The sequence below is a fragment of the uncultured Arthrobacter sp. genome, from assembly GCF_947495145.1.
Taxonomy (GTDB): domain Bacteria; phylum Actinomycetota; class Actinomycetes; order Actinomycetales; family Micrococcaceae; genus Arthrobacter_D.
The window spans coordinates 1-99,827 of the sequence record NZ_CANLXP010000013.1 but is presented as its reverse complement, the minus strand read 5'-3'; the positions used below and the strand labels follow the sequence as shown (position 1 = coordinate 99,827).

The window sequence follows — 99,827 nt, the reverse complement described above, 5'->3', positions numbered from 1 at the left end:
ACGCGCATTCACAGGAAACAACTTGACCATCAAACGCTCCATCAATCAGAGCGTTGCTTCGACCATATGACTTTGCCCCCGCTATAAGGGGTGTGTCCTGCCAACTCATGGGGGTTTGGGAACGTGAAAAGCGAGGGTCCCTTGTGGATTTTGCATCCATGAGGGACCCTCGCTTTTTGCGCGCGTGCTTACTGCGGCGGGCGCGTCATGGAGAGCACGTCGAGCGCCTCGTCCAGCTGCGCTTCCGTCAACTCACCGCGCTCAACATACCCGAGCGCGACGACGGCCTCCCGGACTGTGAGCCCCTCGGCCACGGCCTTCTTGGCGATCTTTGCGGCGTTCTCGTAGCCGATGTACTTGTTCAGCGGCGTCACGATCGACGGCGACGCCTCGGCGAGGAAGCGGGCACGCTCCTCATTGGCGGTGAGTCCGTCAATCATCTTGTCCGCCATCACCCGGCTGGTGTTGGCGAGCAGGCGGATGGACTCGAGCAGGTTGGCGGCCATGACCGGAATGCCGACGTTGAGCTCGAACGCGCCGTTGGTCGAGGACAGCGCGATGGTGGTGTCATTGCCGATCACCTGGGCGGCGACCATGATGGCCGCCTCGCAGATCACGGGATTGACCTTGCCCGGCATGATGGATGAACCCGGCTGTAGATCGGGGATGGCGATCTCGCCGAGACCGGTGTTGGGGCCGGATCCCATCCAGCGCAGGTCGTTGTTGATCTTCATGAACGAGTACGCGATGTTCCGCAGCTGCCCCGATGCCTCAACGAGCCCGTCCCGGTTGGCCTGCGCCTCGAAGTGGTTGCGAGCCTCCGTGAGCGGCAGCCCGGTGTCTTCGGCCAGGAGCTCGATCACGCGGGCGGAGAAGCCGGCCGGGGTGTTGATACCGGTTCCGACGGCGGTGCCGCCGAGGGGAACCTCAGCCACACGGGGGAGGGAGGCGTTAATGCGCTCGACGCCGTAGCGGACCTGCGCGGCGTAGCCGCCGAACTCCTGTCCAAGGGTGACCGGCGTGGCGTCCATGAGGTGCGTGCGTCCCGACTTCACGACGCCGGCGAACTCCTCGGCCTTACGCTCAAGCGACGCCGCGAGGTACTCCAGCGCAGGGATCAGGTCGTTCATCAGCGCCGAGGTCGCCGCGACGTGAACCGACGTCGGGAACACATCGTTCGAAGACTGCGAGGCGTTCACATGGTCATTGGGATGGACCACCTTGTCGCTGCCGCCATCCTTCAGCGCGCGCGTTGCGAGCTCGGCGAGCACCTCATTGGTGTTCATATTGGAGGACGTTCCTGAGCCGGTCTGGAACACATCGATGGGGAAGTCGCCGTCGTACTTGCCGGACGCAACCTGATCGGCAGCGTTTTCGATGGCGCGGGCAAGCTCCTCGTCGAGCACGCCCAGTTCAGCGTTGGCCGTTGCTGCCGCCTTCTTGATCCGTGCCAAGGCCTCGATATGGGTCCGCTCAAGCGTCTTGCCGGAGATTGGGAAGTTCTCTACGGCGCGCTGGGTCTGTGCACGGTAGAGGGCGTTCGCCGGAACCCGGACCTCGCCCATGGTGTCGTGTTCAATGCGGTAGTCGACGTTTGCCTGGGAATCGATTGTCATGCGCCAATTCTCGCCTGTGGCGCAATGCGCCACAAATCAAAGACTGCTTAGCTCCGAAACGACGTCGGCCTTGCCCTCATCCAACCGGTAGGTAACGCCGACGACGGCGGTGGTCCCCTTCTCGACGGCGTCCCCGATGACGCGGGAAGAGTCAACGAGCCGCTGGCCGGTCTGCCGGATGTGCTCTTCGACCATGCCGTTGATGTCGTCCACCCCGTTGCGGCGGGACGTCAGCACGGACGGGGTGATGCGCTCAACGAGGTCGCGGATGAAGCCCGGAGGCATGGTGCCGGATTCGACGGACTGTGCAGTGGCAGTGACCGCGCCGCAGGAGTCGTGTCCAAGAATCACGATCAACGGAACGTTGAGCACGCTGACGCTGTATTCGAGCGAACCGAGCACGGCGTCGTCGATCACCTGTCCCGCCGTACGGACCACGAAAATGTCGCCTAGTCCGACGTCGAAAATAATCTCGGCTGCGAGGCGGGAGTCTGAGCAACCGAAGATGACCGCAAACGGATCCTGGGTGTTCACCAGCGACGCTCGTCGGGAAGCGTCCTGGTTGGGGTGGGACGAGGAGGCGGAGATGAACCGTCCGTTCCCTTCGCGCAGTTTCTGCCAGGCTTCAGCGGGAGTCAGTTGAGTGGTCACGGGTTTACTGTACTGCGAAGGATTTCCTGTCCACCGAAGGTGACACCACGTTGAGCTGCGCCTGGTTGACCTGCGAGGGCTACCCGTCCAGTGCGTTCAGAACCGCGCCGCCGAGAACGTCGAACTGCGCAAGGTCGGCCGTGCCATTCAGGATGAGCGTGTAGCCGTCCTGTTCGGTGGTGAGGAACGCGTCGCCGGAGGTGCTGTCGAGCAGTTCCCAGGTGACGCCGTCGATCACGCGTTGCCCGGAAGGCTCAGCGCCTTCAAGGCGCTGGGAGAGCCAGGTGGGGTTTGCACTGTTGGTCTGTGTTACCTGGATGAACTGCCGCTCCGGGGTGAGATATCCCACTTCCCAGAAGGCAACGCCGTCGGACGCTGTTCCGGTCCAGCGGGCGTAGTTGGCGGTCCAGCCGTCCGGCAGCTCAGCAGCGACGGGGAGGTATCCGGCAGTGTCCTCGGCCTGCGAGGCGATAGTGGCGACGTCGACGTCGCGCGTGTAGGTCTCGGCTGTGTGGGTGGGATTCAGCAGTACGACAAAGAGAACCAGGCCCAGCGTGACTGCGGTGGCGATGAACATGCCGATGGACGACGCGTTGGCGCGCTTTGCCTGTTTGGCCGTGAGCACCGGGGTGGCCGGTGCTTCCTGCTGGTTCTCCTGGGTATTGCTCACCGAACCATTGTCGCTTACGCCTGTCGCGTCACGGAAATGGCCCGACGGCGGCGCCGCACTATGATTGCGGAAGAGTCACCGCTAATTCAACGATGAGGTAAACGTGTCCGACACCGCAAGAAACGCGCAGTATTCCACCCTTTCTCCCGCCCTCGCAGTCGGGGATGACGAGCCGGACCGCAACCTCGCCCTCGAGCTGGTGCGCGTCACCGAAGCGGCAGCCATCGCCGGTGGGCACTGGGTCGGGTTCGGTGACAAGAACAAGGCCGACGGCGCGGCCGTTGACGCCATGCGTTCGCTCCTTTCGACCGTCCACTTCAACGGCGTCGTGGTTATCGGTGAGGGCGAAAAGGACGAGGCGCCCATGCTCTACAACGGTGAGCATGTGGGTGACGGCAGCGGTCCTGAGTGCGACGTCGCGGTTGATCCCATCGATGGCACCCGGCTGACTGCGCTGGGCATCAACAACGCGCTTGCGGTCCTTGCTGTGGCTGAGCGCGGCACCATGTTCGATCCCTCGGCCGTCTTCTACATGGAGAAGTTGGTCACCGGTCCGGAAGCTGCGGACATGGTGGATCTCCGCCTGCCCGTGAAGCAGAACCTGCACCTGATTGCGAAGGCCAAGGGCAAGAAGGTCAACCAGGTCAACGTGATGATCCTCGACCGCGACCGGCACCGTCCACTTGTCCAGGAAATCCGCGACGCCGGTGCCCGCACCCGGTTCCTGATGGACGGCGATGTGGCCGGTGCAATTGCGGCCGCACGCGAAGGCACCGACATCGATGCGCTCATGGGTATCGGCGGAACTCCCGAAGGCATTGTCGCAGCCTGTGCCATCAAGTCGCTGGGAGGCGTGATCCAGGGCCGGCTGTGGCCCACCAGCGACGACGAGAAGCAGAAAGCGCTCGACGCCGGTCACGACCTGGAGCGCGTGCTTTCCACGAATGACCTTGTCACCAGCGACAACTGCTACTTTGCGGCAACCGGCATTACCGACGGAGACCTGTTGCGTGGCGTCCGCTACTCCGGTGGCAAGGTGCTGACGCAGTCGATCGTGATGCGCTCGAAGTCGGGCACCATCCGCGTGGTTGACGGCGAACACCAGGCGCATAAGTGGGAGAGCTACGCGCGTCTGAGCTAGCCTCTGCGGCGTCCCGATCTGCTCAGCTTTTGCGTCGACCCCATGCAAACACCCCAGTCCTTTCTGAGCTCGGTGGATACAAGGGTCGCGACAATGCATGGAAACCTGAGCAGATCGGGACGTCTGTCCCCCTGCCGATAGCGCCTGCTGCCCTCCCACACCTCGCTGGCGCTCGGCGCAGGCCCCTCGGCCAGTAGCGCCTATCGGCCCCCCGACGCTCGCTGCGCTCGCATCGGGACCCTGCCGATAGGCTTAGCCCCATGAACCTCGTCATTGCTCCGTGTTGGAACGCGCCCGAATGGGATGCTGCGGTCAACCGCCTGAATGGTCACCCGCAGCAGCTGTGGGGGTGGGGGCAGACGAAGGCCGACCACGGCTGGCGGACCGAACGGCTTCTCCTGAATCGCGACGACGAAACCGTTGCCTGCGCGCAGATCCTGATTCGACGACTGCCGCTGCCGTTCCGTGCCCTGGTCTACATTCCGCGCGGACCGGCATGCCGCGCCGAAGATGCCCGGGAGGTACTCGAGGCGCTCGCCCGCTATGCCCGCGAGGCGTACGCAGGCACCGTACTCAACATCGAGCCGGACTGGGATGCCGAGTCGGAATTCGCCAATGCCGTGACCGCTGCAGGGTTCCGTCCCACCCAGAACACCATTCTCATACCGCGTACGCTCATCCTCGACCTGAAGCTGACGGAGGAAGAGCTGCTGGCGGAGATGTCGAAGAAGCACCGCCAGTACATCCGCAAGTCCGGACGGGAAGAGCTGGAGTTCCGGGAGGTGACTCGGGATGAGCTGTCCGATTGCCTGAAGGTCTATCGGGAAACGGCTCAACGTGCAGGTTTCGGTATCCACGAGGACCGCTATTACCTCGACATCTTCAACAATCTCGGTGCAGCCTCGCCCGTCTACGCCGCGTTCCAGGGGAACACCATGGTGGCGTTCCTCTGGCTGTCGGCAAGCGATTCCACCGCGTTCGAGCTGTACGGCGGCATGACCGAGGAGGGCGAGCGGCTCCGCGCCAACTACGCGCTGAAGTGGCTTGCCATCCGGGAAATGAAGGAGCGCGGAGTCGAGCGATATGACTTCAACGGACTCCTGAACGACGGCGTCTCAAAGTTCAAGATGGGCTGGGCAAAACATGAGAACCTGCTCCTGGGCACCTGGGACAAGCCGCTGTCGCCGCTCTATCCCGCCTATGCCACGGCGATGCCCCTTGCCCGCCGGGGACTCTCGACGGCCCGCAGTGCGGTGAGCACCCTCCGAAGCGAGGCCCTGCCGTTCATCCGGACGAAAGCCCTGCCGGCACTGAAGGCTAAGGCAGCGTCTCTTCGCGCCGGCCGCGCACAGGCCCCAACCCGCCAGGATTAGAATCTCCGGCGGCACCCACGGTGACTGCAAAGGCGACGGCGGTGCCGCCGTCGTCGTCTGTGCTGTCCGAGGTGTCCGAGGCCAGCCGCGCCATCACCGGTGATTCATTCGCCGGGATGAACGCGCTCTGACCGCGGTGAAGGATGAGGTCGCCTTTGGGGGAGTCGAGCACAACCGTTCCGGACACCACGAGGACCACAGCGGGCCCGTTCTGGGCGATCGGGATGTCGGCTGAGACGGCGTCGTCGCCGAAAGAGACCGGGAGTTCGAGCCGTTGGAGCTGGAACTCGTCGAACGGCGGGCAGTACAGCTCCTGGCCCAGCGGGGTCGATTCGGGATTGATCAGCGGAAGGTCCAGCGGCGCAAACTCGACGGTCTTCAGGAGTTCGCCGGTGTCGACGTGCTTGGTGGTCAGCCCGCCGCGCAGAACGTTGTCCGAGGACGCCATGACTTCAACGCCGAGCCCCTCGAGGTAGGCGTGCACGTTGCCCGCGGGCAGGTAGAGCGCCTGGCCCGGCTTCAGCGTGATCCGGTTGAGAAGGAGGGCGACCAGCACACCGGGATCGCCCGGGTGGTGTCCGTTGAGTTGCAGCACCGTAGCGGCCGCGGAACCGAGCAGTGAATCCTCAAGCGGAGAATCTTCGGGCGAAGCAGCCTCAAGCGTTTCCACTACCGCTTCGACGGCGGCCCGGGCCTCGGCCTCGCTGGTGAGGAGCCGGGTGAATGCCTCGCGCAGGGCAGCCGTCTCGTCCGGGATACCGAGGTCGGCGACGACGGAGGGCAGGATCGCAGGCGCCCACCCCTGTCGCTGCCCAGCCAGTTCTGCGAGGCCTTCGAAAATCTGCACAGCCTCGGCTGGCGGGCGGAAGCCGCACAGTGCGTCGAAGTCGGTGAGCGCGAAGATCAGTTCGGGCTTGGAGAACGCGTCGCGGTAGTTCCGGTGCGGCGCATCCTGCGGGACGGACGCGGCGTTCTCCCGGTCGAAGCCCTTGCGTGCCTGCTCCGGACTGGGGTGGACCTGAAGCGAGAGCGGCGCCGCCGCTGCGAGGACCTTCATCAGGAACGGCAGGCGGTCCCCGAACGCTTCGCGGGTGGGGGCACCTAGGGCACGGTCTGGGTCGGACGCGATCAGCTCAACCAGCGAAGTGCCCGAGTCCCCGTGTCCCAGCACTGTGGAGGGCGAGTCGGGATGGGCCCCGATCCACAGCTCGCCCTCAGGGCCACCGGACGGCGTCCGTCCCAGCAGCTCAGCAATGGCCGTGGTGGAGCCCCAGTCGTAGGGGCGCAACGGGTTGTCCAGCTGGTACATCGGCGGTGTCCGTTCCTTAGGCGGGGCTGCATTCCCCGTTATCGGCCAACAGTGATTCGAGCGTGGTCCAGTCCTGGTTCACGGCGAGCTGGTGAAGGTAATCTACCGTGATCTCGCCCTGGACGTTCTGTGCCGGCAAGACGGTCCGCGAAGGCAGCACGGTCTGCGAAGGCAGCACGTTCTGCGCCGGCAAGACGGTCTGCGAAGGCAAAGCCTCGACGAGACCGGCCCGGTCCACCTCGAGACTGCCCGCCGCAGCGGCTTCACCGGAAGCAGCGTTCAGGGTCTCCTGCACCCGCTCGTGGACCAGCGGGATATTGGGGTACGTCGAGAACAGGTCTCCGGGCTCACCGAAGTCGGGTGCGCCGATGGTGAGGCGGCCGACGTCGTGATTCTTCGCCTTGAGGGCAAGGTCGACGAAGCTGCCCAGCTGGTCACGTGGAAGATCGGTCTCCACAATCTGCGTACCCGCAGCGGCGATCTCCTGGAAGCGGGTGAGCACGGTGGCGGGATCGAGCTGGGCAATCATCGCCGCCTGGACGCACTGCTGGCGCTGGATGCGTGAGTAGTCGGTGGCGTACTCACGCGAACGGGCGTACCAGAGTGCCTCATAACCGCTAAGAGTCTGTACGCCGGGCTCAATCCAGGCCGACGGCGGGTTGTACCGCTTGGGGCTAGTGCCCGGAATCTCGGTGGACGTGATGGGAACCCAGCCGCCGGCGTCGATCCTGATGCCGCCCATCGCGTCGATGAGCTGCTCGAACCCGGCCATGTCCACGAGGATGTACGCCTGCACCTCGATACCGAGGATGCCGCTTGCTGCGTCCATCATTGCCTCAGCGCCCGGGTCCTGGGACTCCGGGTACAAATCTGCGTATTCCTGGCTGACCACCGGGTACAAGCTGTTGATGATGCATTCGTTGCCGCAGTTGTAACCGTCAGGCCAGACCTGCCAGAGCGGGGAGCCTTCGGAGAACGGTGCGTTCTGGAAGTCGCGGGGAATGCTGAAGGTGACGGTCGCCCCCGTTGCGGCGTCGACGCTGACCACCGAAATGCTGTCGGGACGGCGTCCCAATCGGTCCTCGCCGGCGTCGCCGCCCATGAGGAGGAAGTTGTACCGCCCGTCAACCGGGTCGAACGCGGGGCCGGCCTGGAAAATGTTGCCGAACGTGCTGCGACCCACGTTGAGCAGGTAGGCGGCGTAGCCCAGCCCGCCGCTGGTCAGGATCATCAGCACGGCGAGCGATGCCGCAACGGCAGGGCGCATCCCGCGGTCCAGCAGCGGCGGGCGGATGATCCGCAGGGTATTGAGGAACAGCAGCGCCCAGCCGACCGCCAGAACCACGAGCACAGCGATCAGCAGCAGGGAAAACACTTCATTGGTGAGCAGGCTCACCAGCAGAGTCCGGTTGGTCAAAGCCAGCACAACGGCGGCAATCACCAGGAGCCACACGGTGAAGGTCACGCGGAGCGCCCTGCGGCCGAGCCTGCGGTCTCCCGCAACCACCTGTGCCGCGCCGGGAAGCACCAGCGTCAGTAGAAGGAGCAGGAAGGCGCGCTTGGTACGGATGCCGGACGGAGCCGACTCCGGGTAGCGCACCGGATCAGTGAGCATGGTCCGTTCGTCAGGGCGCCCAGGGTGAATCGCCCGGCTCATGCGCCGCCTTCACTGCTTGAACCTGCGCTGACCGGGCCTTCACCCTCGCGGACTGACTCTGCGCTGCCCCGGCCTTCGCTGCCGGCGTTCCGCGCCCCGGTCCGTTCGCGCAGTTTCGCGCCCTTGCCCAGTGCGGTCTGCCGTAGTCCTGCCGCGAATTCGTTGAGCTTGTTGGAGAGCTCCCGGGCAAGCTCGCCTTCCCCGGATGCGAGGATGCGGACGGCCAGGAGCCCGGCGTTGCGCGCGCCGCCTACCGAAACAGTGGCGACCGGAATTCCGGCCGGCATCTGCACGATCGAGAGGAGCGAGTCCATTCCGTCGAGGTGCTTGAGAGCCACCGGAACGCCGATGACGGGAAGTGGAGTCAGCGACGCGAGCATCCCGGGCAGGTGCGCGGCGCCGCCGGCACCGGCAATGATCACCCTGAGGCCGCGACCGGCGGCCTCGCGCCCGTAGGCCACCATGTCTTCGGGCATGCGGTGTGCGGAGACGACGTCGGCCTCGTAGGGGATGCCGAACTCTTCAAGTGCGAGAGCGGCTGCCTCCATGGTGGGCCAGTCCGAGTCCGAGCCCATGACCAGGCCCACGAGGGCGCCGGCGGGGGAGTTGTTCACGATGTTTCCTTCCGGGGATCGCGGCCGTCCCGCAGGATTGCCGCGGCACGCTCGGCGCGTTCCCTGACCTGTGCCGTTGTGTCACCGGGTAGGGCAATGGCATTGACATGGCCGATTTTCCGGCCGGGCCGCACGCTCTTGCCGTAAGTGTGGATTTTGGCGGCGGGCTCTGCCTGCAACGCCGTCGGATAGGCACTATACAGCTCGGCGTTGTCTCCGCCGAGAATGTTCTTCATCACCACAACGCCGGAGGCGAGCGATGTGTCCCCGAGCGGAAGGTTGAGAACAGCGCGCAGGTGCTGCTCAAACTGGCCGGTCACAGCGCCGTCCATGGTCCAGTGACCGGAGTTGTGCGGACGCATGGCGAGCTCATTGATCAGGAAGCCGGGCTCGCTACCCGGCACCTCGAACATCTCCACTGCCATGACGCCCGTGACTCCAAGCTCTTCGGCAAGCCGCAGTGCTGCTTCGGCGGCGGCGCGCGCCAGGGACGGGGGCAGATCCTGGGCCGGTGCGATCACTTCGTCGCAGACTCCGTTGACCTGAATCGAGTGGACCACCGGCCAGGCGCGTGCCTCGCCCTGCGGCGAACGGGCAACGAGGGCCGACAGTTCGCGGGTAAAGGGCACCTTTTCCTCGGCGAGCAGCGCTGAACCGGTGAACCAGTCTGCTGCCTGCGCGGCGTCGTCGTACGAATCAAGAATCCGCACCCCCTTGCCGTCATAGCCGCCCCGCGGAGTCTTCAGGACCACCGGCCAGCCGGTCTGCTCACCGAAATCGCGCAGCTCCTCGACCGACGCGACAGCGCGCCAGCGGGGATTGGGCAACCCCAGCCGGTCGATGGCCGCACGCATTACCAGCTTGTCCTGGGCATGGCGCAGCGCGTCGGGATGCGGCTGGACGTTGACGCCGGCCTCCACAAGGGCACGCAGGTGCTGTTCGGGAACATGCTCGTGATCGAAGGTGAGGACGTTGACGCCCTTGGCAAACGCCGTCAGGTCCTCCAGGTCGGTGTAATCGCCCACCGGGGCATTCGCCACGGCGGATACCGCTGAAACCTCAGGGCCTTCCGCCAGTACTCGCAGTTCAAGGCCAAGTTCGACGGCGGGAGGTGCCATCATCCGGGCCAGCTGGCCGCCGCCCACCACACCAATTACGGGAAAAGTCACCCCTTCAGGGTACCTATTGCCGATGGGGTCTCCCTGCTGTGACCAGTTCGCAACCGTAGTTTCCTAGGAAAGACTCAAACTGGCTCGGTAAAATGGATGTTCGGTTGTCTTGTTGAACTGAGCTGCTGATTTTCAGTTTGTCCGCCACGCAGGCGTAGGGTTCTGCAGAATGTCCTTACGCTGTTGGCGGGGTGCCGCGCCTGCAGCATCCCGCCAAAACTTCGCTTCGGCGCAGTCTGCTACGGCGAATCGTCCCAGAGACCGGAGGGTCATGATCACCACAATTGCCGACCGGATCCGGGCTCTCGCGTCTCTCTTCTGGAGGGAACTGGCGAAGTTCGGTGCAGTGGGCGGTGTGGCGTTTGTCATCGACAAGGGTCTGTTCTGGGTGCTGATTCACGGCCCTATGGAGAACAGCGAGGTCAAGGCCCAGGTGCTCTCGGCTTCCATCGCCACGGTCTTTGCGTGGATCGCCAACCGCTACTGGACCTTCCGCCACCGCAGGCAGTCGAATGTCCTTCGGGAACTCATGATGTTCCTTCTGATCAATGCGATCGGGCTGGGCATCGCGGCCGGCTTTGTGTGGCTCGCCAAGTATCCGCTCGACATCTCCGACCGTACCGGTCTGTTCGTTGCCGGAATCGTCGGCACTGTGCTGGCAACAGCCGTTCGCTTCGTTGCCTACCGGTTCTGGGTCTTCAATGAAGAGCTCGACGCCGAACCCGCCTTCGCACACGACCACGAACTCATCCATCCCCACCCGCGCGCAACTGCACCTGCCGGCCCCGCCGAGCCTGCTGCCCGACAGGCAACCGCGGAGCCAGCAGCTAGGCAGTCAACCGAGCAGTAACGCGTTCGCCCTGCAGGAGCCGGTCGGTTACCTCGACTGCGGGGTGCACCAGCACTACGGTTCCGCCGCCGGCCCAGATCCGAACAGCGGCCGGCAGGCTGGTCAACAACGGCAGCGATGCCGGTACCAGCCAGATGCCCGGGTTTGATTCGTTGGCCTGGCTCCTGTCGGGCTGGCTCCTGTCGGGTTGACCCATGTCGGCTTGGCTCCTGTCGGCCTGATTCATGGCGGCCGAACCCATGTCGGCCTGACCCATGTCCGCCTGACGCATGTAGGCCGAATTCATCACTCCGCTGAAGGTGTAGCTCGTGTCGCCGGCACGCATGAGCTCGGCTTTGCTGTCTGCCGGATCCTCCAGATAGACGTCACCGAACGCGCGGACCGTTGCCGCATAGTCGACCGCCCCGTCGGGGAGGGTGCCGGCCCAGCGCATGTCGAGGGCGCCGGGGGCTACGAGCACCAGCAGCTCATTCTCATTGCCCGCGGGCGGTGTTTCCGGTGCGGCTTCCATGGTGAGCCGAACGTCTACCGCTGCATCGCCGTCGAGCACTGTCACTGCGCCCACCTGCCAGCTCGCCAGAGCCCAGACGAAAGATTTCCAGTGTGGCGGCATATCGACGGCGATGGTGCTGCCGGCGGTCGCATCCAGCTCCTCGATGAGCATGTTCGACGTCTTTGCCACCCAGTTTTCGAGGACCCTGCCGGAGAGTTCCACGCGTTCATGGCCGGGTCCGTACCAAATGAGCCGGGGAGCGCCGGACGCTGATCGGAAGGACTCAAGTAATTCTGAAACGCTTTGGACTGGAGCCACCGGGGGCCCGCCTTTCGGGTGGTATGCGTGTTGACCTGCGGGTTCAGTTGCACAATTGTGAGGTGCGCTGCGCGTGGCGTGCCCGCGATCCTTCAAGGGCACTCTATAAGATTCCCTTCGCCGCTTGACTCGATGCTACTTACACGCGTGTAATTAGGTCATCGGATTTGCTTCGGCGGACGGGATTTCGGGGTTTCTCAGCGACTTGCTGGAGGCACGTCTCCCACATTAGTTTCTGGCCGAAGCTGCAACACCGGGAGGCTGGTATGGGGCAAGCAGAGCACATTCAGGACCGCACGTCCATCGCGGCCCAGGCGTCTGCGCGCTACGGATCGCGCGGCGTTCCACAGGACTGGTTTGTCGATCCGGCAGATCCGGACGCTGCTGAGCGGTATAGGCAGCAGACCCAGTCGCTTGAGAACGAGGCGACCGCCTTCCTTGCGGCGCATGAGGCACTGAGCGAGGGCGCCGGCGTCGAGAATTTCCTTGATGCCGAGCCCAAGGCAGCTCCTCGCCGTCAGGCTGTGCCGGAGCGCGTTGAGCAGGCGGTCTGGATTGGTCTTCCGGGCATCGGTTCCGACTTCGACGACGAAGGCGAGCTGGGCTGGCAGGCGGACGCACTGTGCGCACAGACGGATCCGGAGGCGTTCTTCCCTGAGAAGGGCGGCTCCACGCGGGACGCAAAGAAGGTCTGCGGCTCCTGCAACGTCAAGGCCCAGTGCCTGGAGTACGCGCTGGAGAACGATGAGCGGTTTGGTATCTGGGGCGGTCTGTCCGAGCGCGAGCGCCGCCGGTTGCGAAAGCGAGCGGTCTGATTCATCCGCAACAAAGGGTCACAGCAGTTGTAGTAGCTCACAACGGCGCCGAGTATCTCCCGAACACACTCAAGGCACTCGGTCAGCAGACCCGCCCCCCGGACTTCCAGGTAGGAGTCGACGCCGGTTCAACAGATGAATCGGCGTCTCTTCTGCAACTGCAACTTCCGGTGGGTTCGCCCGTTGTCGGCGCAACCGGTCGCGGCGGATTCGGCGCAGCCGTCCGAACCGGACTAGCCGAGATTCCGGCCGGCCGCCGGTCGGAACCCGACAGCGGGATCCACGACTGGATCTGGCTCCTGCATGACGATTCCGCTCCCGAACCGACCGCACTTGAGGAACTCCTCCGCGCCGTCGAACTCGCACCGTCGGTCACCGTTGCCGGCGCCAAGCAGGTGGAGTGGGAACACCGGCGCAAGCTGGTGGATGTGGGACTGTCCATCAGCCGGTGGGCAGAGCGGCTCACCCTGATCGACGTCGACGAGCTGGACCAGGGCCAGTACGACGTCCGCAGCGACATGTTCGCGGTCAACTCGGCAGGCATGCTGATCCGCCGTGACGTCTGGGACAAGCTGGACGGTTTCGACCCGGCGCTCCCGGGCACGGGCGACGACGTCGACTTCTGCTGGCGCAACCGCCTTGCGGGCCATCGTGTGGTGGTTGCACCGGGTGCCGTCATGCGGCACGCCGGGTCGCGGGACAACCATGCAGCCACCCTCGGTGCTGCCCGCCGCGCTGAAGTGTATCTGCGCCTCAAGCATGCAACGCTCTGGAAGGTGCCGTTCCTCGCGGTCGGAGCCGTTCTGGGCGGGTTTGCCCGCCTTGTCCTGGGCTTGCTTGCCAAGGACCCCGGGTACGGAGTCGGCCAGCTCCTTGCGAGTATCGCGGCGGTGCTGAAGCCGTTCGATCTGTACCGGTCGCGGCGTTCTGCCGCCCGGACCAAGCGGCTGCCCCGCTCGGTGGTGCGGGCCCTGCGTACTGAGCGCAGGGACGTCTGGTCACACCGGAAGTCAGTGGTGGAGGCGTTCTCCGCGCGGGGAGTCGAGGATGAGTCCTTCGCGCAGAGCACGGCAGCCGAAGTGCCTTCCGGAGATGCGAATGATGACTTTGCGGCACTCGAAGGCCCCTCCCGCATATGGGCGGGTTGGGGCGCAATAGCTGCTGTAGTAGTCCTGCTCGGTATCTCACTGGTGGCGCTGCGCCGGTTCATCGGTGCGCCAGCGCTGGCCGGCGGCTCTCTCCTTCCGCTCTCATCCGACCTCGCTGAGATCTGGACCAACGCCTCGCGCTGGTGGATCGACCTTGGCGCCGGAGTCGCCGGTCATGGCGATCCGTTCAGCTACGTACTGTGGCTGCTGTCTGTACTGGGCTTCGGCAACGGCAACGTGGCCGTCGTCGTTCTGGTGCTTCTTGCTGCTCCGCTGGCGGGGCTTACAGGATGGTTCGGATCGGGTGCGTTTGTACGCAGCCGCTCGCTGCGGCTGTGGGCTGCGTTCTTCTGGGGATCGCTGCCGGTGCTGCAGGTGGCGACCGGTAGCGGACGGCTTGGCGCGCTGCTGGTGCACATACTGTTGCCGCTGGTGGCGCTGGCTCTCATCCGTGCTGTCGGGCAGGCTCCCGGGCGGCCCGGCGCGCAAACCAACGACGCCGTTGACTCCTCAACGCGTCAGCGCTCGCTCCAGCTGATGCTCAAGCCGGGCATCAACGGTGTTCCGAGCTGGACGGCAGCGGCTGCTGCCGGTTTGCTGCTCGCCGTCGTTACGGCCTCAGCGCCGTCGCTGCTTCCTTTCTTTGTGCTCGCCATTGTGGTGATCATGCTGGTTGCACGACGCCGTGCCAAGACGATCTGGTGGGCGCTCCTGCCGCCGCTGGCGCTGTTCATCCCGTTTGCGGCGTCCACTCTTGACCGTCCGAGGGCGATCCTCGGGGACCCTGGTATTCCACTGCCGTTCGACGCCGCGGCGTTGTGGCAGCAGCTGCTGGGTTACCCGGTGTCGTTCCCGTCGTTCGGCCGCCTTGCTGCATTCCCGGGGCTCTCCGAGGGGCCTTGGCCGCTTGTCGTTTCGCTGCTGGTGGGGTTGCCGGTTCTGTTGCTTGCTGCTGCGGCGCTGTTCCTGCCCGGTAAGGGGCGGGCGGCTGCGCGGGTGCTGTGGGCACTGGCCTTGCTGGCACTGCTCGGCAGTGTAGGCAGTTCGCTGATTGTGACGGCGGTCGGGTCATCGTCTCTGGTCACCCCGTTCACTGGTCCTTGGGCTTCTGTGCTTTCGCTGGCCCTGCTGGCGGCGGCGCTGCTCGGCGGTGAGTGGCTGTTGCAGCGGCTTCGGGCCGGCCGGTCCGGGCGCACCGGCCGGTCGGTCCGCGGTGCGCGGGCATGGCTGACTGCTGCGGCGCTGGTTCTGGCGCTGGGGCCGGCGACGAGCCTCACCGTCTGGCTGGTTCCCCAGCTGCGTGCCCCGGCCACCGCGGTTGAGGCCACGAGTTTCGGAACGGAGTCCGCCGTGATTCCGAGCGCCGCACGTACGCTTCCGGCTACTGCCTCGGACCGCGGGGCAGGTGGACAGCGCAGCACCACGCTGGTGATGAATGTCGACGGCGACAGTAACGTCAGTGCCGCACTCATGCGCGGCAGCGGCACCACCCTCGATGCACTCTCCCAGATCTATTCCGCACGCCAGCTTCAGGGTTCGCTCCTGGACGCCCGGTTGCGGGAGGACGACGACGCCATGGCAGACGTTCGTCGGACGGTCGCCACCCTGGTGGCCGGCACCGGTGTGGATCCTCGCGAGGAACTCCAGCGGCTTGGGATCGGTTTCGTTGTGCTGCAGGAGTCGGATTCGGCGGCTGAGGTGCTTGCCAGCCAGATCGATTCGGTTCCGGGTCTGGTATCGGTGGGTAACACGGACTCCGGCTGGTTGTGGCGGGTTGAAATGGCCGCATCAGGTAATTCGGCAGCCGAGGCGCAGGTCGGCCGGCTGCGCATTGTTGACGAGTCTGGCGCGACGTTGAGCGTGCTCGATTCCGGTGCCACTACGGCTTCGGCCGAGGTACCGGCGGGTCCCGAGGGCAGGACACTCGTGTTGGCCGAGCGGTCCGAGCCCGGCTGGGAAGCAACACTCAACGGGCAGCGGCTTGAGCCGGCGTCGACCGACTGGTACCAGGCCTACGCGTTGCCAGCTGCCGGAGGCAGCCTCGAGGTTCGGTACGTGACTGCGTGGGAACCGTGGTCCGGTATTGCCCAGGCGATTGTGTTCGGCCTGACCCTCCTGCTCGCTGTGCCGATCCCCGCGCGGCCCCGCTTTGTGCACGTTCCGCAGGGCCGGAGCCGGTCAGCCGTGCAACCCGTATCAGCCGGACGCCGTGCAGCCGTAGCCGAGGTGCCGTACTCGCGGGCTGGTGGTGATGGTGCTGGCGCTGCCGGTGTTGCCGGTGCTGGTGCGGGTGCTGGAACCGAAGCGGGCTCGGGCGCCGAGCACACGCATCCCGAGCACCCGCATCCCGACGATCCGGTTCGCGAATCGGCCATGAGCAGCGGAAGGGCCGGCAACTGAGATGAGCGCCACGAAGAAGGTCCGTGAGACGGCCGTGCCCGCCAAGCGGAGGGGCACCTGGGTGCGCGGTGCTGCAGGCATTGCGGCCGGCGTCGTACTGGTGTCCGCAACGGGCGCCCTGGCCGGGGCGAGTATTGTGCAGAATATCGACGGTGCGGCCGAAGTGTTTCCGGTGCCGACGGCAGCGGTGCCGGCGGGGGAGTACTCGGCGGTGTGTCCGAAGCCCCTGGCGTTGCTTGAGGGTGCGGTTGACGGCGCTGATCCGGAGTTCAGCCCGGTGTCCAAGACCGCTCGCAACCGCGTCAGTGCCATAACGCTCAGCGACCTGGGCGGTACCGTTCCCGGTTCGGCGATCACGCCGCTGGACGGAGGGGACCCGCTCGCGGTCATCGCTGAGCAGGTGCCCGAATCCGAACAGGATACTCCGCAGGTCAGCAATGAGGACGGCCTTACCAACCGTGTCGCAGGTGTGGCATCAGGCGAGGCGGTCGAGAGTGCGGCGGTCCTGCAGGCGCAGGCGCTTGGCGAGCAGCGGGCAACAGCCGGCGCAGGGTTCACCTACACAGCGACGGACGGGGACCTTGCGGGACTGGCAACAGCGGTCTGCCAGGTGCCGTCGAACGATTTCTGGCTTGTCGGGGCCGTCACCACCGTGGGTGCGGCGGCGGTGCTGAACCTGCATAACCCGTCACAGTCGCCGGCGACGGTGGATTTGGACCTGTACGGGTCGGCGGGGCCTGTTGAGGCACCGGGCGGCGAGGGGATTCTCATCGCTCCGGGCAAATCCGAGTCGATTGTGGTTGCCGGATTGGCCGCGAATGAGGAAAACGTTGCCATCCGTGTGCGCAGTGACGGCGGCCGGGTCAGCGGGTTCATTCAGCAGAGCGTGCTGCGTGGCCTGACTCCGGGCGGCGTCGATCTGATTCAAGCCTCAGCTCCGAGTGCTTCGTCGCAGGTGGTTCCAGGCATTCAGGTCCAGGCGCCGGACGTGGTGGACCCGATCGTGGCGCAGGAGGGTTATGCGGGTGCCGTGCCGTCACTGCAGGTTGCCGTGCCGGGTGGAACGGATGCTGTGCTGGACGTGCGGGTGTTCGGTCCCAACGGTGAGGTAGAGCTGCCCGATGGGGGAGTCGTCACTGCGGCTGCCGGTTCGGTGACTGCGATTCCGCTGGATTCGCTGCCCGAGGGGAATTACTCCGCTGTCATCAGCTCCGATGTGCTGATATCAGCCTCAGCCCGGGTAACCCGCGGTTCCGAGCCGGAGGAACCGCTCGATCTGGCTCACGTGCCGTCGGCGGTGCGGCTTGGGAACCAGCACATTTCGGTTCTGCCGGCCGGAGCGGATGCGGCGTATGTTTTCAGCGCACCCACGGGCAGGGCTGAGGTTCGCCTCACGCCGGTCACCGCGGAGGGCACGCTGGGCGAAGAGCAAGTGTTCGACGTCGCCGGCGGCACCACCGTTACTGTGCCCGCTGCCGACCTCGGCAAGGGAACGGTTGCGGCGCTGATCGGCGTTTCGGGCGACCCTACGTATGGTGTGCAGGTAACAACGCTCGACGGCGATACTCCCGGAATCTCGGTCGCTCCCATCCCGGCGGGCAGTGCCGGTCAACAGAGTGTTGCGGTGAACCTCGGGTTCTAGCGGGTCTGGGCTTTCCTGCCGTTTCCTTGCCATCTTCTTGCCATCGAGTGGGCGAAAAGGGCGTCTGCTGCGTCAGGCGCGCGACCGCCCGTACGCCGGGTCCACCGCTTCCGGTGCCATCCCCAGCAGTTCTGCCATTTGCTCGACCACCACGTCGTGAACCAGTTCGTTGGCGGGCACGTAACCCCTTGCGGTCATCTCGACGGGGTGCCGGTACAGGGTGATGGTGGCGGGCTGCTTACCGGCCGCGGGCGTGGACGAGCCCAGCAGTCCGCGGACGGTTTCGGGTGCCCGTTGTTCGAGACCGTCGGGGATCTCCAGGACGATGATCTGGACGTCCTGGATCTTGTCGCCCCACAGACGCTCAAGGCGTTGTGCGGATTCCATGACCCAGTCTTCGAAGCGTTCGGCGCGGGTGCGGGAACCGGGAAGGTGTGACGGGATGAGGTCGCCGCGCAGGCCCCTGCCGTGGCGGTCGCGCCGTCGGCTGGCGTAGCGGGACTGCCGGCCGGCCGGCTCGTCCGGTACTGCCAGGCGAATGGAAAGAGAGCTATCCCGCATGCTGAAACTCTAGTCCGAACCGGTTTCGGCTGCATCACCTGTGCAGGACACGGTAGGCTGATCAGTCGTGGGATCGATCCGGCAATGTTCGCGTTCAGCGTGCCAGCGTGCTGCTGTAGCAACGCTTACTTATGTGTACGCCGATTCCACTGCCGTGCTTGGCCCTCTGGCTACCTACGCAGAGCCGCACTCGTACGACCTGTGCGCACCCCACGCCGAAAACCTTACCGTCCCCCGCGGGTGGGAAGTGCTTCGGCTTGCGCTTCCATCGGGGCCGCCGGAACCCAGCGCGGATGACCTGGTGGCTCTGGTTAACGCTGTACGTGAAGCAGCGGCCGACCGCAGTGCTCCGGAACCAGCCGCTCCACACGGTTCGAAATCGCCGCTGACGCCGCCGCCCGGAGAGTCAGGGGCCCGTCGCGGACATCTGAGGGTGTTGCGGGACCAGTAGGTCTGATCCTTCATCCACACGGATTCTCGGTCCGGATACGCTGCGCGATACCCTTTTGGTACCGCATCACGTGTTTCAACTGTTGCAGTTGGCACGCACTCTGCATTCGGAATCCTCGAAAGGCTGCGTCCCGTTGCCCCATATCTCAACTGATCTGTTGGCCATCCTTCGGTGCCCCGTGACGGGATCCGCGCTGGTGCAGGAGGGCGAGGTGCTTCGCTCATCCGCTCCCGACGAAACGGGCAGGTTCGTGGAGTATCCGATTGATGAATCCATCCCTGTGCTGCTCCGTCCCGAACTCAGGACCGCGGAGAACATTCCCGCCGCTCCGACGCCGGCCTCAACAGCCACCACTTCCGCTTCCACAGCTCCCACCACCGCTTCCAGTGCTCCCGCTCCCACAGCCGCCGCTTCCACCGCAGAGGAATCTCCATCACTATGACGTTCGACTTCAAGGTAGCCGACCTCTCCCTGGCCGAGGCCGGCCGTCACCAGATCCGGCTTGCTGAGCACGAGATGCCCGGGCTCATGGCCCTGCGGCGCGAGTTCGGCGAGAGTCAGCCGCTCAAAGGAGCCCGTATTGCCGGCTCACTGCACATGACGGTCCAGACTGCGGTTCTGATCGAGACCCTCACCGCACTCGGTGCCGAAGTCCGGTGGGCGTCCTGCAACATCTTCTCGACGCAGGATGAAGCGGCGGCGGCCATCGTCGTCGGGCGTGGAACGGTTGAGGAGCCGGCCGGCGTGCCGGTCTTCGCCTGGAAGAACGAGTCGCTGGAGGAGTACTGGTGGGCAACCACGCAGATCCTGCAGTGGCCGGACAGCCAGCCCAACATGATTCTCGACGACGGCGGCGACGCCACCATGCTCGTGCACAAGGGTGTGGAGTTTGAAGCCGCCGGAGCGGTGCCTGCTGCGCCCAAGGAAGATGATGTCGACTACTCGCACGAGTACATCGTCTTCCTCGATGTTCTGCGTGCTTCCCTGGCCGAAGATCCCCAGCGCTGGACGCGCATCGGGGCGTCAATCCAGGGTGTCACGGAGGAAACCACCACCGGTGTTCACCGTCTGTACCAGCTGGCTGAGCAGGGCAAGCTCCTGTTCCCGGCCATCAACGTCAATGACTCGGTGACCAAGTCCAAGTTCGACAACAAGTACGGAATCCGCCACTCGCTGCCGGACGGACTGAACCGTGCAACCGATGTGCTCATTGGCGGGAAGGTCGCCGTCGTCTGTGGCTATGGCGACGTCGGCAAGGGTGCTGCTGAGGCGCTTCGTGGCCAGGGTGCACGTGTGATCGTGACTGAAATCGATCCGATCTGTGCGCTGCAGGCCGTCATGGACGGTTACCAGGTGGCAAAGCTTGAGTCGGTGCTCGCGCAGGGTGACATCTTCATCACCACCACTGGCAACAAGGACGTCATCATGGCGCACCACATGCAGGGGATGAAGCACCAGGCCATTGTCGGCAACATCGGTCACTTCGATAACGAGATCGACATCGCGGGTCTGGCTCGCGTGCCCGGTGTCGCCAAGGTCGAAATCAAGCCGCAGGTGCACGAGTGGGTCTTCGATCAGGGAACAGACCGGCAGCGCAGCATCATCATGCTGTCGGAGGGTCGCCTGTTGAACCTTGGCAATGCCACAGGCCATCCGTCATTCGTCATGAGCAACTCGTTTGCGAACCAGACCATCGCGCAGATCGAGCTGTTCACCAAGCACGGACAGAGCCGGGAAGACGGAATGCCCGAGTATGACAAGCAGGTGTATGTGCTGCCCAAGATCCTTGACGAGAAGGTCGCGCGGCTTCACCTCGATGCGCTGGGCGTCGAGCTGACTGAGCTCTCGAAGAGCCAGGCCGAATACCTCGACGTTGACGTTGCCGGCCCGTTCAAGCCGGACCACTACCGCTACTGAGCACAGCTCGTTTCGGCGGGTGGGACTTCTTCCTGTCACTCGTCAATAGCGCTACAGGTGCGGCTGAAATCGTGACCGGACTGAAGTGTGTTCGATCAGGACGGCTGAGCACGCGCGCGTAAAATTGCAACTGGACAGCAACTAGCAGGCAGGGTATGGAGCATGTCGAACTTCTCCGATGGGGATCAGCCGAGGCGACGAGGCTGGAAGATCGGTGCGCTTGTTGCCGCTGGAGTACTGGTCATCGGTGGCGGTGCCGTTGGCGCTCTTACTGCGCCGAGCTGGGCCAACTTCGGCGATGAGCCGGCGGCAGCACCGTCGTCGTCCGCTTCTTCTTCGGAGGAGCCGGAAGCAGCGGAATCGGAGGCGCCTGAAGCTGAGGAGTTCACTTTCGGTATCACGCCCACCGATGGCGCTGTGGAAGTGAATCCGGCGACGTTGCCCGAGATTCGTGCGGAACAGGCGACCATCGAGGATGTTTCGCTGGCGCCTGCGGACGGCGGCGAGCCGGTTGCGGGAACCTTCTCGGAGGACGGATCATCCTGGAAGGCTGACGGCCCGCTTGTGTTCGGCACGGAGTACGCGTTCGAGTTCATGCTGGTGGACACGGCTGGTGGTGAGCACCGGCAGCAGCAGACCTTCACCACGGTGCAGCCCGAGAATGAGGCGAACGCCTGGATGTATCCGGCGCCCGGTTCGACAGTTGGGACCGGTCAGACGATTGAGATTACGTTCAGCGAGCCGGTGATCAATAAGGACGCGGTCGAGAAGGCCATCACGATCACCAGCACGTCCGGGCAGCAGGGTGCGTTCTACTGGCTGAACGACACCGAGGTTCGCTACCGGGCGCAGGAGTACTGGGAGCCGCACAGCACCATCACCGTTGACGTGCAGTTGTTCGGTGTTGATCTGGGTAACGGCATGATCGGCAACTTCAACGACACCTGGTCGTTCAAGACCCACAACGACCGCCTGGCTGTGGTGGACAATGCCACCAAGCAGATGCAGGTCTTCATTGATGGCAAGCTTGAGCGGACCTTCCCGGTAACTCTTGGCACCGAGGAATGGCCTTCCTTCTTCGGCCTGTACACCGTGATGGAGCAGTACGAGCGTACCAAGTTCACGGCCGAGTCCATTGGGCTGAAGCCGGGCGATCCTGCCTACTACGAGCCCACTGAAGTGAACTATGCGAGCCGGATTTCCAACGGCGGTGCCTTTGTTCATGAGGCGCTTCCGGCAGCGCAGTCGATCCTCGGTGTGGCCAATGTGTCGCACGGTTGTGTGGGCATGAGCCCTGAGGGTGCCAAGTACTTCTACGACATGTTCGGGCCCGGCGACATGCTCGAGATCCGCAACACGGATACCGGTCCGGTGCAGGTTTGGGACGGCTTTGGGGACTGGAACCTGCCCTGGTCCGAATGGACGTCCCAGCAGGCCTAGCGTTCGTGCCTAGGAGCTGAACGGCAGTTTGTGCAGCTGCTCCGCGGTGCGCGAGGTGCGTTCACGCTGTTTCATGAGTCGGGCGTAGTCGCGGTCGCGTCGTTCGGAGACGATGGCGTTCAGGAAGTCTTCCGGTAGCGTTCCGGCCGGCGGAGTCGGGAACACAAATGCTGATGCTTCGGTTGCCAGGTCGACGGCGAGGCCGGCACGTGCGGAAGGTGTCAGGCGGCTTGCCTGTCCGATGAACTGCGAGATCCGGCGGGTGAGTGCGTCAGGCAACTGTGCGACGTCGGCGGTTCTGATCCAGTCCTGTAACGACGGCGGAAGCACGGCTCTCGTGCGTGTCTTCACCACGACGCGCTCGTGCATGGAATACGTGCCTGCGAGGAGATCGCCCAGCCGTTTCGAACGCTCGTTGAAGACCGCGACGAGGAAAGCGAGCGAACCGACGAGGAGGTAGATCTCCAGGACGGCGAGCATTCCGCGGATGAAGGCGTGCCGGAAGCGGATGGAACCGCCGTCGTCGCGCACTATGCGCAGTCCCATGGCCAGCCGGCCCAGTGATTTGCCTCGGGTGACTGTCTCGACCGTTACCGGGATGACCACGAGGACGAGCACCACGAGCACCAGAACGAGTGCCTGGGTGAGTGCCGGGTCGAAGGACCCTCCGATTGTGTTGCCGACGGCGACGATGACACCGATGATCAGCAGGATCTGTGCGAGCACGTCAATCATTAGGCTCACGGCGCGTGCGCCGAAGGATGCCGGGCGAAGTTCAAGAACGACTGCTTCGCCTGTGATGATCGAGCTCATTAGGTGTCCTCCCCTTGGATGGAATCAGCTTAGCCGCCGCAAGCCCATGGGTTTCGGCGGCTAAGCTGAGCGGGTGGATCTGGACGCATTCGAGGAAGTTAACCGGGCAGACTGGAACCGGCTGGATTCGCTGACGCGGCAGCGGCGGTTGCGCGGGCGTGAGGCGGACGAGCTGCTTAATCTGTATCAGCGGACGTCGACTCATCTGTCGATGATTCGGTCTGTCGCGCCGGAGAGTGCGCTGTCCAACGAGTTGTCGATGCGGCTGTCACGGGCTCGGACCAAATTCACCGGTGCGCGGTCGAATGTGCTTGAGGACATTGCGCGGTTCTTCGTGATCTCGTTGCCGGCTGCTTTCTACCGGATCCGTTGGCTGACTGTGGTGGTCGGGGTCGTGTTTGTCGGTGTCGCGTGGCTGTACGGGGCGTGGGTTGTGAATAACCCGGGGGTGATTGCTGCCCTTGGCAGTGACGAGGAGATTCGGCGATACGTCGAAGAGGACTTTGTCGACTACTACTCCGAGAATCCGGCGGCGTCCTTTGCCGGGCTGGTGTGGACCAACAATGCGTGGATTGCTGTTCAGGCTGTTGCCTTCGGGATCACCGGTATTTGGGGACCGTTCATTCTGTATCAGAACGCCCAGGGTGTTGGGATTGCCGGGGGCATGATGGCGTCCTACGACAAGCTCGACGTTTTCTTCACGTACATCCTTCCGCACGGTTTCATGGAGTTGACAGCGATTTTCATTGCGACGGCGGCTGGATTGCGGATTTTTTGGGCGTGGGTTTCTCCCGGGGCACGGACGCGTTCGCAGGCGCTTGCCGAGGAGGGCAGGTCGCTGATCACCGTTGCGCTCGGGTTGGTCCTGGTGCTGTTCGTGTCGGGGCTTGTGGAGGGCTTTGTGACGCCGAGTCCGCTGCCGGTGTGGTTGCGGATCGGCATCGGTTTCCTGGTGTTCGCGTTGTACTGGGTGTACACGCTCGTGCTGGGAAGGCGTGCAGTTCGGGCTGGTTATACCGGTGATCTTGCTGATGATGATCGTGGTGCTTCTGTGTTGACGGCGTGAGTTCTGTCTTGACGGCGTCAGTGCGCGCACCAATCATTCGGTTCCTTCGTTCACAGGTTCCGTCCCCGCACCTCTGGGTGCGCGCATCACCCATTCCGTTTTCGCTCACAAATCCGGTTCCCCGAACCCCCATCGGGTACCTAGAAGGGTGGTGGCCTGGTGGTGTAGGTCTTTCCGGCTGGTGAGATGGCCTTGATGGTTCCGGGTTCTGGTTGCATGTAATCCCAGTGCCCTTGGGTTTTGAGCAGGTGGTGTAGTTTACATAGGCAACAAAGATTGTCGTGGTTAGTACATCCGCCCTGATGCCATGGGATCGTGTGGTCGATCTTAGTTGCCATCGCGGCTCGATTGCAGCCGGGATGCCTGCAGGTTTTATCCCGGACCCGGACCCAGTCCTGAAGATGTTTCGGGGGCCGATAGGTGGTTCGGCCGATGGAAAGTGCAGTGCCCTCCTCCGGATGGATAAGGATTCGGGTGAAGGATGGCGCGTGTCCCGCCAATCGCGCTGCTGTTTCCGGGTCGATCGGTCCGTAGCCTTCGAGGACTGCGTAATCGCCCTGCTTCAAGGTTCCGCCAGCCGGATCGCCAGTGCTTGGCCCGCGGCGGCTGCGGAATTCACCGCCAGGCCTGCTACCGCCTGAGTGAGCGTCAGCACCGAAGTCGGATCGATCTTCACAATCAGCACTTGGTAGCTGGTCGAGGAGAGTGAGCACGGGACGGTGATGTGGACGGTCGCTCCGATGCCCCTGAACCCGGTGCCGGTGTCGATGTTCCCGGCACAGGTGTGAGTGAGCAGGTCGGTGAAGACATCTGCACGAAGTTGGGTGAGGGTTCGTGGCTCCTCTGGCGTCTGGAGTCCGCGGGCTCCAGCGTCGAGCCGGTTGTAGATTCCGCACGCCTGTTCAGCCGGAAGGTAAGCGCTCAGCCACGCCATCCCATCCGTTCCCGTTTCGAGGATCACACGACGTTCGGCTGTGGCACGGATTTTGCGGACCGGTGCGGCTTCCGGATGGAGGATCTCTCGCAGACCACGAGCCTTACGGGTCAGTTTCGGAACAGTGGTCTGCTCGGCAGTCTCGATAAGATCCTGCTCGAATTGAGCCACAGAATTGGCCGGGACACCGACACATTCATCGACAATCGTCGTCGCGTGCCGCCACGAGAGTTTGCCCGATTCCATGCTGGCCATGACCGGCTCGTGGTGGTTGACCAGCACCCGGCACTGTTCGACGAGGGTTTTCGCTGCCCGCGACGGTAGCCGCAGCAGGGCGCCGACCTCCTCGGAAACGAGCGACATCACGAAATCGTCGTGATCTGCACCATGATCTGCGCTGGCTCCGCCGGCTGCGTAGGCTCCATCACTTGCGTTGGCTCCGTGCTCGGGGGCGGGCTGGGCCTCGAGTTCATAGAGCTCCCGGATGCGGTCAACGAGCCGGGCCTTCTGCGCCTCGGCCCAGCATTGAAGCTCGTTCAACCGTTCCAGAGTCTCGACCGCGTCAGTAAGTGACTCCAGCTCACTGGTCGGGGACAGTTCAACGACACCCCAGGGACCCGCAGGGGCAGGCTCATCGGTACCTTCCCAAACCTGACCCGCGAATACGCCACTGAAGGGAACCTTTGTCCAGTCCGTATCTTCGGTCCACGACGGATCCCGCCAAGAGGAATTAGCGCCGCTGGTACCTGCCGAGGAATCAGCGCCGGCGGAGTCTGTCCAGGAAGTTCCCGAACCGGGGGATTTTGTCCGGGAAGAGCCGGCACCGGGGGAGTCTGTCCAGGAAGAGGCGGGACCGGGGGAGTCTGTCCAGAAAGCGCCCGCACCGGAGGCGCCGGCAGTGCCGGTACCTGCTGCGAACCCCTCGGTAAACCTCATAACCCAACTCCATCACCCGGCTCTGACAAAACCGCATCGGATGCTAAGCCGTGCGGTTATGCCCACAGCGAACAGCTGCGAGCGGAGAAGCATCGACAGTTTGGGTCGTGCGCGAGGGGGGACGACACTCACGGCGAACACGGGACGAGGGGGGACGACACTTACGGCGAACACGGGACGAGGGGGGACGACACTCCGGTCGAACTCGGGGGCGCGGAGATTGCTCTCCCGGCGAACACGGGCCAAGCGGATGGAACTGTTATCGGCAGGAGAGCTATAACGGCGTGGCCCGCAGCAGTCGGGTCAGTGGTCACGAGTACTGTCGTAGGTAGGAATTCCATGCAAGGAGACAGTCGTGGCTGACAAAGCTGAGAACGAAAACCAGGGTGCACCAGCAGGCGGAGAACGTCGAGCAGCGCTGCGCTCGGACGAGACCGGCGGCGGCTCAACGCGCGTTCGTGAAAGCAATTTCCCGATGCGGAAGGCCAGCACCCTTCCCGACGTGTCGGCCTACAGTGCGATCGACGACAGCGACACCCCGGCTGAGCCAGGGAGACTCGGAACCGACGACTCACGTACCTCGGCAGAGACAGTATCCGCCGAGATTAAGCCTGACGAGTCCAAGTTTCCTGCGATTGAGCAAGGCGAGACTGAGTCCGGTAAGACTGAGCCCGGTAAGACTGAGCAAGGCGAGACTGAGTCCGGTAAGACTGAGCCCGGTAAGACTGAGCAAGGCGAGACCGAGCCCGACAAGGCCGAGTTTGACGAGACTGCGCCCGGTAAGACTGAGCAAGGCGAGACCGAGCCCGTCGAAGCTGAGTTTGGCGAGACCGAGCCCGGCAAGGCGGAGTTTGGCGAGACTGAACCTAGCGAGCCTGGACCAGGTAAGACCGAGCAAGGCGAGACCGAGCCCGGCGAGCCTGGACCCGGCAAGACTGAATTCAGCAACGCAAGCCCAGCCGAAACCCGTGACCAGGTCGCGTCGAAAGAAGCCGGAGAAGATTACTCGCCTGCTGATCACACCACCGCCGATCCTGCTTCGCTAGCGACCCAACAGATCGCAGCGACCCCAACGGGCGCAGCAGGGAGCCCAACCGGCTCAACCGCGACGCCAACCGGCTCAACCGCGACCTCAACCGGCTCAACCCAGGCTCGTTCCACTGGCAGCGACTCAGTCCACGGCAGCACAACTGCGGCGCATCCGGTCCAACCCCGATCGAACAGAAGGGCCGACGACGACGCCAGCCCGGACACCTCGACACTCACCATCCGACCCCCTGAAGATGACGTCAACCGCCGCGCAACTCAGCGTGATGCGGCCGCTGCTGCCAAACCGTTGTTGCCACGCATCCTGCAGGTCCTGGTCGCGGTGTTCTTTCCTGTGATCCTGCTGGCTGCAGCGGTTCGGGCGGTCACCACACCGCTGTTCCTGTGGGCCGAATACCACCGCCCCGGCTTCCCGGCCGACAGCTACGGGTTCAGCACAGAGGACCGGATGACGTACGGCTCGTACGCCATGGATTACATTCTCAACTGGGCTCCGGCCCGCTTCCTGGGCGACCTCGTCAACACCGACGGCGACCAGCTCTTCCTCGACAGCGAAGTCGGCCACATGGCTGACGTGAAGGGCGTGCTCTCGACTGGTTTCGTCGTCGCAACCGTGCTCGCTCTCCTCGCGATCGCAGCCTGCGTCTACCTGGCACGCCGCTACCCGGGAGGCATTCGGCGGGCACTGTTCGCAGGCGCTGTCGCCACTCTCGTACTCGCGATAGCCCTCGCTGTAGCCGGGGTTCTGGCTTGGGAAACGTTCTTCACACAGGTCCACGCCCTTTTCTTTGCCGACGGTACCTGGACCTTCCGCCTCGACGACACCCTCATCCGGCTCTTCCCGGCCCAGTTCTGGATCGATGCCGCCGCAACAGTCGGCGCCATCGTACTGATCGGCGCTGTGCTGACCCTCTTCTTCACCTGGCCCACCAAAGCTCGCCGCGAAAAGTCAGCACACGCCTACGCAGCCCGTCGCGCCAACAGCGGAATCTAACTCACGACGACTGAGGCACAGCGCGACGGCGCCACCCAGCTAGGGGAGCAGCGGCACGATGACGGAACAGGCACAGCGCGACGGTGCCCCCCCAGTTACGGCAGTCGAGCACGACGCCGGCCCAGGCACGGCGCGACGGTGCCACCCAGCTACGGCAGCCAAGCACAACGACGACGGCGGCACGCAGTTAGCGCAACGGATAGCCACCCAGCGCACGACGACACCGGATCAGATCCAGCTGGGCATCCACATGCGCAGCCGCCATTGGTTGTACGGGATGGTCTCAGCCGTCCAGATGGGCAGGAAGAACGCCGACACCAGGACCGTCAGTACAACGAACCCGCCCACGAGCACGATACCCATCCGCCGCCGCGACGGAGGGTCGCTCCCTCGACCCAGAACCAGCCCCAGCACGTAAACGAGTGCGAGGACGAGGAACGGCTCGAACACGATCGAGTAGAAGAAGAACATAGTGCGGTCGGGAAACAGGAACCACGGCAGATACCCGGCCGCGACGCCCGCGAGAATGGCACCTGCCCGCCAGTCTCGCCTGCCGACCCAGAACAACAGCAACACAAGCAGCGACAGTGCAGCGCCCCACCAGATCAGCGGGTTTCCCACCACACTAACGGCCTGCGAACAATCCGAAGCACCGCAGGTCAGCCCATCCGACTGGTAGTGGAACGACGTAGGCCTGCCCATCACCAGCCACGTCCAGGCGGTGGCCTCATACGGGTGCTCCGAGCTGAGCCCCTCATGGAAGGTGTACGCACTGCGGTGGTACTCGGCCAGCGAGCGCAGCGGACCGGGAACCCAATCCCACAGGGGGTCCGGATTGTTGGCAGCCCACTGGCGGTCGTATGCATCGGAGGATAGAAACCAGCCGGTCCACGACGCCAGGTAGGTCAGCAGAGCCACCGGAACGATCGAAATGAACGCCTGCAGACCATCACGGAGGACTGCGCCACGCACCCAGCGCCGAACGCCCACCGCACGCCGGGCCGCCATATCCCACAGCACGGTCATCAACCCGAACACCGCAATGTAGGGCAACGCCGACCACTTGGTACCAAGCGCCAGTCCGAGCGCCACCCCCGCCGCAATCCGCCACGGCCGCAATCCCAGCCACGGCCCGTACAGCAACTGCTCGCGCGTCGGCTGACCGCGCTCCCGGGCCAGGCCGGCCATCAAGCCAGCCAACCGCCGTCGTGCCCAGTTCCGGTCCAGCACCAGCAGCGCAAAGGCGACCAGCACCCAGAACATGAGGAAGACGTCCAGCAACGAGGTCCGTGAATGCACGAGATGATGCCCATCGACGGCCAGAAACAGCCCCGCAATGCCGCCCAGCACCACTGAGCCGAATAGCCGCTGCGCAACGAGCGCCAGGATGAGGATCGACAGCGTACCCACCACCGCCGCCGTGAACCGCCAGCCAAACGGATTCGACGGCCCGAACAGCAGCATCCCAAACGCAATCATCCACTTTCCGACCGGCGGATGAACCACGTAATCCGGCGTCCCGAGGATCACTCCGGGATTGCCCGCGTTGAAAGATTCGTCCGCGTCCTCGGGCCACTCGCGCTCATAACCGGACTGCAGGTAGGAGTAGGCGTCTTTGACGTAGTACGTCTCGTCGAACACCAGCGTTTCCGGCTCGCCCAACCGGACAAAGCGCAGCACTCCGCCGATCAGTGCCACCAGCACCGGCAGCAACCAACCCCATATTCCAAACGGAAGCTGCTCGCCCAAGAGACGCCGCAGTAAAACCCGCTCGGAGAAGGCAGTACGCGCCGAAACGACCCACTGCCGCTTAGACCCCTCGCGGAGTGCGGCAGCTGTGGTGGTTTGGCTCACTGAATCATCGTACCGAGCAGCCCTGACAGTTCCGTGAGCGGCCCGAACACCGGGGACAAAACCAACTAGGCTGAACCAGTGACGGAAGAAACCCAGTGACGGAAACCCAGTGACGGAAGAAATCGACGACGACGGCGGCAGCCTCCTGTCCGAAAACCTCCTCCCCGATGCCGCTACAGCGGGAAACGGCAGCATCGTGCTGGCCGCAACCCCGATCGGAAACATGGGCGACGCAACGTTCCGGCTGGTGTCCCTCCTCGAATCCGCGGACATTATCGCCGCTGAAGACACCCGTCGCCTGCAACGGCTCATCCGCTCACTCGAGGTGACACCCCGAGGCAGGACGCTCAGCTACCACGAGCACAATGAAGCCTCCCGCACGCCCGAGCTGCTGGATCTCGTGCAGGCTGGCGCAACCCTGCTGCTGGTGACCGACGCGGGCATGCCGTCGGTTTCTGACCCCGGCTTCCGGCTCGTCGAAGCCGCAGCCGAACGCGGCATCACCGTGACCGTGGCCCCCGGACCGTCCGCAGTACTGACCGCCCTCGCCCTGTCCGGCCTGCCCACTGACCGCTTCTGCTTCGAGGGGTTCCTTCCCCGCAAAACCGGCGAACGCGCCGCACGCCTGGCCGAACTGCGCACAGAACGCCGCACCATGGTGTTCTTCGAGGCACCTCACCGGCTCGAAGCCATGACGCGAGCGCTGCACCAGGAATTCGGTCCCGAGAGGCCCGCCTGCATTACCCGCGAACTCACCAAACGCTACGAAGAGGTGATCCGCGGGCCGCTGCAGCACCTGCTTGAGTGGGTGGAAGGCAAGGAGGTCCGGGGGGAGATCGCCGTCGTCGTCGGCGGTGCACCGGAAGATCAGGCGAGTGCACCGGAAGACCACGTCCACGCAGTCAACGAGCTGATGAGCCAGGGGCTCCGGCTCAAAGAGGCTGTGGCTGCCGTCGCCGAGGACAAGAGAATCAGCAAGCGCGAGCTGTACGCCGCGGTGGTGGCCGCAAGGACGTAGAGCCAAGCGGCTGTGCACTGCAACAGCGGATCCGGGAACCCGTGGTGCAGATTTGTATGGACAGGCCCCAAAACGCCGCACTAGCGTGAGAGCCGGAACACACGAGAAGTACCCGTCGATCGAAAAGGCTCCCGGATGACTATCACCGCCCAGCGCGAACAAGACCTTCTGTCCTCGGTCCCCACCGGTCTGCTGATCGGCGGCGAGTGGCGCGACGCGTCGAACGGCAAAACGTTCGACGTCGAGGACCCGGCCACAGGCAAGACGCTGCTCACCATCGCCGACGCCAGCCCGGAAGACGGCAAGGCCGCCCTCGACGCCGCCGTCGCCGCACAGGACGCGTGGGCCAAGACCGCACCCCGCGAGCGCGGCGAAATCCTGCGCCGCGCCTTCGAACTCGTCACCGAACGCGCCGACGACTTCGCCCTCCTCATGACCCTGGAAATGGGCAAGCCCCTCGCCGAAGCCAGAGGCGAGGTCACGTACGGCGCCGAGTTCCTCCGCTGGTTCTCCGAGGAAGCCGTTCGCATGTCCGGCCGCTACTCCACAGCTCCGGACGGCAAGTCGCGCATCCTGGTCAACAAGAAGCCCGTCGGCCCGTGCCTGCTCATCACCCCGTGGAACTTCCCGCTCGCGATGGCAACGCGCAAGATCGCCCCCGCAGTCGCCGCCGGCTGCACCATGGTGCTGAAGCCTGCAAACCTGACTCCGCTGACGTCGTCGTTGTTTGCCAAGGTCCTCGAAGAGGCAGGCCTGCCCGCAGGCGTACTCAACATCGTCCACACCTCCGACGCGGGCGGCGTCACCGGACCCCTCATCAACGACAGCCGCTTGCGCAAACTCTCCTTCACGGGCTCGACGCCGGTTGGTCGCCGCCTGCTGGCCGACGCCTCTAAAAACGTCCTGCGCACCTCGATGGAGCTCGGCGGCAACGCACCGTTCCTGGTCTTCGAGGACGCTGACCTGGACAAGGCAGTCGAGGGCGCCATGGCCGCCAAGCTGCGCAACATGGGCGAGGCCTGCACCGCAGCTAACCGGTTCATCGTGCACGAGTCCGTCGCCAAGGACTTCGCCGACAAGCTCGCCGCCCGCATGAAGGACGTCACCCCGGGCCGCGGCACGGAGGACAGCTCGAAGCTGGGCCCGCTGATCGACGGCAAGAGCCGCGACAACGTGCACTCCCTGGTGAAGGAGGCGGTCGACGACGGCGCTCAGGTCCTCTCTGGCGGCTCACCGATGGACGGCCCCGGCTACTTCTACCCGGCGACGGTCCTCACGGATGTGCAGTCCGGTTCCCGGATCCTGCAGGAGGAAATCTTCGGCCCGGTAGCGCCGATTGTCACCTTCTCCACCGAGGACGACGCCGTCCGGCTGGCCAACAACACCGAGTACGGACTCGTGGCGTACGTTTTCACCCGCGACCTGAACCGCGGGCTGCGGATGGGTGAGCGGCTGGACACGGGCATGCTTGGCCTCAATGCGGGCGTCATCTCGAACGCGGCGGCTCCGTTCGGCGGCGTGAAGCAGTCGGGGCTCGGCCGTGAAGGCGGGTACGAGGGCATCGAGGAGTACCTGTACACGCAGTACGTGGGCATCGCAGACCCGACCGCGAGCTGAGACCCCACCCGTGAGTTGGCAGGACACACCCCTTTTGGGGCTCCATAAGGGGCGTGTCCTGCCAAATCAACGGGTGGTGGCGGGGGCAACTTCTTCGCTGCGCTGCGCCCCGAACGGCTGCCACAGCGAGCGCGGCCAGAACCGGGCCCGAATCCGAGCGGGAAGCGTCGCGGACTTGTGCAGCGCGTCGGCGACGGACTGAACGTCATCCCAGTCGTTTGTCGAGCGGGCTTCCGCCCCGGAGACCGCGAACTCGGAGTATTCCTCTTCCTCATAGGCGCGTCGTAGCCGCGATAGCGCCTCCGTTGGAGACGCGTGGCTCTGGACCGGAGACGCGTGGCCCTGGACCGGAGGCGCCAAACCCGCAGACCGCTGACCCGCAGAAACCCCGCTCGTAGATTCAGTGGCGAAGCCAACCCGCAACCGCTGCTCGAACGTCCGCGGAGTGTCGGTGGATAGGGGCGGAATGCCGTAGTCGGCAGCCAGCTCGACCGTCTCAGCCCACGCCACCGTCGCAGCCCCCACACCTGCGGCGTTGGCAGTCACCGCACGACGACGGCGCCCAGTCCGCAACGACCGCCACGCCATCGGCATCAACGCGAGCAACACCACGAGCACGCCGAGGATGACACCGAGCATCGAACTCCGCTCCGCGCTTTCCTGCACCGCCTGCGCTGACTCTTCCTCCTCGGCCTGCGGAGAAGGAGTCGCGGTGGACGGTGCCACCGGAAGAGCGTCCGGGTTCAGGTTGCCTTCATCCGGCACGGGGCCGGTGGGCACAACGGTCGAGAACGCGTATTCGGGGACGGACCCTCGGGACGGCGTAGGCTCAAACCGCACCCAACCGACGCCCTCGAAGTACAGCTCGGGCCACGCATGTGCGTCTTTGGAATTGACCGAGTATTCGGTGAACCGTTCACCGTTCGGGCCACGTGACACCTCGCCGGTCGGCGTCCCGGGAGAGTAGCCCACAGCCACCCGACTCGGGATTCCCGCCTGCCTGGCCATCACTGCCATGGTCCCGGCATAGTGCACGCAGTACCCGGATTTCGACTCGAGGAAACGCGCCATCACGTCCAGGCTGTTGCCGTCGTAACCGCCGTCCACCGGAGCGTCCACCGAATACACAAACGACGGCCCGCGCAGGAACTGTTGGATGGCGATCGCCTGGTCGTACGGGTTGGTGATGCCCTCGGTCACCGCCGCAGTTGTCTCACCGATGATGCCCGGCATCGAATCGGGAAGGGCGAGGAACTGCTCCGGCACTGAATCGGGATCCGCCGCCGGGATGGCCTGGAGCCGTTCGCGGGTGAGCACCGGCTCGGCGCTGCGCACCAGATACTCCTGCTGCGCGGTGGACCCGCCGTCGATCGCGAGGATGCTGAGGGTTCCCGGATCATAGGCCCACCGACCGTTCAAGCCTTCGATGGACACCGGAGCGTACGGCGCCAGCAGCCACGGGCTCGTGAAGCTGTCGGTGCTGATCCGGGTGAGCGTGGTCGCCTCGAAGGGCTGGCTGTCCGAGGATAACTCCTCCACGCCCGCCACCCGCTGGCCCAGCCGCTGATCGGGCTCCCACCGCTGACCGCTGAAATCCTCCAGTGTGACCGACCTCAGGTACAGGGGATCATCGGAGGTGGTGGAGTACACGATCCGCCCGAAACCGTTCGGATTCCGCAGGTCGTTGCCGAGCGTGACGATCGGATTAAGCCCCGTCGCCGTTCCCCACAGGTTCACCCGCGCACCCTGCGGAAAGGCTCCCGAGTTGAAACCGGGAATAGCCAGGGGAAGCACGACGGCGATGCCCAGTGCCAGCGCCCCGATCGTCAGACCCCGAGACAGATGGGCACCCGACAGTTCGCCCGACGACGCCGACTCCCACCGCGCCTCCCGCCAGTGAGCACAACCCAGCAGCAGTAAAAACCCAGCCACCGCGGCGATGAAGGACGGCACACCCACACTGTTGATGCGTACGACGGCGGGAACCACCAGAACTGCCAGCAGCGCCAGTCCGGCGGTGGCCGGCATCCGAAGAGAATTGGCTAGGGTGTCGACGAGGATCGCAATGAGCCCGACACCTGCACACACCACTAGGAACAGCCCGGCAGTTGGCAGCACCGGCGCCACCTGCGACACCACAGTATTCTCGGCGTGTCCCAGCAGGATGGTCAGCCGGCCGATGAAGCCGTCACCCGGAAAGACACCAAGGGTGCTCTGCGACGGAAAGAACTGCCAGATCAACGAACCAGCCAAGGCAATGACGCCGACCAGGGGAGCGAAATACGAGGGCAGGGGGGAAGCCCGCGTCAGTGCCATGAAGAACAGGACCGTTCCCACGGTCACCAGCACGGGCGTGAACCAGGTCCACCCGAAAATTACTCCGGACAGACTGACCGACGTCAGCATCACCGCAGCGAACGACGCCGCGCTAACCAGCAGGTGCCAGTAGCTCCGTCGCGGAGCGTCCGGCCGGTTGGGAAGAACCCGCTGTGCCTGCCCGCTGCTGCTGGCTGGCCGCGAAAGGGTGGCGGTCATGCGTGCGCTCCTGAACCGACAGAACCTGATGAACCGACGGACCCGACAGAACCTGATGAACCGACGGACCCGACAGAACCGGCTGAATCATCAGACCCGGCTGAACCAACAGAAGCGGATCCAGACCCAGAGCGAGAGCCGGACCCGGACCCAGACCCGGAGCCGAACGTCGTCTTCGCGGTGGACGAAGTCACCGTGGCGGACGGCGTATCGAAGTGCGCCCAGGCGGACGCGACGGACGCGTTCGGACTTACCGCCACAACGTGCCAGCCGGCACCGCGGAGCACGTCCATCACAGCGTGCAGGTCTCGCGGACGCTCGCTGACCAAAATGGCTAGGGACTGCGAACCGTACTCTGCCGCCGGCCCCAATTCACGGGCCTCAGCCTCACTGATGGCACCGAGCAGGGCGATCAGCGGCCCGCGGTTCTTCAGCCCGGCCAGCTTGTCCAGCATGGGATCGCCAAACGGCTCCGCACTCGGCGCAGAGCCGCCGTTAGCGGCCCGCCGCACCGCATGCGATCCAGAACCCGAACCAGACTTCGAACGCGCTGAACCGGAGCCCGCCCGCGCGGAGTCAGACCCGTCCGATCCCGAACGCCGCTTCTGCGTCGCCGAAGGCCGCTTCGTGGGATCCGGCAGCAACTCCAGCGCCGCCAGCCCCTGCGCAATCCCGTGCAGCCCGGCCTGGCCGAAGAACTCCTCATCGTCGGGCCACGGTGCAGACACCGATCGCCGCAGCGCCGGCGCACCCGTTTCATCGACGAACCGCAGTGAGTAGTTGCGATCCAGCAGGTGCGCCGCAATGGAAACTGAAGCAACCACAGCCCACTCGAACGTGGGCGAGGAGAGCATGCCGTTGTCCGCGTCCGGGTCGGCGAACGCGGACAGGAAACCCGACCCGTAACTGGCCTGCCGCTGATCGAGGATCAGGGTGGCCTCGGGGGTGGTGACCGATTCCTCCTGCCGCACCATGAGCTCGTTGTGCCGGGCGGTCGCGGCCCAGTGGACCCGGCGCATGGGGTCGCCGTGGCGGTACTCGCGGGTCATGACGTCGTCGTCGCTGGGGTTGGCGTTCCGCCGGGTCACGGCATTGCCGTCGGTCCCGCGCACGCCGGTCAGCGGAGAGTAGGGCAGATCGAGCGGGCTCGGCGTGACCACCAGCCGGTCGGTGCCGCCGAGGGTGTGCCGGGAGACGCCCAGGCCAAAGGGGTCGGTGAAACCGGCGGTGACAGGGCCGACGTCGTACACTCCCCGCGCTGCCGACCGCAGCCGGTACTCATACAGACTCACCCCGCTGGGAGTGGGATGACGGGCAGGGAAGTGGAACTCGGGGGCCTCGCCAAAGCGCTGCGGCAGCTGCTCATGCATCACCACTGAACCGCCAAGCGGCCCGTCCGAGGCCACAGATAGCGTGACCGTGGTGGTGAACCCGGTCTCCATGCTCTGCGGTGCGAAGGTTCGGTGCACGGTGAACCGCGGCTTCGCCAGCCGGAGCACCAGCACGGACACCAGCGGCAGGAGCACCAGCAGGGTGCCCAAATAGAGCAGATCCCGCCGGCCGAGGAACTGCGCGAACAACAGCGACAGCACACCGGCCGCGGCCAGTCCCCACCCACGGGCAGTGAGGATCCGCGGCAGGCGCTCGACCAGGAACATGGCGTCAGCCGTTTCGTGAGGACGCGCTCGCGGCGTCGCGCGCCACCGGCACCCGGGCGAGGACGCCGGCAATGATCGACGACGGCGTCTCACCGGAGCTGAGCGCCTTCCGGTCCAGGATGAGCCGGTGTGCCAGCACCGCTTCGGCGACGGCAGCGACGTCGTCGGGCAGCACGAAGTCCCGGCCCTCCAGCGCAGCACCGGCCTTCGCCGCCCGCAACAGCTGCAACAGGCCGCGCGGGCTGGCACCGAGCCGGAGCTGCGGGTGCTGGCGGGTGGCGTGCCCGATTCCGACCGTGTATTCCTTCACCGCGGGGGAGACGTACACCTGCCGGACCTGGCGGATCATCGCCGCGACGTCCTCGACGCCGGCAACCGGCTGGATGGAGCGCAGCGGCGAGACGGACTGGTGGGTTTCCAGCATCTCCATCTCAGAGCTCATGTCCGGGTAGCCCATGGAGATGCGGGCCATGAAGCGGTCGCGCTGGGCTTCGGGCAGCGGGTACGTGCCCTCCATCTCGATCGGGTTCTGGGTGGCGATGACCATGAACGGCTCGGCCAGCCGGTGGGTGGAGCCGTCCACCGTGACCTGGTGTTCCTCCATGCACTCAAGCAGGGAGGACTGGGTTTTGGCGGACGCGCGGTTGATCTCGTCGCCGATCACGATGTTTGCGAACACGGGACCACGCCGGAACTCGAACCGGTGGGAATCCTGGTTATAGATGGAGACGCCGGTGACGTCCGACGGCAGCAGGTCCGGGGTGAACTGAATCCGGTTGACGCTGCAGTCGATGGTGCGCGCCAGGGTCTTCGCCAGCATCGTCTTGCCAACCCCCGGCACGTCCTCCAACAGCAGGTGCCCCTCGGCGAGCAGCACCGTCAAAGCCAGCCTGGCGGCGTCGGGCTTGCCGTCGATCACCGTGTTGATGGACTTCAGGATGCGCGCGCTGGTGTCGTGGAACGTCTCACCGGTCATCGGTGGGCGAACGGTTTCCGCACTTGTTCCCACGGATGCGCCGGGCGCCGTGCTGCCGTTGGGGGTGGCGTACTGGTTGTGGGCGTCCATCGATACCTTCCGTCAGACGCTGCCGGGAACGAAGAGCCACCTCAGTGTGGAAAACGTCGATGGAACACGTGCTGGGCAACGGTTGCTAACTAGCTCAAGACTACTAGGACAACTGGACTTCGGGGCGGAAAGTTCCACAGACCCGGGCCCGCAGGAAGAGGGCTGCAAGGAAAGTCTAGGGTTGAACCATGTGCACCAGTTCGATCCCCGTCCAGTACCGCCCCGAAGAGACGACGGCGGAGGGCTCACCTTCCGGCCGGTCACGCGCTCCCGAGACGGGCGGCCGCAGCCGGAAACTCGACTACCCACCGGCTCCCGAGCCGCTTCCGTACCCCGTGATGGACAACCACACGCACCTCGATTTCCGTGACGGGCAGGTTGCCGTCAGCGCCCGTGACGCGATGGATGCGGCCGAGGCGGTCGGCGTCGGCTTCGCGGTGCAGGTGGGTACGGACGTAGAGTCCTCCCGGTTCACCGTCGACGCCGTTGACCGCGACCGCCGCCTGCTGGGCGCCGTGGCGATCCACCCCAACGAAGCGCCCGTGCTCGCTGAGGCCGCCACGCTTGAGGACGCGCTCACCGAGATCGAGAAGCTTGCGCAGCACCCCCGCATCCGGGCGATCGGCGAGACCGGCCTTGACTACTTCCGCACCGGCGAGGACGGGCGCGAGAGACAGGAATACTCCTTCCGCCGGCACCTCGACATCGCCCGCCGGCTCGACCTTGCCCTGCAGATCCATGACCGGGACGCGCACGACGACGTCGTGAAGGTCCTGCGCTCGGAGGAACCTCCCAGCCGGGTGGTCTTTCATTGCTTCTCCGGCGACGCCGACCTGGCACGGGTCTGCAACGAGAACGGCTGGTTCATGTCCTTCTCCGGCACCGTTACCTTCAAGAACGCCCGCGACTTGCGTGACGCCCTGGAGGTTGCCGATACGCAGTTGATCCTCACCGAAACCGATGCGCCGTTCCTCACCCCGCACCCATTCCGAGGGCAGCCGAACGCGAGCTACGCGGTCCCGTACACCGTGCGGTTCATGGCCGAGCACCTGGGCACGGACCTCGAGGAGCTCTGCCGGACCATCAACGCGAATACCCGCCGCGCGTACGGCGAGTGGGACTGATTGACTCGCTCTCCGGCACCGTTACCTTCAAGAACGCCCGCGACTTGCGTGACGCCCTGGAGGTTGCCGATCCGCAGTTGGTTCTCACCGAAACCGATGCGCCGTTCCTCACCCCGCACCCGTTCCGGGGGCAGCCGAACGCCAGCTACGCTGTGCCGTACACAGTGCGGTTCATGGCCGAGCACCTGGGCACGGACCTCGAGGAACTCTGCCGGACCATCAACGCGAATACCCGCCGCGCGTACGGCGAGTGGGACTGATTGACTCGCTCCATTACTTATTCGTAGCGCGTCCGATATGATTGCGTAATGGCTGTCCTCAGTGTTCCAGAATTGGCTAAGCGACTTTCGGTGAACGAAAGCCGGGCACGGCTTCTTGTGCAATCCGGGCGTATCCCTGCCCGGAGAGTCGGGGGTCGGTGGGTTATTGAGGAAGCGGATGCCGCTCAGTACCGTCGAGGAGTTCCGGCGGGGCGGCCTTTGTCGGAGCGCAGCGCCTGGCAGCTCGCTTGGAATGCCTGGAGCGACGCTCCCCGCGGGACGCCTGCGATCGATAGTGATCTGTCCCCTGTAGAACGACACCGGCTCAAGCAACGAGTGGAGCGGCTGCAAGAAGCGTCGGATCCGTTGCCTCTCGTTTGCTCCCTGTTAGCTAAGAGAGCCGAGAAAGTAGAGCTGTCCAGCAGCCCCGCCGACCTCAAGGACCTGCGCGAGGATCAGCGTCTTCGGTTATCCGGAGTTTCTCACAGATCGTCAGGGTTGCTCTCCAATTTGGAGGTCGAGGCGTACGTCAACCGCAGGGACTACGACGCTTTGATCAGGGACTGGTTTCTTGTGAAGTCCAGTCCCGGCCAGCGACCAAACGTGATTCTTCACATTGCAAACGACGTTCCGGAGCAACTGCCGCCGCTGCTAATTGCGGCAGATCTCGCTGAGCGCCCGGGAGCCCGAGAACAGCAAGCAGCCCGCGAAATTCTCAGGAGGATCTTGAAGTCCCCGCGTGATCATCCCGACGGCGATGCGGCTGACTGGCTAGTGCCCGGCGCCGAGCTTCCCAGCCAGACGTTCCCGCATGAGGACTGAGGCGTCGTTGAGCCCAATGACCTCGACGCGCTTACCGTGGGAGTGGTACTTCTCCGTGATGGCGTCCAGCGCCGCAATAGTCGACGCGTCCCAGAGGTGCGAAGCGTGCATGTCGATGATTACCCGGTCCGGATCCATCGCGTACTCGAACTGCGTGTAGAGGTCGTTGGACGACGCGAAGAACAGCTCACCGTCCACCACATAGGTGGCCACCTCTTCGCCGTTCAGCTCCAGCACGGTGCGTTCCACGGTGACGAAATGCGCCACCCGCCGGGCGAACGCGACCATGGCCACCAGCACACCCACGCCGACGCCGATTGCCAGGTTATGCGTCCACACCACAACGACAACGGTGCTCACCATCACCGCGGTTTCGCTCTTGGGCATCCGCTTCAGCGTTGAGGGCTGCATGCTGTGCCAGTCGAAGGTCGCGATGGACACGAAGATCATCACTGCGACAAGCGCTGCCATTGGAATGATTGCAACGATGTCGCCGAGTGACACCACCAGGATCAGCAGGAAGACGCCGGCAAGGAAGGTGGAAATACGGGTGCGGGCACCGGATGCCTTCACGTTGATCATGGTCTGGCCGATCATGGCGCAACCGCCCATACCGCCGAAGAAGCCGGTGATGATGTTCGCTCCGCCCTGGCCCCAGCTTTCCCGCGTTTTGTTGGAGCGGGTGTCGGTGATGTCGTCGACAAGCTTCGCGGTCATCAGGGATTCCAGGAGACCGACCAGTGCCAGCGCCAGCGCGAACGGCGCGATGATCTCGAGCGTCTCCAGGTTCAGTGGAACGTTCGGGAAGAACAGGCTGGGGAAACTGTCCGGCAATTCACCCTTGTCACCGACGTTGGGGACCCGGACCGAGGCAAAAACAGCGAAGAGGGTCAGCGCAACGATCGCCACCAACGGCGCCGGAACAACCTTGGTCAACCGCGGCAAACCGAACACGATCAGTAGGCCCACCGCAACCATGGGGTACACCAGCCACGGGACGTCAATCAGCTCCGGTACCTGCGACATAAAGATGAGAATGGCCAAGGCATTGACGAACCCGACCATGACCGAGCGCGGAATAAAGCGCATGAGCTTCGCCACGCCAAGCAATCCCAGCGCTACCTGGAAGACGCCGCCCAGGATCACAGCGGCAATGAAATAGTCGACGCCGTGGCTCGCCACCAGCGGCGCGATCACCAGGGCGACGGCGCCGGTCGCCGCTGAGATCATCGCCGGCCGTCCGCCGAGGAACGCGATGGACACCGCCATGGTGAAGGACGCAAACAGGCCCAGACGGGGGTCGACACCGGCGATAATGGAGAACGCAATCGCTTCAGGAATCAGGGCAAGCGCAACCACCAGCCCGCCCAGCACCTCGACCTTCAGCAGCCGGGGGTTCTTCAGCGTTAGAAGGACCGACTGGCGTTCAATCGGCGTGAGAGCTGCGGTGGACGTAGGCATACGGGTGTTCCTTCAAAAGCGGGGGAGCGAAGCGGTACGATGCGCGGTCTTTCCGGGGTTTCCGGTAAGGTCGGGAGGTTGTACGCCAATGAGCGAAGGGCGGCGGTGCGCCGTCGCAGGTACGCCAGCGTCAATTCTAAACGCTCGAGGAAATTCAAGAAGTACTGAGGGGAATCCATGACGAGCGCAACAAACACCGCCGAGGCGGTACGCCCAGCCACCATTGCTGAGCAGGCCCGCAGAAGGCGCACGTTTGCTGTCATCTCGCATCCGGATGCGGGCAAGTCAACGCTGACCGAAGCGCTCGCCCTGTACGCGAGCGCAATCCAGGACGCCGGGGTGACCCACGGCAAATCCAGTCGCCACGGCACGGTGTCGGACTGGATGGGCATGGAACGCGAGCGCGGTATCTCGATCAGTTCCGCGGCGCTTCAGCTGGAGTACCGCGATACCGTCCTGAATTTGGTGGACACCCCCGGTCACGCTGATTTCTCCGAGGACACGTATCGGGTCCTTGCAGCGGTGGACTGCGCTGTGATGCTGATCGACGCAGCTAAGGGCTTCGAACCGCAGACGGTGAAGCTGCTCGAAGTGTGCAAGCAGCGTGGGCTTCCCATCGTCACGGTGGTCAACAAGTGGGACCGGCCCGGCCTGGATGCCTTGGGGCTGATCGACCAGATCGGCGAGCGCACCGACATGGTGCCGGTTCCGTTGACCTGGCCCGCGGGCATCGCCGGCGATTTTCAAGGAGTGCTCGATGTGCGCACCGACAGTTCCATCGCATTGGAAGCGGTCGACGGCGGTGCACAGCCGGCTCTGGAGACAACCATCGATCCCTCCGGGCTTGATCCGCATTCCGCGCTGGTGTGGGAGACCGCGAGCGAGGAGTTGGGTCTGGTGGCGTCCTCCAACGGAGAGTTCGACGCCGCGGCGTTTGCCTCAGCGCAGCAGACTCCGGTCCTGTTTGCCGCTGCCGCCCGGAACTTCGGCGTGCGTCAGCTGGTGGACCTGCTGGTGGAAGTCGGCTCAGCGCCGACACCGCGGGCTACTGCGGATGGCGCCAGTCGCCCGCTGGAGGCGGGCTTTTCCGGCTTTGTGTTCAAGGTCCAGGCCGGCGCGAACACCGCACACCGCGACCACATTGCCTACCTTCGAATTTGCTCCGGCGTCTTCGAACGGGGGATGGTCATCACCAATTCCCGCACCGGCAGGCCGTTCGCGACCAAGTATGCCCATCGGGTTCTGGGGCGGGAGCGGGAAGCCCTCGAGCAGGCCTGGCCGGGCGACGTCGTCGGGCTGGTGAACGCAACGAGCCTGCGGGTAGGGGACAGCCTTTACCAGGATGAGCCGGTGACCTTCCCGGAAATCCCGCACTTCTCGCCCGAGCTGTTCGTTACGGTGCGGGCGAAGGATCCCGGCCGATACAAACAGTTCCGGCGGGGTATTGAGCAGCTCGATCACGAGGGTGTCATCCAGGTGCTGCGCTCCGAACTGCGTGGTGACCAGGCGCCCGTGCTCGCCGCCGTCGGTCAGCTTCAGTTCGAGGTGGCAGAGCAGCGAATGCGCACCGAGTTCAATGCACCGGTGTCAATGGAGCATCTGTCCTACACCCTTGCCCGCCGCATCCCCAGTCCGCCAAGCTCCCTTCCTGATTCATTCCGGGGCGGGGAGATACTGCGGCGGTCCGACGGTGAATGTATCGCCATCTTCGGTGACCGGTGGAAGCTTGGGCACTTCGCCGACGCCTTTCCGGACCTCTCGCTGGAACTCATCGGCGCGGCCTGAGCCACGCGGCTGCAGCGAGCAACAGTCGTATTCAGCAGCCCGAGCTTGCCCTCGTATCACAGTTAGATTACGGTGAACACTTATTAGCCGGGGTCGGGGAAGGCTTTCGGACTGATGCCGTCCGCTGCGGACGGGTTCCTACTGCGTTACCGCTGGCGTTGAGCCGCGCCTGAATGAGGCATGTCAGGCGTGCACAGCTCAACTCAAGTGGTGCGCTCAGGTGCCTGCCGCCGTCGTTCATTTGCCTGCGCACTTTGTGCTGCGCCCACTTCGTGGCGCGCGGATCCAAGCGCTCTTTCCCCGTGCCCGGATACGACGCGGAATGTGGGACGTTGTGGCACGAAGAGTGGCGAAGAGAGCGGCAAAGCGTGATGCCAAGGCCTGGGCGGTTCTGACCGGGCAGGGCGTGGTCATGCTGAGCCTGGTGGCTGGGCTTCTGGCCTTCGTTGGGAACGGCAAGAGCGTGCAGGTGGTTGTCGACGGGCAGTCGAACACCGTGCAGACATTCGGCGGCACCGTGGCCGAGGTCCTGCGGACCGCAAACGTGACGGTCACAGCGAACGACGACGTGTACCCGGCCCTTGCCGCGGCCGTTGACGACGGCGCCGCCATCCAGGTCAACAAGGCAGCCGCCATCGAGGTGGAGCTCAATGGAGCCGAGACCGTAGTCCACACCACCGGCGAGACCGTGGGTGAACTCGTGACCGACCTCGGTGTGGCCCGCGATTCCGACATTTCCGCGCCGGCTGAAACCCCGCTTGTCACCCTCAGCTCAACCCTCAGCATTTCGACGCCGAAGACGGTCACCCTGGCGGTGGACGGCAAGGACCGGCGCATCGAGACCACCGGAAACACCGTGGCGGACCTGCTCACTGAAGCGAAGGTCACCCTCGGCGACGAAGACCGCGTGTCAGTGCCGGTCCACAGCTCGCTGGTCACCGGTATGGGCCTCAAGGTCACCCGGGTAGAGACCGGCAAGAAGGTCACCGAGACCGAGTCGATCGATTTTCCCTCCACCGAGCAGGAATTCGCGGAGCTCTTGATCGGCGAACGCGGAGTGGTCCAGGTCGGCGTCGCAGGCGAACGGACCCGCGTCTTCACCGTCACCGTCATCGACGGCAAGGAAACCAGCCGGGAAAAGGTCAGCGACAAGGTCACCCGCGAGCCGGTCGAGGAGATCGTGGCCGTCGGAACCCGCGAGGAAGAGCCGGAGCCCGAGCCGGAAGAGGAAAAGGCTCCCGAGGTTGAAGCCGCAGCCGAGGCCGCGCCCCCGGTGGAAATCGAAACGCCCGCGCACGCCCCCGCTGCAGTGGTTGCAGGCGGCGGCGCGTGGGATGCCCTCGCCGAGTGCGAGTCCGGCGGCAACTGGTCCATCAACACCGGCAACGGCTACTACGGCGGCCTGCAGTTCAGCGCGTCGAGCTGGCTCGGTGCCGGCGGCGGCAAGTACGCCCCGCTGCCGCACCAGGCGTCGCGCGCCGAGCAGATCGCAACCGCCGAGGTGCTCAAGCAGAACGGCGGCTGGGGACACTGGCCGTCCTGCTCCTCGAAGCTTGGCCTGCGGTAACCCTTTCGCAGCTTGTTCAGCGCCCCTGCCGGTGTCGGCGGGGGCGTTGCTGTTTCCGGCGGGCTTGTTCTGACTTCGTCCCGACCCTGTCCCGATTTGCTCACCTTTCACCACTCCGGTTCCGGCCCCGCCGCGTCAGTACGCCGACGACGACGGTGGTCACCACCGAAAACTGAGCAGACTGGAACGGGTCCCAGCAGGACCCGCCTGCAGGGCTGGTCAGCCGGGTCCCGCTACGATGGCTAGGTGAAAGACAAGGCGAGCCCATCCGCGGCAACGGCACTGCTCGGCGCGAGCGAGATCCGTCGGCTGGCCGAGGAACTGGGCATCCGTCCCACCAAGACGCTGGGCCAGAACTTCGTCATCGACGGCAACACCATTCGCCGGATCGTCGCTGCCGCAGCGGTCGACCCGGCCGAGACCGTGCTCGAGGTTGGACCCGGACTTGGCTCACTGACTTTGGGTCTGCTGGACGCCGCGCAGCGCGTGGTGGCCGTCGAAATCGACCCGGTGCTGGCCGCACGCCTGCCGCAGACCATCGCGCAGTGGCGCCCCGAGCGGGCTGCCTTCTGCGACGTGCTGCAGGGCGACGCGATGCGCGTCACCGAACTCCCGGCCGAACCCACCGCGCTGGTGGCCAACCTCCCGTACAACGTGGCCGTTCCCGTGGTGCTGCACTTGCTCGCGCACTTCCCGTCGCTGCGGCACGGACTGGTGATGGTGCAGGACGAGGTTGCCGATCGCCTGGCCGCGCCTCCCGGATCCAAGGTGTACGGCGTGCCGTCGGTCAAGGCCCAGTGGTACGGGAAGATGCGTAAGGCCGGCGTGATCGGCATGAACGTGTTCTGGCCGGCGCCGAAGATCGCGTCCGGCCTGGTCGCCTTCGAGCGACATGAGCAGCCCAAAACCCCTGCTTCACGCGAGGAAGTGTTCGCCGTCATCGATGCGGCCTTCTCCCAACGACGCAAAACACTCCGCGCGGCGCTCGCAGGGTGGGCCGGCAGCGGTGCCCTCGCGGGCGAGGCATTGGCCCGGGCCGGTGTTGACCCGTCCGCCCGCGGCGAGGTGCTCGACATCCACGCGTTCGCCCGCATCGCCGAAGCCAAGCAGCTCCCGCAGGCGTAGCCCGCCCGTTCCGGGCACAATTCTGCACTTTGTGACCCAACAGAACGACGACGGCGCAGCGAATTCGCGTAAACTCGCCTCGGCGAGGGGTAGGGGGAGCGGGAAACTGCAGGATCGTGTCCGCCCACCCGAGGGCCGTTACTACGGTACGCGGTCGGCGCGCGGCACAGCAGCGCTCTCCCGCACGATCACCGCGGGCCGTTCCGAGGAGAACCGCTTCGGTTTCTCCCCGTCGTTGAGCTGCTCAAGCAACAGCCCGAAAGCACGCTGTCCCAGGTTGCAGAAATCCTGTCTGGCGGTGGTGATTGAAGGACTCCAGAGGTCGGATAGCGGGTGATCATCGAAACCGACCACGCTGATGTCGTCGGGAGTCCTGACACCTTCGTCGGCGAGCCCCCGGATGACGCCCATTGCTATCTCGTCGTTGCCGCAAAATACCGCGGTGACCGATGGGTCCGAGGCCAACGACCTGCCAATATCCCGTCCCGATCCCGGGCTCCAGCTTGCGTCGAGCAGCGGCGGAACAGGGGCACCCGCCTTGCGAAGCGCACGCCGCCACCCAGTGGTGCGTCCGTCTTCGCGCCGTGACGGTGGAACGCGAACATGGTGAACGGTCTTGTGCCCGAGCCCGAGGAGATATTTCGTCAGTTCCTCGGCCGCGCGGGTCTCATCAAGGACCGCCTGCGGGATGCTGGTGTCCCGCACACCGGAAATAGCGACGGTGGGTACGTAGTCCGGCATCTTGCTCAGCGCTGCTACTCCGGGAGGGTCGAACTTCAGAGCGAGTACGCCAGCGAGGTCCTGGCCCAGCACCAGTGAGACTGCGCGTTCGACGTCGTCATCCGCTGTGGTCTCCACGACCGCGATCGAGACAATGAAACCTTGCGCTCGGGCGGCAATCTCGATGCCGCGGATGGTTTCCGCATACCCGTACTGCGAGGTGTTGCCCGCAATGACACCCACAACGCTCGCCCTTTTTGATGCGACCGACCTCGCGGCGGCGCTCGGGCGATAGTTCAGAGCTGCGATCGCGTCGAGTACGCTCTGCCGCTTCACAGGACTCACGCGCGCTGCCCCCGTAAGGACGCGGGACACTGTGGGCACCGACACTCCGGCAAGGCGTGCGACGTCGGCAATAACCGGCGAGCGCTGTTTCCGCTTTGACGTTGTCAAGAACTCCCCGTACATCAGTCCTTGAGGGGAGACGGGTCTTGTTTCCGCGATGCGTTGCGCCGATAAGTCGGACACCTCGCCAACGCTCACTTGACCGCTCCACTCGTGATTCCTGAAATGATCTTACGTTGCGCCACGATGAACGTGATGAGCAGCGGCAGGCTCATGAGAATGATGTAGGAGAAGATGAGGTGCCAGTTCTGCAGGTATAGGCCGGCGCTGGCTACCTGGTACAAGTTCAGCGGCAGTGTATCGATACGCCCACCGATGACGAAGAGCGCGTAGAACACGTCGTTCCAGATGTACAGGCAGATCAAAATGGTTGCTGTGGCCAGGACCGGGACCAGCAGCGGCAGGATAATGCGCGCGAACACCTTGATCGGGGACGCTCCGTCAACGCGCGCCGCTTCCTCCAATTCCGGTGGAATAGTTCGGACGAACCCTGTGACGAAGAAGATCACCGTGGACAGGTACATCCCCATGTACACGCCGATCATGCCGACGGCGGTGCCCGCGAGGCCTAGCTGGCGAAGCAGGAGGACCACAGTGACGACGGCAGGAGGCAACACAATGCCGCTGATCGCGAGCGCGTAGACCATGGCCATGCCCCTGCTGCTGCGCCGGCCGAGTACCCAGGCGGCCATGGAACCGAGTAGCAGTACGCCAAACACAGCCGGAACCATCACGAGCAGGCTTCCGAAGAACGCCGTTACCATGCGCCCGTCGTCGAAGACCTGGGCGAAGTTTTCGAAGAGCCGCCAGTCGGATGGCGGAGCGAGATTGGGATTGAAGGCTTCGGCCTGGTTTTTTCCAGCGGTGCTGATCACCAGCCAGAACGGCACACCGAGGAGCAGCACGGCCGCAGCCAAGGCGAAGGCCGGCTGAATGAACCGCCGCTTCTCGCTGGCGGTTCGACGACGCCGGTTCAGCGCGGCAGTTGTAGTGCTCACAGTACGTCCTCCCTCTTGCGGAGAATCGAGATTAGGGGGAAGGCCAGGATCATGACGGTCAGGAACAAGACCAGGCTCATGGTTGTCGCCTGGGCAAAGAGCCCCTGGCCGAAGGTACGAAAGATGAAAATGTTCAAAAGCTCCGTGGTTCCGCCGGGTCCGCCCTCGGTGGTGGCCTGAACGATGTCGAAGCCGTTCATGGAGCCGAGCAGAGCCGTTGCAACATTGAAGGTGACGGCCGGTGCCAGAAGCGGGAAGCGGATTTTGCGGAAGGTTGCCCACCAAGATGCGCCGTCGATCTTCGCGGCCTCGACGACGTCCTCACTGATGGTCTTCAGGCCGGCCAGATAGATGAGCATCGAGAGGCCCATCCATTTCCAGGCATGCACGAGCGCAACTACGACGATAGTCCAGGTGGTGTTGCCCAGCCATGCGATGGATACCTCGGAGCCGGAGACGAAGCTAAGGATGCCGTTCAACGCACCCCCGGGCTTCAGGAGGGCCTGGAAGATGTAGCCGACGGCGAGCGCAGACATGATGACGGGAACAAAGAACGCCACCCGCACTGCGCGGTTCACTTTGGTGTCCCGTTCCAGCAGCAGGGCAAGTATCAGGCCGAAGAGGTTCTGGAAGATCGCTACCAGCACCGCATAGATCAAAGTGACCTTCAGGGAGTTGAGCAGTGTGCCGTTGGAGAACAGCGATACAAAGTTCTCGGTGCCGATGAAATTGATCGCTGACTTGAAGCTGGACCAGTCTGTGAAGGCGTAGACAAAGTTGAACACCGTGGGGATGAAGAAGAAGACCACGAGGACAATCAGGGCGGGAACGAGGAACCAGAGCGGATGGTCCTTGTGCCTGCGATCCGGTCGCGGAGTCGGCGCTGTCGATTGAGGCGGTGCCTCTTTCCGCGTTGAGGTGATACTCGCAGTCATGATGGTGCCTTTCCTGAAAGGGGTGCCGACGCAGAGCGCCGGCACCCCTTTTTCTCGATTAGAACCCGGTTGCGCCCTGCGCCCGGGCGAGTTCGGCGAACTGGTCCTGGGTGGCCTGCGCTACTTCCTCGGGCGTCTTCGTGCCCTGGATCATATCGGCGAGGAAAATGTACAGGTCCGGGTTGGCAATGGCGGCAGCCTGCATCGACGGAACCGAATCGCCCAGCGAGTCACTGACGGAAAGGAGCGCTTCGGGGACGTCCTCGGGGGTGGTTACGCTGTCCTGCAGGGACACGGTCGACTGCGCGGCAACGAAGTCGCCGTAACCCTCGCCCATCCAGTAGCTGAGGAGCTGGCGTGATGCTGCTTCCTTCTCTGCATCGCCGGTCTTGAAGGCGACGAGGGCGTTGCTCTGGTCCGGGATGAAGGTGCCGACGTTGCCGCCGGGACCGATCGGGAAGAAGCCGATCTTTTCGTTCAGCTCGGCCGTGTCGGTCTTGGCCTGGAGCTGTGAGAAGAACGAGTTCACCTGGACGACCATGGCGGCGTCTCCTGCGAGGAGGGCGTCTCCCTGGTCCTCGAAGGTAGCGGTCTTGATGTCCTCGTTGAAGAGACCCTCTTCGATGAGGCCGTTGTAGTTATCGATCGCACCCTGAATGGTCTCATCGGTGAACTTCTCCTCACCGGCGTTCACGCGATCCCACAAGCCGTCCTTGGCGGCTTCGGCCAGCTGAACCTGCACCCACCACTGCGTGGCCCAGCGGTCTGCGCCCATCTCGTAGAACGGGGTGACTCCCTGGCCCTTCAGTTCCCGTCCGAGCTCCACGAAGGTATCCCAGTCGGTCGGCAGCTCCGAAATGCCTGCCTCCTCGAAAACCTCCTTGTTGTAGTAGACGCCCTCGACGGCCGGAGTGGTGATCAGTGCGGCATACCGGGTGTCTTCGAGGATTCCGGTCATGTCCTGCAGCTCGGGCTTAAGCGACTCCACCCAGGGAGCGTCGTTCAGTGGCTGGAGGTTGGTGGATGCGTTCAACGCTGTCAGCTGTGAGGCGGTGGGCTGCCAGAACGCGAGGTCGGGCTTGTCTCCGGTGGCCACCTTGGTCTGGACGCCTTGCTCGTAGGGGTCGGGGATGGTTTCGACCTCGACCTCGGCGCCGGTCAGTTCTTCGAAACCGGCCACAACGCTTTCCGGTACGGTGTTCGAGTTCTGCGCGGCCCAGATGGTGAGCGTGGTCCCGGCAAGATCGGTGTCCTGCGCAGGCCACTCAACGGGACCTTCCGCAGCGGTGCTTCCGGCCCCGGGATCGCTGCAGCCAGCCAAGACCAGCGAGGTCGCAGCGGCGACAAGCGCTGTCGCCCTGATGCACTTCTTCATCGAATTGCTCTCCTTTTGTAGTTCCTGCGGGCGGACGTCCGCAGGAAGGTGGTGTGTGAGGTTCTCAGGCCTCGACGGTTGATGTGATTTGGAGGATCCGGGCTGAAACGCCGGGTTGGCAGCGCACGGTCAACGTGGCTGTATCCGGGTTCCAGGCGGTAGTCCACTCCGGCAGCGCCGAAGGGAAGATAGTGGAGATAGTGATCGGCGAACCGGCCAGGTGCGGCAGGGACAGGTGGGTTTCCGTTTCGCCGTTGCGGTTCCAGACGGTCACCAGGTCCCGTTCCGGAGCTGACAGTCCGAGGGAAACCCATCCGTCGGTCCAGCCGGGCAGCCCGATCGGCCAGAACGGGTGGGAGCTCGGGAGGTCGACCCGCAACTCTTTCGCGAGCCTGACCGCTTCCCGTACCAGGCCCAGCTGAGCTTCCTCCATATTGTTGAGGTAGCCCGAGAGGTAGAACCGGCCAAGCAGGCCCGTGGCGAGGCAGAAGGACACTTCCTCCAAGCTCATCCCGGGCTGCGGGTAGGCCCAGCTCGCTGCCTGCTCCGGCAGCATGGACAGCGGCGCCGAGGCTGCGATCGGTGGGTACTTCAGGAAGTCCTGCTGGTCGGAGGTCGATTGCATGGCGAGCCTGGACAGCAGTGCGAAATCCATCCGCATGGCTCCCGAGGAGCAGTTCTCGATGACCAGATCCGGATGCCGGTCAAGCACCGAGTCCAGCCACGCGAGCTGCGCACGGTTGTGGCACAGGAGACCGTCGCCGGGGCTGTCGGCATTTACGTCGGTACCGCTGCCCGGATCGATGTTGTAGTCGAACTTGAAGAATCCGAGGCCGAACTCGGCGACCAGCCGATCGACCACCTCATTCAGGTGGTTCACTGCCGCAGGATGGCGCAGGTCCAGGTGATACCGGCCGTGTTCGACGATGCGCTCGCCGTGGCGACTGAGGAACGCTTCATGCGGGAGCCGCTCGGCAACAGGACTGCGCAGGCCGATGACCTCGGGTTCAAGCCAGAGTCCGGGCACCATCCCAAGCTTCTGGATCTCCGCGATTACTTCTCCCAGTCCATTCGGGAAGCGTGTGGTGGAGGGCAGCCATTCGCCGACGCCGTCCCACCAGAACCCGGTGTCGTCGTACCAGCCAGCGTCGATACAGAAGATCTCCGCGCCGACGGCGGCGGCAGCATGAATCAGCGGAAGCAGCTTCTCGGTGGTGGGATCGCCGTCGAGCGTGTTCATGTAGTCGTTGAAGACGACGGGCAGGTTCCGATTGTCAGCGTGATCCCTGCGGGCTGCCCGACGGAACGCCGTCAGTGCAGCCATGACGTCGGTCAGGTCGGCGCCCAGCGCCACGGATGCGGGCACTGAGGCAAAGGATTCGCCGGGCCGCAGGACCTTGGTCCACGCGGAGTCGCGCTCGGTGGGGCCGGACAACGCGAGATAACCACCGGCAGTGTCCTCGCCGATCTCCCAGCGCCACGCGCCGTTATGTTCGATCTGCCAGGCCCAGGCCACGCCGGCGCTGGCGGAGTGGAGGGCGGCCACGGGAAGATGGTGGCCGGTGGACCAGGATCCGGTCGACACACGGCTCATTGATCCACGGGGATTGTGGCCGGTAAGTTCCTGCGCCAAGCGTGGAAAGTCCGGACCGCGCAGCGCCCGGGTATCCCAGCGCCCTTCACCGAGCCAGTCATTGACGCCTGAGGTGACTTCCCAGTCGGTGAGCGGGTCTGTTCCGGGCCCGGCATCGCCGAATCCCGCGGACCAGGAGGTCACCGCCTGGAGGATGACGTCGTCGGCGCTTGAGGTATTGGTAATGGTCACGGTCGAGCGCACTGCGCCAACGCCGTAGGGCATTTCCAGCCGAAGGAGGACGTCCATCGGCCCGCTGGCCATCCGGACCTGAAGCGCCGGCCCGAATGGCGATTCGATCTCTTTATGCGAGACGTAGCGCAGTGACTGCCCTAGTGTCGTGTGGGCGAGCCTGCTGGAGGCCGGAATGCGGCCGGAGCCCGGAGTGAGGATTTCCACGACCGGCATTGGGTTGGAGGTCTTGAGCATCACCTCTTTGCTCGTGGCACCTACGAGGGTAACGGGGGCATCGACGTCCCACGAGAACTCGAGGGTGAGGCTGGGTTGACCCCAGGACAGACTGTTAGGCACTTCGCTCCTATGCGATTTCCGTGACCGTGACTGCGATCACCTTACCGATGATACCGATTTCAGAAGCTTCCGCAATACATTTTCTGAAACCGGTATCAAGTTACGTACTGCGGCTGGGCTTGTAGGAGAAACGTAACGAGCCCGTCAAATGTGTCGCAGTAGAAATAGCACTAGCGTTCTTGGGTGAGCCCGCGCTAGGCTGGCCCCACCGATGATAGCGCTTTCATAATTGTTCTTACTCAACGTAGAGGTTTAGATGAAAGACTCCCACAGCAAGAGGCGGGGCCTGAAGGCCGCGCTTGCAGTACTGACCGGGCTTCCCTTGGCGGCCACCTCGGTCATCGTGAGCATTCCTGCAGCAGGTGCAGAAGAAGCGCCTCCGGAACCGGCCATTCTGTACACTTTCGACGGAGATGCCTCCGCCGGAGTGATCCAGAACGAGGGTTCCCTCGGAAACGCCTTCGATGCCCGAGTGCGGAATGCTCCAGCTTTGAGCCGCGGTGACGGACCTTCTTCCGCCACCGGGCAGGCTGGTCTCTTCCCTGGGGGAGCGCAGAACTCCTCCTCCAGCGACAAGCCGTACCTGGATATTCCGGCCGGTCTGTTCAAGGACACGACGGCGATGACCGTCTCCGCCTGGATCAAGTGGGACGGCGCCAACGCCAACCAGCTTCCCTGGGCCTACATCGTGGGAAGCGACGCACTGCCGGCGGACAACTGGGGCCTGTACATGGTTCCGAATGAGGGCGGTCAGTCGAAGGCCGTCGCCAACTCCGGCACCGAGGTCAAGGCCGTCGCGCCGAATCCACTTCCAACCAATACCTGGGCGCACCTCACGACGGTGTCCGACGGCAGTTCGGTGGCCTACTACATCAACGGCGACCTGATCCGGAAGGAAGCAGTCAGCCTCGACTTCAGCAAGCTGGCCGCCGCCAACAGCACCCGCTCCGGCCTGATCGGACGTGTTCCCTGGTCGGGCCCATGGGCCGCATTTTTCGGAGGAGCCTTCGACGACTTCGCTGTCTACAAGACTGCACTGACTGCAGAGCAGGTATCGGGGATCTACTCTGACTACGTAGGAGGAGTCGCATCAGTGGAGCGTCAGAACTTCGACGTGTCGACGCCGGCGGGCGTAGCGCCGGCCCTTCCCGGCACCGTGAACGTGACCCGCGAGTCAGGGACGGCGACTACCGCCGCGATCACCTGGGACGCCGTGCCTTCCTCGGCCTACGCCACCGCAGGCGCAACGTTCACCGTTAGGGGCACCATCACCGGATGGGCACAGCCGCTGGTTGCGAACGTCACCGTCTCCGAGCGCCCCACCACTGGCGTGGTGGTCGACTTCGCCAAGGACACGGGGGAATTCCGTGGTGGAGCGTCCGGAACGCTGTACGGACTCGGCGACGAAGGCTCACCCACGCAGGCACTGGTGAACGGCGCGGCGATGACGAATATCTCGCAGAAGCCCCCGTTCGGAACACAGCATCCCGGCGGCGACGCCTTCAACATCGAGGACACCTTCTTCGACAAGTACGGCGAAGATCTTTACCTGTATACGCAGGACTACTATCCGGACTGGCCCTACAACGGCGGCAAGCGGCCAGGAGATGACCGCACTTACGCGCGCGGGGAGGACGGGCGGTTGACCGGCGAGTACACCGCCGCCGCGAACGGCACGTGGGACTACCTGGAAGTGCTCGAGATTGTGGTCGACGAGGTTGCCCGCGAAGCCGATAATCCTGAGAAGTACGTCTTCATCCCGTTCAACGAGGTTGACCTGCAGTGGCTGAACACGAACGACCTCTACAACCGCTTCATGCACCTGGGGAACCAGCCCAACAGCTACACGCCCGACGGCGCAACCGATTGGGTTGCCGCCTGGAACGTCATCACCGAGACCTACGCGAAGTACGGACTCGAGCGACCCAAGATCGCGGGACCGGGTGACGCCGCCTGGCGCGGAGAAGGAAACATCAAGACCGTCCTGAATATGGCCATCGCAACCGACACCGTGCCGGACATCTATGTCTGGCACGAACTGCGCGGATACCAGTGGCTTCCGGACAGGGCATCCCTGTTCCGCCGGTACGCAGCCGAGGTGGGCCTCTCGCCGGAGCAGATCCCCTCGATCAACATCACCGAGTGGGGCGCCAGCACCGACATGAGCTCACCAGCTAACCTCCTGCGGTGGTTCGCCGGTTTCGAGGCGGCGAAGGTCGATGCGCAGACGGCGTACTGGACGGCGTCGGGCACTATGTCCGACAACCAAGCCAAGGTGAACGCGGCCAACGGCGGCTGGTGGCTCTTCAAGTGGTACGGAGACCTGACCGGATCGCGTACCGTACAGGTTACCACCGGCAGGGAACTGGCTATCGGTGCCGTTGACCGGGAGTCGAAGCGCGGCCAGGTCATCGTCGGCGGGATCCCCACCGGACGCGACGGAGCGCTGTCACTGACCGGCCTGGACGACGCTACCTTCGGCGGCGCCGTGGATGTGGAAGTGCGCGAGAACCTTGTGAGCGGCACCGACGGCATCGCCGGAGCACCGAGGGTGGTCGTTGCGGCCGATGAACTGCCCGTTGTAGATGGCAAGGTGGACCTGCGAATTCCATCAGCGAACTCCAGCAGCGCCTACCAGGTGATCGTGACCCCGGCGGCGGAACGCAACGTGGAAGCAGCCGCGGCTGCTCAGGGAGAGCGCCACGTAACCGAGGCGGAGACTGCCGGCCTGCAAGCGTCGTCGGTCCGTACTCCGTCGGGCTACCGCGCCTCAGGTGACCGGGATGTTTCCGGTTTCTCGGCGGTCGATTCGCGGGCCGAGTGGACCGTGAACGTGAAGACCGCCGGCCTGTACCGCCTCCAGGTTCTGGGAGCCACGCCCGGAGCCGCCGCGCAGCATGCGTTGTTCGTGGATGACGCGTTCTCCGAGGTGGTGCAGTATGGCGCCAATGCGATCAAGCCCAGCAACGTGCGCACTGTGGCACGCGGATCGGCTGAGGTCTACGTGCACCTTGAAGCAGGCGAACGCACTCTCAGCCTGCGAACAAGCAAGGACGGCTCCACACTGCTGCCCGGAGCGGGCGACCAGGGCGGCGTCACTCTCGACCGGTTCGAGCTGGTGCGCGTCGGCGACTCGGTGAATTCCGAGTCGGTGGAATACCCCGCATCGACGTTCCGCCTCATCGACGGCGCGACGCTGGCCAAGGGGAGCGCGAGCCTTTCCGAGGGTAGCCGGGTTGATCTGTACCCCTCCACCTACGAGTCGGGCTACTACGATATCGCGGTCGCGTGGGATGGCCCGGGTGGAGCCAAGACCACACTCACCGTGAACGGACGGGAAGCCGCAACCTTCAACGCGAAGGCACCGGCGTGGAAGTCCACTGTCCGGGTCCACCTGCCCGAGGGTATTTCGGAGCTCGAACTGACGAGCAACGCTACGGCCAACGTCGCTGCGGTCACCACCACCCGCGCGGTGGAGGGTGACGCGAGCATCATCCGCATCGAGGCCGAGGACCTGAAGACCGTTGGTCTTTCCGGTACGGCTGCTGTGTCCGGGTTTGGCGATGCCTTGACCAACGGCAGCGGCGGTGGGTTCGTTCAGGGACTGGGCATCACCAACGGCAATGCCGCGGATGAAGGCAAGCTGACCATTCCGAGGCTCAAGGGCTTCGATAAGGCGGGCGCCTACAACGCCATCGTCCATTTCTCGAACGATGACATCGAAGGAACGCACGATTACAACCCGCAGGTGGTGGACCTGGGGCTTCAGGCCAACGAGCAGGGAGTTGAAGGTCTCGCTGGACGAACCACATTCCGGTATACCTACACCTCCACGAACTTCTGGGAAGCAGTGATGCCCCTGGATCTCACAACCAACAAGGGGGAGATCACCTTCGGCAACACGCGGCCTACTCTGTTCATCGACGAGGGGGCTACGCCAAGCACCGGCGACGACACCGTTCTACCCGGTTACGCAGTTGCGCCAGACGTTGACTGGATAGCGTTCGCTCCCTTCGTGCTCAAGGCGAACGGGAAGTAACCGATTGTCGGCCTTACTCCTGCAGTGAGTGAGCGGCCCGCAGTTGCATGAGTGACAGATGAACCCGGACCCAGCGTCAAGCTGGTTCCGGGTTCGTCGTCTCACAGGAGCGGCTCAGCGGAAAGCCCGCCCGCCTCCGGACACAATCCCGCACTTTCTGACCCAGCACGACGACGACGGCGCAGCGAATCCCCGGAAACTCGCTTCACCCCTCGGACGGCCTCGCTAGAACCTGCAGCATTGCGCCCTCCTTCCCGCAGAAGCGTTCAGATTGACCCTCCGCTAGGCTCGAGAAGTTAGGTCTGATGGCCTGTAATGGGGGTGGAGCGATGGATGACTACGTAAGCTCAAGCTTTTTCTGGTTCACACTGGCCCTGATCAATGCTGGTCTCGCTGAGCAGAAGAATCGTTCCCGGTGGGTGTGGTTCCTGGTCTCGCTTCTGGTGGGCCCGCTGGCCACTGCGCTGATCGTGGTTTGGAGGGCGCCCGAGCCTGTCGCCCCGTCGATGTCGCACCGCGGCGGGTGGAAGAACCCTGATGAGCGGCCCTGAAGTCAGCTGGGACAAAGGTCCCAGCATGACCAGGCAGCACGTTGCACTCTTCCGCCTTCTGATCGGGGTACTCGCTGTAGGTTCCCTGGCGGCTCAGCTTGTGGTTGTTCCGCAGGTCGCGTCCAATGCTGCTGACCGCTACCCCGAGGTTGCGCATCTCGAAATCCCGTATGCAACCGCTGTCGTGGTCGCGATCGGTTTCTTCGAGGTTGCGTTGCTGGCGGCATGGCGACTACTCGCTACGGCCAGGAAAGAGGAGCGGCGTTTGAGCGACGTCTCACAACGATGGATCGATCTGATGGCAGTGTCTCTGTGCCTCATGGCCTTGCTCTTCGCCGGCATCTGCGTGCACGCCGGCTCAGTCGAAAACATCGGCGGCCCTGCAATGCTATTCGGACTGCTCGTCTCCCTGGCCCTGATCGGTGGGGTGGTTGCTGGGAAACGTCGCCTTAAACACAGCACGGCGGCCTCCCGAAGGAAGCCGCCGTACGTGCAATAGAACCTACTGCCGGTGCGGAGGCAGGTAGCCGCCGCCGAGGTTATCGTCCTCGCCGCGATCCGCTGCGCTCCGGGTGTCGCTGCCCGCGAGACCGTCGGACTCGCCGTCAGTGTCGGCCAGGCCATTGGTCTGGTCGAACGGCTCACCGAGGGGCCGCTCGGACGCGGTCTCCGGAGCCACATCAACCGGCGCACCGCCGACGACGGGCGTAACGTCCGGTGGTGTGGTGTCCTGAACGGGCACGACCGGAACGTCGACCGTAGCGGCATCAACGTCGACGTCGGCCTTGTCCTTCTTGCTGCCCGCCGCTGCGGCCACACCAGCCGCTGCGGCTGCGGCCACTCCGATTCCGGCAGCTGCTGCCTTGCCGGAGATGCCCGCCTTGCCGCTGTCACCGCGTGATGCCGCGGCGTCCGTGACGGTGGGTGATCCGACAGCGCCGCCGGCAACGGCTCCGCGCCATGCGCCGGTGGCGTAGCCCTCATCCTCGATGAATTCCTTGAAGCGCTTGAGGTCGCCTTCGGCTTCCTTCTCGACGACGTTGAGCTTGTCACCGATCTTCTCGACCATGCCTTCGGGCTCGTATTCGAGTTCGAGGCGGACGGTGGTTTGCCCGCCGCCGACGTCCTCGAACGTTACTGCTCCGGCGTTGGTGGCGCCCTCGGTGGCTGCCCAGGCAACGCGGCGGTCAGGCTCTTGCGCGACGATCTTCGCCTCCCACTCGCGCTTCACACCGCCGATCTCGGCTACCCACTGCAGGCGGTCATCGCTGAGCTGCTCTACCTTCTTGACCCCGCTCATGAAGTGGGGGAATTCTTCGAACTGCGTCCACTGGTTGTAGGCCACGCTCACTGGAACGTTGACCATAATCTGCTTCTCGATCCTCGTGCTCATAGCGTCTCCTTAGGATTGGAACGTCAGATGAACAATCAATTCATCAGTATGCTTACCATACCCATCGACCGTACATCTGACCACAGCCCGGCACAAGGACGACGGCGGCGACCGGCATCCGGTGCCCGCCCATCAGTCCGGAGCACTTGGCGAATCCTGCGTACAGCATGTGGACCAGTTTGAGCGCTTGCCACCACCGCAGGATGGGACTTCACGCTGGATCAAGACTGCGTCCGCCATGAGATTGTCTTCGGGAACACCACCCTCTGTTCAGCTACCGGATCGCGGGACGGCTACGACTACAGCTTCAGGATCAATAGCCCGGAACCCGGTGCGCACAGCACCCTCGTATTGAACGTGGAGCCTGTTCGTGTAGCCGCCGACTCAAGGTGAATTGAGCGAACGCCAACCTATCGGTTAGGTCACGACGCTTCCCGCCACACTGCCGCCTTCTATATGCTCGACAAAACTTCGACGCGTCTCGGGGGAGTGCATGCGGAAGCTGGCGGTCTCGCTTTTCCTCATCATGGCGCTCGTGTGGGCCGGCGCTTTCCTTTTCGTCAAGACCCACCGCGATTCCGTGGCGACTCGGCTGGGCTCGGTTGCGGACCAGCTGGAGATACCCGAGGCCTGGACCGAAGTCTCGCAGCACATTGAGCGCGAACAGTTTATCTGCTTCAACAACAAGCCGTGTCCAACCCTGAGTCGCACGTGGCAGGCCGACCGGGTGCTGGGCGCCGAGGACGTTCTGCAATTGGCGGAGACGGCAGGCTGGGAATTCGAACTCGACGGTACCTGCGAGCGGACCGACGGCGCGGTCGGCCTGAGCAGTGTCTGCTCTGCCCTCGCCACCTACGACGGTCACCGGATTCACCTGCGCGTCGAAAGCCCCCGTCCAGGCGCACCGAGCCTGCTGCGGCTGCAGTTGGATGCCTCAAATGGGTAGGAGTAAAGCTGAGAACGACGACGCCGGCCTCCTCGCCTGCATAACGGTTTGCTCACGTGATGATTCCGTGCTGTTGGGAAGGCGTTCCGGGCGGTAACGTCCTTACGTGGGGATGCAGTTCTGCAGGGCTCTTGCCAGGCGATTTCTCGCCACCTCCTATTTCCTTCGTTCCGAAAGTACGCCCTTGTCCAAGCTGCCCTCCGTCCTCGCTCTAGCCGTAGCTACCACCCTCCTTGTCGGCTGCTCAGGCGGTTCAGTTGATGAACCCGCCGCGCAGACCCCGACGGCTTCCGAAACCCCCGCACCGTCGGAGACACCGGAGGAGACGGAGACCCTTGAGCCGGAAGAAACCGCGGAAGCCACACCCGAGCCATCACCGGAACCGAGCGACGAGGCCACCACGGAAGCCCCGGAGCCACCAGCACCCACCCTCGAGCCGCTGCCCACGGAATCGGGTGACCCCTTCGTTCCGCCGCCTCACGGTGAGCCCAACACAGGGGGACCGTTCGTGCCGCCGCCTCACGGTGAGCCCAACCCGTACCCCAACGTTCCTCCGGGCAGCCCGCACCACGGAACACCAGGCCCGAACGGTGAGAACGGCACCGTCGCCTATCCGCAGGCCGGCTATCCAGGACCGGCGATCGGTATCCCGTCCGGGACTCTCACGATCGGCGGCACAGGCTATGCGCCCGGCGAGCGCATCGAGGTCGTGTTCGGAGCACCCCAAAGTGATCAGCAGCTCCTCGACCAATCGACGGTGTACGCTGGTCCTGACGGCTCCTACACCTTCAATATCCAAATCTCGCCGGCGTTGGCAGGCGACGAATACGGGCTCATGACCTGGGCACCCGAGCGCGGACAACAGGCAGCCGAGGAGAGCAAGCGTTTCCTGCTTGTGTATGTGATGCCGAATTCCTGATCGATGCAAGGAAATTAGCGCCAGCCGTTCTTGACTAGCTACCGGTTTCAGGAGTTGTGCCTCCTAAAACCGGTAGCTGGCACACAAGACACCCTTCCTTTGACTCCCGTTCATTCCGCCGGGAAAGAGTCGATAGTGCTCCCCGCCTATACAGGGGGCAATCACTCAACAGGAAGTTCAGTTTCTTGCGCCTTTCGCCTTTATCCCAAAGATCTCCCTTGACGGCAAGCATGAGTTCGACACCTTCCGTGCCCAGTTCGTGCCGGAATACTACTCCTACGACGCCGGTAAGGCCCACGCTGTGGCGCTGAGCAACATCGTGTACCCGGGTCCGTCCGGCAACAACTACGACTCCGGCCTCAGCGACCGCCAGCTTGAGTGGCTACGCCAGGACATCGCCTCCGTGCCGAAGAACCAGCTCATTGTTCTGGCCTCCCACAGCCCGCTGCTTGAGTTCTTCTACAACGACACCCATGAGACCGACCCGCTGGAGGAGATCTACAAGATTCTCGAAGGCCGCGAAGTGATCTCCGTAGCAGGCCACACCCATATGTCGGAAAACCTGCGGGAGGGCGAGCTCATGGCTGGATGGCTGGACGACGTCGGCGAAAAGGGCCTGCCGTTCACCCATCTGACCGTTCCCGCCGTCTCCGGTCAGTGGTACAACGGACGCGTGATCGAGGAGGGATACCCCACTTCAGTGCAGCGCGACGGCACACCTCCCGGCGTCCTCACTTTGGACATCAAGAACACGGAGTTTCGCGAACGCTTCACGGCCACCGGCGACGACGGCTCCGACCAGATGGCGCTCGGCCTCAACTCACCCACCTATCGCGCCCGGTTCGACGGGTACAAAGAGCTGCCGGGCAGGGCGCCAGCTCCGGAGAATCCCAATGCCGTTACCCAGGGCGAGCTCGGTGAGACCTGGCTGACCACCAACTTCTGGATGGGCGCCACCGGCTCTACCGTGAAGGTGTCGATTGACGGCGGCGAGACCACTCAAGCAACACGTAGCCAGTCGATAACGGCCGGCGACGTACCGCTCATCGGTGCCGAATACACCGATCCGGTAGCCACGCTGGAACAGCTGGTGCACGGCGGCGGCGTCCACGACCGCACCTCTCACCTGTGGCGCCTGTTGCTACCCACGAACCTGGCCGTCGGCGAACACACTGCCAAAGTCACCGCAACCGACGTTCACGGCCAGGAATACACCGAGACGATCACCTTCGAGGTCACCGGATAATCCCTCGTTGAAGTACGACGTCGGGTGGTTGCGTCTCGCAGCCACCCGACGTGGCCGTTCTTGAAGCCACCGCCGGGAGGTAGTGTGAATAACGAAGCGTCGGGGGTGCGACGGAGAAGTTGGGGAAACTTGTTGATTGACGAGCAGCGTTGAATACCGCACCGCGGGCAACGGTTCTACCCGCGTCGGTTCGTTCGATGATGCCCGGCCGTTTGGTAATGGTGGTGCTGATCATCACTTTTCTTCCGATACTGCTGCTGATCGTTCTCTCAGTTGGCTACATCAGCTCCTTTGCTACAGGAGCAGGTGTTGTGTGGGGTCAAGTGCTGATGTTTTTGCCTTTCCTCGCAGCAGTTCTGGCCGCGGTAGTGACCGGTGTTCTGATGAAACGAGCTGCGACGAACCGGATGGCATGGGCAATGTCACTATGCACCGTGACGTTGCTGCTCGTCGCAGCCTTCCCGCCCGCTTACATCTTCAGTAAGGGAATGGCCAATGAGTTGTGCGAGAGCGCGCCCGGCGGGCGAGGGTACTACGGACCAGCCGCACCAGAAGAGGCCCCCGCCGTCTGTCACTGGGCAAGAACCTGAGCGCTCCGCAGTGTCGCGCCGCCTGAGCATTTGAAACGCCATAACAGCTCATATGGCAACCTCTTCGGGGCAGCCGGCGAAGGTACTCCTGCGTTCGTGGTAACGACTCATCGAATCGAGTGTAGATTTTTAGTCGCTTTCAACAGCGAAACAAGGTAGATTGAGGTTGGTCAGCAAGGGAGTCTGAGAAACCATGAGTATCGCAACCACCACCGGCGCAGCCCACGCCAGAACAGCCAGACTCGGCATTCGCGAGATCGTCCGTCGCCTCAACGCCGCACTAGGCGCCACCCTGGTCGCTGCCCTGGCTGGCAGCAAAGACCGGAGAATCAGCTACAAATGGGCACAGCAGGACGGCCCGAACCCCAGCCCTGCCGCCGTGAAACGGCTCCAGTTCGCGTACGCCCAATGGATCTTGGTCTCTGAAGCCGAAGGTGAGCATGTGGCACGAATGTGGTTCATCGGTGCCAACCCGTGGCTCGACCACGATTCACCGATCGACGCGATCCGGGACGACAAGTTCCGCGAGACCGCTGCCGCCGCCGCCGCGATGGTCGACGACGGGTTCATTGGTTAATGCGGATCTGCGGGAAGCCTGGTCTTGCCCTGGTGGACGGGCCAGGTACGGCTTACCGCGTGGCCAAGGAATCCTACGGGTCGCTGAATCCGCAGGAGCGTGGGCTTCTCAGTGATGACCGGTCAGCGTGGTATCGGTTCGATACTCCCGGACGTAGATTTATGCAGCGGAGGATCCCACAACTGCGCTGCTGGAAGCCTTGTCGTGGGCCCGGATGACCGTCTCGCATGACGTTGGCCGAAGTTACCAGCGGCCGACGCAAGGTAACGACACTGCTCGCATCATGGATTCGGGACCAGGTTCTTGATGATGGGTCTTATCCAATGGGCATCAGGTTCCCCTCAAAGCATGGTGCAGTGGGCCAGGCAGCGGCTATTGCTGGGCTTTCTGGCTCCGACGCGCCGATGTTGGCCTGCTGGACGACCCCGTCACGGCAGATGCAGGAGCAGAAATCCGTGAGAACGATCCCGCCTACACTCACGCCCTCGAACGCCACGGAATCAAGTCAAGATGACATCCCGCGCCCGACCAGAGGGGTGATTTGCCAACGTCGATATGGCAGCGGGGACGCTATGGGGCGGTGCAGCTCGCGCGCTCTGACTGCATAGGTCAGAGCCAGAGTTGACCAGTGGACAGCAGGTGAGGGGACATACCATGGCCGTATGAGCCTCAAGGAACTATTGGACTTGGAGCACCGGGGTTGGCAGTCTTTGTGCGATAGCACTGGGTCAGACTTCTACGGCCAACTGATGACGGACGACGGCGTGATGATCCTTGCCCACGGCCAAGTGTTCGGCCGACAAGACGTCATCGAATCACTGAGCGAAGCGCCGCCGTGGCGCTCCTACAACATCGACCAAGAACGGCTGGTCGCGCTCGGCGACTCCGCCGCCGTGTTGGTCTACCGCGGCAAAGCGTACCGAGACGACCCGTCTCCGGCGTTCATCGGGCTGATGGCCAGCACCTACATCCGGCGAGACGACGGCTGGGCTCTCGCCGCCTACCAGCAGACCCCAGTTCCAGAATGACTATGCCGCGATGGCCGAAAGTGTGCGGCCAAGTCACCCGTCGCTGAATTACCCTCAGAAGCCGCGAAGAAGACGAGCAGCCAAGCGAGCACGCATTAGTAAGCTCACTTTGCTTTTATGTCCGTGCACGGGTAGTGTCAAAGATGTAGGGGTTACCCGTAGAGCAAACTGCGGCTTTTCTGAACCTCTCCGCCGGAACGCATTCTCTAGCGCCGGCCATCGGCATCAAGCCACACTTACTTACAGGAGACACTTTTGTCTGCAAACACGTCCAATAACGCTGCCACCACCACGGATCACTCGACTACTGATCACGCAACCCGGCGCAGCACCGAAACAAAGATTTCCACGAAGACCACCGAGTTCTTCGTCTACATTGCGGCCGTTCTGGCTGTCATCATCACTGCAGCGGTCGTCGGCGACGGCACTGAAGGTTCCGACGCGAACGACATCTTCGACGCCCACCAGGCAATGCAGTACATCACCTACCTGACCATCGGCTACATGATCGCCCGTGGTCTCGCGAAGTCCGGCAGCCGCGAGCACTACAACGACTCCAAGTAGGCATAGGCCGGCTCCGCCGCAGCCTTCGGGTCGGGGCGGAGCTCGGCGCACCACCGCCTGGTGACCGGGGCGGGGAGCGCGACGCTCACCGCCCCGGTCAACTTTCATTTCAGTGCAGCCGTGCAGGATGGGCAATCCGCTATTTGGGCCTCCTGCGCTCTTGCGTAGATACAATAAGCATGCTTATCTTATGAACAGTAAGCTAGCTTCTCTTTCCGGTTCGCATCTCGCCGGTTGCTCTTGCAGATCCGTGCTGCACCACTCGCGCAGCACCACACAGAATTGAAGGAAACGATGGCTACAGATTGGTCAAACGACCCCTTGGTCGCACCTCCCACCTCCGGACCGGTAACCGAGACGCTGGGCGGTCAAGCATCGACCTCGCCAACGGCAAAAGACTCGACGAAAGACACCGCGAAGCAGGAAGCTGCGGAGGTTGGTCACGAAGGGCTCGACGCCGCCAAGAACGTTGCGCAGACCGCCGGTACCGAAGCAAGGAACGTCGCCCATGAAGCCGGCACACAGGCGAAGAACCTTCTCGGGGACCTCGGCACAGGCCTGAAAGATCAGGCCGGGGCGCAACAGCAGAAAGTCACCGAGGGCATCCGGTCCTTCAGCGACGGACTGACCTCCATGGCAGAAAAGTCGGATGAAAGCCCTGCCCGCAACCTGGTGCAGCAGGCAGCTCAGCGCACCGGCAGCGTGGCGGGCTGGCTCGAGGGCCGCGACCCGGCGTCGCTGCTCGACGAAGCGGCAAACTTCGCACGACGTCGTCCGGGCACCTTCCTGCTGGTGGCTGCAGCCGCCGGCGTTCTGGCCGGCAGGTTCGCCCGTGGTGCCACCGGCGGTGGCAGTTCCACTGCGTCGCAGGAATTGGTCCCCGCTCCCACCCAGCCGCCTGCCGTACCTCCGGTGACCGCCGGCGCCACCTCGAGCACCGCTAACGACGGCGTCGTGTGGGCTGCCGATGCGCCACCAGCGGGCGTAGCCGCCTACTCAGACACAGAGTCCAATCAGCCCGGCACAGGCTTGCAGCCATGAGTTCCTCGGTCAGTAGTTCGAGCACTCCCTTCAGCGAGCACGTCCCTGGGGGAGCCGAAAGGGCGTCACTGGGAACCCTGCTCGGAGAAGTAAGCCAGGACCTGTCCAGCCTGATGCGCCTGGAACTGGAGTTGGCGAAAGCTGAACTCCGCGAATCCGGCACCAAGGCAGGAAAAGGCGCAGGCCTCCTCGGCGGAGCCGGCGTCGCCGGGCACTTCGTCCTCCTGTTCCTCTCCCTTGCACTGATGTGGGGGCTCGCCGAGCTGATCGGCCTCGGATGGTCGGCACTGATTGTCGCCGTCATCTGGGCCATCGTGGCCGCAGTCCTTGCGCTGAAAGGCAAGAAGGAACTGAAAGCGATCCGCGGCATGCCGAACACGGCAGCGACCGTCAAAGAAATCCCTCCTACCCTGAAACCAGGTGAGCACACACCATGAGCCAGTCACCAGATACGATCCGCGCCGATATCGCACGGACCCGCGCCGAGCTCGGACTACCCGTCGACGCCACAGCAGAAACCCTCCCGGCTGAAACGAACACAGCCGCATCAGCCGCACGCCATGCCGGTGAGGCCATCCACGACGCACCCGCCACCGCGAAGACCAAGGCGCAGGGCAATCCGCTCGCCGCCGGGCTGATCGCCTTCGGCGCCGGTCTGCTCGCTGCCTCGCTCATCCCGGCCAGCGCAAAAGAGACAGAAGCTGCGTCGGCGCTCAAAGAGAAGGCCCAACCTCTCATGACCGAAGCCACCGACGCTGCAAAGCAGGTGGTTGAAGACCTGAAGGAACCGGCTGGCGAAGCCGTCGATTCAGTGAAGCAAACCGCGACAGACTCGGCTCAGACCGTCAAGGACGAAGGCACGCACGCGGCCTCCGACCTCCAGGACAAGGCTCGCGGCGCCAAGGACAACGTTCAGGGCAGCAGCTCCTAGCCACAGCAGGCACAACCATTTCGGCCGGTGCAGGGGTGCAACCAGTTCCCCACACCGGCCGAAGCGTCTTAACCGGCCGGCCAAGCACCCGGCACATCACACTCACTCCTTTCGAAGGCGTTCCCCATGTCGAACCTGGATCAATGGCTCACCGCGCGGCTGGTAATCACCGCCGGACGGCTCGTCGAGAACGCGTACAACGAGGACCTGGCCGCCTACGGAGTCACGTATGCAGGGCTCACGATCCTGTCAGTGCTCGCCATCCGTGGAGCCCTCAGCCAGGTCCAACTGGCCGAGGAACTGAAAATACAGTCCCAAACGCTCGGCAAAACGGTCGGAATCCTCACCCGGAAGGGCTTCGTGGCACGCTCACGCCGAAGGCCCGACAAGCGCAGCCAGATAGTCACCATCACCCCGACCGGTCAGGACCTCCTGAAGGAAAGCAGATCCATCGAGGAGAAGCTGAAGCTCCCCGAAGCCCTGCGCCAAACCTCCCTCCGGGAACACGCCCGAACCGTGATCCAGACCTTCGAACGGAGAAAGTGAAACCGAAACGCGGTGAGGCACATACCGACGACTCACCGCCACGGGATTTGGGAACCGCCCCCTCAACGCCTACGTTGTACTTGGATGAGGCGTCCAAAAATTACGAAAGCTTGGTGCAATCGGTTTGGAACTCGTCGACCTTTTAATTGGCATGGCTATTCTCACCGCCCCCGTCCTTTTCCTCGCGGTGGCCGCCAAAGTAATCCTCGATCGCCGGGCCAGCGCGCAGCGCCTGCAGCCCGTCCCCGTCGAAGCAACGGCCGACAACCGTCGCCCCTGAAAGCGCACTCGACAAAGAACCCCGGACAGTTTCTCCTCAGCCGTGACGTGATCTAAGTTGGACAGCATGGTGGCTGGGAGAACGGCAGGGATGCGCGCAACAGGTCCCCGCGCCGTACGGGTGAAGGCGCCGGGCAAAATCAACGTCTCCCTGCGGGTGGGTCCACCCCGGGAAGATGGATATCACAGCGTCGCCAGCGTCTACCTCGCCGTCTCCCTGTATGAGGAGATCACCGCTACAGCCACGGACGACGGCGCCATCACCGTCACGGTCGACGGCCAGGGCAGCCTCAACCTCCCCACGGAGGAAATTCCCCTCGACGCCAGCAACCTCGCCGCCCGCGCCGCAGCCCTGCTGGCCGAGCTGAGTGAGAATTCCACCGGCGTGCACCTCAATATCACCAAGCGCGTCCCGATCGCCGGCGGCATGGGCGGGGGGTCCGCCGACGCCGCCGCAGCCCTCCTCGCCTGCGACGCCCTCTGGAACAGTGGCTTTTCCCGCGACGAACTGGCGAAGATCGCCATCGACCTCGGCGCAGACGTTCCTTTCGCGCTGATCGGCGGCACCGCCGTCGGAGTCGGGGTGGGGGAGCAGCTTACGCCCGCGATCTCGAAGACGCCGCTGCACTGGGTCCTGGTGCCCTCGGCCTTCGGGCTGTCCACGCCGGCGGTGTACCGGACGCTGGATGACCTTCGCCTCACCAACGGCGAGGTACCGCCCGAGATCCCGGAGATCGACCCGCAGATCCTCAGCGCCATGCGCTCCGGTGACGCGCATGCGCTCGCCGACCTGCTTCACAATGACCTCCAGGCCGCCGCCCTCGAACTGGCACCCGAACTCAAGGACATCCTCGCAGCTGGCAAGGACGCGGGTGCGCTCGCCGGCATTGTCTCGGGCTCGGGCCCCACGGTCGCCTTCCTCGCGGAGTCCGAGGAGCACGCCTCCACCGTGGACGCCCTCCTGGCCACGGCCGGGCTCACCACCGAACTGGTGCACGGGCCCGCCCACGGTGCGAGGATTGTCAGCGACTACATCTAGTCGCGCAAGCGCCGTACCACTTCAAGAACCCCATAACGAAAGCAGTATTCACGTTGGCCCACCTGCTCGGTGCTGAGAACATCAGCGTCACCTTTGCCACCCGGACTATCCTGGACGGCGTCACCCTCGGACTGGAGGAGGGCGACCGGATCGGCATGGTCGGCCGCAACGGTGACGGCAAATCGACCCTGATGCGCCTGCTCGCCCAGCGCACCACGCCCGACGACGGCCGCGTCACCAAGCGCCGCGACGTCACCGTGGGCTACCTCAACCAGAACGACGTGCTGGACGGCGACCTCGACGTCGGCGCCGCCATCGTCGGCGACCAGGCCGACCACGAATGGGCCTCCAACCCGAAGATCCGCGACGTCATGGGTGGCCTCGTGGCCGAGGTCGACTGGCACGCCCGCGTGGACTCTCTCTCCGGCGGGCAGAAGCGCCGCGTTGCGCTCGCGAAGCTGCTGATCGGGGACGACGACGTCATCATGCTCGACGAGCCCACCAACCACCTCGACGTGGAGGGCGTGGCCTGGCTCGCGGAGCACCTCAAACAGCGCTGGCGTCCCACCGAGGGCGGGCTGCTGGTCGTCACCCACGACCGCTGGTTCCTCGACGAAATCTCCACCCGCACGTGGGAAGTCCACAACGGCATTGTGGACGGGTTCGACGGCGGATACGCCGCCTACGTCCTCGCCCGCGCCGAACGTGACCGCATGGCCAACGTCATCGAGGGCAAGCGCCAGCAGTTGGTGAAGAAGGAACTCGCCTGGCTGCGCCGCGGTGCACCGGCCCGGACCGCCAAGCCGAAGTTCCGCATCGAGGCGGCCAACGCGCTCATCGCCGACGTTCCGGAGCCGCGTGATTCGCTCGCGCTCAGCAAGCTCGCCACCGCCCGGCTGGGTAGGGACGTGCTGGACCTTGAGAACGTCTCGCTGGAGCTGGGGGCGAAGCCCCTGTTCAAGGGGATCACCCTGCGGCTGGCGCCGGGCCAGCGGCTCGGGATCGTCGGCGTCAACGGTGCCGGCAAGACCACGCTACTGCGGCTGCTCAATGGGGAAATGGCGCCGACGTCGGGCCGGTTTAAGCGCGGCAAGACGGTGCAGACGGCCATCCTGTCGCAAGACGTGCGCGAGCTCGATGACGTCAATCATCTCCGCGTCACCGAGGTGATTGAGCAGGAGAAGCGGGTGGTGTCGGTCGGCGGGAAGGAAGTGTCGGCGAGCCAGCTCGTGGAGCAACTCGGCTTCACCAACGAGTGGCAGTGGACGCCTGTCGGTGACCTCTCGGGTGGGGAGCGGCGGCGTCTGCAGCTGCTGCGTCTGCTGGTAGGGGAGCCGAACGTGCTGATGCTCGATGAGCCCACTAATGACCTGGACACCGACACCCTCGCAGCCGTCGAGGACGTGCTGGACGGCTGGCCGGGAACGCTGATCGTGGTCTCGCACGATAGGTACCTGTTGGAACGCGTCACCGATACCCAACTGGCGCTACTGGGCGACGGAAAGATCCGCGACCTGCCCGGCGGAGTGGATCAGTACCTGCAGCTCCGGCGTGGAGCGGCAGTATCCGGCGATAAGCTCGCCGGCACCCCGATGGGATCGGATAGCGGCAACGGCACGACGACGGCGGCAGCCGGCTCCGCTGGCCCGTCACCGGAGGAGACTCGCCAGGCGAAGAAGGACCTGACCCGCATTGAGCGGCAGATGACGAAGACGAGCTCACAGATTGAGAAGATCAACCAGCAGATGAGCGACGCCGGCAGCAAGGCGGCGGTCGACTTCGAGAAGATGTCCGGCCTCGACGCGAAACTGCGGGAATTGCAGGCCGAGCAGGAGTCCCTTGAGGAGCAGTGGCTCGAGGCGGCCGAGGTGCTCGGCGAGTGAGGCTCATGTTCATGAAGGTCCAGCCACGTCGAGCGAAGATCGCGCTGGTCGCCGGATTCGGAGCGATAGTTGTTGCTGCACGGCTCTTTGCGTTCTTCGTTGAAGAGCCAGGGGTGGCCGGTACGGTGGCGAGCGTTGCAGTGGTGGTCATGCTGATTGCAGGCGTCGTGGGCCTCTATATCGGCTTCACGTCACTCGACTGGCGGACCTTACGACGGAAGTGGAATAAACGCCGCAAACGCTAATACGCACATGGCCCCACACCTTCGAAAGAAGGTGCGGGACCATGTGCTATCGGACTAGCGGTTCAGTGTCGCTGACGCTCCGTGGCGATAGAAAGTCTCGCGTGCTGGTTTTCGCTCTGGATACACGGTTGTTGTGAGTGGATGATTGTGGTGTCTGCCACGGTCGACGCCGATTTGTTCTTGGTGCTGTTGGTTGAGCCTGTGGACTAGCGTGGTGTGGAGGACTTCCACGGGAACCGTGGATTGTTGCCGTTGAGCACGAGTGTTAGATTCCTGAATTGATTCCCCGTCCTCCCCGTAGCAGACACCAGTTATTGGATTTCGAGGGTGTCAGGAGAGCGATCATGGACATCGTGCACGAGCGGGCTGTGGGAATGGACATTTCCAAACGGGACGCGAAGGTCTGCTTGCGGGTTCCCGGGAAACGTCCGGGAACTTTTACCACCACGGTGAGCACGTGGGGTGCTACAACGTCACAGATTCTGGAGCTCAGGTACTTTCTTGAGTCCGAGCACGTGACGACGGTGGTGATGGAAGCCACCAGTGATTATTGGAAACCGTTCTTTTACCTGCTCGAAGAAACCCTGCCAGTGGTTCTGGTCAATGCGAAAGCGGCACGGAACATCCCGGGACGTAAAACTGATGTTTCCGACGCGGCGTGGCTGGCGCAGCTGGCCGCGCATGGGTTGCTGCGGGCTTCGTTCATTCCACCGGAGCCGATCCGTGAGCTGCGGGATCTGACCCGTAGTCGTTCCATCGCCACTAGGGACCGGACCCGTGAAATTCAGCGTTTGGAGAAGTTCCTGGAAGGCTCAGGAATCAAGCTCTCGTCGGTGGTTTCGGACCTGACCGGGGTGTCCTCCAGGGAGATGCTTGAGGCGCTCGTGGCCGGTGAACGGGACCCACAGGTTCTGGCCAGCCTGGCCCGGGGGACACTCAAATCCAAGGTCCCCGCACTCGTTGATGCGCTCACCGGCCGGTTCAAGGAACATCACGCGTTCATGACCAAACTGCATCTGGACCAGATCGATGCCCAGACCCGCATGATCGAGGCACTCACTACCCGCATTGAGGAGGCGATGAAGCCCTTTCGTGCAGCCAGGGAATTCCTGGCCACCATTCCCGGAGTCTCGCTGAAAGTCGCCGATGTGATCATCGCTGAAACCGGGGCGGATATGAGCGTCTTTGAAACCCCCGGCCGGCTCGCGTCCTGGGCCGGGGTTTGTCCCGGCTCGAACGAATCCGCGGGCCGGATTAAATCCGCGCACATCCTGCCCGGCAACAAATACCTTAAAGCGGCCTTGGGTACCGCAGCATTATCCGCGTCCCGCAGCAAAGACACCTATCTATCCGTCAAATACCGGCGGATCGCCGCCCGCCGCGGACCGATGAAAGCTATCGTCGCCCTGCAGCACAATATCCTTACCGCTGCCTGGCACCTGCTCGCCGAGGGCGAGTGCTACCAAGACCCCGGCACCGACTACTACACCCGGCTGGACCCGGCAAAAGCCAGGAACAACGCCATCAACAAGCTCAAAAGCCTCGGCTACAACGTCACCATCACCCCCGCGACCGCAGCCTGACGCACCTTACTTTCGTATTAGTACGTAAACTCGTCAGGGCCAGCGAGCACCACAACATTCTTCCTAAGGCGCCGCAAGAAATGGCGGACGGCGATTCTGATCCTCATGAACCTCATAATCTGTGCCAACCTCTCTATGCCCGTTTGGTAAGGGTGCTTAGTGAGCGTATCCGTCCAACCTTGGAGAATGGTGGAGGCGGTGTGTGGGTCGTCGATGGTCTCTCATTAGGAGGACATTGCGGGCCTCACCGCGCACCCGATGAATCGTCAATGCCACTGTGCGGATACCATTGAGGGTCAGTCTTGGAAAACAGGGGAGCCTTCCGCTTGAGTACGCAGAACTATTATGACGACGCCCAGCTCTCTTGCGCAGCGATCGAACTTGCGGCAGCCGGAGCCTAAGGAAACTTGATGAAAGCGATCCGAGCGGCGATTGCCGGCGCGCTCCTCCTACTGATCGGGTTTCCAGTCCCCGCCGTGGCGCAGGAAGGGGAACTAATCGTCACGCTTCCGGAGGTGGTTGTTCCATCGCAACAGCCCACCCCCGCGCCTACCACCAGCCCCGAGCCCCCGCCGGTGAGCCCCACGCCAGCGCCCGCTCCGGCTCCGGCACCGGCACCGGCGCCTGCTCCAGCACCGGCTCCCGCTCCCGCACCTCCGCAACCCGCGCAGCAACCCGGCCCGGCCATTGACCCCGCCACGGGATTCGCCATCGACCCTGCCACCGGGTACCTGATTGAGCCGCAGACCGGTTTCCTGATCGAACCTGGGACTGGCAACCTCATCGATCCCGCCACCCGCTTCTACACGAACTTCCGTTTGGACTTCGCTACGGGGGAAGTCGTAGAGATTGAACCTGAACCCGAGGAGCCTACGGAGGAACCTTCCGAAGAGCCGTCCGAGGAGCCAGAGCCGACCTCGAGCGCACCCAGCCTTACACCGTCCCCATCTCCAACTGTCCCGAGCACAAGCCCGAGCCCCAGCGCATCTGCTCCGGATCAAACTGAATCCGCCAGTGATCAGGATGACGTATCTGTCGGCGAGCATCCGGTCACTAGGGTGCTCGTGATCCTGCTGCTCATTGGTCTGGGCGTGCTCTACTACTCCAAACTCCGTGGAGGCAGCCGCACCTAGCTGGTTGGGTATGGATAGGTAACGATTCGACGGAAATTCGTTCGATGGGGCACTTATTTATTGCCGGCGGATCGCAATCGTTAGAATGTCAAGTATCTTGAATGGATTCGACGCAATCGACATCAGGCACAGGTAAGGGGTAGTTCTTGCGCGTTTTGCTGCTGACGCACTCCTACGCGCCGGAACACAGCCCACCGCAGCGACGATGGACCCAGCTCATTCAAACCTTCCGAGCTGCGGGGTGGGACGTCGATGTCGTCGCTCCCGTTGCCCACGCTCCCCACGGTCGCCGCACCCTGCCAAAGCGGGAAGCAGGCCGTCCTTTTCGATCGGGTACGGGCGCCTACGGTGAAATTGTTCGCCGCGTTCCCTACCTCTGGCACAAGACCACGCGCATCGGTCGGCTAATTGACCATTTGTTCTCTGCAGGCATGACTATTCCTACCGCAGCCATGTGCCGCAGGCCCGACGTCGTCATCGTCACAGTGCCCAGTCTGCCGATCCTCGGCGCGGGTTATGTGGTTGCTCGAATGCTTAGGCGCCCGTTGGTGGTGGACATGCGGGATGCCTGGCCTGACATAGCCCGCGATGCACGTCTCATCCAGGGAAGCGCGAAGAGTCTCACTGAACGGGTCATCATCGCCATTCAAGACCGGGCTGATCTGGTCGTGACCGTGACGTATGGATTCGCGCGGACCTTGCGTGATCGCGGATTGAAGAATGTTGCAACGGTCACCAACGGTGTTGACATCGACCGTCTGCAAGAGCTCGACCCCGTACCGCTCGAGAAAAGCCGCCTGGATGTCTTGTACCTGGGGAATCACGGCGAGAGCCAGCACCTGGACATTCCCATTCGGGCAGCAGCTCTGATGGGGGACCGGGTGCGCCTGACGATGGTGGGCCACGGTGTGAAGCGCAACGAACTCAAGGCGTTGGCCGCAGCTCTTAATGCACCCGTCGAGTTCCATGATCCGGCGTACGGTCCCGAGGTGATGGAGTACTACCGCAGTGCTGACAGTTGCATTGTGGCACTTCGGGACGACTGGAAGTCCTTCGAGACAACCGTGCCGTCCAAGACGTACGAGGTTCTGTCGGTTGGAAGGCACGTGACGGGGATGGTCCGCGGCGAGGCCAAGAAGATCCTTGAGGACGCAGACGCTGGCCATGTTGTACCCTCCGATCCAAAGGCTTTGGCCGATCTGTGGCGGACGCTTGCTGACGATCGGCTGCAACTGCAGGTGAACGGCCACGGCCGACTCTGGGTACAGCACAATGCTGACGCACATACGTTGGGACAGTCCTACATCAACCTTCTTGCTGAGGTAGCCGGCGGCGGTCCGCACCGGTGACCTTGCTCCGCAATATAGGCCTGATAGTTGCCACTGCCGCACAGCACTTGGATGATGATCCCGTTCTCCTGCTGCTGCAGATTTCGCGTAGGCTTCCGGCGCGTATCGTCCAACCCGTTGCCGGTATCGTACGAAGAGCGGCACTCGGGCCCCTGGCAGCTGCGCTCAGCGCTCACATTCAGGGCGACGGCGCCAAACGGTCGGCCATTCTCGACGAAGCCCTGCGCGGAGGCATCACGGGCGCCGCCGCAGCGCACCTTGCAGATGTGTGCCTTGCCGCCAACGATCATCAACGCGCCGATATGTTGCTCGAACGAGCCGGCGCCGCCCCAGGAACACGCGCCCGCCGCCGCTGGTACGACGGTGACATGACCGGTGCGGTCGCCGAACTGACGTCGGCAGGTCTTCACCGCAAGGCCCGAAGGCTCGAGAGTGAACTAAGGGTTTTCCGTGGCTGGACCCCAACGCTCGACCCGGTACAGGGCTACGAACCGCAGGCGCAGACAGTGCTGCACGTGCTCACTAACTCCCTTCCGCATACGGGCAGTGGCTACGCCCAGCGGTCGCATTCCATCTTGAAGGCGCAGCACGAACTTGGTTGGAAACTCCACGCTGCAACCCGCCTTGGCTACCCGGTGCAGGTGGGAAAGCTTTTTGCCGAGGACACGGACGTGCTGGACGGCGTGGCGTATCACCGTCTCATTCCCACCCGCATGCCACCCGGCTTCGATCAGCGGCTGCAGGCCCAGGCCGAGGCGCTACTGGAGCTGGCGTTGCGCGTTCGGCCCGCCGTCCTTCATACAACCACGCACTTTGTGAATGGTTTAGTAACCCGGGCTGTAGCCGACTCGCTTGGGATTCCATGGGTGTACGAAGTGCGCGGTCAGCTTGCTGATACGTGGGCTTCCACTCGCGACGATGCGGCCAAATCGAGTGAGCGCTATAAACTGTTCACTGAATGTGAGGCGGCTGTGACGCGAAGCGCAGCCCTGGTGGTTACGTTGGGCGAGGCCATGAGGCAGCAAATCTTGGACGCGGGAACGGTCCTCGGCGAGGTGCTGCTCTGTCCCAACGCAGTCGGCGACGAATTCCTGGATGAACCGATCGGCTCACACGCCGCGCGCTCTCGGCTGGGCCTACCGTCTGGCGGCGTCTTCGTGGGCACGGTCAGCAGCCTGGTCGAGTATGAGGGCTTGGATGTACTACTCCAAGCCATTTCGTTGCTCGCAGAGGAGCGTCCGAAAGTGCGCTGCTTGATCGTCGGAGACGGCGTTGCGCGCTCAGCGCTGGAACAACTCGCACGCGAACTGGGAATTGCTGCTCAAGTGATTTTCACGGGACGTGTGCCGCGTGAACAGGCGCATCTGTACCATCAGGCGTTGGACATATTCGTAGTTCCTCGTCGAGATCTCGCGGTGACTCGAACCGTGACGCCGTTGAAGCCGGTCGAGGCGATGGCCTCTGCCCGGCCGGTAGTGGCGAGCGATCTGCCTGCCCTCAAAGAGATTCTGGAGAACTCAGTGACAGGAATATTGGTTGTCCCGGACGACGCGGAGGCTCTTGCCGACGCGCTGAGGGGCCTGATGGACGAGGACGGCGTTCGCGCCACGGCAGTTGCCTTGGGCACAGCGGGCCGTCAGTTGGTGCTCACCGAGCGGACCTGGGCAGGCAACGCTAGGGCTCTGGTGAGCGCTTACAATGATCTGAGCCTCGCAGGCTGATGGCGAAAATTGGTTCACAGCCGGCGTTGCCCGAACCGGCGGCGGTGCAGTCAATGCCGATCGATACGCGCGGACTTATTCGCGTCGGTGCAAGGCCGGCTTTCGTTGACTATCTCATCCAGCTCTGGGACCACCGAGAGTTTATTTTCTATGATGCCAAAGCGCGTGTTCAAAGTGGAAACCGCCGAGACCGTCTCGGTAGCGCGTGGCTCGTTCTCAATCCGGTATTCAACGGACTTACATTCTATTTTATTTTTGGCGTTCTTCTAGGAACGAGCCGCGGAATTGAGAACTTCATCGGCTACCTCATCATTGGGGTCTTCATTTTTCAGATGAGTGCTAGGGCAATCACGAACGGCGCCCGCTCCATCCAGGGTAACCGAGCTGTCATTCAGGCGTTCAACTTCCCACGTGCGACGCTGCCAATCGCAGTGAATGTCCGCGAGATCCTCGCGGGTGTGCCGGTGATTCTGGCCATGTTGGTCCTGATTCTCTTGTTTCCGCCGACGGAGGCCGTAACTCCGCTCTGGTTACTTGTCATCCCGGCGCTTTTTCTGCAGACCGTTTTCAATCTTGGCGTTGGGCTGATTCTTGCGCGGGTTATCTCCACGATCAACGACGTAACACATCTACTTAGCTTCGCCATGCGTGCTTGGATGTATGGGTCTGGTGTCTTTTTCTCATTCGACCAATTCATTGAGAACGATACGGTTCTCTCCATCGTGCAGTTGAACCCTCTATACGTGGTTTTGGATATTGTGCGCGACTGCGTGCTCTATGCGACCCTTCCGGAATGGCGCTCGTGGGCCATTCTTTCGGTCTGGGGATTGGGAGTTCTTGCAGTAGGGATTGTGTATTTCTGGCGAGCGGAGGAGTCCTATGGTTGCGAATAGTCACGCCCCTGCAGGAGGAAAGGGACAGGCCACAGTCGTAGTCGATCGCATAAGTATGAGATATCGCGTTCCATCGACGAAAGCCCAGCCGGAAGAGGCGCGCGGCCGTATCAGAATGATCAAGCGGGTTCTCGGGCAAACGCCCATGGTTTCCGTTCAGGCGCTCAACGAGATGTCGTTGGTCGTCGAGCGCGGAGAGTCGGTGGGCATAGTAGGGCGAAATGGCTCCGGTAAGAGCACCCTCATGCGCCTCATAAGTGGCCAAAGCGCGCCCACTTCCGGTGCTGTATTTGCCTCGAGCGTCCCGGTGATGCTAGGGGTGAACGCGGCACTTGTACCCGAGTTGTCCGGCGACCACAACATCGTTTTAGGATGTCTGGCCATGGGAATGACGAGAAGACAGATTGCGGACATGTTCGATTCGATCGTGGAGCTTTCCGGACTCGAAGGCGCGATACATTTGCCGATGAAGTCTTACTCCGCTGGTATGGCCTCCCGACTTCGGTTTGCTATCGCGGCGAGCGTCAACCCCGAGATCCTGCTGATAGATGAAGCGTTGAATACCGGTGACGCGCAGTTTCGTGAGCGCAGTAAGAGCCGGATGGATGAGTTGCGGGAAAAGGCTGGGACGGTGTTTCTAGTAAGTCATAGCTTGGAAACTATAAACGAACTCTGCTCGCGAGTTATCTGGATCGACAAAGGCGATTTGCTTATGGACGGAAAACCGAAGGAAGTAACGGAAACCTACGCGGACTTCGCGCGAAATTTGTCCAAAGGCAATGGTTTTTCGGCCGCGAAGTTGCGAGATGACGCCCGCCGCAATCTAATAGCCACTAAAGTGTTGGAACGTTCGCCAGGGCGGCGAAGCGCGTGAAATCAGCTGGATCAGTCCTTCTTGAAGCGCGTAGAGGTTTATGGCATCTGCGTAATGGCGGGCTGCGCGAACTGCGAATCTTCAGGGCCAGGCAGAAAGTCGAAGCGGGTATCACACTATTCGGGAACGTCGCCGGCGCACAGGGCGGATGGACCGGGCACGGTAAAAAGCGAGCGCTCCAGTTCTCACCCTTCACGCCAGTCAACCGCGAGCCGCGGCGAAATGACTTGACCGTTGCCGTGATCCTCGACGATTTCTCAGCACTGGCATTCGCATATGAGTGGAAAACAATAGTGCTCAGGAAAGATTCGTGGCGCACGCAACTGTCGGAAGTCGACGTGGATTTCCTCTTCGTGGAATCTGCATGGTCGGGTAACAACGGCCAGTGGAAGTACCAGCTCACCGGTGCTTCCAGGCTCAAGCCGGAGTTCATCGAGTTGATGGCTTGGTGTCGGCAGAACTCAATACCGTCCGTTTTCTGGAACAAGGAAGACCCGCCGCATTACGACGACTTCTTAGCCGCAGCGCGTGAGTTCGACGTTGTCTTCACCAGTGATTCCAATAAAATTCCCCGCTATCAGGAGGACCTGGGCCACAGCCGCGTTGGAGTGCTGCCGTTTGCGGCGCAGCCCGCCGTGCATAACCCGGTCCGCCCTCAATTCGGGTGGCGCGAAAGGGATGTCGCTTTCGCCGGCATGTACTTCGCACATAAGTATCCGGAGCGCCGCGAGCAAATGGACATATTGCTCGGGGGTGCGGCCGACGCTGGGAGGCGCATGACGATCGGGCTGGAGATTTTCTCCAGACAGCTCGGAGGCGATGAACGCTACCAGTTTCCTCCTGGCTTACGTGAGCATGTGGTCGGCAGCCTTTCTTACTCGCAGGTCCTCACCGCCTATAAGGCTTACAAGGTGTTTCTCAACGTGAACTCCGTAGTCGATTCGCCGAGCATGTGCGCCAGACGGATATTCGAAATCACGGCGGCAGGGAGTTCAGTGGTCAGCACGCCAAGTGCCGCGATCTCTTCGTTCTTCACGACAGATGAGCTGGCGACGGTCGAGTCACGCGAGTCCGCGGCCTCAATGTCTCGGGCCCTTGTTAGGAGCCCCGAGCTGGCGGACCGCATGATCCATAAGGCGCAACGCAAGATCTGGTCGACGCACACGTACGCACACCGCGCCGAGTCTGTAGTCGCCGCAATTACACCTGAGCGGGAAGTTCCGGTGCGTCGATCAAGCATCTCGGCATTAGCTTCGACCATTCGACCCCATCAGGTGGAGCACATTTTCAGGACTATCGGCTCTCAGATCGGTGTCAGCTGCGAGCTGGTTTTGCTAACACACGGGTTCGAGCTTGATGTGGCGGAGGTCCGGGTGCTGAGTGAACGCTACAGCGTGGAAAATTTCACTCTTCTTTCAGCGACAGAAGATATTAGCCTGGGTGCTTGTCTGAACAGATGCGCACAGGCAGCTGGCGGTGAGGTAGTAACAAAGATGGACGACGACGACTATTATGCGCCGCACTATCTCGGAGATCAGTTGGATGCCCTGAGTTACTCCGCTGCTGACGTCGTGGGTAAACATGCCCATTACATGTACCTGGCCGACAGAGACGCCACCCTATTACGTTTCCCAGAACAAGAGCACCGGTTCACGCGTCGGGTTATGGGTCCTACTCTTCTCGCGAGAAAGACCGTGTTTCTAGAACACCCTTTCGAAGATCGAGCACGCGGGGAAGACACCGCTTTCCTTGAGTCTGTGAATGCAAGCGGCGGCGCCGTGTATTCGGCAGATCGCTTCAACTACGTCCAAAACCGTCACGGCGGCGGCCACACTTGGGAGGTCAAGGAAACTGATCTTTTAGCTTCAGCGGATGTGCATTTTTTCGGTAAGCCTCACCACCATGTCACAATTTAGGGGAGTACATTGATGAATTCAATCAACAAAGTCGCGGTTATAGGACTCGGCTATATTGGTTTACCTACTGCGGCGATACTCGCAACGAACGGGCTGAATGTCGTTGGCGTGGACATCAATCGACAAACCGTTGACGCCGTCAATAGGGGCGAAGTCCCTTTCGTAGAGCCTGACCTTAGTGTTCACGTTGCAGGCGCCGTCGCTCAGAAGCACCTATCGGCCTCCACAGAAACTCCGATGGCGGAAGCTTATATTGTTGCTGTTCCCACACCGTTCAAGGACGACAAGAGCGCGGACCTCTCGTATATCGAGGCTGCTGCGCACGGAATCGCAGAGAAACTGCAGGGCGGAGAACTTGTCATACTGGAGTCGACCTCGCCGCCCGGGGCCACCCAGCATTTGGCTGATTACCTGATCAAGCTACGCCCGGACTTGAGCCTGGACGGGGAAGAAGGCCGCCCTCAAATCCTACTCGCACATTGCCCGGAGCGTGTGTTACCGGGACGAGTGATGATTGAACTAGTAACAAATGATCGTATTGTAGGCGGGATAACTCCCGCTGCTGCACAAAAAGCAAAATCCTTATACGAAGTATTCTGTCAAGGTGAAATCCACCTAACCGATGCAGTCACCGCTGAGATGGCGAAGTTGGTGGAGAACTCGTTCCGAGACGTCAATATCGCTTTTGCTAACGAACTGTCGATGATCAGCGAAAAGCTCCAAATAGATGTGTGGGAACTCATTTCTCTCGCCAACCACCACCCCCGCGTCAACATCCTTCAACCGGGGCCCGGAGTCGGTGGTCACTGCATAGCTGTGGATCCCTGGTTCATCGTTGACGCTGTGCCGGAACAGGCGAAACTCATCCGCACCGCTCGCGAAGTGAACGACTCGAAGCCCCTGTGGGTGGTCGAGCAGGTGATTGCCGCTGTCAACAAAGTCCCGGAGTCGGTTGTGGCGGTGCTCGGGCTCGCATTCAAGGCGAATATTGATGATCTTCGGGAATCACCGGCAGTTGATATTGTGCGCGTGTTGAGCGAAGAACTGCCGTCCGCAAGGATTCTTGCAGTGGAGCCGCACATCGAGAAACTCCCACCGGCGCTCGAACGTTCGCAGAATGTCGAACTGGCTGAGGCGCCACACGCTCTAGAAGAAGCCGACGTAGTGGTGCTACTCGTTGCTCATGATGATTTTCGTGACATCTCTAGCGCTTCTTACGATGGGAAGGTCGTCGTCGATGTCATCGGGTTCGACAGCTCCCCGGAACTCATGCTTGCTCACACACGGGCAGAGGCGCCCTCCCTATGATCCACCACGACGAACCTGGTGCTTCATCTCCACTCACCCGCGCAAAGCGGGCCAAGTATCTCGAAGACCCCGACGCTTTGATCGTTCGATACGAGGGACTTGCGCAGCGCGCCAAGAGAATGGAAGCCCAGATAGCGCAGACTCAACCTCAGCTGGCGGAGGCCCGAAGGCGCTTGGCGGAGGTCAGCGCGACGAATGATCAGCTTGCTGCAGACGTCGAACGGCTCAAATCGCTGGTGTCTCATCTGCGTACATCAACAAGCATGAAGGTAGGCAAGTTTGCAACGGCACCCTTGCGTGCAGGCAAGAAATACTACCATCAGTCACGTCAAGGCCAGGATGTAGAAGAGACCAAGCCTCAAAGTGCACCCGCAGTCGCGCCGAAGAAGGCGACTGCGGCAAATGTACCTCCAAGGGCCGTCGCAGAGCGCTCTGGCTCGAATGAAATCCAAGTTGAACAGCTGCGGGCAAATTACATCGAATCAGGCCTGCCCTCCGACCTGCTTCGATTGGTGTCCTTTCTGTATTACTCAGCTGGAGACATAACAGAAGCCAATCGCCACCTCGAAAGCGCACAACTTGCTCCCGCAAGTCTGAGCGTCAAGGAACGCCGACTCGTGAACGCCGTTACCAGCAGAGCCCGCATTCAGGCAAAAGGACTGAGGCTTCCTCCGAAACAGTCGAATCCTGTTTACCTAGCTGAGCGTGATCGTGTGATGTATTGCGTTCATAGCGTCGAACCTTACAACTCGAACGGATACTCGACGCGGTCAACGGGCATGATCAAGGGCATGCTTTCGGCCGGTCTCGATGTTGTCGTGGCAGCGCGTCCCGGATACCCCTGGGATGCGCGGACGGATACGCCTCCCCTTCAAAGCGAGACTTATGTCGTTGAACGTCTGGGAGCTGAGCACTATTTCTCATCTGGACCGAACCTCCTGGAAAATGGTCTAGATCATTACATACAGCTGGCTGCAGACAAGTACGTTCAAGTGGCGCTGAAGAAGCGTGTATCGCGGATCATTGCGGCGTCGAATCACATAACTGCTCTTCCCGCGCTTATTGCTGCTCGACGTCTCGGAATACCTTTCTCCTACGAAGTGCGCGGTCTATGGGAAATCACCGAGTCTTCGACGCGAGCAGGGTTCGCGACAACTGACCGCTTCTTGCAAGCGAGAACTCTCGAAACTTTGGTCGCCGCGAATGCGGATGTAGTTTTTGCGATCAATGAGCAGGTGAGGGAGGAACTGGTAGCGCGAGGCGTTGCCCTGGAATCGATCGAGTTGCTTCCCAACGCGGTGGACCCCGACCAGTTCTCGCCGCTTCCTCCTCACTTGGAGACATTCAAAAGGCTTGGACTTAAGAAGGAGCAATTTGTTGTCGGGTATGCGGGCAGCATGGTCCACTACGAGGGACTGGACGTTCTACTCCGCGCAATGTGTCACCTTTCGGACACGGCGGCCATTCGGGTCGTGCTTGTGGGAGACGGAGCGGCAGCAAGCGAACTCAAGCAGCTTGCTCGTGATCTGGGAGTTTCTGACAAGGTCGATTTCGTTGGGCGAGTCGCAGCCGAGAGAATCCCTGAGTATATAAGTTGCTTTGACGCTGTGATATGTCCGAGGCGTTCTCTTGAAGTGACAAACATGGTAACGCCCCTGAAGCCGCTCGAGGCTATGGCCGCCGGACGACCAGTAATCGCTTCTGACCTACCTCCGCTGCGTGCTCTGGTTGGCGACTCTGGCGCACGGGGGTTTCTATTTTCTCCTGACGACCCTGAATCGCTGGCGAAGTGCATACTTCATGTGGCTGAGAATGAAGAGCTATCAAGCACGGCCGCACGTCGTGCCCGGAAGTGGATAGTCGAACGGCGAACATGGAATCAGGCCGGAGTTTCTGTTAGTACGACGCCGCATTCAGTCCTCGACCGAAATGCGCCTTCCCTGAGCCTGAGGGACGTCACTGTGGGTTTCATTGCTGACCCCTTCACACTGGAATCTCTCACTCCCGAGTGCAATGCTGTCATCCTTACGCCTGGCGCCTGGCGAAGTGAGATCGAAACCAATCCTATTGATGCACTATTCGTAGAATCGGCTTGGGAGGGTGTCGACGGGCTATGGCGTCAAAAGGTTGGTTACTACGATGAATCTAGGTTCAGCGCGTTGCGTACACTCATTGAATATTGCCGGGAGAATGAGATTCCGACGATATTCTGGAACAAAGAGGATCCGGTTCATTTCAACCGATTTATCGAAACTGCCATCCACTTCGATCATATATTCAGTACCGATGATGGATCCCTAGAGGAATATTTGAAGCGATCGACCTCGCAGGTACGCAGTGTTGCCTCGTTGCCTTTTTATGCGCAACCGCGTCTACATAATCCAATCTTGGGGGATCGTCCGTATAGTCATAAGGTTGCATACGCTGGCAGTTATTATGGGAGCCGTTACCAGAAGCGCTCGAATGAACTCAGGTCACTATTGACCGCAAGCCGCAATCACGGACTCACAATCTACGACCGCCAGCATCTCAACCCCCAGTCGCCCTACAAATTTCCCGAGGACCTTTCTGCCTACGTCGCGGGGGGCCTTGAGTACGGCGAGATGGTCCAGGCGTATCGAAGCCACCCAGTACATATAAATGTGAACTCTGTTAGTGAATCATCGACGATGTTTTCCCGGCGAGTTATGGAGATCGCCGCGAGCGGCAACCCGGTCGTGAGTGGACCGGGTCGCGCCATTCAATGGATGTTCAACGGGGCGGTTCCGGTCGTGACTAAGGGTGGCGAAGCTGAGATTCTGATCGATCATTGGATGCATCACGAGAGAGATCGAAATCTGGATGCCTGGATCGCACTTAGAACAGTGACACGAGCGCACACTGCCGCTGGTCGACTCGCCTACGTCTTACGAACGGCCGGCCTGGAAGTTTCAGCCCCGGAGTTCCCTGCTTACTCGGTGATTATGGGTCATTTGACCAAGCGAGGGGTGGAAGTTTTGAACTCACAGACTGTTCCACCGTCCGTAGTCCTCTATCGAACCAAGGGCGACGATGCGGGACATCTGAATGAGATGTTCGTTGAGGCGTCGGGGGACTTGGTTTCTCGAGTGGAGACTCCCTTCTACTGCGAGCTCTCAGATAACGCTATTGATAGAACGTACTTCGAGGATGTGCTTTCCTCACTCTCCTACGTGGAGTGGGATTCAGCCGTTATCGATGAGACGGATGTCGATAGCACTGGCCATGGTCTGGTAGAACGCGGCAGCATCGAGATTGAAGGAGCGGTGATCAAGCGTATGCGCCCGCAAACCTCTCAAGTCGGGGTGAGACTTCGACGCTCAATCGTACGGGGAACTGGAAGTACAAAAGCTCCGGCAGCTATCGACGGTCCGATAACAAAGAAAACAATTCTATTCGCAGGTCATGACTTCAAATTCGCGCGAGGCCTAATGTCGAAGCTCGCCTCTGATGGCCACACCATTATCGTCGATGAATGGGCGGGGCACGGTCAGCACAATGAGGAGTTGAGCCAGTCACTGCTTGGGCAGGCTGATCTAATATTCTGTGAGTGGACGTTGGGGAATGCTGCTTGGTATTCCCGCAACAAGCGGCCAGATCAACGGATTGTGGCGCGCCTGCATTCACAAGAACTGTTCAGCCCGCATTTGGCGAAGGTGAACTTCAGCGCCATCGACCGCATCATTTTCGTAGGCGACCATATTCGAAGGATAGCTCTGCGTGATTATGAGATAGGCGCCGATAGATCCCTTGTAATCCCCAATCCTGTCGCCGTGGCGCGATTGCGGAAGCCAAAGACAGATGAAGCCAAGTTCACTCTTGGTCTGGTAGGCATAGTTCCTGCTCAGAAGGGACTACATCACGCCTTAGACCTTCTTGAACGGCTTCGTTCAAAGGACTCCCGGTACAATCTGCACATCAAAGGTAAGCGACCCGAGGATTTCCCATGGATGGCGCAACGCCCCGACGAAATGGCATACTATGATGCCCAGTTTGCGCGCATTGAGCAGAGCCCGCTCCTAACCGGAGCGGTGACCTTCGATGCCCACGGCAATGATATGCCGGAATGGTATCGCGGAATTGGTATAGTACTGTCCGTTAGCCGCTTTGAGTCTTTCCACCTTACGCTCGCCGATGGAGCCGCATCAGGCGCACTGCCCCTGAGCCTGGCGTGGCCTGGAGCAGACCGTATATATCCACCAAGTTGGCTTCACGCTTCCGTAGAAGATATGAGCCGCGAGATACTCTCCCTGGGCACCGGCGAAAGATATCGAGTAGCAGTCAAAGAAGCAGTCGCGTTCGTCGCAGACAATTTCGAGGAGACCGCTATACTCGATCGGCTTGCTCGGGCGGTGCTCGGGTCCAATGGATAGACGCAACGGTATGGCTGCGGGCCGTTGAGGGCGCCGCCGGAGCCGGGCCGGCTTCGGCGATGGGCTTAGCCGAAACGTGGTGAGCACCTGAGTTGCACTAACCAGTGCAACTCAGGTTCCATGACGAGTTGGTCGGAAGTCCCACCACAGTGCGTGTCCGTGGGTATTAGCCGTATACATATCAGTCTCGAACTATCTCAACCCACTTTGTTGTGAACGCAGTCGGTTCGCGATCCGCACTGCGTTTGCTGTATATCCGCACGCGGTAGCGACCGGGCTGAAGGTCCTCGAATTGAACGGAACGTTCTTTGGAATAGCCAAGCGTCCGCTCAAGCTGGCGTCCTTGGTAAAGCTTGTATGCATGGAGTGTGTCAGCAGAACAATCAACCGATAAGTGAATGGAACGAGCGTGAGCCGTGATGTCATATTCTTTGAAGATGAAGTCTTTCAGACGAATCTGAGTGGCAACAGAGACAGAGCTTCCAGAGAATGAGGCAATAACTACGTCTGACGGTTCGGCGACCCCCATCTTTGGGAATCTCCACCCCATTGGCCGAGGCTTGGTTTCTCCTCGGACCTGTGACACTCGAAGAGCGGCCGAGCTGGCGAAGGCTAGATCCATCACCTTTCTGGTGCCCGAAAACAGCTCAAATCCCTCCGCATTCGTACTAACCCTCAAGCCGGGGGCCACATGCCAAAGAAGTTGGTAGTCGTGGCTTTCATCGGCCTCCGTGAAGTCTTCGATGCGTATGAACGGAATACGGTCGGCTTCATCGAGAAATATCCGTCTCTTATGTATCGCCTGGGAATTGCGCTCATTGGTACCTTCGACGACGAGTTCAGTATCTGACTGGCTAATCAATTCCAAGCGTACCTTCTCACGAGAGACGTCGGTTCTAGGCGTGCTCTTCCCATCAACGATCAAAGTATTATGCGCAAACTGTGAGTATGCGTACTTAGTGAGCGGATTCTCGTAATCGTACCCGAAAGGTCCTGCCTCGCAGAGTAGGTCCATCCCGCCACTTTGCAGGAAGAAACTCAAATCATCAGAATGCTTATGGTAGTCGGCGTTGTACGCAGCAGAAAAGAATAGATAACTGGCGCTGGGATCGCCCCAGGCAGAACGATAAATTGCATAACCTGATTCCGGCAGGACTAAGATACGATCGGCTGGAGCCGTGCCGCGAAGTCCGCGTGTCGCAGCGAATGCAAATTCGGATGACGTGAAGACCTGGTCAATATCCGATTGCCTAATCTTCTTTCTGTCTGTGTCACTGATCGGCGGGAACGTACCGTCAGGCGTGAGAGCATGTGTGGCGTATGCTTCCGCAGCTTTTCGCAACTTTGAGTAAGAGTGTGCGCTCCCGTGGCCCGCCGTCTGGGCAATTTTATCTGCTACTGCTAGCTGCCGGGCGATCATCAGATGATACGTCGGCGTATTCTCAGTGTGAACACCATCACTTGTGAAGCAAGTCGTGAAATATTGGTGCAGCCTCTCGAAGGCCAGTTCAAGTAAGTCGCCCAACAAGGCGTCATATTGCTCTTCCATTAGGATTGCGTAGTAGAGCAAGGCGAAATCCTGGAACATGCCGTGATTGTTTCCCGGAGAATGAAACGCCGGATCAGCGAGGAGGCGCGACGTCGACCGCATCAGGGGGACGAGCACATCCGACGCAGATGGCGAAAGTTTTTCTAGCGCTGGCTTCAGTGCCAGAAGTGTAATAAGTCTCTGCGCGGTTGTCTCATCGTGATAGGCCATCTCGCTCGCTGAATCGTGGGCGTTACAGTCAACCCAACTAGTTACAACACTCAACGCACGTTCCGCCGCTAGGTCTGCAATTGAATCATCCACAAGGACGGTCGTTATCCAGTCACGCAGAAAGATTAGGCCGTGAAGATATCGCCCGTGGCTCCTAGAAACCGACTGTTCCCATGGATCAACGCCACCCCCAAAAACGATTGTTGGATACACCGGCGATTCTATTAGGTCGTTCTGGAGAAAGTTTTTTGCGCGTTGCATCGCCGGATCGCTTGCGGGCGGAGTGATCTGTTGCATTACGATCTCACGTAATTCGTTACGAGGAATGTTGCTTAAGTGCGTCGACATGGGGTTGAATCCTCGTGAGAAATACAGGTTGGCAATGTTAGAAGTCGGTCCGGGACAGACAGTTCTGGAGTTATCTTGGCCGCTGAAATGACACCGCAACATGTTGCACAGAGATCATAGTCTCAGATCGCCTCCACACCCGAAGAGTGATTGCATCACAGAATACCCCCGCCGGAAGATTGAATTTTTGCGTGGCAGATTGACGGCCGGGAGCCGTTCGGAGGTAGCGGAAGAACCCGATGCGCGGATTCACAGATAGTGATAGGCCAGCTGCCTGCATCGACTCCTTATAGGTTGCCGGATCTAGTACCTCACCGTCCGCATCGACGAAACGGAAGCTCACTAAGGCGTTGCGATCGACGGCATCGTCGTCACAGTCAAGAGTGATCCGTAGTTCCATTGTGCCTGATGCTTGAAAACTTGATAGGTGCAGACCGTTTCCGGGAATTTTACGGCTTGAGTTCAACAGAACGTGCACCTTGTCCGCAGGTCCAGGTTCATAAGACACTTTATCGCTGATGACTGGAAAGGCGGCATGAATCTCTTCGGCATTCTCTGCAGGAGGATGCCTATCCATATCGGCCCGGACTCTCGCCAACACGCCTGATTCATCTTTAGCGCGTATAAGGAGAGATGTGTCCTGCTCAACGTGCCGAACCCACATATAACCTAACTGTCGAGAGTCAAGGATGACTGGGTTGACACGATCTGATTTGCTGTGAGGTGCTACCTCAGGCATTCGTAGTCTATGGTCCCGATCAAAGGCGCATATGTTCATCAGTCCAATTGCAATCATTGGCCAATGGCAGCGTCTAACGTTGTAGTATTTCCCATCAATGTACAAGGCCGTGATTCCTGTGCCGAGGGAGACATGCATGCCGACATGAGCCTTAGTTACGTAAGGAGCTGTCTGGTCGAAAAAATCCCTTGGAAGCAAATCATCGTCATCTAGGCGGTACATGCCGAATGGCTGTTCGACGTCCTTGCCGGGATCACGAAGGATGATCTCACGAGCGACGGATTCCGGCGTAATCGGCGTTGTCTCTATGCTTTGCTTGTCGAGGATAAGGAAAGAGTAGCGTCGGGCGGCATCTTCTAGTGCAGCCTCATACTTGGGCGGAAGGTCGCTGTCGTAAGAAACGATATGTCGCACGTCGTGTCCGCCACGTCCGAGTTCGATTTGAGGCAAGGACTGCTGCACGAAAATCTCGGTGCGAACATCCAATCTAGATTCCTGAAACAAATACGCTTTATATTCGTCGGCGCTCGTGAATTTGGACCCGTTGGAGGCCTTCCATGACGATGACCGGGGAGCGAACAGGCTGAAACGGGTGTGGCCAACAAAAAGCAATAGGTTTCCTCTTATCATATCGACAAGCTTCAGAAAGTATATCTAGAGGTACGACGATTGTTCGCAGAGTCATTTCTGTTCAAGCTGCTTCTCGCACTCAGCGGGTTGTGCAACTCCGGCGACATAACGGGGAATGTACAAGTGCGCCCAGTTATTACTCACTTGTCGGAAGGCCGAAGTCGGGCAACCGTTCGCCCAATCCAAGCAAACATTCTAGTGCTGCAATTGTTCGTTGTGCCGCTGATCCGTCGCCATAGGGATTCACCGCATTCGCCATAGCTTCGAATTGGCTCTCGCTATGGAGCAGGCGGATCACTTCATCGAAGATCCGCCGCTCATCGGTGCCGATGAGGCTTACTGTTCCTGCGAAGACGGCTTCCGGTCGCTCGGTATTCTCCCTCATAACTAGCACTGGCTTGCCTAGGCTGGGCGCTTCCTCCTGAACGCCCCCGGAATCCGTAAGCACGATATGCGAAAGCGCCAACAGCCGAGTGAATTGGCCATACGCCAAGGGTTCAGTGACGATCACGTTGGATTTACCTTCGATAGCAGGCAGAACAGCTTCTCTCACCGCAGGGTTCTTGTGTACTGGCAGGACGATAGCGAGACCAGGCTCCGAATCAGCGATACGTGCCAGCGCCCGTCCAACACCGCGCATGGCGTCCCCCTGATTCTCTCGTCTGTGCGTGGTCACCAGTAGAATTCTCTTCCCCGACGCGGCTAGTTCCTCCAACTGCGGATCGGTGAATGGTACTTGCTTCTCGACAGTCTCAAGCAGAGCATCAATAACCGTATTACCGGTGACGGCGATGTCTTCCTCGGCAATGTTTTCAGCAAGAAGATTCGCCTTGCTTGTAGAGGTTGGAGCTAGATGCAGGCTGGCGATCTGCGAAGTAATCTTGCGGTTAGCTTCCTCCGGGAAGGGTGAGAGTAGGTTGCCCGAGCGTAGTCCAGCCTCGACATGCACTACTGGTATGCCGTGATAGAAGGCGGCTATAGCAGCTGCGGTTGACGTGGTGGTATCCCCTTGAACTATGACTGCGTCTGGTTTAGAGGAGTCGAACAGCCGGTCAAGACCATCAATGGTTTTGGTCATAATCGAATTTAGAGACTGACGCTGCTGAATGATGTTGAGATCGTGGTCAGGAACGATCCCAAACAGTTCATTCACCTGATCCAACATTGCACGGTGCTGGCCGGTCACCGTGACGACGCACTCGAAGGTTTCGGAGTCTTTCAACGCCTCGACGATTGGCGCCATCTTGATCGCTTCCGGACGAGTGCCATAGATCGGCATTATGACAGGCACATGCGCCCCTTCGGGTCTTGGTGGTTGAACTTCAATTACCCTATCCCAACAGGATCAAGGCGAGAATCAGCGTCGGAATCGCGACCATGATTGCCACGGTGATCAACAGAGCTACGGCTCGCTTCCGCTGATAAGCAGAGTCCTTCGCATTCACGGAAGCTACTGCGGCTTCTTGATTCCGATCCTCGATCCTCGAGGTACGCCGTCGTGGTGAACGCTCACCTGCTGAGCCGGCAGGTGCACTCCGGCGGATACGTCCCGGCTTCATGTGCCGGGCTCCAGGTAGGCCCGACTCATCATTGACCAAGTCCGCACCTCCAAGCTTCTGGGTCCAACAGATCCCGTACCACTATAGTGGCCTGCCAAGCGGAGAGTCCGCACAATCGTCTCAGCAAACAGGAGACCCGCAGCTGGTGCTGCGGGTCTCCCGTTTCGATCAGTTAGCTGCCATATCGGCTGCATCTACGGTGCGGCTGCCACCTCCGTCTCTGTGGCCTCGGACGTCACCTGCACAGGCACTCCATCTCCGTCGGTGAAGGTAGCGACTACCTGGAGTTGGGAGCCTTCCTCCGCCTCAGTGATGACGAATTCGCCGGTGGTGTTGTCCTGGGTTGTGACCGCCACTGTGTTGCCGTCCTGATCTTCAGCAATCGCCTGCAGTTCGAAGGTGACGCCTTCGGCTGCTGGGTCGATTGCCGTCGTCGTGGTGACGGTGTCACCAACCGCTGCCGCGTCGCCTTCAAGCGTGACGGTATCCGCAGACAGTGCGATCGGAGCTGCGACGCCGTTAGAGACATCTACCGAAGTATCACTGAACTGAAGGATCTCGACGTTCTTCAGGACATCGGTACGAAGCGTCGGTTCCAGAATATTGGTGACCCGGATAGCGCCGTCCGGCAGCTCCTCGATGGTGAACTCCGCCCGGGACTCTGCGTACAGGACTGTGTCTGTCGCATCGGCCTGGTTGGTGTCCGCGTTCATGATTCTGCGTTCCGCATGGAGGTCTGCCGGATTGATTGCTCCCGAGAAGACCCGCGTCTGGAAGGTCCTCATTGAGGCCGCCCGCTCCGCTACTTCGCCGCCGTTCGGACGCCAAACAACGTTCACGTCCAGCCAGGCATCGCCATCTACGAAGTTGCGTCCCACACGGGGCTCAACGAGGTCGCTGCCCTGACCGCCAAGGAGGATGTTGTTGTTGAAATCCTCTTCGGTGCTTTCCACTTCTGACAGGAACGGCCGTGCGTATTCGGGTACGGCTCCACCGCCCAGCAGATTACGGAGTCCCTCGACCCGGTCCAGCTGTGCTTGAGTCAGCCGGTGACCGTAACCCAGAGTTCTGGTAGTCGGGTCGGCGATGTCGTCCTCTGCAGCTGAGCCACGGATGACGTCATTATTTCTCCAACCGGAGGTTGCCTCAGTAGCGAGGAAACGGTCCGAGATCTGGCTGACGGTGTCAGGCAACAACGCATTGATGGCCATATCCACATTGACCGGGAACGGGTAGTCCTTGTGAGTTACCCAGTCGAAGCCGAGCATCCCCGCGAATCTCTCGGCCGATGCGCCGGCGACCATGATGTCGTCGCCGCCTTCGGAGTCGAAATCGGTGTTGCCGGGCCCGCCGTTGAGGATGTCATGACCCCCGTGTGAAAGGTTCGGATCGTTTTCCATCGTGTTGCTGTTGTCGCCAACCAGGAGGTCAGCTCCACCTTCAGCACCTTCAATCCAGTCATTACCCTCGTTGCCAATCAGGATGTCGGCACCGCTCGATCCGTATAGGAAATCGTCGCCTAGTCCGGCAAAGGTGGTGGCATGGTCTTGGCCGCCGTAGATGACATCCTTGCCTGATCCGCCGAACAGCAGATCAATTCCGGGACCGCCATTGATGGCATCGTTGCCGGCCTCACCCTGGATTCTGTCATCACCATTGGAGTCCGTCAGGATGTCGTCACCGTCACCACCCATAAGGGCGTCGACGCCGTCGTCGCCCTCAACCCGATCATTACCGAGTCCACCCCAGACAGAGTCGTCGCCGATTCCTGCTCGGATGTTGTCGTTGCCGTCGGTTCCGTGGATAGAGGTATGGTCCGCTCCGGCGAACCGCCACTGGCCGTTGAGGAAGGTCATTCCGCCTGCAAGTGCCTCCGTCTGGTTGTCCAGGTCGAAGGTGAGCTGCGGTGCGGCGAATGGATCGTGCTGAAGGTTCTCCATCTCCGTGTTCCGCTCAATGATCTGCGAGAACGAGTTGGCCTCGAGGCTGTGGAACAGGGTGTTCCCGAGGTTTCGGTTCAGGTAGTAGAAACGGTCTCCGTTCTGAAGACTCTCGAGTTGGTTCTCGAAAACGAAATTGAAGGTGGATCCCATCATTCCGCCGAAGACGAACGGCTTCTCTGCTAGACCGCCCATCCAGAAGTCAATGTTGTTGACTCCTGTGTCGGCGGCCGCCGCATTCATGAAGGTGGTATCCGCGATCAGCGTTGTTGCTGCTGCTCGCTGCTGCTCCATGGTGGTTGCTGCCTGCAGGGACGGGTGGATTCCGTAAGCGGCGACAAAGTTGACGATGGATTCTGGGTTCTTCATGCCGAGCCGGAAATCCTCCCAGCTTGTATAGGGAGCGAGCTGCGGCATCTGTGTCTGATCGAAGAACTGCGCACGCGCGGCCTGCAGCCCCGGTACACCGGTTTCGCGGGCACGCAACATGTTGATCGATGCCAGGTCCAGCGGGAGACCGAGCAGCTGGTTGCGCAGCGTATCGGCGACAAACTCGTCGATACCAGCGGCGGTCTGATTGGCCATGCCCTTCAGCACTGCGCCTGCGGCGGCCTTTGACGACAGTTGCTCGCCGTTGGGCCCTTGGTTGTAACCCACGGGATTCAGGAAAGCGTCCAGTAGCGGTTGCTTCTCAACAACTCCTCCGCCGAAGTCACGGTCCACTGTGTCCGTCAGCATTGAGTGACCGAACCGGTACACGACGTTTGCGAACTCGGAGGAGATTGCGGGATTCACGTCCGGCATGTAGAAGACCTCGTTGAAGACGCCGGGGTCGATGGTCGGTTGGATGCGGCGGGCGAACTCCTCGAAAACGAGGTGCTGGTACTGCATCTCCGTGAAGAACCGGGCCGCCTGGAACAGTCGTTCGCCGTAGTCCCAGAAGCCGGCGGCCTGGTACTTGGCCAACAGGTCCGCCTGTGCCGGCTCATTCAGGAACGCGTCCACCTGCTCCATCACGCGGTTGTGCTCCGAATGGAACACCTGGTGGACGGCTGAGAGCGCGATGTTCTCGTTGCCGCGACCGTCTCCGGTGACGAAGTGGGCATCCAGCGCAGCGTTGTCGTAACCTGCCAGCTCGTTCGGAACGGCACCGCGTGCGATGTCATCGAGGAATGCATTGTTGGTACGTTCAGCGTTGACCGTGGAGATCGGCGCATCAGGGTTGCCCTCCACGAAACCATCTGGAGTAGCCAGCTGCGGGTAGCCGTTGGGGCCCGGCACAAACTTGCCGTACGGATCAGTCTTCAGGAGGGGAACGTTGAGCACATCCATGTCCCTGAGTTCGATTCCGAGCAGCGTGCGTGCTTGCTCCTTGGTGTCTGCCCAGGTAGCCAGACCCTCACCATCGTCACCGTTGAGCAGCCGTCCCGTTGAGACAGGTCCGCCCGCTGCAGCTTCGTACTCCCGCAGGAATACCTGGTGCGAAGGATGCGAGGTGTAGGTCTGGTTCTGATCAACGAACGGCGTAGTGCGGTTGGTGTGATTCCGCTCATCACCGTTCTCACCGGTATCGATGGTTGCGCGATCCAGCATGAAGAAGTTCGTCTGCGAACCTTCGACGTACAGGGGATCGTCAGGCCGAAGGGGGACAACTACGGTTCCATTGCCGCCCTTGGAGATCAGGTCCAGTCCATGGTCAAAGAACTGCCCGAAGATGGTGAAGAGGGAGGTAGCTGATGCTGACAAGCCCTCGTCGGTTGCGATGTCCGGAATGAAGAGCTGGCTGCCGGGCAGAAGCTCTGCCACAGCGGCTTCTGTCTCCGCGGGGACCGCGATGGGACCTCCGAGCACCGTCACGGATTGAGGCGCCAGCCGCTGGAGTTCGGCACTGACCGATGCAGGCATGGCGCCGACGTCCGGAACGAGCAGGAGCGGTCCGCCACGCAGGCCGGCGAGGTAAGATCCGGCCAAAGCATCGGGGAAGTCGGTCCCGCGGGCAATAAACGCATGCGTAACGCCAGGCGCATAGTTGGCCTGCGAGAGGGCCACGGCTGTCTCGTAGCGATCCACTCCATCAACACGGGTTACCGCGCCCGCGGTGTACTCTCCGAGTTGGGTGACTACGGCGTCGCTGACGCGGGCGGTAGTTCCCACCACCACGATTTCCTGTGGAGCGAGTCGCTGCAGCTCCGCGATGGTGGGTGCCGGGATGGAACCACTCAGGGTCAGCAAAACGGGGTGTCCATCGCGGGCAGCTGGAGCCGCTGCAACCAAGGCATCCGGGAAATCCTGTCCGGTGGCGATGTAGACCTTACCAACACCAGGTGCGAACGTGTCGGCGCTGATTGCCGCCGCTGTTCCGTATCGGTTGTCACCGGCGAGCCGGGTGACTGTGCCGGCTGTGTATTCGCCCAGTGCGGTCTCTACCCCCGTGCTGACAGCTATCGGGCCGCCAAGGACAACGATGCGCTGCGGTGCCAGTCGTTGGAGTTCGGCCACGGTCTCAGCAGGGATGGCGTTCGGACTGACGAGCAGAACGGGACCGTTGCCAGCCTTCGCAGCCGGGCCGCCCGTCAACGCATCGGGGTAAGTAGCGCCCGTTGCTATATAAACCACGGGTACGTTCGGCCCAAAGGTGTCGGCGCTGACCGCTGCGGCGGTACCGAAGCGATTCTGACCCTCGAGACGGTTCGCTACCGTCACGGGGACGACTCCAGCTCCTTCAACCCGCTCCGCTACAGCAACAGCGGCAGGGTTGTTTGTCGTCTGATCGACGATGAGGTTGCTGATGTTACGAGGCGACGAGTCGTAGACGAAGCCCTCGGTCTGCTCGTAGCTGGTGGGCGTACCGGGAGGGCCACCCGGAGCACCTGCAGGAATCGGTTCAGCGTCCTTGAATTCGGGATCAAGCAGGCGCGGGAAGGTCTGGGAACCGGAGCCCCAACCATCCTGATTCGGCATCAGGTTGTTCCATCGCCCGTCGACGGTCCTCAGACCAAAAGGCGAGAGGACGTTGCCCACGCAGGGGTCGCCGTCGGCGTCGTAATGGGTTTGTTCTTCCGCATTGAAGACGTTGCCCGGGTTGCACAGGGGCGACGAATTTTGATCAACAGTGACTACGTCTTCGGCGTGGGCCTCAGAGATCTTGATCTGCTTCAGAATGAACTCAAGGTCACCTGTGGTGACGTTGAAGTCCTGGCCCGGTGGCGGTGCCGCCAAGGCCACTTGTCCGGGTAGCACTATCCCGGACAGAACCACTGCACTGCCTACGGCAAGTGCTGTGAGTTTCTCGCTGGTTCTGCGGCCCGCCGAACGGCGCCGCGCCTTATTACTCATTGCGAACTCCCTTGTACTGGGTCCGGCTCTTAGTCGCTGGAACCCCCAAACCAACGGCAAAGTTCAATGGCGCAGGCTTGCCGTTAGGAGCAGGTTGACATCACGACCCTGCAAATAACTTGGGCGTCTGCAATGAGCGAAGATGGCAAGTAGGCGAGCCTGTGGCCGGCAAGACACTTAGGGTCTTTGTGAGGTGGGGAAGACTGAGTGGGGCTGTCGTCTAGGGGCAGGCAGCCCCACTCAGTGTTGCGCAGCATAATCAGCCGCCGAGGCAGCGAGGGGGCTAGCGGTCTCGGGAACCGGCGATCCTGGCTGCTGCTCTCAGATTCGGCTAACCACCTTGGGGATTCCTTGTCGGTATTGTCCGAACTTGGTGCTAAGTAAAAGGCTGGCGTGACCGGGGCGTCACCGGCGTGCCTGAGCGAGCGGTCGCCTGCTGCATTGGATAGCCGTTACCCAGGCGCGTCGTCCCTCGGACTGCTCAACCCATTGCACGTACACCAGCTCGCTGGTCCAAGCCTGCGCGAAGGCCGGGTAGGTTTCGCGACGCCCGGAGGGCCACTCGAGGTTTACCCAGCAGGGAACGCCCTTCGCCGGCCGTGTGATGCCCGAGGCAGGCTGGGACTCGTGCATCGGCGCAACGCAATCATCTCGATGGGGTGGCGGTGCGGAATGGTGCAGGTGCATGGGGGAAGGCTAGGACTCGGCTCTGACACTCCGGGCTGGCCTATGGCCCTAATTCGAACACCGTTTGCCGCCAGTGCGCGGGAAGCCTGTCGATGCCTGATGTGAGGGTCCATTTCATGCACCCTCACCACTCGCACCGAAGACTGGCCGCGCTCGACGACGTTAACCACCTCAGCGTCGCCGAGCCAGCTGGTGGAGCAACTTGGCTTCAGCAACGAACGGCAGCGGACGCAGGTCGACGACCTCTCATCCACGTCGAAAAGATGGCCGGCCTCAGCTGCGACTCCGGAAGCTTCAAGCCGAGCAGGGCTCACTGGACGAGCAGTGGCTGGCCGGTGGAGGTGCTCGGGGAGTAGGAACTGAGTACGACCCCGTTACGGCAGGTTGCAAATAACTTGGGAAGCGTTAGCTGTTCTGCTCATCCGTGAAATAAACCCAGGCGTAGACGACGGCAAAGGCGATACACGCCACTAAAACTCCGATAATCAAGCCACCTACATCGGGGCGGAAACCAGGTGTAGACACAAAACCACACCATGGGTCGGTCTGCCGCTCACCGAAGGGGCCGCACTGGCTCTGAGCGAACGTCAGCAGCCCGGCGAACAGGGGACCCCCTGCAAGGCCAGCGATCCCACTGGACACCCAGGCCGCTTTGGTTTCGGCCTTCTCATGCTGTTTTCGTTTGCCCGATTCGTCGTCCATACCGGAAGTATGCTCTTGACGAAGTACCCGAACAAGAGCGCCAAATTGTCTTGATGCAGAACTGGCGACAGGGGCTGCCTGCAACCAGAGCCGCGGCGGCTGCAGCTGCTGCGACTGCTGGTGGGGGGAGCCGAACGTGCTGATGATTTTCGATGAGCCCACCAATGACCTGGATACCGACATTCTCGCGGCCGTGGAGGAGGTGTAGACGGCTTGCCGGGAACGCTGATCGTCGTCTTACACGACCGGTATCTGCTTGGAACGCGTTACCGATATCTAGCAGGCGCGGCTGGGCGATTGGGGATCCGCGACCTGCCCGGCGCGTGGACCAGTGCCTGCAGCTGCGCCGCGGAGCAGCATCGGGCAACAAACTCGCCCGCGCACCAATGGGATCGGATAGTGGCAACGGCACGACGACGGCGGCAGCCGGATTCGCCGGCCTTTCGCCAGAGGAGGCTCGCCAGGCGAAGAAGGATCTAACGCGCATCGAGCGACAGATCACCGGGGCCGCGCAGATCGAGAAGATTAACGAGTAGATGAGCCACGCCTGCAGCAAGGCTACGGTCGACTCCGCGAAGTTGTTTTCGAGGTGCACTCCTCATCCGAGGCGCTGTGCCACCGCCCGCCGTTAGGGGGAGGCGAACACCTCGGATGAGGAGGTCACCGATGCGTCCCGGCCCGGCCGGGCACCGAATTTATGGGATTTCGCGGATCCTCACGTTACGGAAGGACACAGCGTCAGGAGCGCTGCCGTGCGCTTGTAGCCCGATGTGACCCACAAGTCCGCGGCTACTCGAATCGGGATCGTTGGGCCTGCCCGGGAATGGCAGTCCGGGTACGTTCTCGAATTCGTTGATCACCACTCCGTTGCGGATGACGGTGTACTGCTGGCCGACGACTCGTATTTCGAGGTCATTCCAAGTGCCTTTCGGTGTGGGCATTGCCTCGGCCAGGGTGAGATCTGCAAAGCCGTAGATCGAACCAGTCTTGCGCGGGTCATTCGTGCCTGTCTCTGGCGAGTCGTTGATTTGGATCTCATGACCGCAATTGACAGCGATCCACGACAGGTTGTTCGTTTCCCCTCCGTTGAAGGTGGTCGGGCATCCCTCGACAGGCTCCGATAGGTCTGGAAAGCGCACTTGGACTCCGCTGTTGCCGCGGGCTTCGCCTGGCGCGTCGTCGCGGAACTGCAGGCGCAGCGAGAAGTCGCCGAAGGTGTCTGGCGTGTACCAGAGCGTGCCGAAGCCGCCGGTCGCACCGACCCGGCTACGGATGGTGCCATCGGCCAGCAAGTCGAATCCCCCTTTGCCGGCGTAAGCCCAGTCCGTAAAGGAGGAAGCAGAGCCATCGAACAGCGGTGTATATCCTTCAACCTTGCCGACCTCAGAGCGGCCCGCCGCTGCCGTTAATTTGGCCGCGTCGGCTCGACCGAGCTCCTTCTCACTCACGAGAGTCTTCGTGACCTGTCGAACATGAGAGACAAAGGCGCCATGATTTGCCCACGTCGGCTCGTCGTTGATTACGTCGTTGATGGTGCACCCGCTGTCGAGCTTCTTGTTGGTGACGCCGGTGTCGAGACTGAGAAAAACCACGTTGGCTCTCGAATCAGGAGCAGGACAGTCAGTGACAACCGAAGGCTGAGCGCTGCCTGCGGCTGCAGCCACGCTGGGTGCATAAACGCCCGGTGCCAAGGCAGCCACCACGGTGAAGGCGAGGGCGGTTTGAACGGCCCGCCGAAACGGCTGATTTTTCATGTCTTCTCCTTTGAAGTTTCAAGCAACAAAACAGGGTACTATCCACGCTAACGGGAGATTGGCTTCTTGAGGAGTGCTTAGAAGCGAGCAAAATTGGTTCTGCTCTGCAGCTCAAGACGGAATTCATTCTTCTGTTGAACTGAGGGAGGCCATTCGTGAGATAGATCTTCACGAGTGGCTAGCGCTGGCGGCCATTTCGCTCACGCAACTTCCAGCGTCCTCGTGGAGGCTGACGGTGCAGACGGTGATCCTGTTGCAGAACGTGCGCGAGCTCGACGACGCAATAACCTCCGCGTCACCGAGATGATTGAGAAGGAAAAACGGGTGGGTGTCGGTCGGCGGGAAGGAAGTGTCGGCGAGCCAGCCCGTGGAGCAGCTCGGCTTCACGAACGAGCGGCAGCGGACTCCGGTCGGTGACCTCTCGGCGGGCAGCGGCGGCGTCTGCAGTTGCTGCGTCTGCTGGAACGCGTCACCGATACCCAACTAGCGCTGCTGGGCGACGGAAAGATCCGCGACCTGCCCGGCGGAGTGGATCAGTACCTGCAGTTGCGCGGCGGAGCGGCAGTCTCGGGCGACAAGCTCGCCGGCACCCCGATGGGATCGGACAGCGGCAACGGCACGACGACGGCGGCAGCCGGTTCTGCTGGTCCGTCACCGGAGGAGGCCCGTCAGGCGAAGAAGGACTTGACCCGCATTGAGCGGCAGATGACGAGACCGGCGCGCAGATCGAAAAGATCAACCAGCAGATGAGCGAGGCCGGCAGCAATGCCACGTGCGACTTCGAAAAGATGAACGGGTGATTGTGTCAACTAGTTCTGGCCCCGGCAGGACGGCGTGAACTGGCCCCAGCTGAGTGGGATGGAAGAGTGCTCGT

Annotated in this window: 78 protein-coding genes; 49 read left to right on the top strand and 29 right to left on the bottom strand. The window is 62.3% G+C overall.

Annotated features, from left to right (window positions below):
- Nucleotides 1–188: 188 nt before the first annotated feature.
- From Q0877_RS11275 to Q0877_RS11265, 3 genes are all read right to left on the bottom strand, one after another.
- Entirely contained in the window at nt 189–1,616 is a 1,428-nt protein-coding gene (locus tag Q0877_RS11275) for a class II fumarate hydratase (RefSeq protein ID WP_299167815.1), read from the bottom strand.
- Nucleotides 1,617–1,652: 36 nt separating this feature from the next.
- Entirely contained in the window at nt 1,653–2,267 is a 615-nt protein-coding gene (locus Q0877_RS11270; protein ID WP_299167812.1) for a carbonic anhydrase, read from the bottom strand.
- 79 nt (nt 2,268–2,346) lie between these two features.
- A complete protein-coding gene (locus Q0877_RS11265) occupies nt 2,347–2,937 on the bottom strand; it encodes a DUF4245 domain-containing protein (protein WP_299167811.1) in 591 nt (196 codons plus the stop codon).
- A 103-nt stretch (nt 2,938–3,040) separates the two neighbouring features.
- Here Q0877_RS11265 and glpX point away from each other — a divergent pair, with 103 nt between their 5' ends.
- A complete protein-coding gene (gene glpX, locus Q0877_RS11260; protein ID WP_299167810.1) occupies nt 3,041–4,078 on the top strand; it encodes a class II fructose-bisphosphatase in 1,038 nt (345 codons plus the stop codon).
- 260 nt (nt 4,079–4,338) lie between these two features.
- Nucleotides 4,339–5,451 carry a peptidoglycan bridge formation glycyltransferase FemA/FemB family protein gene (locus Q0877_RS11255; RefSeq protein WP_299167809.1) on the top strand — a complete coding sequence of 371 codons (1,113 nt, stop codon included), beginning with the start codon at nt 4,339–4,341 and terminating at the stop codon, nt 5,449–5,451.
- Here Q0877_RS11255 and manA read toward each other — a convergent pair.
- The 4 genes from manA to Q0877_RS11235 are packed head-to-tail and all read right to left on the bottom strand — an operon-like array spanning nt 5,396 to nt 10,152.
- Nucleotides 5,396–6,760: a mannose-6-phosphate isomerase, class I gene (gene manA / locus Q0877_RS11250; RefSeq protein ID WP_299167807.1), complete on the bottom strand. Its 1,365-nt coding sequence runs from the start codon at nt 6,758–6,760 to the stop codon at nt 5,396–5,398. The two genes, Q0877_RS11255 and manA, sit on opposite strands and share 56 nt — an antisense overlap.
- A 16-nt stretch (nt 6,761–6,776) precedes the next feature.
- Nucleotides 6,777–8,417, bottom strand: coding sequence for an LCP family protein (locus tag Q0877_RS11245; protein WP_299167806.1), 1,641 nt, complete (start codon nt 8,415–8,417; stop codon nt 6,777–6,779).
- Entirely contained in the window at nt 8,414–8,992 is a 579-nt protein-coding gene (purE, locus tag Q0877_RS11240) for a 5-(carboxyamino)imidazole ribonucleotide mutase (RefSeq protein WP_299167829.1), read from the bottom strand. The genes Q0877_RS11245 and purE overlap by 4 nt, the downstream gene beginning before the upstream one ends.
- Before the next feature lie 35 nt (nt 8,993–9,027).
- On the bottom strand, nt 9,028–10,152 hold the full coding sequence (locus Q0877_RS11235; protein ID WP_299167826.1) for a 5-(carboxyamino)imidazole ribonucleotide synthase: 1,125 nt from the start codon (nt 10,150–10,152) through the stop codon (nt 9,028–9,030).
- A gap of 319 nt (nt 10,153–10,471) precedes the next feature.
- Between Q0877_RS11235 and Q0877_RS11230 the strand changes: the two genes are divergently transcribed.
- Nucleotides 10,472–11,050 (top strand): GtrA family protein, encoded by a 579-nt coding sequence (locus tag Q0877_RS11230; protein ID WP_299167805.1) that lies wholly within the window; start codon nt 10,472–10,474, stop codon nt 11,048–11,050.
- Here the strand turns inward: Q0877_RS11230 and Q0877_RS11225 are convergent.
- A complete protein-coding gene (locus Q0877_RS11225; RefSeq protein WP_299167803.1) occupies nt 11,028–11,861 on the bottom strand; it encodes a TIGR03089 family protein in 834 nt (277 codons plus the stop codon). The genes Q0877_RS11230 and Q0877_RS11225 overlap by 23 nt on opposite strands.
- Nucleotides 11,862–12,127: 266 nt before the next feature.
- On the opposite strand from Q0877_RS11225, the gene Q0877_RS11220 reads away from it, so the two are divergent.
- The 3 genes from Q0877_RS11220 to Q0877_RS11210 are packed head-to-tail and all read left to right on the top strand — an operon-like array spanning nt 12,128 to nt 17,866.
- On the top strand, nt 12,128–12,676 hold the full coding sequence (locus Q0877_RS11220; protein ID WP_299167801.1) for a WhiB family transcriptional regulator: 549 nt from the start codon (nt 12,128–12,130) through the stop codon (nt 12,674–12,676).
- On the top strand, nt 12,622–16,224 hold the full coding sequence (locus Q0877_RS11215; RefSeq protein WP_367182169.1) for a glycosyltransferase: 3,603 nt from the start codon (nt 12,622–12,624) through the stop codon (nt 16,222–16,224). Before Q0877_RS11220 ends, Q0877_RS11215 begins: the two co-directional genes overlap by 55 nt.
- Nucleotide 16,225: 1 nt before the next feature.
- On the top strand, nt 16,226–17,866 hold the full coding sequence (locus tag Q0877_RS11210; protein WP_299167800.1) for a DUF5719 family protein: 1,641 nt from the start codon (nt 16,226–16,228) through the stop codon (nt 17,864–17,866).
- 72 nt (nt 17,867–17,938) lie between these two features.
- On the opposite strand, the gene Q0877_RS11205 is transcribed toward Q0877_RS11210, so the two are convergent.
- Nucleotides 17,939–18,427, bottom strand: coding sequence for a metallopeptidase family protein (locus Q0877_RS11205; RefSeq protein ID WP_299167799.1), 489 nt, complete (start codon nt 18,425–18,427; stop codon nt 17,939–17,941).
- Between the two features lie 67 nt (nt 18,428–18,494).
- On the opposite strand from Q0877_RS11205, the gene Q0877_RS11200 reads away from it, so the two are divergent.
- The 4 genes from Q0877_RS11200 to Q0877_RS11185 all read left to right on the top strand — a co-directional run bounded on the left by Q0877_RS11200 (nt 18,495) and on the right by Q0877_RS11185 (nt 22,235).
- Nucleotides 18,495–18,878 carry a DUF3499 domain-containing protein gene (locus Q0877_RS11200; RefSeq protein ID WP_299167797.1) on the top strand — a complete coding sequence of 128 codons (384 nt, stop codon included), beginning with the start codon at nt 18,495–18,497 and terminating at the stop codon, nt 18,876–18,878.
- A 178-nt stretch (nt 18,879–19,056) separates the two neighbouring features.
- Complete coding sequence (locus Q0877_RS11195; protein WP_299167795.1) at nt 19,057–19,320, top strand: hypothetical protein; 264 nt, start codon at nt 19,057–19,059, stop codon at nt 19,318–19,320.
- Nucleotides 19,317–20,795, top strand: coding sequence for an adenosylhomocysteinase (ahcY, locus tag Q0877_RS11190; RefSeq protein WP_299167793.1), 1,479 nt, complete (start codon nt 19,317–19,319; stop codon nt 20,793–20,795). Before Q0877_RS11195 ends, ahcY begins: the two co-directional genes overlap by 4 nt.
- Before the next feature lie 162 nt (nt 20,796–20,957).
- Nucleotides 20,958–22,235 (top strand): Ig-like domain-containing protein, encoded by a 1,278-nt coding sequence (locus Q0877_RS11185; RefSeq protein WP_299167790.1) that lies wholly within the window; start codon nt 20,958–20,960, stop codon nt 22,233–22,235.
- 9 nt (nt 22,236–22,244) lie between these two features.
- On the opposite strand, the gene Q0877_RS11180 is transcribed toward Q0877_RS11185, so the two are convergent.
- Nucleotides 22,245–23,048, bottom strand: a complete 804-nt coding sequence (locus Q0877_RS11180; RefSeq protein ID WP_299167788.1) for an RDD family protein — start codon at nt 23,046–23,048, stop codon at nt 22,245–22,247.
- Between the two features lie 73 nt (nt 23,049–23,121).
- Here Q0877_RS11180 and Q0877_RS11175 point away from each other — a divergent pair, with 73 nt between their 5' ends.
- Nucleotides 23,122–24,114 (top strand): stage II sporulation protein M, encoded by a 993-nt coding sequence (locus tag Q0877_RS11175; RefSeq protein ID WP_299167785.1) that lies wholly within the window; start codon nt 23,122–23,124, stop codon nt 24,112–24,114.
- A gap of 562 nt (nt 24,115–24,676) precedes the next feature.
- On the opposite strand, the gene Q0877_RS11170 is transcribed toward Q0877_RS11175, so the two are convergent.
- Nucleotides 24,677–25,984, bottom strand: coding sequence for a DUF222 domain-containing protein (locus tag Q0877_RS11170; protein WP_299167783.1), 1,308 nt, complete (start codon nt 25,982–25,984; stop codon nt 24,677–24,679).
- Between the two features lie 355 nt (nt 25,985–26,339).
- On the opposite strand from Q0877_RS11170, the gene Q0877_RS17110 reads away from it, so the two are divergent.
- A complete protein-coding gene (locus Q0877_RS17110; protein WP_367182167.1) occupies nt 26,340–28,025 on the top strand; it encodes a DUF1461 domain-containing protein in 1,686 nt (561 codons plus the stop codon).
- Between the two features lie 228 nt (nt 28,026–28,253).
- Here the strand turns inward: Q0877_RS17110 and Q0877_RS11160 are convergent, their stop codons facing one another.
- Nucleotides 28,254–29,786 carry a dolichyl-phosphate-mannose--protein mannosyltransferase gene (locus Q0877_RS11160; RefSeq protein ID WP_299167820.1) on the bottom strand — a complete coding sequence of 511 codons (1,533 nt, stop codon included), beginning with the start codon at nt 29,784–29,786 and terminating at the stop codon, nt 28,254–28,256.
- Nucleotides 29,787–30,024: 238 nt separating this feature from the next.
- On the opposite strand from Q0877_RS11160, the gene rsmI reads away from it, so the two are divergent.
- Both rsmI and Q0877_RS11150 read left to right on the top strand, forming a co-directional pair.
- Nucleotides 30,025–30,897, top strand: coding sequence for a 16S rRNA (cytidine(1402)-2'-O)-methyltransferase (gene rsmI / locus Q0877_RS11155; RefSeq protein WP_299167817.1), 873 nt, complete (start codon nt 30,025–30,027; stop codon nt 30,895–30,897).
- A gap of 135 nt (nt 30,898–31,032) precedes the next feature.
- Nucleotides 31,033–32,514: an NAD-dependent succinate-semialdehyde dehydrogenase gene (locus tag Q0877_RS11150; RefSeq protein ID WP_299167781.1), complete on the top strand. Its 1,482-nt coding sequence runs from the start codon at nt 31,033–31,035 to the stop codon at nt 32,512–32,514.
- A gap of 66 nt (nt 32,515–32,580) precedes the next feature.
- On the opposite strand, the gene Q0877_RS11145 is transcribed toward Q0877_RS11150, so the two are convergent.
- The 3 genes from Q0877_RS11145 to Q0877_RS11135 are packed head-to-tail and all read right to left on the bottom strand — an operon-like array spanning nt 32,581 to nt 37,773.
- The gene (locus tag Q0877_RS11145; RefSeq protein WP_299167779.1) at nt 32,581–35,049 is read right to left on the bottom strand and encodes a DUF3488 and transglutaminase-like domain-containing protein; all 2,469 of its coding nucleotides are present in this window, start codon (nt 35,047–35,049) and stop codon (nt 32,581–32,583) included.
- Nucleotides 35,046–36,707, bottom strand: a complete 1,662-nt coding sequence (locus Q0877_RS11140; protein ID WP_299167760.1) for a DUF58 domain-containing protein — start codon at nt 36,705–36,707, stop codon at nt 35,046–35,048. The genes Q0877_RS11145 and Q0877_RS11140 overlap by 4 nt, the downstream gene beginning before the upstream one ends.
- Nucleotides 36,708–36,711: 4 nt before the next feature.
- Nucleotides 36,712–37,773, bottom strand: coding sequence for a MoxR family ATPase (locus Q0877_RS11135; protein ID WP_299167758.1), 1,062 nt, complete (start codon nt 37,771–37,773; stop codon nt 36,712–36,714).
- Nucleotides 37,774–37,961: 188 nt separating this feature from the next.
- On the opposite strand from Q0877_RS11135, the gene Q0877_RS11130 reads away from it, so the two are divergent.
- Genes Q0877_RS11130 through Q0877_RS17105 form a run of 3 tightly spaced genes read left to right on the top strand, consistent with a single transcriptional unit; the run spans nt 37,962 to nt 39,979 of the window.
- Entirely contained in the window at nt 37,962–38,897 is a 936-nt protein-coding gene (locus Q0877_RS11130) for a TatD family hydrolase (protein ID WP_299167757.1), read from the top strand.
- Nucleotides 38,888–39,157 (top strand): TatD family hydrolase, encoded by a 270-nt coding sequence (locus tag Q0877_RS11125; protein ID WP_367182165.1) that lies wholly within the window; start codon nt 38,888–38,890, stop codon nt 39,155–39,157. The genes Q0877_RS11130 and Q0877_RS11125 overlap by 10 nt, the downstream gene beginning before the upstream one ends.
- Before the next feature lie 48 nt (nt 39,158–39,205).
- Complete coding sequence (locus Q0877_RS17105; RefSeq protein WP_367182164.1) at nt 39,206–39,979, top strand: helix-turn-helix domain-containing protein; 774 nt, start codon at nt 39,206–39,208, stop codon at nt 39,977–39,979.
- Here the strand turns inward: Q0877_RS17105 and Q0877_RS11120 are convergent.
- Complete coding sequence (locus tag Q0877_RS11120) at nt 39,929–41,440, bottom strand: SulP family inorganic anion transporter (protein ID WP_299167755.1); 1,512 nt, start codon at nt 41,438–41,440, stop codon at nt 39,929–39,931. The genes Q0877_RS17105 and Q0877_RS11120 overlap by 51 nt on opposite strands.
- A gap of 177 nt (nt 41,441–41,617) precedes the next feature.
- Here Q0877_RS11120 and Q0877_RS11115 point away from each other — a divergent pair, with 177 nt between their 5' ends.
- The 3 genes from Q0877_RS11115 (at nt 41,618) to rsmA (ending at nt 45,917) form a co-directional block, all read left to right on the top strand.
- Nucleotides 41,618–43,225: a peptide chain release factor 3 gene (locus Q0877_RS11115; protein ID WP_299167753.1), complete on the top strand. Its 1,608-nt coding sequence runs from the start codon at nt 41,618–41,620 to the stop codon at nt 43,223–43,225.
- Nucleotides 43,226–43,571: 346 nt separating this feature from the next.
- Nucleotides 43,572–44,792: a resuscitation-promoting factor gene (locus Q0877_RS11110; protein WP_299167751.1), complete on the top strand. Its 1,221-nt coding sequence runs from the start codon at nt 43,572–43,574 to the stop codon at nt 44,790–44,792.
- 246 nt (nt 44,793–45,038) lie between these two features.
- On the top strand, nt 45,039–45,917 hold the full coding sequence (gene rsmA / locus Q0877_RS11105) for a 16S rRNA (adenine(1518)-N(6)/adenine(1519)-N(6))-dimethyltransferase RsmA (RefSeq protein WP_299167749.1): 879 nt from the start codon (nt 45,039–45,041) through the stop codon (nt 45,915–45,917).
- 141 nt (nt 45,918–46,058) lie between these two features.
- On the opposite strand, the gene Q0877_RS11100 is transcribed toward rsmA, so the two are convergent.
- From Q0877_RS11100 to Q0877_RS11080, 5 genes are all read right to left on the bottom strand, one after another.
- Nucleotides 46,059–47,090, bottom strand: coding sequence for a LacI family DNA-binding transcriptional regulator (locus Q0877_RS11100; protein ID WP_299167747.1), 1,032 nt, complete (start codon nt 47,088–47,090; stop codon nt 46,059–46,061).
- Between the two features lie 86 nt (nt 47,091–47,176).
- A complete protein-coding gene (locus tag Q0877_RS11095; protein WP_299167745.1) occupies nt 47,177–48,040 on the bottom strand; it encodes a carbohydrate ABC transporter permease in 864 nt (287 codons plus the stop codon).
- Complete coding sequence (locus Q0877_RS11090; protein ID WP_299167743.1) at nt 48,037–48,975, bottom strand: carbohydrate ABC transporter permease; 939 nt, start codon at nt 48,973–48,975, stop codon at nt 48,037–48,039. The genes Q0877_RS11095 and Q0877_RS11090 overlap by 4 nt, the downstream gene beginning before the upstream one ends.
- A 58-nt stretch (nt 48,976–49,033) precedes the next feature.
- Nucleotides 49,034–50,350 (bottom strand): ABC transporter substrate-binding protein, encoded by a 1,317-nt coding sequence (locus tag Q0877_RS11085; RefSeq protein WP_299167741.1) that lies wholly within the window; start codon nt 50,348–50,350, stop codon nt 49,034–49,036.
- Nucleotides 50,351–50,414: 64 nt separating this feature from the next.
- Nucleotides 50,415–52,514 carry a glycoside hydrolase family 36 protein gene (locus Q0877_RS11080; RefSeq protein ID WP_299167739.1) on the bottom strand — a complete coding sequence of 700 codons (2,100 nt, stop codon included), beginning with the start codon at nt 52,512–52,514 and terminating at the stop codon, nt 50,415–50,417.
- Nucleotides 52,515–52,770: 256 nt separating this feature from the next.
- Here Q0877_RS11080 and Q0877_RS11075 point away from each other — a divergent pair, with 256 nt between their 5' ends.
- The 3 genes from Q0877_RS11075 (at nt 52,771) to Q0877_RS11065 (ending at nt 57,603) form a co-directional block, all read left to right on the top strand.
- The gene (locus Q0877_RS11075) at nt 52,771–56,553 is read left to right on the top strand and encodes a LamG-like jellyroll fold domain-containing protein (protein ID WP_299167737.1); all 3,783 of its coding nucleotides are present in this window, start codon (nt 52,771–52,773) and stop codon (nt 56,551–56,553) included.
- Between the two features lie 329 nt (nt 56,554–56,882).
- A complete protein-coding gene (locus tag Q0877_RS11070; RefSeq protein WP_299167736.1) occupies nt 56,883–57,104 on the top strand; it encodes a hypothetical protein in 222 nt (73 codons plus the stop codon).
- Nucleotides 57,105–57,129: 25 nt separating this feature from the next.
- A complete protein-coding gene (locus Q0877_RS11065) occupies nt 57,130–57,603 on the top strand; it encodes a DUF2975 domain-containing protein (RefSeq protein ID WP_299167734.1) in 474 nt (157 codons plus the stop codon).
- Between the two features lie 3 nt (nt 57,604–57,606).
- Here Q0877_RS11065 and Q0877_RS11060 read toward each other — a convergent pair whose 3' ends face one another.
- Nucleotides 57,607–58,497, bottom strand: a complete 891-nt coding sequence (locus Q0877_RS11060; protein ID WP_299167732.1) for an SRPBCC family protein — start codon at nt 58,495–58,497, stop codon at nt 57,607–57,609.
- A 493-nt stretch (nt 58,498–58,990) separates the two neighbouring features.
- Between Q0877_RS11060 and Q0877_RS11055 the strand changes: the two genes are divergently transcribed.
- The 24 genes from Q0877_RS11055 to Q0877_RS10940 all read left to right on the top strand — a co-directional run bounded on the left by Q0877_RS11055 (nt 58,991) and on the right by Q0877_RS10940 (nt 85,499).
- Nucleotides 58,991–59,443: a hypothetical protein gene (locus Q0877_RS11055; RefSeq protein ID WP_299167730.1), complete on the top strand. Its 453-nt coding sequence runs from the start codon at nt 58,991–58,993 to the stop codon at nt 59,441–59,443.
- A 184-nt stretch (nt 59,444–59,627) separates the two neighbouring features.
- Nucleotides 59,628–60,362, top strand: coding sequence for a hypothetical protein (locus Q0877_RS11050; RefSeq protein ID WP_299167728.1), 735 nt, complete (start codon nt 59,628–59,630; stop codon nt 60,360–60,362).
- 259 nt (nt 60,363–60,621) lie between these two features.
- A complete protein-coding gene (locus Q0877_RS11045; RefSeq protein WP_299167726.1) occupies nt 60,622–61,608 on the top strand; it encodes a calcineurin-like phosphoesterase C-terminal domain-containing protein in 987 nt (328 codons plus the stop codon).
- Nucleotides 61,609–61,805: 197 nt separating this feature from the next.
- Nucleotides 61,806–62,198: a hypothetical protein gene (locus tag Q0877_RS11040; protein WP_299167724.1), complete on the top strand. Its 393-nt coding sequence runs from the start codon at nt 61,806–61,808 to the stop codon at nt 62,196–62,198.
- Between the two features lie 193 nt (nt 62,199–62,391).
- Entirely contained in the window at nt 62,392–62,775 is a 384-nt protein-coding gene (locus tag Q0877_RS11035; protein WP_299167721.1) for a hypothetical protein, read from the top strand.
- Between the two features lie 662 nt (nt 62,776–63,437).
- Nucleotides 63,438–63,803: a nuclear transport factor 2 family protein gene (locus Q0877_RS11030; protein ID WP_299167720.1), complete on the top strand. Its 366-nt coding sequence runs from the start codon at nt 63,438–63,440 to the stop codon at nt 63,801–63,803.
- Nucleotides 63,804–64,058: 255 nt separating this feature from the next.
- On the top strand, nt 64,059–64,367 hold the full coding sequence (locus tag Q0877_RS11025; protein ID WP_299167718.1) for a hypothetical protein: 309 nt from the start codon (nt 64,059–64,061) through the stop codon (nt 64,365–64,367).
- Nucleotides 64,368–64,661: 294 nt separating this feature from the next.
- Nucleotides 64,662–65,408 carry a hypothetical protein gene (locus tag Q0877_RS11020; protein WP_299167716.1) on the top strand — a complete coding sequence of 249 codons (747 nt, stop codon included), beginning with the start codon at nt 64,662–64,664 and terminating at the stop codon, nt 65,406–65,408.
- Nucleotides 65,405–65,845: a phage holin family protein gene (locus Q0877_RS11015; RefSeq protein ID WP_299167714.1), complete on the top strand. Its 441-nt coding sequence runs from the start codon at nt 65,405–65,407 to the stop codon at nt 65,843–65,845. Before Q0877_RS11020 ends, Q0877_RS11015 begins: the two co-directional genes overlap by 4 nt.
- Nucleotides 65,842–66,339 carry a DUF3618 domain-containing protein gene (locus Q0877_RS11010; RefSeq protein WP_299167711.1) on the top strand — a complete coding sequence of 166 codons (498 nt, stop codon included), beginning with the start codon at nt 65,842–65,844 and terminating at the stop codon, nt 66,337–66,339. The genes Q0877_RS11015 and Q0877_RS11010 overlap by 4 nt, the downstream gene beginning before the upstream one ends.
- A gap of 126 nt (nt 66,340–66,465) precedes the next feature.
- Nucleotides 66,466–66,885 (top strand): MarR family winged helix-turn-helix transcriptional regulator, encoded by a 420-nt coding sequence (locus Q0877_RS11005; protein ID WP_299167708.1) that lies wholly within the window; start codon nt 66,466–66,468, stop codon nt 66,883–66,885.
- 151 nt (nt 66,886–67,036) lie between these two features.
- Nucleotides 67,037–67,165, top strand: coding sequence for a hypothetical protein (locus Q0877_RS11000; protein WP_299167706.1), 129 nt, complete (start codon nt 67,037–67,039; stop codon nt 67,163–67,165).
- 90 nt (nt 67,166–67,255) lie between these two features.
- Nucleotides 67,256–68,203 carry a 4-(cytidine 5'-diphospho)-2-C-methyl-D-erythritol kinase gene (locus tag Q0877_RS10995; protein WP_299167705.1) on the top strand — a complete coding sequence of 316 codons (948 nt, stop codon included), beginning with the start codon at nt 67,256–67,258 and terminating at the stop codon, nt 68,201–68,203.
- A 53-nt stretch (nt 68,204–68,256) separates the two neighbouring features.
- Nucleotides 68,257–70,086, top strand: coding sequence for an ABC-F family ATP-binding cassette domain-containing protein (locus tag Q0877_RS10990; RefSeq protein WP_299167704.1), 1,830 nt, complete (start codon nt 68,257–68,259; stop codon nt 70,084–70,086).
- Nucleotides 70,087–70,097: 11 nt separating this feature from the next.
- Nucleotides 70,098–70,331 (top strand): hypothetical protein, encoded by a 234-nt coding sequence (locus Q0877_RS10985; protein WP_299167702.1) that lies wholly within the window; start codon nt 70,098–70,100, stop codon nt 70,329–70,331.
- Between the two features lie 344 nt (nt 70,332–70,675).
- Entirely contained in the window at nt 70,676–71,914 is a 1,239-nt protein-coding gene (locus Q0877_RS10980; RefSeq protein ID WP_299167700.1) for an IS110 family transposase, read from the top strand.
- A 410-nt stretch (nt 71,915–72,324) separates the two neighbouring features.
- Nucleotides 72,325–73,047, top strand: a complete 723-nt coding sequence (locus Q0877_RS10975; RefSeq protein WP_299167697.1) for a hypothetical protein — start codon at nt 72,325–72,327, stop codon at nt 73,045–73,047.
- A 146-nt stretch (nt 73,048–73,193) separates the two neighbouring features.
- Nucleotides 73,194–74,396 (top strand): glycosyltransferase family 4 protein, encoded by a 1,203-nt coding sequence (locus Q0877_RS10970; RefSeq protein WP_299167696.1) that lies wholly within the window; start codon nt 73,194–73,196, stop codon nt 74,394–74,396.
- Between the two features lie 47 nt (nt 74,397–74,443).
- On the top strand, nt 74,444–76,117 hold the full coding sequence (locus Q0877_RS10965; protein WP_299167694.1) for a glycosyltransferase: 1,674 nt from the start codon (nt 74,444–74,446) through the stop codon (nt 76,115–76,117).
- Nucleotides 76,117–77,010 (top strand): ABC transporter permease, encoded by an 894-nt coding sequence (locus tag Q0877_RS10960; protein ID WP_299167692.1) that lies wholly within the window; start codon nt 76,117–76,119, stop codon nt 77,008–77,010. Before Q0877_RS10965 ends, Q0877_RS10960 begins: the two co-directional genes overlap by 1 nt.
- A 115-nt stretch (nt 77,011–77,125) precedes the next feature.
- On the top strand, nt 77,126–77,884 hold the full coding sequence (locus Q0877_RS10955) for an ABC transporter ATP-binding protein (protein WP_299167690.1): 759 nt from the start codon (nt 77,126–77,128) through the stop codon (nt 77,882–77,884).
- Entirely contained in the window at nt 77,881–79,800 is a 1,920-nt protein-coding gene (locus Q0877_RS10950; protein ID WP_299167688.1) for a glycosyltransferase, read from the top strand. Before Q0877_RS10955 ends, Q0877_RS10950 begins: the two co-directional genes overlap by 4 nt.
- Before the next feature lie 12 nt (nt 79,801–79,812).
- Nucleotides 79,813–81,108 carry a UDP-N-acetyl-D-mannosamine dehydrogenase gene (gene wecC / locus Q0877_RS10945; RefSeq protein WP_299167686.1) on the top strand — a complete coding sequence of 432 codons (1,296 nt, stop codon included), beginning with the start codon at nt 79,813–79,815 and terminating at the stop codon, nt 81,106–81,108.
- Nucleotides 81,105–85,499: a glycosyltransferase gene (locus Q0877_RS10940; RefSeq protein WP_299167684.1), complete on the top strand. Its 4,395-nt coding sequence runs from the start codon at nt 81,105–81,107 to the stop codon at nt 85,497–85,499. The genes wecC and Q0877_RS10940 overlap by 4 nt, the downstream gene beginning before the upstream one ends.
- A gap of 181 nt (nt 85,500–85,680) precedes the next feature.
- Here the strand turns inward: Q0877_RS10940 and Q0877_RS10935 are convergent, their stop codons facing one another.
- From Q0877_RS10935 to Q0877_RS10910, 6 genes are all read right to left on the bottom strand, one after another.
- Nucleotides 85,681–87,606 carry an alginate lyase family protein gene (locus Q0877_RS10935; protein ID WP_299167682.1) on the bottom strand — a complete coding sequence of 642 codons (1,926 nt, stop codon included), beginning with the start codon at nt 87,604–87,606 and terminating at the stop codon, nt 85,681–85,683.
- A 70-nt stretch (nt 87,607–87,676) separates the two neighbouring features.
- Nucleotides 87,677–88,957: a glycosyltransferase gene (locus Q0877_RS10930; protein ID WP_299167680.1), complete on the bottom strand. Its 1,281-nt coding sequence runs from the start codon at nt 88,955–88,957 to the stop codon at nt 87,677–87,679.
- A 154-nt stretch (nt 88,958–89,111) separates the two neighbouring features.
- Nucleotides 89,112–90,266 (bottom strand): non-hydrolyzing UDP-N-acetylglucosamine 2-epimerase, encoded by a 1,155-nt coding sequence (gene wecB, locus Q0877_RS10925; RefSeq protein ID WP_299167678.1) that lies wholly within the window; start codon nt 90,264–90,266, stop codon nt 89,112–89,114.
- A 462-nt stretch (nt 90,267–90,728) separates the two neighbouring features.
- Entirely contained in the window at nt 90,729–95,810 is a 5,082-nt protein-coding gene (locus Q0877_RS10920; RefSeq protein ID WP_299167676.1) for a peroxidase family protein, read from the bottom strand.
- A 405-nt stretch (nt 95,811–96,215) separates the two neighbouring features.
- The gene (locus Q0877_RS10915; RefSeq protein WP_299167673.1) at nt 96,216–96,443 is read right to left on the bottom strand and encodes a hypothetical protein; all 228 of its coding nucleotides are present in this window, start codon (nt 96,441–96,443) and stop codon (nt 96,216–96,218) included.
- Nucleotides 96,444–96,902: 459 nt separating this feature from the next.
- Nucleotides 96,903–97,199, bottom strand: coding sequence for a hypothetical protein (locus Q0877_RS10910; protein ID WP_299167670.1), 297 nt, complete (start codon nt 97,197–97,199; stop codon nt 96,903–96,905).
- Between the two features lie 386 nt (nt 97,200–97,585).
- Here Q0877_RS10910 and Q0877_RS10905 point away from each other — a divergent pair, with 386 nt between their 5' ends.
- Nucleotides 97,586–97,735 (top strand): hypothetical protein, encoded by a 150-nt coding sequence (locus Q0877_RS10905; RefSeq protein WP_299167667.1) that lies wholly within the window; start codon nt 97,586–97,588, stop codon nt 97,733–97,735.
- 159 nt (nt 97,736–97,894) lie between these two features.
- Here Q0877_RS10905 and Q0877_RS10900 read toward each other — a convergent pair whose 3' ends face one another.
- Complete coding sequence (locus tag Q0877_RS10900) at nt 97,895–98,953, bottom strand: DUF1080 domain-containing protein (protein WP_299167664.1); 1,059 nt, start codon at nt 98,951–98,953, stop codon at nt 97,895–97,897.
- Between the two features lie 447 nt (nt 98,954–99,400).
- Here Q0877_RS10900 and Q0877_RS10895 point away from each other — a divergent pair, with 447 nt between their 5' ends.
- Nucleotides 99,401–99,703, top strand: a complete 303-nt coding sequence (locus Q0877_RS10895; RefSeq protein WP_299167661.1) for a hypothetical protein — start codon at nt 99,401–99,403, stop codon at nt 99,701–99,703.
- Nucleotides 99,704–99,827 lie beyond the last annotated feature (124 nt).

Coding starts and splice junctions, on each gene's coding strand:
- Q0877_RS10940 (WP_299167684.1), top strand. CDS start 81,105: ATGATCCACCACGACGAACCTGGTGCTTCATCTCCACTCACCCGCGCA.
- purE (WP_299167829.1), bottom strand. CDS start 8,992: ATGGGCTCGGACTCGGACTGGCCCACCATGGAGGCAGCCGCTCTCGCA.
- Q0877_RS11075 (WP_299167737.1), top strand. CDS start 52,771: ATGAAAGACTCCCACAGCAAGAGGCGGGGCCTGAAGGCCGCGCTTGCA.
- wecC (WP_299167686.1), top strand. CDS start 79,813: ATGAATTCAATCAACAAAGTCGCGGTTATAGGACTCGGCTATATTGGT.
- Q0877_RS11185 (WP_299167790.1), top strand. CDS start 20,958: ATGTCGAACTTCTCCGATGGGGATCAGCCGAGGCGACGAGGCTGGAAG.
- Q0877_RS11140 (WP_299167760.1), bottom strand. CDS start 36,707: ATGTTCCTGGTCGAGCGCCTGCCGCGGATCCTCACTGCCCGTGGGTGG.
- Q0877_RS10980 (WP_299167700.1), top strand. CDS start 70,676: ATGGACATCGTGCACGAGCGGGCTGTGGGAATGGACATTTCCAAACGG.
- Q0877_RS11060 (WP_299167732.1), bottom strand. CDS start 58,497: ATGAGCACGAGGATCGAGAAGCAGATTATGGTCAACGTTCCAGTGAGC.
- Q0877_RS11210 (WP_299167800.1), top strand. CDS start 16,226: ATGAGCGCCACGAAGAAGGTCCGTGAGACGGCCGTGCCCGCCAAGCGG.
- Q0877_RS11015 (WP_299167714.1), top strand. CDS start 65,405: ATGAGTTCCTCGGTCAGTAGTTCGAGCACTCCCTTCAGCGAGCACGTC.
- ahcY (WP_299167793.1), top strand. CDS start 19,317: ATGACGTTCGACTTCAAGGTAGCCGACCTCTCCCTGGCCGAGGCCGGC.
- Q0877_RS11070 (WP_299167736.1), top strand. CDS start 56,883: ATGGATGACTACGTAAGCTCAAGCTTTTTCTGGTTCACACTGGCCCTG.
- Q0877_RS11030 (WP_299167720.1), top strand. CDS start 63,438: ATGAGCCTCAAGGAACTATTGGACTTGGAGCACCGGGGTTGGCAGTCT.
- Q0877_RS11255 (WP_299167809.1), top strand. CDS start 4,339: ATGAACCTCGTCATTGCTCCGTGTTGGAACGCGCCCGAATGGGATGCT.
- Q0877_RS11170 (WP_299167783.1), bottom strand. CDS start 25,984: ATGAGGTTTACCGAGGGGTTCGCAGCAGGTACCGGCACTGCCGGCGCC.
- Q0877_RS10915 (WP_299167673.1), bottom strand. CDS start 96,443: ATGCACGAGTCCCAGCCTGCCTCGGGCATCACACGGCCGGCGAAGGGC.
- Q0877_RS10920 (WP_299167676.1), bottom strand. CDS start 95,810: ATGAGTAATAAGGCGCGGCGCCGTTCGGCGGGCCGCAGAACCAGCGAG.
- Q0877_RS11180 (WP_299167788.1), bottom strand. CDS start 23,048: ATGAGCTCGATCATCACAGGCGAAGCAGTCGTTCTTGAACTTCGCCCG.
- Q0877_RS11115 (WP_299167753.1), top strand. CDS start 41,618: ATGACGAGCGCAACAAACACCGCCGAGGCGGTACGCCCAGCCACCATT.
- Q0877_RS10900 (WP_299167664.1), bottom strand. CDS start 98,953: ATGAAAAATCAGCCGTTTCGGCGGGCCGTTCAAACCGCCCTCGCCTTC.
- Q0877_RS10910 (WP_299167670.1), bottom strand. CDS start 97,199: ATGGACGACGAATCGGGCAAACGAAAACAGCATGAGAAGGCCGAAACC.
- Q0877_RS10955 (WP_299167690.1), top strand. CDS start 77,126: ATGATCAAGCGGGTTCTCGGGCAAACGCCCATGGTTTCCGTTCAGGCG.
- Q0877_RS11035 (WP_299167721.1), top strand. CDS start 62,392: ATGAGTATCGCAACCACCACCGGCGCAGCCCACGCCAGAACAGCCAGA.
- Q0877_RS11010 (WP_299167711.1), top strand. CDS start 65,842: ATGAGCCAGTCACCAGATACGATCCGCGCCGATATCGCACGGACCCGC.
- manA (WP_299167807.1), bottom strand. CDS start 6,760: ATGTACCAGCTGGACAACCCGTTGCGCCCCTACGACTGGGGCTCCACC.
- Q0877_RS11205 (WP_299167799.1), bottom strand. CDS start 18,427: ATGCGGGATAGCTCTCTTTCCATTCGCCTGGCAGTACCGGACGAGCCG.
- Q0877_RS11090 (WP_299167743.1), bottom strand. CDS start 48,975: ATGACTGCGAGTATCACCTCAACGCGGAAAGAGGCACCGCCTCAATCG.
- Q0877_RS11120 (WP_299167755.1), bottom strand. CDS start 41,440: ATGCCTACGTCCACCGCAGCTCTCACGCCGATTGAACGCCAGTCGGTC.
- Q0877_RS11235 (WP_299167826.1), bottom strand. CDS start 10,152: ATGATGGCACCTCCCGCCGTCGAACTTGGCCTTGAACTGCGAGTACTG.
- Q0877_RS10960 (WP_299167692.1), top strand. CDS start 76,117: ATGGCGAAAATTGGTTCACAGCCGGCGTTGCCCGAACCGGCGGCGGTG.
- Q0877_RS11145 (WP_299167779.1), bottom strand. CDS start 35,049: ATGACCGCCACCCTTTCGCGGCCAGCCAGCAGCAGCGGGCAGGCACAG.
- Q0877_RS11040 (WP_299167724.1), top strand. CDS start 61,806: ATGATGCCCGGCCGTTTGGTAATGGTGGTGCTGATCATCACTTTTCTT.
- Q0877_RS11220 (WP_299167801.1), top strand. CDS start 12,128: ATGGGGCAAGCAGAGCACATTCAGGACCGCACGTCCATCGCGGCCCAG.
- Q0877_RS11065 (WP_299167734.1), top strand. CDS start 57,130: ATGACCAGGCAGCACGTTGCACTCTTCCGCCTTCTGATCGGGGTACTC.
- Q0877_RS10935 (WP_299167682.1), bottom strand. CDS start 87,606: ATGTCGACGCACTTAAGCAACATTCCTCGTAACGAATTACGTGAGATC.
- Q0877_RS11245 (WP_299167806.1), bottom strand. CDS start 8,417: ATGAGCCGGGCGATTCACCCTGGGCGCCCTGACGAACGGACCATGCTC.
- Q0877_RS11020 (WP_299167716.1), top strand. CDS start 64,662: ATGGCTACAGATTGGTCAAACGACCCCTTGGTCGCACCTCCCACCTCC.
- Q0877_RS10905 (WP_299167667.1), top strand. CDS start 97,586: ATGGGATCGGATAGTGGCAACGGCACGACGACGGCGGCAGCCGGATTC.
- Q0877_RS11055 (WP_299167730.1), top strand. CDS start 58,991: ATGCGGAAGCTGGCGGTCTCGCTTTTCCTCATCATGGCGCTCGTGTGG.
- Q0877_RS11085 (WP_299167741.1), bottom strand. CDS start 50,350: ATGAAGAAGTGCATCAGGGCGACAGCGCTTGTCGCCGCTGCGACCTCG.
- Q0877_RS11135 (WP_299167758.1), bottom strand. CDS start 37,773: ATGGACGCCCACAACCAGTACGCCACCCCCAACGGCAGCACGGCGCCC.
- Q0877_RS10995 (WP_299167705.1), top strand. CDS start 67,256: ATGCGCGCAACAGGTCCCCGCGCCGTACGGGTGAAGGCGCCGGGCAAA.
- Q0877_RS11150 (WP_299167781.1), top strand. CDS start 31,033: ATGACTATCACCGCCCAGCGCGAACAAGACCTTCTGTCCTCGGTCCCC.
- Q0877_RS11000 (WP_299167706.1), top strand. CDS start 67,037: ATGGCTATTCTCACCGCCCCCGTCCTTTTCCTCGCGGTGGCCGCCAAA.
- Q0877_RS11130 (WP_299167757.1), top strand. CDS start 37,962: ATGTGCACCAGTTCGATCCCCGTCCAGTACCGCCCCGAAGAGACGACG.
- Q0877_RS17105 (WP_367182164.1), top strand. CDS start 39,206: ATGGCTGTCCTCAGTGTTCCAGAATTGGCTAAGCGACTTTCGGTGAAC.
- Q0877_RS11005 (WP_299167708.1), top strand. CDS start 66,466: ATGTCGAACCTGGATCAATGGCTCACCGCGCGGCTGGTAATCACCGCC.
- Q0877_RS11275 (WP_299167815.1), bottom strand. CDS start 1,616: ATGACAATCGATTCCCAGGCAAACGTCGACTACCGCATTGAACACGAC.
- Q0877_RS10985 (WP_299167702.1), top strand. CDS start 70,098: ATGAAGGTCCAGCCACGTCGAGCGAAGATCGCGCTGGTCGCCGGATTC.
- Q0877_RS10975 (WP_299167697.1), top strand. CDS start 72,325: ATGAAAGCGATCCGAGCGGCGATTGCCGGCGCGCTCCTCCTACTGATC.
- Q0877_RS11230 (WP_299167805.1), top strand. CDS start 10,472: ATGATCACCACAATTGCCGACCGGATCCGGGCTCTCGCGTCTCTCTTC.